General features: G+C 68.3%; 107 protein-coding genes, 1 tRNA gene and 1 pseudogene (1 of these 109 only partly in view). 39 read left to right on the top strand and 70 right to left on the bottom strand.

The features are described 5' to 3' along the window. Positions 1-571, top strand: a 571-nt coding sequence (locus ACI3KU_RS05415; RefSeq protein ID WP_404921273.1) for a hypothetical protein, incomplete at its 5' end; no start/stop codon positions are given. 32 nt (positions 572-603) lie between these two features. On the opposite strand, the gene pth is transcribed toward ACI3KU_RS05415, so the two are convergent. Together pth and ACI3KU_RS05425 are read right to left on the bottom strand one after the other, a co-directional pair. Next, positions 604-1,188, bottom strand: a complete 585-nt coding sequence (gene pth, locus ACI3KU_RS05420; protein ID WP_404921274.1) for an aminoacyl-tRNA hydrolase — start codon at positions 1,186-1,188, stop codon at positions 604-606. Positions 1,189-1,291: 103 nt separating this feature from the next. After that, positions 1,292-1,873, bottom strand: coding sequence for a 50S ribosomal protein L25/general stress protein Ctc (locus ACI3KU_RS05425; RefSeq protein ID WP_404921275.1), 582 nt, complete (start codon positions 1,871-1,873; stop codon positions 1,292-1,294). A gap of 205 nt (positions 1,874-2,078) precedes the next feature. Between ACI3KU_RS05425 and ACI3KU_RS05430 the strand changes: the two genes are divergently transcribed. Next, positions 2,079-2,201 (top strand): hypothetical protein, encoded by a 123-nt coding sequence (locus ACI3KU_RS05430; RefSeq protein ID WP_404921276.1) that lies wholly within the window; start codon positions 2,079-2,081, stop codon positions 2,199-2,201. Between the two features lie 51 nt (positions 2,202-2,252). Here the strand turns inward: ACI3KU_RS05430 and ACI3KU_RS05435 are convergent, their stop codons facing one another. The 6 genes from ACI3KU_RS05435 to ACI3KU_RS05460 are packed head-to-tail and all read right to left on the bottom strand — an operon-like array spanning position 2,253 to position 8,009. Beyond that, the gene (locus tag ACI3KU_RS05435; protein WP_404921277.1) at positions 2,253-2,747 is read right to left on the bottom strand and encodes a gluconokinase; all 495 of its coding nucleotides are present in this window, start codon (positions 2,745-2,747) and stop codon (positions 2,253-2,255) included. Beyond that, positions 2,744-3,982, bottom strand: coding sequence for a D-mannonate dehydratase ManD (manD, locus tag ACI3KU_RS05440; RefSeq protein ID WP_404921278.1), 1,239 nt, complete (start codon positions 3,980-3,982; stop codon positions 2,744-2,746). Before manD ends, ACI3KU_RS05435 begins: the two co-directional genes overlap by 4 nt. A 1-nt stretch (position 3,983) precedes the next feature. Next, positions 3,984-5,159, bottom strand: a complete 1,176-nt coding sequence (locus tag ACI3KU_RS05445; RefSeq protein ID WP_404921279.1) for a mannitol dehydrogenase family protein — start codon at positions 5,157-5,159, stop codon at positions 3,984-3,986. A gap of 29 nt (positions 5,160-5,188) precedes the next feature. After that, the gene (locus ACI3KU_RS05450) at positions 5,189-6,049 is read right to left on the bottom strand and encodes a sugar phosphate isomerase/epimerase family protein (protein ID WP_404921280.1); all 861 of its coding nucleotides are present in this window, start codon (positions 6,047-6,049) and stop codon (positions 5,189-5,191) included. Beyond that, positions 6,046-7,167, bottom strand: coding sequence for a Gfo/Idh/MocA family protein (locus ACI3KU_RS05455; RefSeq protein WP_404921281.1), 1,122 nt, complete (start codon positions 7,165-7,167; stop codon positions 6,046-6,048). Before ACI3KU_RS05455 ends, ACI3KU_RS05450 begins: the two co-directional genes overlap by 4 nt. Continuing rightward, positions 7,164-8,009 carry a sugar phosphate isomerase/epimerase family protein gene (locus ACI3KU_RS05460; RefSeq protein ID WP_404921282.1) on the bottom strand — a complete coding sequence of 282 codons (846 nt, stop codon included), beginning with the start codon at positions 8,007-8,009 and terminating at the stop codon, positions 7,164-7,166. Before ACI3KU_RS05460 ends, ACI3KU_RS05455 begins: the two co-directional genes overlap by 4 nt. Positions 8,010-8,234: 225 nt before the next feature. On the opposite strand from ACI3KU_RS05460, the gene ACI3KU_RS05465 reads away from it, so the two are divergent. The 7 genes from ACI3KU_RS05465 (at position 8,235) to ACI3KU_RS05495 (ending at position 15,285) form a co-directional block, all read left to right on the top strand. Then, positions 8,235-9,287 carry a LacI family DNA-binding transcriptional regulator gene (locus tag ACI3KU_RS05465; protein ID WP_404921283.1) on the top strand — a complete coding sequence of 351 codons (1,053 nt, stop codon included), beginning with the start codon at positions 8,235-8,237 and terminating at the stop codon, positions 9,285-9,287. Beyond that, complete coding sequence (gene uxaC, locus ACI3KU_RS05470) at positions 9,284-10,684, top strand: glucuronate isomerase (protein WP_404921284.1); 1,401 nt, start codon at positions 9,284-9,286, stop codon at positions 10,682-10,684. Before ACI3KU_RS05465 ends, uxaC begins: the two co-directional genes overlap by 4 nt. 79 nt (positions 10,685-10,763) lie before the next feature. Beyond that, entirely contained in the window at positions 10,764-12,218 is a 1,455-nt protein-coding gene (gndA, locus tag ACI3KU_RS05475; protein ID WP_404921285.1) for an NADP-dependent phosphogluconate dehydrogenase, read from the top strand. A gap of 208 nt (positions 12,219-12,426) precedes the next feature. Beyond that, positions 12,427-12,687, top strand: coding sequence for a hypothetical protein (locus tag ACI3KU_RS05480; RefSeq protein WP_404921286.1), 261 nt, complete (start codon positions 12,427-12,429; stop codon positions 12,685-12,687). A gap of 17 nt (positions 12,688-12,704) precedes the next feature. Beyond that, a complete protein-coding gene (locus ACI3KU_RS05485; RefSeq protein ID WP_404921287.1) occupies positions 12,705-13,502 on the top strand; it encodes an ABC transporter ATP-binding protein in 798 nt (265 codons plus the stop codon). Continuing rightward, the gene (locus ACI3KU_RS05490; protein ID WP_404921288.1) at positions 13,499-13,795 is read left to right on the top strand and encodes a hypothetical protein; all 297 of its coding nucleotides are present in this window, start codon (positions 13,499-13,501) and stop codon (positions 13,793-13,795) included. The genes ACI3KU_RS05485 and ACI3KU_RS05490 overlap by 4 nt, the downstream gene beginning before the upstream one ends. Further along, on the top strand, positions 13,792-15,285 hold the full coding sequence (locus ACI3KU_RS05495) for a hypothetical protein (RefSeq protein ID WP_404921289.1): 1,494 nt from the start codon (positions 13,792-13,794) through the stop codon (positions 15,283-15,285). Before ACI3KU_RS05490 ends, ACI3KU_RS05495 begins: the two co-directional genes overlap by 4 nt. Positions 15,286-15,958: 673 nt before the next feature. On the opposite strand, the gene ACI3KU_RS05500 is transcribed toward ACI3KU_RS05495, so the two are convergent. The 3 genes from ACI3KU_RS05500 to ACI3KU_RS05510 all read right to left on the bottom strand — a co-directional run bounded on the left by ACI3KU_RS05500 (position 15,959) and on the right by ACI3KU_RS05510 (position 19,289). Beyond that, the gene (locus ACI3KU_RS05500) at positions 15,959-16,963 is read right to left on the bottom strand and encodes a CorA family divalent cation transporter (RefSeq protein WP_404921290.1); all 1,005 of its coding nucleotides are present in this window, start codon (positions 16,961-16,963) and stop codon (positions 15,959-15,961) included. A gap of 73 nt (positions 16,964-17,036) precedes the next feature. Continuing rightward, complete coding sequence (locus ACI3KU_RS05505) at positions 17,037-17,762, bottom strand: ABC transporter ATP-binding protein (protein ID WP_404921291.1); 726 nt, start codon at positions 17,760-17,762, stop codon at positions 17,037-17,039. 21 nt (positions 17,763-17,783) lie between these two features. After that, entirely contained in the window at positions 17,784-19,289 is a 1,506-nt protein-coding gene (locus tag ACI3KU_RS05510; protein ID WP_404921292.1) for an ABC transporter permease, read from the bottom strand. Positions 19,290-19,468: 179 nt separating this feature from the next. Between ACI3KU_RS05510 and ACI3KU_RS05515 the strand changes: the two genes are divergently transcribed. The 3 genes from ACI3KU_RS05515 to aspS all read left to right on the top strand — a co-directional run bounded on the left by ACI3KU_RS05515 (position 19,469) and on the right by aspS (position 23,780). After that, positions 19,469-20,197 carry a response regulator transcription factor gene (locus ACI3KU_RS05515; protein WP_404921293.1) on the top strand — a complete coding sequence of 243 codons (729 nt, stop codon included), beginning with the start codon at positions 19,469-19,471 and terminating at the stop codon, positions 20,195-20,197. Further along, on the top strand, positions 20,194-21,741 hold the full coding sequence (locus tag ACI3KU_RS05520) for a sensor histidine kinase (protein WP_404921294.1): 1,548 nt from the start codon (positions 20,194-20,196) through the stop codon (positions 21,739-21,741). Before ACI3KU_RS05515 ends, ACI3KU_RS05520 begins: the two co-directional genes overlap by 4 nt. 248 nt (positions 21,742-21,989) lie before the next feature. After that, entirely contained in the window at positions 21,990-23,780 is a 1,791-nt protein-coding gene (gene aspS / locus ACI3KU_RS05525; RefSeq protein ID WP_404921295.1) for an aspartate--tRNA ligase, read from the top strand. A 335-nt stretch (positions 23,781-24,115) separates the two neighbouring features. On the opposite strand, the gene ACI3KU_RS05530 is transcribed toward aspS, so the two are convergent. The 6 genes from ACI3KU_RS05530 to ACI3KU_RS05555 all read right to left on the bottom strand — a co-directional run bounded on the left by ACI3KU_RS05530 (position 24,116) and on the right by ACI3KU_RS05555 (position 29,661). Further along, positions 24,116-25,645, bottom strand: coding sequence for a ferredoxin--NADP reductase (locus ACI3KU_RS05530; RefSeq protein ID WP_404921296.1), 1,530 nt, complete (start codon positions 25,643-25,645; stop codon positions 24,116-24,118). Between the two features lie 16 nt (positions 25,646-25,661). Next, complete coding sequence (locus tag ACI3KU_RS05535) at positions 25,662-26,522, bottom strand: FAD:protein FMN transferase (RefSeq protein ID WP_404921297.1); 861 nt, start codon at positions 26,520-26,522, stop codon at positions 25,662-25,664. After that, entirely contained in the window at positions 26,519-27,025 is a 507-nt protein-coding gene (locus ACI3KU_RS05540) for an FMN-binding protein (protein ID WP_404921298.1), read from the bottom strand. Before ACI3KU_RS05540 ends, ACI3KU_RS05535 begins: the two co-directional genes overlap by 4 nt. Positions 27,026-27,109: 84 nt before the next feature. After that, complete coding sequence (locus tag ACI3KU_RS05545) at positions 27,110-28,150, bottom strand: ribose-phosphate diphosphokinase (RefSeq protein WP_404921299.1); 1,041 nt, start codon at positions 28,148-28,150, stop codon at positions 27,110-27,112. Continuing rightward, the gene (gene glmU, locus ACI3KU_RS05550; protein ID WP_404921300.1) at positions 28,119-29,588 is read right to left on the bottom strand and encodes a bifunctional UDP-N-acetylglucosamine diphosphorylase/glucosamine-1-phosphate N-acetyltransferase GlmU; all 1,470 of its coding nucleotides are present in this window, start codon (positions 29,586-29,588) and stop codon (positions 28,119-28,121) included. Before glmU ends, ACI3KU_RS05545 begins: the two co-directional genes overlap by 32 nt. A gap of 1 nt (position 29,589) precedes the next feature. Then, positions 29,590-29,661: transfer RNA gene (locus ACI3KU_RS05555), tRNA-Gln, on the bottom strand. 77 nt (positions 29,662-29,738) lie between these two features. Between ACI3KU_RS05555 and ACI3KU_RS05560 the strand changes: the two genes are divergently transcribed. Further along, positions 29,739-30,239: a MarR family winged helix-turn-helix transcriptional regulator gene (locus ACI3KU_RS05560; protein WP_404921301.1), complete on the top strand. Its 501-nt coding sequence runs from the start codon at positions 29,739-29,741 to the stop codon at positions 30,237-30,239. Here ACI3KU_RS05560 and ACI3KU_RS05565 read toward each other — a convergent pair. Next, positions 30,169-30,846 (bottom strand): DedA family protein, encoded by a 678-nt coding sequence (locus ACI3KU_RS05565; RefSeq protein ID WP_404921302.1) that lies wholly within the window; start codon positions 30,844-30,846, stop codon positions 30,169-30,171. The two genes, ACI3KU_RS05560 and ACI3KU_RS05565, sit on opposite strands and share 71 nt — an antisense overlap. 102 nt (positions 30,847-30,948) lie before the next feature. On the opposite strand from ACI3KU_RS05565, the gene ACI3KU_RS05570 reads away from it, so the two are divergent. Beyond that, positions 30,949-31,890: a pseudouridine synthase gene (locus ACI3KU_RS05570; protein ID WP_404921303.1), complete on the top strand. Its 942-nt coding sequence runs from the start codon at positions 30,949-30,951 to the stop codon at positions 31,888-31,890. Between the two features lie 9 nt (positions 31,891-31,899). On the opposite strand, the gene ACI3KU_RS05575 is transcribed toward ACI3KU_RS05570, so the two are convergent. Beyond that, positions 31,900-33,672: a Na+/H+ antiporter gene (locus ACI3KU_RS05575; RefSeq protein WP_404921304.1), complete on the bottom strand. Its 1,773-nt coding sequence runs from the start codon at positions 33,670-33,672 to the stop codon at positions 31,900-31,902. Between the two features lie 200 nt (positions 33,673-33,872). Here ACI3KU_RS05575 and ACI3KU_RS05580 point away from each other — a divergent pair, with 200 nt between their 5' ends. Beyond that, positions 33,873-35,057 carry an MFS transporter gene (locus ACI3KU_RS05580; protein WP_404921305.1) on the top strand — a complete coding sequence of 395 codons (1,185 nt, stop codon included), beginning with the start codon at positions 33,873-33,875 and terminating at the stop codon, positions 35,055-35,057. A 57-nt stretch (positions 35,058-35,114) separates the two neighbouring features. Here ACI3KU_RS05580 and ACI3KU_RS05585 read toward each other — a convergent pair whose 3' ends face one another. The 4 genes and pseudogenes from ACI3KU_RS05585 to ACI3KU_RS05600 all read right to left on the bottom strand — a co-directional run. Then, positions 35,115-36,902 (bottom strand): ABC-F family ATP-binding cassette domain-containing protein, encoded by a 1,788-nt coding sequence (locus ACI3KU_RS05585; RefSeq protein ID WP_404921306.1) that lies wholly within the window; start codon positions 36,900-36,902, stop codon positions 35,115-35,117. 117 nt (positions 36,903-37,019) lie between these two features. Continuing rightward, on the bottom strand, positions 37,020-37,829 hold the full coding sequence (locus ACI3KU_RS05590) for a hypothetical protein (RefSeq protein ID WP_404921307.1): 810 nt from the start codon (positions 37,827-37,829) through the stop codon (positions 37,020-37,022). 41 nt (positions 37,830-37,870) lie between these two features. Beyond that, positions 37,871-39,217, bottom strand: a complete 1,347-nt coding sequence (locus ACI3KU_RS05595; protein ID WP_404921308.1) for an AAA family ATPase — start codon at positions 39,215-39,217, stop codon at positions 37,871-37,873. A gap of 165 nt (positions 39,218-39,382) precedes the next feature. Continuing rightward, a pseudogene (locus tag ACI3KU_RS05600) lies at positions 39,383-39,697 on the bottom strand (ATP-binding cassette domain-containing protein); the annotation flags it as partial. A 77-nt stretch (positions 39,698-39,774) separates the two neighbouring features. Between ACI3KU_RS05600 and deoD the strand changes: the two are divergent. Together deoD and ACI3KU_RS05610 are read left to right on the top strand one after the other, a co-directional pair. Next, entirely contained in the window at positions 39,775-40,482 is a 708-nt protein-coding gene (gene deoD / locus ACI3KU_RS05605; RefSeq protein WP_404921309.1) for a purine-nucleoside phosphorylase, read from the top strand. 182 nt (positions 40,483-40,664) lie between these two features. Further along, entirely contained in the window at positions 40,665-41,210 is a 546-nt protein-coding gene (locus ACI3KU_RS05610; protein ID WP_404921310.1) for a hypothetical protein, read from the top strand. A gap of 42 nt (positions 41,211-41,252) precedes the next feature. Here the strand turns inward: ACI3KU_RS05610 and ACI3KU_RS05615 are convergent, their stop codons facing one another. From ACI3KU_RS05615 to rsmA, 4 genes are all read right to left on the bottom strand, one after another. Then, the gene (locus tag ACI3KU_RS05615) at positions 41,253-42,563 is read right to left on the bottom strand and encodes a GNAT family N-acetyltransferase (RefSeq protein WP_404921311.1); all 1,311 of its coding nucleotides are present in this window, start codon (positions 42,561-42,563) and stop codon (positions 41,253-41,255) included. 57 nt (positions 42,564-42,620) lie between these two features. Beyond that, positions 42,621-43,559 carry a 4-(cytidine 5'-diphospho)-2-C-methyl-D-erythritol kinase gene (locus ACI3KU_RS05620; RefSeq protein ID WP_404921380.1) on the bottom strand — a complete coding sequence of 313 codons (939 nt, stop codon included), beginning with the start codon at positions 43,557-43,559 and terminating at the stop codon, positions 42,621-42,623. 2 nt (positions 43,560-43,561) lie between these two features. After that, positions 43,562-44,623, bottom strand: coding sequence for an aldo/keto reductase (locus ACI3KU_RS05625; protein WP_404921312.1), 1,062 nt, complete (start codon positions 44,621-44,623; stop codon positions 43,562-43,564). Positions 44,624-44,789: 166 nt separating this feature from the next. Then, positions 44,790-45,632: a 16S rRNA (adenine(1518)-N(6)/adenine(1519)-N(6))-dimethyltransferase RsmA gene (rsmA, locus tag ACI3KU_RS05630; protein ID WP_404921313.1), complete on the bottom strand. Its 843-nt coding sequence runs from the start codon at positions 45,630-45,632 to the stop codon at positions 44,790-44,792. 76 nt (positions 45,633-45,708) lie between these two features. Here rsmA and ACI3KU_RS05635 point away from each other — a divergent pair, with 76 nt between their 5' ends. Continuing rightward, positions 45,709-46,986 (top strand): MFS transporter, encoded by a 1,278-nt coding sequence (locus ACI3KU_RS05635; protein WP_404921314.1) that lies wholly within the window; start codon positions 45,709-45,711, stop codon positions 46,984-46,986. Here the strand turns inward: ACI3KU_RS05635 and ACI3KU_RS05640 are convergent. The 4 genes from ACI3KU_RS05640 to rsmI form a co-directional block, all read right to left on the bottom strand. Continuing rightward, the gene (locus ACI3KU_RS05640; RefSeq protein ID WP_404921315.1) at positions 46,950-48,119 is read right to left on the bottom strand and encodes a hypothetical protein; all 1,170 of its coding nucleotides are present in this window, start codon (positions 48,117-48,119) and stop codon (positions 46,950-46,952) included. The genes ACI3KU_RS05635 and ACI3KU_RS05640 overlap by 37 nt on opposite strands. A gap of 125 nt (positions 48,120-48,244) precedes the next feature. Then, positions 48,245-49,153 carry a TatD family hydrolase gene (locus ACI3KU_RS05645; protein ID WP_404921316.1) on the bottom strand — a complete coding sequence of 303 codons (909 nt, stop codon included), beginning with the start codon at positions 49,151-49,153 and terminating at the stop codon, positions 48,245-48,247. Then, positions 49,150-50,724, bottom strand: a complete 1,575-nt coding sequence (gene metG / locus ACI3KU_RS05650) for a methionine--tRNA ligase (RefSeq protein ID WP_404921317.1) — start codon at positions 50,722-50,724, stop codon at positions 49,150-49,152. Before metG ends, ACI3KU_RS05645 begins: the two co-directional genes overlap by 4 nt. A gap of 53 nt (positions 50,725-50,777) precedes the next feature. Next, positions 50,778-51,596 (bottom strand): 16S rRNA (cytidine(1402)-2'-O)-methyltransferase, encoded by an 819-nt coding sequence (gene rsmI / locus ACI3KU_RS05655; protein ID WP_404921318.1) that lies wholly within the window; start codon positions 51,594-51,596, stop codon positions 50,778-50,780. Between the two features lie 23 nt (positions 51,597-51,619). Between rsmI and ACI3KU_RS05660 the strand changes: the two genes are divergently transcribed. Further along, the gene (locus ACI3KU_RS05660; protein WP_404921319.1) at positions 51,620-53,308 is read left to right on the top strand and encodes a dolichyl-phosphate-mannose--protein mannosyltransferase; all 1,689 of its coding nucleotides are present in this window, start codon (positions 51,620-51,622) and stop codon (positions 53,306-53,308) included. Here the strand turns inward: ACI3KU_RS05660 and ACI3KU_RS05665 are convergent, their stop codons facing one another. After that, entirely contained in the window at positions 53,309-55,081 is a 1,773-nt protein-coding gene (locus ACI3KU_RS05665; protein ID WP_404921320.1) for a thioredoxin domain-containing protein, read from the bottom strand. Between the two features lie 5 nt (positions 55,082-55,086). Next, positions 55,087-55,920: an aldo/keto reductase gene (locus tag ACI3KU_RS05670; RefSeq protein WP_404921321.1), complete on the bottom strand. Its 834-nt coding sequence runs from the start codon at positions 55,918-55,920 to the stop codon at positions 55,087-55,089. A 208-nt stretch (positions 55,921-56,128) separates the two neighbouring features. On the opposite strand from ACI3KU_RS05670, the gene hrpA reads away from it, so the two are divergent. From hrpA to ACI3KU_RS05690, 4 genes are all read left to right on the top strand, one after another. Continuing rightward, complete coding sequence (gene hrpA / locus ACI3KU_RS05675) at positions 56,129-60,085, top strand: ATP-dependent RNA helicase HrpA (protein ID WP_404921322.1); 3,957 nt, start codon at positions 56,129-56,131, stop codon at positions 60,083-60,085. Positions 60,086-60,201: 116 nt separating this feature from the next. Further along, positions 60,202-62,337, top strand: coding sequence for a BCCT family transporter (locus ACI3KU_RS05680; protein ID WP_404921323.1), 2,136 nt, complete (start codon positions 60,202-60,204; stop codon positions 62,335-62,337). 25 nt (positions 62,338-62,362) lie between these two features. Next, a complete protein-coding gene (locus ACI3KU_RS05685; protein WP_404921324.1) occupies positions 62,363-63,115 on the top strand; it encodes a polysaccharide deacetylase family protein in 753 nt (250 codons plus the stop codon). A gap of 148 nt (positions 63,116-63,263) precedes the next feature. Next, the gene (locus ACI3KU_RS05690) at positions 63,264-64,205 is read left to right on the top strand and encodes an NADP-dependent oxidoreductase (RefSeq protein WP_404921325.1); all 942 of its coding nucleotides are present in this window, start codon (positions 63,264-63,266) and stop codon (positions 64,203-64,205) included. Between the two features lie 78 nt (positions 64,206-64,283). Here the strand turns inward: ACI3KU_RS05690 and ACI3KU_RS05695 are convergent, their stop codons facing one another. Further along, positions 64,284-65,108, bottom strand: a complete 825-nt coding sequence (locus tag ACI3KU_RS05695) for a sulfurtransferase (RefSeq protein ID WP_404921326.1) — start codon at positions 65,106-65,108, stop codon at positions 64,284-64,286. Between the two features lie 76 nt (positions 65,109-65,184). Between ACI3KU_RS05695 and ACI3KU_RS05700 the strand changes: the two genes are divergently transcribed. From ACI3KU_RS05700 to ACI3KU_RS05720, 5 genes are read left to right on the top strand one after another with little or no spacing between them, the layout of a single operon-like run. Continuing rightward, positions 65,185-66,174: a Gfo/Idh/MocA family protein gene (locus tag ACI3KU_RS05700; protein WP_404921327.1), complete on the top strand. Its 990-nt coding sequence runs from the start codon at positions 65,185-65,187 to the stop codon at positions 66,172-66,174. A gap of 12 nt (positions 66,175-66,186) precedes the next feature. Continuing rightward, positions 66,187-67,065 (top strand): NYN domain-containing protein, encoded by an 879-nt coding sequence (locus tag ACI3KU_RS05705; protein WP_404921328.1) that lies wholly within the window; start codon positions 66,187-66,189, stop codon positions 67,063-67,065. Then, on the top strand, positions 67,066-67,947 hold the full coding sequence (locus ACI3KU_RS05710; RefSeq protein WP_404921329.1) for an aminoglycoside phosphotransferase family protein: 882 nt from the start codon (positions 67,066-67,068) through the stop codon (positions 67,945-67,947). It abuts the gene before it with no gap. 32 nt (positions 67,948-67,979) lie between these two features. After that, positions 67,980-68,354, top strand: a complete 375-nt coding sequence (locus ACI3KU_RS05715) for a hypothetical protein (RefSeq protein ID WP_404921330.1) — start codon at positions 67,980-67,982, stop codon at positions 68,352-68,354. 10 nt (positions 68,355-68,364) lie between these two features. Continuing rightward, positions 68,365-69,474: a PLP-dependent cysteine synthase family protein gene (locus ACI3KU_RS05720; protein WP_404921331.1), complete on the top strand. Its 1,110-nt coding sequence runs from the start codon at positions 68,365-68,367 to the stop codon at positions 69,472-69,474. Positions 69,475-69,501: 27 nt separating this feature from the next. On the opposite strand, the gene ACI3KU_RS05725 is transcribed toward ACI3KU_RS05720, so the two are convergent. From ACI3KU_RS05725 to ACI3KU_RS05775, 11 genes are all read right to left on the bottom strand, one after another. Then, positions 69,502-69,966, bottom strand: coding sequence for a hypothetical protein (locus tag ACI3KU_RS05725; RefSeq protein ID WP_404921332.1), 465 nt, complete (start codon positions 69,964-69,966; stop codon positions 69,502-69,504). A 49-nt stretch (positions 69,967-70,015) separates the two neighbouring features. Beyond that, a complete protein-coding gene (locus ACI3KU_RS05730) occupies positions 70,016-70,750 on the bottom strand; it encodes a DUF1684 domain-containing protein (protein WP_404921333.1) in 735 nt (244 codons plus the stop codon). A 91-nt stretch (positions 70,751-70,841) separates the two neighbouring features. Further along, the gene (locus tag ACI3KU_RS05735; protein WP_404921334.1) at positions 70,842-73,367 is read right to left on the bottom strand and encodes an ATP-dependent Clp protease ATP-binding subunit; all 2,526 of its coding nucleotides are present in this window, start codon (positions 73,365-73,367) and stop codon (positions 70,842-70,844) included. 57 nt (positions 73,368-73,424) lie between these two features. Continuing rightward, positions 73,425-74,225: a DeoR/GlpR family DNA-binding transcription regulator gene (locus ACI3KU_RS05740; RefSeq protein ID WP_404921335.1), complete on the bottom strand. Its 801-nt coding sequence runs from the start codon at positions 74,223-74,225 to the stop codon at positions 73,425-73,427. After that, a complete protein-coding gene (locus ACI3KU_RS05745) occupies positions 74,222-75,064 on the bottom strand; it encodes a ketose-bisphosphate aldolase (RefSeq protein WP_404921336.1) in 843 nt (280 codons plus the stop codon). Before ACI3KU_RS05745 ends, ACI3KU_RS05740 begins: the two co-directional genes overlap by 4 nt. Further along, positions 75,061-76,023: a 1-phosphofructokinase family hexose kinase gene (locus ACI3KU_RS05750; protein ID WP_404921337.1), complete on the bottom strand. Its 963-nt coding sequence runs from the start codon at positions 76,021-76,023 to the stop codon at positions 75,061-75,063. The genes ACI3KU_RS05745 and ACI3KU_RS05750 overlap by 4 nt, the downstream gene beginning before the upstream one ends. Beyond that, a complete protein-coding gene (locus ACI3KU_RS05755) occupies positions 76,020-76,943 on the bottom strand; it encodes an ROK family protein (protein WP_404921338.1) in 924 nt (307 codons plus the stop codon). The genes ACI3KU_RS05750 and ACI3KU_RS05755 overlap by 4 nt, the downstream gene beginning before the upstream one ends. Further along, complete coding sequence (locus ACI3KU_RS05760) at positions 76,940-77,836, bottom strand: SIS domain-containing protein (protein ID WP_404921381.1); 897 nt, start codon at positions 77,834-77,836, stop codon at positions 76,940-76,942. The genes ACI3KU_RS05755 and ACI3KU_RS05760 overlap by 4 nt, the downstream gene beginning before the upstream one ends. 150 nt (positions 77,837-77,986) lie before the next feature. Beyond that, positions 77,987-78,448 (bottom strand): DUF3817 domain-containing protein, encoded by a 462-nt coding sequence (locus ACI3KU_RS05765; protein WP_404921339.1) that lies wholly within the window; start codon positions 78,446-78,448, stop codon positions 77,987-77,989. Between the two features lie 90 nt (positions 78,449-78,538). Next, entirely contained in the window at positions 78,539-78,979 is a 441-nt protein-coding gene (locus tag ACI3KU_RS05770; RefSeq protein ID WP_404921340.1) for a MarR family winged helix-turn-helix transcriptional regulator, read from the bottom strand. Then, positions 78,976-79,893: an aldo/keto reductase family oxidoreductase gene (locus ACI3KU_RS05775; RefSeq protein ID WP_404921341.1), complete on the bottom strand. Its 918-nt coding sequence runs from the start codon at positions 79,891-79,893 to the stop codon at positions 78,976-78,978. The genes ACI3KU_RS05770 and ACI3KU_RS05775 overlap by 4 nt, the downstream gene beginning before the upstream one ends. Positions 79,894-79,979: 86 nt before the next feature. On the opposite strand from ACI3KU_RS05775, the gene ACI3KU_RS05780 reads away from it, so the two are divergent. Continuing rightward, the gene (locus ACI3KU_RS05780; RefSeq protein ID WP_404921342.1) at positions 79,980-80,732 is read left to right on the top strand and encodes an EI24 domain-containing protein; all 753 of its coding nucleotides are present in this window, start codon (positions 79,980-79,982) and stop codon (positions 80,730-80,732) included. 17 nt (positions 80,733-80,749) lie between these two features. On the opposite strand, the gene ACI3KU_RS05785 is transcribed toward ACI3KU_RS05780, so the two are convergent. From ACI3KU_RS05785 to ACI3KU_RS05815, 7 genes are all read right to left on the bottom strand, one after another. Continuing rightward, entirely contained in the window at positions 80,750-81,331 is a 582-nt protein-coding gene (locus tag ACI3KU_RS05785; RefSeq protein WP_404921343.1) for a signal peptidase I, read from the bottom strand. Then, complete coding sequence (locus ACI3KU_RS05790) at positions 81,328-82,020, bottom strand: LPXTG cell wall anchor domain-containing protein (protein ID WP_404921344.1); 693 nt, start codon at positions 82,018-82,020, stop codon at positions 81,328-81,330. The genes ACI3KU_RS05785 and ACI3KU_RS05790 overlap by 4 nt, the downstream gene beginning before the upstream one ends. Then, entirely contained in the window at positions 82,017-83,480 is a 1,464-nt protein-coding gene (locus tag ACI3KU_RS05795) for a hypothetical protein (protein ID WP_404921345.1), read from the bottom strand. Before ACI3KU_RS05795 ends, ACI3KU_RS05790 begins: the two co-directional genes overlap by 4 nt. Before the next feature lie 4 nt (positions 83,481-83,484). After that, positions 83,485-83,991 (bottom strand): TasA family protein, encoded by a 507-nt coding sequence (locus ACI3KU_RS05800; protein WP_404921346.1) that lies wholly within the window; start codon positions 83,989-83,991, stop codon positions 83,485-83,487. Positions 83,992-84,161: 170 nt separating this feature from the next. Then, the gene (locus tag ACI3KU_RS05805) at positions 84,162-84,761 is read right to left on the bottom strand and encodes an alternate-type signal peptide domain-containing protein (protein WP_404921347.1); all 600 of its coding nucleotides are present in this window, start codon (positions 84,759-84,761) and stop codon (positions 84,162-84,164) included. Positions 84,762-84,974: 213 nt separating this feature from the next. Beyond that, entirely contained in the window at positions 84,975-85,313 is a 339-nt protein-coding gene (locus tag ACI3KU_RS05810) for a hypothetical protein (RefSeq protein ID WP_404921348.1), read from the bottom strand. A gap of 54 nt (positions 85,314-85,367) precedes the next feature. Then, positions 85,368-86,126 (bottom strand): IclR family transcriptional regulator, encoded by a 759-nt coding sequence (locus ACI3KU_RS05815; protein WP_404921349.1) that lies wholly within the window; start codon positions 86,124-86,126, stop codon positions 85,368-85,370. A 216-nt stretch (positions 86,127-86,342) separates the two neighbouring features. Between ACI3KU_RS05815 and ACI3KU_RS05820 the strand changes: the two genes are divergently transcribed. From ACI3KU_RS05820 to ACI3KU_RS05835, 4 genes are read left to right on the top strand one after another with little or no spacing between them, the layout of a single operon-like run. Then, positions 86,343-87,617 carry an aspartate aminotransferase family protein gene (locus tag ACI3KU_RS05820; protein WP_404921350.1) on the top strand — a complete coding sequence of 425 codons (1,275 nt, stop codon included), beginning with the start codon at positions 86,343-86,345 and terminating at the stop codon, positions 87,615-87,617. Between the two features lie 12 nt (positions 87,618-87,629). After that, positions 87,630-90,200: a M81 family metallopeptidase gene (locus ACI3KU_RS05825; protein ID WP_404921351.1), complete on the top strand. Its 2,571-nt coding sequence runs from the start codon at positions 87,630-87,632 to the stop codon at positions 90,198-90,200. Further along, a complete protein-coding gene (locus tag ACI3KU_RS05830) occupies positions 90,201-90,989 on the top strand; it encodes an MBL fold metallo-hydrolase (RefSeq protein ID WP_404921352.1) in 789 nt (262 codons plus the stop codon). Then, positions 90,986-91,918 (top strand): Gfo/Idh/MocA family protein, encoded by a 933-nt coding sequence (locus tag ACI3KU_RS05835; RefSeq protein ID WP_404921353.1) that lies wholly within the window; start codon positions 90,986-90,988, stop codon positions 91,916-91,918. The genes ACI3KU_RS05830 and ACI3KU_RS05835 overlap by 4 nt, the downstream gene beginning before the upstream one ends. Before the next feature lie 9 nt (positions 91,919-91,927). On the opposite strand, the gene ACI3KU_RS05840 is transcribed toward ACI3KU_RS05835, so the two are convergent. The 8 genes from ACI3KU_RS05840 to ACI3KU_RS05875 form a co-directional block, all read right to left on the bottom strand. Continuing rightward, positions 91,928-93,064: a serine hydrolase domain-containing protein gene (locus ACI3KU_RS05840; protein ID WP_404921354.1), complete on the bottom strand. Its 1,137-nt coding sequence runs from the start codon at positions 93,062-93,064 to the stop codon at positions 91,928-91,930. Next, positions 93,061-93,450 carry a RidA family protein gene (locus tag ACI3KU_RS05845; protein WP_404921355.1) on the bottom strand — a complete coding sequence of 130 codons (390 nt, stop codon included), beginning with the start codon at positions 93,448-93,450 and terminating at the stop codon, positions 93,061-93,063. The genes ACI3KU_RS05840 and ACI3KU_RS05845 overlap by 4 nt, the downstream gene beginning before the upstream one ends. 35 nt (positions 93,451-93,485) lie before the next feature. Then, on the bottom strand, positions 93,486-94,409 hold the full coding sequence (locus ACI3KU_RS05850; RefSeq protein ID WP_404921356.1) for a succinylglutamate desuccinylase/aspartoacylase family protein: 924 nt from the start codon (positions 94,407-94,409) through the stop codon (positions 93,486-93,488). Beyond that, on the bottom strand, positions 94,406-95,299 hold the full coding sequence (locus ACI3KU_RS05855; protein WP_404921357.1) for an ABC transporter ATP-binding protein: 894 nt from the start codon (positions 95,297-95,299) through the stop codon (positions 94,406-94,408). Before ACI3KU_RS05855 ends, ACI3KU_RS05850 begins: the two co-directional genes overlap by 4 nt. Beyond that, positions 95,296-96,153 carry an ABC transporter ATP-binding protein gene (locus tag ACI3KU_RS05860; RefSeq protein WP_404921358.1) on the bottom strand — a complete coding sequence of 286 codons (858 nt, stop codon included), beginning with the start codon at positions 96,151-96,153 and terminating at the stop codon, positions 95,296-95,298. The genes ACI3KU_RS05855 and ACI3KU_RS05860 overlap by 4 nt, the downstream gene beginning before the upstream one ends. After that, positions 96,150-97,031 carry an ABC transporter permease gene (locus tag ACI3KU_RS05865; protein ID WP_404921359.1) on the bottom strand — a complete coding sequence of 294 codons (882 nt, stop codon included), beginning with the start codon at positions 97,029-97,031 and terminating at the stop codon, positions 96,150-96,152. The genes ACI3KU_RS05860 and ACI3KU_RS05865 overlap by 4 nt, the downstream gene beginning before the upstream one ends. A gap of 1 nt (position 97,032) precedes the next feature. After that, positions 97,033-97,995, bottom strand: a complete 963-nt coding sequence (locus ACI3KU_RS05870) for an ABC transporter permease (RefSeq protein ID WP_404921360.1) — start codon at positions 97,993-97,995, stop codon at positions 97,033-97,035. 108 nt (positions 97,996-98,103) lie between these two features. After that, positions 98,104-99,738, bottom strand: coding sequence for an ABC transporter substrate-binding protein (locus ACI3KU_RS05875; RefSeq protein ID WP_404921361.1), 1,635 nt, complete (start codon positions 99,736-99,738; stop codon positions 98,104-98,106). A gap of 208 nt (positions 99,739-99,946) precedes the next feature. On the opposite strand from ACI3KU_RS05875, the gene ACI3KU_RS05880 reads away from it, so the two are divergent. The 4 genes from ACI3KU_RS05880 to ACI3KU_RS05895 are packed head-to-tail and all read left to right on the top strand — an operon-like array spanning position 99,947 to position 103,708. Then, the gene (locus ACI3KU_RS05880) at positions 99,947-100,933 is read left to right on the top strand and encodes a dihydrodipicolinate synthase family protein (RefSeq protein ID WP_404921362.1); all 987 of its coding nucleotides are present in this window, start codon (positions 99,947-99,949) and stop codon (positions 100,931-100,933) included. Further along, positions 100,930-101,709: an SDR family NAD(P)-dependent oxidoreductase gene (locus ACI3KU_RS05885; RefSeq protein ID WP_404921363.1), complete on the top strand. Its 780-nt coding sequence runs from the start codon at positions 100,930-100,932 to the stop codon at positions 101,707-101,709. The genes ACI3KU_RS05880 and ACI3KU_RS05885 overlap by 4 nt, the downstream gene beginning before the upstream one ends. A gap of 9 nt (positions 101,710-101,718) precedes the next feature. Then, positions 101,719-102,936: a pyridoxal-phosphate dependent enzyme gene (locus tag ACI3KU_RS05890; protein WP_404921364.1), complete on the top strand. Its 1,218-nt coding sequence runs from the start codon at positions 101,719-101,721 to the stop codon at positions 102,934-102,936. A gap of 1 nt (position 102,937) precedes the next feature. After that, positions 102,938-103,708 (top strand): SDR family NAD(P)-dependent oxidoreductase, encoded by a 771-nt coding sequence (locus ACI3KU_RS05895; RefSeq protein ID WP_404921365.1) that lies wholly within the window; start codon positions 102,938-102,940, stop codon positions 103,706-103,708. A 68-nt stretch (positions 103,709-103,776) separates the two neighbouring features. Here ACI3KU_RS05895 and ACI3KU_RS05900 read toward each other — a convergent pair whose 3' ends face one another. The 6 genes from ACI3KU_RS05900 to ACI3KU_RS05925 form a co-directional block, all read right to left on the bottom strand. Beyond that, complete coding sequence (locus ACI3KU_RS05900; RefSeq protein WP_404921366.1) at positions 103,777-104,805, bottom strand: Gfo/Idh/MocA family protein; 1,029 nt, start codon at positions 104,803-104,805, stop codon at positions 103,777-103,779. Beyond that, the gene (locus ACI3KU_RS05905; RefSeq protein WP_404921367.1) at positions 104,802-105,809 is read right to left on the bottom strand and encodes a Gfo/Idh/MocA family protein; all 1,008 of its coding nucleotides are present in this window, start codon (positions 105,807-105,809) and stop codon (positions 104,802-104,804) included. Before ACI3KU_RS05905 ends, ACI3KU_RS05900 begins: the two co-directional genes overlap by 4 nt. Before the next feature lie 3 nt (positions 105,810-105,812). Next, on the bottom strand, positions 105,813-106,670 hold the full coding sequence (locus ACI3KU_RS05910) for a fumarylacetoacetate hydrolase family protein (RefSeq protein ID WP_404921368.1): 858 nt from the start codon (positions 106,668-106,670) through the stop codon (positions 105,813-105,815). Then, positions 106,667-107,680 (bottom strand): DUF4862 family protein, encoded by a 1,014-nt coding sequence (locus ACI3KU_RS05915; protein WP_404921382.1) that lies wholly within the window; start codon positions 107,678-107,680, stop codon positions 106,667-106,669. The genes ACI3KU_RS05910 and ACI3KU_RS05915 overlap by 4 nt, the downstream gene beginning before the upstream one ends. Further along, a complete protein-coding gene (locus ACI3KU_RS05920; RefSeq protein WP_404921369.1) occupies positions 107,680-109,647 on the bottom strand; it encodes a sialidase family protein in 1,968 nt (655 codons plus the stop codon). Before ACI3KU_RS05920 ends, ACI3KU_RS05915 begins: the two co-directional genes overlap by 1 nt. Positions 109,648-109,747: 100 nt before the next feature. Next, positions 109,748-110,230 (bottom strand): MarR family transcriptional regulator, encoded by a 483-nt coding sequence (locus ACI3KU_RS05925; protein WP_404921370.1) that lies wholly within the window; start codon positions 110,228-110,230, stop codon positions 109,748-109,750. A gap of 78 nt (positions 110,231-110,308) precedes the next feature. Here ACI3KU_RS05925 and ACI3KU_RS05930 point away from each other — a divergent pair, with 78 nt between their 5' ends. Together ACI3KU_RS05930 and ACI3KU_RS05935 are read left to right on the top strand one after the other, a co-directional pair. Then, positions 110,309-111,508, top strand: a complete 1,200-nt coding sequence (locus ACI3KU_RS05930; RefSeq protein ID WP_404921371.1) for an FAD-dependent monooxygenase — start codon at positions 110,309-110,311, stop codon at positions 111,506-111,508. Positions 111,509-111,517: 9 nt separating this feature from the next. Then, positions 111,518-111,931 carry an ester cyclase gene (locus ACI3KU_RS05935; RefSeq protein WP_404921372.1) on the top strand — a complete coding sequence of 138 codons (414 nt, stop codon included), beginning with the start codon at positions 111,518-111,520 and terminating at the stop codon, positions 111,929-111,931. A gap of 53 nt (positions 111,932-111,984) precedes the next feature. Here ACI3KU_RS05935 and ACI3KU_RS05940 read toward each other — a convergent pair whose 3' ends face one another. The 4 genes from ACI3KU_RS05940 to ACI3KU_RS05955 form a co-directional block, all read right to left on the bottom strand. After that, entirely contained in the window at positions 111,985-112,788 is an 804-nt protein-coding gene (locus ACI3KU_RS05940; protein WP_404921373.1) for a TerC family protein, read from the bottom strand. 112 nt (positions 112,789-112,900) lie between these two features. Further along, the gene (locus tag ACI3KU_RS05945) at positions 112,901-113,350 is read right to left on the bottom strand and encodes a hypothetical protein (protein ID WP_404921374.1); all 450 of its coding nucleotides are present in this window, start codon (positions 113,348-113,350) and stop codon (positions 112,901-112,903) included. 44 nt (positions 113,351-113,394) lie between these two features. Then, entirely contained in the window at positions 113,395-113,742 is a 348-nt protein-coding gene (locus ACI3KU_RS05950; RefSeq protein ID WP_404921375.1) for a gamma-glutamylcyclotransferase family protein, read from the bottom strand. After that, positions 113,739-113,955 carry the end of a VOC family protein gene (locus tag ACI3KU_RS05955; RefSeq protein ID WP_404921376.1) on the bottom strand. It continues 494 nt past the right edge of the window, so the window shows 217 of its 711 coding nt (coding positions 495-711); its start codon lies beyond the right edge, outside the window; the stop codon is at positions 113,739-113,741. The genes ACI3KU_RS05950 and ACI3KU_RS05955 overlap by 4 nt, the downstream gene beginning before the upstream one ends.

Below are 113,955 nucleotides of genomic sequence, written 5' to 3' on the forward strand. Positions count from 1 at the left end.
GGCCTACGGCACCGTCCCCCCGGCCCCTGCCCTCGCCTATGGAGCAGCGCCTGCGTACCCGGGCGCACCCGGGTACGCAGCGCCCGCAGCGCACCCCGCGGGCCCGCAGCTCAACCCCGGCGCAATGGCGCAGCCCTACGCATCGCCGTGGACGCAGCAGGTGAACGCCGCGTATGGCAGCGGATTGGACAATCCGCTCGGCCCGCGCTCGGGAAGGCTCGGTGCAGTCGCTCTCGTGCTCGGCCTCATCGCCGCCCTCGGCGCACCGATCACCGCGGGCATCGCCGCGGTGCGGATCAGCCCGGCATTCCTGGAGTTCGCAGCCACGGGCGCGGACATCACCGACAGCCTGGCGTGGCTCACCCCGGTGGCGGAGTGGGAGCTTCTCGCCGAGGTGGCGTTCTACGTCGGCACGGTGCTCGGCATTCTCGCCATCGTGCTGGGCTTCGTCGCGGCCGCTCAGCGACGCGGTCGAGGACGCGGCATCTGGGCGATCGTCCTCGGTTTCCTCGGGCTCCCGGTGTTCTCGGGTGCTGTCTTCCTCGGCCTGGTCATCGGCACGACGCTCTGACTCGACTCGACTCGACTCGACGCGACGCGACGTCAGTCCCGCGGCGCGTGAAAACGCTGCTGGGCGGCGAGAAGCCCGTCCTCCACCGTCATCTCGACGGCATCGGCGGCATCGGCCACCAGCATCGCCAGTTCCTGACGCTGCCCAGCGGGGAAGGGCGAGAGCACCCAGTCAGCGGGATCCTGTCGTCCGGGCGGACGGCCGATCCCCACCCGCACGCGCGGGAAGTCGGCAGTCCCGAGCGCCTTGGCCACATCGCGCACACCGTTGTGACCACCGTGGCCGCCGCCCACCTTGAGCTTCACGGAGTCGAACGGGATGTCCAGCTCGTCGTGGATGATGACCACATGATCGGGTTCGATGCTGTAGAACTTCGCGAGCGAGGAGACCGGACCGCCGGACACGTTCATGAAGGAGTTCGGCTTCGCCAGAATGAGCTTCGCCGCTCCCGGGCGAAGCCAGGTCTCGGACACGCGCGCGCCGGCCTTGTGCGCGCCGAAGCGCTCACCGCGGCGCGCGGCGAGCTCATCGATCACCATCTGCCCGATGTTGTGACGGGTCGCCTCGTACTGCGGTCCCGGATTTCCGAGTCCCACGATCAGCCAGGTGTCGGCCATGTTCCCTCCCCCGAATAGCGCGCATCCAGTCTGTCAGGGCGAAGCGCCGACAGAAGAACAGAGGGGGTGCGCGACGCGCACCCCCTCTGTCGAGAATCCGAAATTACTCGGCAGCTCCCTCAGCGGCAGCCTCGTCGGACGCGTCGCCGCCCTGGGCGGCCACGGCGACGATCAACGTCTCGGGGTCTGCGAGCAGCGATGCACCCTTCGGCAGGGTGAGGTCGGCGGCGGTGATGTGCGCGCCGTCCTCGAGTCCCTCGACGGAGACCTCGACGCTCTCGGGGATGTGCGTGGCCTCGACCTCGAGCGAGATGCTGACCGCATCCAGGTTGGCCAGGGTGCCGGGAGCGGACTCGCCGACGAGCACGACAGGAATGTCAACGGCGATCTTCTCGCCCTTCGCCACCACGAGCAGGTCGATGTGCTCGATGATCTGGCGCACCGGGTCCTTCTGAACGTCCTTGACCAGGGTCAGGTGGTCGGTGCCGTCGACCGAAAGGTGCAGCAGCGCGTTCGCCTTGCGGATGATCAGGCTGACCTGGTGACCCGGCAGCGCGACGTGCACGGGGTCGGTGCCGTGACCGTAGATGACGGCGGGGATCTTGCCGGCCGCACGCAGACGGCGGGCGAAACCCTTGCCGAAGCTGGTGCGGAGCTCCGCGATGACCTTGTTGTCGTCAGACATAGTGGTTCTCCTTCAAGCACACGAAGTCGTGTGGTGGTCTGTGTTGGAGCCTCGACACGGGGGAAGCGAGCGTGGAGGCGTCCCGGGGAGGGCCACTCACCACGTCGATCACGGACGCACGAATGCGTCCCTCGCCGAGGCCGATTCACCATCTTACCCGACGAGCCGGTAGCGTGGAAACCACACCGAATCTGGAGGAGTGCGCATGACTGCCGCTGACGTCACCCACATCGTCTTCTGGGCGATTCTCGCTCTGACCGGCCTCGGCATCGTGGGCGCGATCGGCGCCATGTTCTCGATGGGCCGCTCGAGCTACCGCAAGGACTGATGACAACGCCACAGGCCGCCGTCGATGACGGCGGCCTGTGGCGTTTCCGCGTCAGCGCAGGTCGCGTACCACGCGGGCGATAAGCGTGTCGACGGGCTCGGCGACGTCGACCACGCTCGCTCGCTCATCGGCGTCCGGACGCTCGAGGGTGTCCAGCTGCGACTGCAGCAGCGCGGGTGGCATGAAATGACCGGTTCGAGCCGCGGCGCGCTGGGCCAGCAGTTCGGGCGAACCGTCCAGCAGCACGAAGTGCACGTCCGGGGCGATCGCGCGGATGCGGTCGCGATACACGCGGCGCAGCGCGCTGCAGGCGATCACCACCCCGTCGCCGGAGTGAGCAGCGAACGTCTCCCCCACCACGTCCAGCCACGGCCACCGATCATCGTCGGTGAGCGGCGTGGCCGCGGCCATCTTGCGACGATTCGCCTCGGGATGAAGGTCGTCGCCGTCGATGAAGGGGATGCCGAGCTCGGCCGCGAGGAGAGCGCCCACGGTCGACTTTCCCGACGCGGACACCCCCATCACGCACACCTGCGGAGTTGTCACCAGTCGTGCACCGTCCCATCGGCCAGTCGGTTGAACGGCAGGTAGGCCTGCTCGTACGGGTACTTGCCCGCCTCATCCTGGTTCAGCTCGACGCCGAGACCGGGCTGGTCACCGGGGTGGAGCAGACCGTCCTGCCAGGTGAACGACTGCTCGAACACCTGGTCGGTGGCTTCGGAGTGCTGCATGTACTCCTGGATGCCGAAGTTGTGGATCGCGAGCCCCAGATGCATCTGCGCGGCCATGCCGACGGGCGAGATGTCGGTGGGGCCGTGGAAGCCCGACTTGATCTGGTACATCGCCGCGTAGTCCACCGTCTTCTTCAGGGGGCTGATGCCGCCCATGTGTGTGACGGCACCTCGAACATAGTCGATGAGCTGATCGCGGATGAGGTCCTTGAAGTCCCACACGGTGTTGAAGATCTCCCCGATCGCCAGGGGCGTGGTGGTGTGCTGGCGCACGAGGCGGAGGGCCTCCTGATTCTCCGCAGGCGTGCAGTCCTCCAGCCAGAACAGGTCGTACGGCTCCAGAGACTTGCCGAGCTTGGCCGCCTGGATCGGCGTCATCCGGTGATGGCCGTCGTGCAGCAGCGGGAGGTCGGGACCGAACTCGTTGCGCACGGCTTCGAAGACACCGGGCAGGTGGCGGAGATACGCGCGGGTGTCCCAGTCCTCCTCCACCGGCTTCGCCCCGCGTCGCGCCGGCTCGTGGTCGTATCGGGCATCGCCGCCACCTGCGTCGGCGGCCTGCGAGGCGATGCCGTAGATGGCCTTCAACCCGGGGACGCCGGTCTGCACGCGGATGGCCCGGTATCCCTGCTCCTGGTGCGCGCGGATCGAGTCGAACAACTCGGGGATGTTCGTGCCGGACGCGTGCCCGTAGGCAAGCAGTCCCCGACGGCTCGCGCCGCCCAGCAGCTGGTACAGCGGCAGCCCCGCGGATTTGGCCTTGATGTCCCACAGCGCCATGTCCACCGCGGCGATCGCCGCCATGGTCACGGGACCGCGACGCCAGTAGGCGCTGCGGTAGAGGAACTGCCAGGTGTCTTCAATGCGATGGGCATCGATCCCCTGCAGCAGGGGCACTACGTGTTCGGTCAGGTACGCGACCACGGCGAGTTCACGACCGTTCAGCGTCGCATCTCCGAGCCCAGTGATGCCGTCATCGGTGGTGAGCTTGAGGGTCACGAAGTTGCGACCCGGGCTGGTGACGATCACTTCGGCGCGATCGATGATCATGTCAGTCTCCTTCTGCTGCGAAACGGCGCAGCACCTCGGTGCGTTGGGATGCGGACGAGTGCGTCCGCAGGTCGGTGGCGAGCGCGGCGGCCGCGTCGTCGGGCGGGGTGAGCTCGACGATCGAGCGCACCCAGGTGTCGATGGCGTTGAGCTGGGCGTCGCCCGCGGCGAGGCCCGCGCGTTCGCGCGCTCGCAGCGGTACCAGCAGGCGCGGGCCGATCTTGTGCTCGCTCCCCCGCGCGATCTGCTCCAGCCGGTGGGAGATCCGCGGGTTGTCGAAGCGAGTGCGTAGCTGTTCGAGCCAGGCATCGACATCGTCGGCGGCGAGATCGATCGTGACGCGCTGCTCGGCCCACAGCGCTTCGGTCTCGGCACGAAGCGCCGGATCCGCGAACGCCTGGTCGACGGTTGCGTAGCCCGCGAGACGCCCGGCGGCGGCGAGGAAGGTGTGCCCGGCATTGAGCAGCCACAACTTGCGCTCCTCGTACGGCGTCACGTCTGCGGCGATCACCGCTCCTGCGCTCTCCCATGCCGGCCGTCCGGCGGCGAACGTGTCGGCGATGACCCACTCCGAGAACGGCTCACAGACCACGGGAACCCGGTCATCCGCACCGGTCAGCGTGCGAACGGCTCGGACATCGTCGTCGGTGACGGCCGGCGTGATCCGGTCCACCACCGTGTCGACGAACGAGACGTTCTCCACGACCCACCCGGCGTCATCGCCCGCCGCGGCAAGCACGGCGGGGCGCAGCGCCTGCCCGTTGCCGAGCAGGTTGTCGCAGCTGACGATGCTCAGCGCGCCCCCACCGGATCGGCGCCGGGCGGCAAGCCCCGCGGCGATGCGCGCGGGAGGCAGCGCGCCCGTGACGTACCCGGCCTCCGTCACCGTGACGGTGAGCACCTCGACATCCGCGTTCGCGATCACCTCGACCCAGGCGTCGCCGCCGGCCAACCCGGTGGCCGTGATGGACTCGATCACCGTCGCGGCATCGCCGTCCGCCGAGCGCTCCAGCAGCGTGTAGACACCGTCCTGCGTCCGCAGCGCGTCGGCCAGCTCCCGCGACCGGGAGCCGAACGAGGCGATGCCCCACCCGTCGCCCGCCGTTGCCTCATTGGCCCGCTGGGTGTACCACGCCTGGTGGGAGCGGTGGAAGGCACCGAGCCCGAGGTGAGCCACGCGAACCGGTGGCCGGCTGTCGCGAGCCCTCATACGGCATCGGCGGGCTCGTCGCACAAGGCGTGGAACAGAGCAAGCGAGTCGCGCAGGCGATCCGCCAGCGGGAGATCGGTCGTGAAGTCCTCCAGCGTCACCCAGCCGTCGTAGCCGAACTCGCGCAGCGCGCGGAAGTAGTCGGGCACGCTGGCCTGACCGCCGCGCAACGACGCCCACTCGGCTGCCCAGCGCACGTCGCCGTGCGGCCCGACCTCGCCGGTCGGCTTCCAGACCGCGTTCTTCACGTGCACGTGCGCGAGGTGATCGCCGAGGATCGACAGCGCGGCACGCGTGAGCTCGTTGCCCTCGATGATGAGGTTTCCGAGGTCGTGGATCACGCCGATATGCTCCGGATCGAACCCGTCGATGATCCGCATCGCGGCAGAGGCGGAGGGAGTGATCGTCTGATGGTGCAGTTCGATGAGCACCTTGACGCCCAGCTCCGCGGCCAGCGCCGTGTGATCGGCGAGCTCTGCGCGCGTGCGGTCCGCGACCGCACGGTAGTCGGCCACATCGTTCGAGGGCATGGTGACGCGAACCTGACCGGCACCCAGCGCCGCGGTCGCGCGCAGCATGCGCTCGACATCGACGGCGTTCGAGGACTGCGCATAGCCGCCGAGGCCGCTGATGGCCAGCCCGGATTCGGCGGTGATCCGGGCGATGTCCGACAGCGAATCCTCCAGCCCCGTCAGCGGCCACGTGGAGCGGTTGCCCGCCCAGAAGCCCGGAGATGCCGCCTCCTGCTGGTCGGTGATGCGCCACTCGATCCCGTCCCAGCCCTGGGCCGCGATGTTATGTGCCGCTTCCTCGGGAGTCCAGTCCGGCGTCGAGGCGGTGAAGACGGAGAACCTCATGCGATCACCCCTCCGGTGCGGACATCGGCATCGCTCAGCTCTCCGGTGAGGATCGCGTCGATGCGGACCGGCTCGCCGCTGGTCGCCGACACATACATCGCGCGCACGACGGCCAGTGACAGCAGCGCCTCCGGGACGCCGACGCAGGGGGCCCGCTTCTCGCGGATCGCCGCGAGAACATCGCGGTACTGCCGGGCGTGGGCCTCGGCGAAGCTGTCGGCTTCCTTCTCATCGCCGACGCGCTCGCCTGCGGGGACAGCGTCTGCACTGCGGTCACGCTCATCGCCATCCACGGAGAAGGCGCCCAGCTGGTCGTCCTCCACCGTGCCGGATCCGGACGAGCCATAGACGGCGACCCGCACCGGAGCGTGCGGGAAAGCCGCAGTGGTCGCATGGAAGACGGCGAGTGCACCCGATTCGAACCGGATCGTGGCGGTGGCCACGTCTTCGATCTCGATGCGCTCATGGGCGAGCAGCCCGGTCTGGGCGAAGATCTCCACCGGGCGACCGAGGAACCACACCAGCAGATCGACCGTGTGAACGCCCTGATTCATCACGGCACCGCCGCCATCGAGGTCCCAGGTTCCACGCCAGGCGCCGGAGTCGTAGTACTCCTGCGAGCGCCACCACGGAACGCTGGCGACGGCGCTGGTCACCCGACCGAATCGGCCGGAGTGCGCGGCGTCTGCTACGACCACGGCCGCGGGGTCGTATCGGTGCTGACTGATCACGGAGACGACGAGTCCGCGCTCCGCTGCGGCCTCGGCCGCGCGCGCCAAGCGCAGACCGCGCTCCATCGACACGTCCAGCGGCTTCTCGAGGACGACGTGGGTGTCGCGCGCGAGGGCGCGCTCGGCGAGATCGACGTGTGTACCGCTCGGCGTGCAGATCGCCACGAGGTCGACGTCCGCGGGCAGATCCTCGATCCGCGCGTACTCGGCAGGACGGTGCCCGACCTCCGCCTCGATCTGGTCCGCGAGCGCGGTCGCCATCGCGGGCACGTCGTCGACGAGGGCGGTGACGAGCAGTCCGTCGACGCGAGCGATGGCCTGGGCGTGGTTCACGCCGATGATCCCGCAGCCGACGATGGCGACGGAGAGGGGTGAGGGGGTGGTCATGACAGCGTGACTCCGATCCGATCGGTGAGAGCGCGGAAGGCGCGACCCGCGCGACCGAAGGCCGCGGGGCCGGAGAAGCCGCCCAGCGCGTTGTAATCGGCGAGGTGGGGTTCGAGCGAGGCGAATCCCGTGAATCCGTCATCGCGCAGCGCCGTGACGGTCTCCAGCAGTTCGCCATCGCCCTCACCAGCGGGAACCACCACGCCGGTGGCGGCAATCGCGTCCTTCACCTGCAGATACTCCAGGTGCGGGCGAAGCATCGCGTAGCCGTCCGTGAACGGACGAACGCCCACCTGCACGAAGTTGGCGTTGTCCCAGGCCACGCACAGTCGGTCGGAGCCGACCGACTCGATCACGTCGAGCACGCGCTCGGGCACATCGCCGTAGATGTCCTTCTCGTTCTCGTGGACGAGGGTCACGCCCTCGCGCTCAGCGAGTGCGGCGAGCGCCGCCATCCGCACCAGCACGTCATCGCGGATGCTCTCGGCCGTGCGGTCCTGCGCGCGGAAGAAGGAGAAGATGCGGATGTAGGGAGCTTCCAGCACCCGCGCCGCGGCGATGGCTCGCCCCAGACGCGCGACCTCGTGCTCCACGGGCAGGGAGATGTCGACCTTGCCGATGGGCGAGGCGATCGCAGACACCCCCATGCCGCGTTCCACCAGGAGGGTGCGCAGGTCGCCCAGCTGCTCGTCGGAGAGGTCGACGATGTTGACGCCCCACGCACTTCGCACCTCGATGTGACGTGCGCCCAGCGCCTGCAGCACCCCGACCTGCAGCACGGGGTCTGCATCGATCTCGTCGCCGAATCCCGAGAGGGTCCAGGCGGGTGACGTTTCGGTCATTTCACTCCTCCAGCGGTCAGGCCTCCAACGACGTAGCGGTGGAACACGAGGTACAGCACGACAACGGGCGCGGCGCAGATACCGGTCACGGTGTGCCGCAGAACATGCCGTTCTTTCATCGGAACTCTCCCTTGAGTGTGCGAGTGCTGTGCCCTCACAGTACGAACATGGCAAGCATGCCGCAAGCGCTTGCCAAACTTTGCCACCGTGTGGTTATGTGTTCGCATGCCCACCGAATCCGCCGGTCAGCGAGGCCCGCGCGCGACCCTGGCCGACGTCGCCGCGGCCGCGGGAGTCAACGCCTCCACTGTGTCTCGCGCGCTCGCGACGCCCGGCCGCGGCAACCCGGAAACACGCGAGCGCATCATCCGGATCGCCGAGGAGCTGAACTACACCCCGAGTCCCTCAGGACGTGCTCTCGCCTCCGGACGCACTGGCGCCGTCGCGGTCCTCGTGTCGGATGTGACCAACCCGTTCTACTTCGGGATCATCCGCGGCACCCAGCACGAACTGCGCACCGCCGGCTACTCACAGCTGCTCGTGCACACGGAGGAGGACCCCAGCATCGAGGAGAGCACGCTCATGCGGATGCGTGGCTCCTTCGACGGCGCGATCCTGGCGGCACCGCGTCTGTCGGATGCCCGACTCGCGGAGTTCGCGGAGGAGATCCCGCTGGTCGTGATCAACCGTCCTACCGCCGGTGTCCCGTCGGTGTTCATCGACACCCCGCGCGGATTCGAGCAGTCGATCGAGCACCTGGTCTCACTCGGACACCGGCGCATCTGCTACGCCGCGGGTCCGACCAACAGCTGGGCCAGCGACATCCGCTGGCGCGCTGTGCGTTCGAGTGGCGAGCGGCTCGGCATCGAGACCATCCGCATCGGTCCCTTCGAACCACGCACCCGCTTCGGCGGTGCCGCAGCGGATGCCGCTCTGAACACCGGGGCGACGGCCTGCGTCGCCTTCAACGACCTCCTCGCCATCGGCATGCTGTCCCGCTTCGCCGAACGAGGCGTGCGCGTCCCCGACGACATGAGCATCGTGGGATGCGATGACATCTTCGGCGCCGACTTCTGCTCCCCGCCGCTCACCACGCTCACGGCGCCCATCGAGCGGGCCGGCCGCGTCGCCGTGTCGATGCTCATGGAGATGATCTCGCCGACAGCTCCGCAGGCTCCTGCGCGCACCGGCGTCCTGCTGGCCACGCACCTCACCATCCGGTCCTCGACCGGCCCGCACAGCCCCACCGAACAATCCACCCCGTCTGGAGCGTCATGACAACGCTGTCCCCGCACCCCGACCGCCTCTTCCCCGCGGACGTCGCCACCCGAGATCTCGCCCGGAGGCTCTACGAGTCCGTCCGGACCGCGCCGATTCTCTCCCCGCACGGACACGTCGATGCGGCGCTCCTCGCCGACGACACCCCCTTTCCCGATCCCGCAACCCTGCTGATCACCCCCGATCACTACGTGCTGCGACTCCTGCACGCGACCGGAGTCTCCCTCGACTCGCTCGGACGCGGACCGGCTCCGGCCGATCCGCGCGAGGTGTGGCGAGCGTTCTGCGCGAACTGGGATGTCTTCCTGGCCACGCCGGTGAGGTTCTGGTTCGAGAGCACCTTCGCCGACGTGTTCGGCATCGATGAGCACCCCTCCGCGGCCAATGCAGATGAGCTGTACGACCACATCGACGCTCTGCTGCAGAGCGACGAGTTCCGTCCACGCGCCCTGTTCTCCCGGTTCAACATCGAGGTGCTCGCCACCACGGATGATCCCGCGGACGACCTCGAGGCCCACGCCCGACTCGCCGCCGATCCGACGTTCACCGGTCGTGTGCTGCCCACCTTCCGCGCCGATCGGTACATGACCCCGACGGCTGCGGACTGGCCCGAGGCTCTCGACCGACTGGCCGCGAGCGCGGGTATCGCGTGTGACACCCACGCCGGCCTGCTCGCTGCACTGCGCGCGCGCCGGGACACCTTCCGCGCCGCGGGCGGGACGGCAACCGACACCGGCGTCGCCGATACCGGATCCGAGCTCCTCACCGACGCGGAAGCCGAGCGCATCCACGCCGCCGCGCTGCGGGGTGAGGCCACCGCCGCCGAGGGCATCGCCTACCGCCGCAGCATGCTCTACCGGCTGGCGGAGATGGCGGCAGAGGACGGGCTGGTGATGCAGCTGCATCCGAGCGTGATCCGCAACCACCACGAACCCACGCTGCGCCGCTTCGGGCCGGACTCCGGACACGATCTGCCTGACGTGGCGTCCTACACCCGGCCGCTCACACCGATCCTGCGCGACTTCGGCACGTCGGAGACCTTCCGTCTGGTGCTGTTCACGGTGGATGAGACGTCGTTCAGCCGAGAGATCGGTCCGCTCGCCGGGTTCTATCCGAGCGTCTTCGCAGGCGCGCCCTGGTGGTTCATCGACACGCCCGACGCCATCCTGCGCTATCGGCGGGCCATCACCGACAGTGCCGGGTTCACCAAGACCAGCGGCTTCATCGACGACACGCGTGCCTTCTGCTCGATCCCGGCTCGCCACGACATGTCCCGCCGCGTTGACGCCCGCTACCTCGCCGAGCTCGTCGTGGAGCACCGCCTGGACGAGGAGACCGCGTTCTGCGTCGCCCGACGGCTGGTCGACGACATCCCGCGCGCCACCTTCCGCCTGTGACGGCGACCGTCACATCACCGAGTCCGCGCCTGCGGGCGCGGTAGCCTGAAAATCCACCTTTCACGTCTGGAGCAATTGCGTGCCTGAAACCACTCCTCGTGCCAACATCGGCGTCGTCGGCCTGGCCGTCATGGGATCGAACCTCGCGCGAAACCTCGCCAGCCGCGAGGGGAACACGGTCGCCGTGTTCAACCGCAGCTACGAGAAGACCGCCGACCTCATCGAGACGCACCCGGAGGCCGGCTTCATCCCGGCGAAGGACTACGCCGAATTCGCGGCGTCCCTGCAGACTCCGCGCACCGCGATCATCATGGTCAAGGCCGGCCGCCCCACCGACGCCGTGATCGAGTCGCTGCTCGAGGTGTTCGAGCCGGGCGACATCATCATCGACGGCGGCAATGCGCTGTTCACCGACACCATCCGCCGCGAGCACGCGGTCCGCGAGACGGGCGTGCACTTCGTGGGCATGGGCGTCTCCGGCGGCGAGGAGGGCGCGCTCAAGGGCCCGTCGCTCATGCCGGGCGGCTCCGACGAGTCCTGGATCACCCTGGGTCCGATTCTGCGCTCGATCGCGGCGGTCGCCGAGGGCGAGCCCTGCGTCACGCACGTGGGTCACGACGGTGCGGGCCACTTCGTGAAGATGGTGCACAACGGCATCGAGTACGCCGACATGCAGCTCATCGCGGAGGCCTACGACCTGATCCGCCGCGGCACCGGCAAGACGCCGGCGGAGATCGCCGATGTGTTCGCCGAGTGGAACACCGGTGAGCTGGAGAGCTACCTGATCGAGATCACCGCCGAGGTGCTGCGCCAGGTCGACGCCGCCACCGGGCAGCCGCTCGTCGATGTGATCGTGGACGAGGCGGGCGCGAAGGGCACCGGCGCATGGACCGTGCAGACCGCGCTAAACCTCGGCACCCCGGTGTCGGGCATCGCCGAGGCGACGTTCGCGCGTTCGCTGTCCTCGCACCGCGAGCAGCGCGATGTCGCCGGCGTGCTGCCGAGCTCGGCTGAGCCGCTGGCCACCGACGACGACGCCGCCTTCATCGAAGACGTCCGTCTGGCGCTGTACGCGTCGAAGATCGTGGCGTACTCACAGGGCTTCGACGAGATCCGCGCGGGTGCCGCCGAGTACGACTGGAACATCGACCTCGGCGAGATCGCGAAGATCTGGCGCGGCGGCTGCATCATCCGCGCACAGTTCCTGAACCGCATCACCGACGCGTACCGCTCGGGTGAAGAGCTGCCGGTCCTGATGACGGCGCCGTACTTCGTCGAGGCCCTGGAGCGCGCTCAGCAGGCCTGGCGTCGCGTGGTGGTCGCCGCCACCCAGTCCGGCATCCCCGCACCGGCGTTCTCCTCTTCGCTGGCGTACTACGACGGCCTGCGCGCCGAGCGCCTCCCCGCCGCTCTGATCCAGGGCCAGCGCGACTTCTTCGGCGCACACACTTACCGCCGCACCGACAAGCCCGGCACGTTCCACACGCTGTGGTCCGCCGATCGCTCCGAGGTCGAGGCCGAAGACACGCACTGATCCACGGCGCACGTCGCGAGAAACCCAAACAAGTCCGAGAAACCCCGCATTGCGGGGTTTCTCGGACTTGTTTGGGTTTCTCGCGTGCCCGATATCCGCGTGAGAACACCCTCATGCCTGATCTCGTGCCATATATGCGAGGCCTTGCTAATGTTCCAAACACCCCACCCCACGCATCCACGGAAAACACCTATCAAGGGAGATAGCCATGTCCACAGCGGATGTGAATGACCGAATTTCCACAGCGATGCTGGAGGCGATCGTCGGGGGTGAGATGAGGATGCACCGCTACCTCACCGTCCGCCAGGATCGCGCCGTCTGGCTGATCATCATCGCCATCGCCGTCATCATCATGATGGGGCTCATGGCCGCGTGGTTCGCGTACTGCCGCTGGCAGGGTGGCTGGCCCGCTCTCAGCATGCCGAGCTGGACCACCGGTGGGGTCTGGAAACTCTACTGCGCGAACTGATGCGGGGTGATGACGTGGTGGCAGCAGAAACCCGATCCGGCGTGATCCTGGAGGTAGGAGGCATCGGCAAGAGCTACCGGCGCACGCCGGTGCTGGCCGACTTCTCCCTGCAGGTCGGCCCCGGTGAGATCCATGGTCTGCTCGGTCCGAACGGATCCGGGAAGACAACCTGCCTCCACGTCATCACCGGTCTCATCGCCGCCGACACCGGATCCGTCACCATCGACGGTGTCGGCATCCTCGACAAGCGCAGTCGGCGAAGCTTCGGCTTCGCACCCGATGACCTTCCGCTCCCCGAGGCGCTCACCGGGCGCGAGCTGCTCACCTTCCACGATGCTCTGCGGGGGCGCGATGACCGAGACCGTGCCGCAGAGTTCGCCGAGCTGCTCGGACTGGATGACGCGCTCGATCGCCCGGTGGCGGAGTACTCGCACGGCATGCAGCGGAAGGTCCAGCTCATCGCCGCGACCATGCATGATCCGGACCTCCTGATCTTGGACGAGCCGTTCCGCGGTCTGGATCCGGAGGCATCCGCCACACTGCGCACGCTCATCACCGCATTCGCTGCGTCGGGCCGCGCCGTGCTCATCGCCACCCACGATATGCTCCGTGCCGAGCGGGACTGCGACCGCGTGACGATCCTCTCCACAGGCCGCACGGTCGCCACCGGTTCTCCACAACAGCTGATTCGAGCGCACCCTGGTGCGGTCACATTGGAGAACGTGTTCATGACGGCCACCGGACGGGCCGAGACCGCCACCCAACGAGCCGCAGCGATGTCCATCGCTTTCCGACAGAAAGAGACCAGCAGATGAGCACCGCCCTCCGCATCATCTCGCACGCCATCGCCGGTGTCGTCATCGGGTTCAGCAGCGTGTTCATCGCCGTGGCCGCCTGCCTGGTGGCCGCCTTCGTCGGCAGCACCCGAGTCGTCCTCCCGGGGATCATCGACGCCTGGATCACCACCGAAAACGGCGCCGCGGCCATCAACATCGATCCGAACTTCGTGGGAATGATTGTCGCGGCGCTCGTGATCGCGGCGCTGTACACGGCACTCAGCACGGCGGCGGTGCTCCGGCGAGCGCGGCGGACGTCGGACGCGCCATGACAACCCGGACGGCGATCGGTGAGGTGGCGCGCGCCACCCTCACTCTGTGGATCCGCGACGTCGCACGAGTGACGCACTCCTCGACGCGTCAGGTGATCGTGGGAGTCGTCATCTCCGGAGTTCTGGCCGCCGCGCTGGGCGCGATGCTCGCCCTCATCGCCGCCGGCCAGGTCGTCAGTGAGGTGCCGCCCGAGCTGCGCACCTCCATGCTCCGCAGCTCGTTCGGCGGCGGAACCATCACCGCGGCGGCGATCGCCGTGGCCGTGGGAGCATCCGCCCCGCCGCGCACGGCGCTGCAGAATCTGATGGACCTGCTGCCGGTCGGGAGGGCGCAGGCGCGCCTCGGTCAGCTCCTGCCCACGTTCGCCATCAGTCTGGCGTACACGGCTGCGCTCTCGACCAGCGGCGGGCTCGTGCTTGTTCGGCTCAATCCCGAGCCCGCAGCGAGGGCAGCGGCAGTCGGGCTGTACCTGGTCATGCTCATCACCACGCTGGTGCTGTGCACCGCCCTCATGACGCTGCTACACAGCGCCGCCAGTGCACTGAGATTGCCCCACCAGTACGGCATCGCGATCGCGGGGACCCTCACTCTGGGTGCCGCGATGGCGGCCGCCATCCCGGACATCTTCGCCACCCAGCCATCGGATCGGACGGCGCGCGAGCCGATGGACCTACTTCCGCATCGCGCCTTCGCGGGTTTCGCCGACGGCTTCGTCCCGATCGACGCTGTGCTCCCCGTGCTGTGGATCCTCGCCGCCGGCGCACTGATGTGGGCGGCATCGCGCACTCGCGTGGCCGCCGCATCGTCGAAGCGCCCGACGCTCCCCCGCGGAACCCGGCCGGCAGCGCTGACGCCGTTCTGGGGACACCTGTGGGCAGAGTCACTCATCGCGATGCGCAGCCCGCAGTTCCTCACGGTGACACTGCTCGCACCCGTCGCGATGGCCGGGCTCTGGGCGGCCGCTCGGCACCCCGTCGTCGCGATGCTCGCACCGTCGCTGTCCGCTGCCGTCGTGGTACTCCCCTTCATGCTCGCTCTCTACGCGGTCGGACGCACCGCCGCGTTCGGCTGGATCGCCCGCACGGCGGGTGCGGGAGCCGGAGCCCACCTCGGGGCGCGGCTGATCGCCTACACGGTGGTGCCTGCCCTGCTCGCCGTGCCGCTCGCGATCATCGCGACCGCGGCGGGTCTGCTCCCGCCGGAGAACATCGGAGCCACGGCTCTGCGGTGTCTGCTCGCCACCGTCGCCGCGCTGGTGGCCGGTTCGCTGGTTCCTTACAGCGAGCAGCAGCCGCTGTCGGCCACGGCCGGTGGGTTCGTCCTCGCCGTGATGTATCTTCTGGTGTCACTCGGCATCACCTGGGTGTCGAGCGATGTCCTCCCCGGCGCGGAGGTCGGTCTGACGATCGCGGCCATCGCGCTGTTCGCCGGCGGTTACGCATTGATCGCCGACCGCGGACGAGGCGTTCATGAGCTGCGTGCGTCGTGATCGGGTCCTGACCCCGGGGGTACAGCGCGCCGACAGTCACCTCGTCCATGCGGGATGGGCTGTCAGGATTCCCGACGACTCCGCGCACGACGCGCTCGCCACCGATCTCGGACTGGTCTCCACGGTCATCCGGATGAAGGTCGGCGCGTGGTGGATCCGGCTGCCGCCGTGGTGGCACACCGCTGTCCGTCCGCTTCCCGCCGGTTGTGGGCGAGCCGTGCGGGCGTCGATCACCCACAATGTCGCCGGCATGGCACCGCTGCTGGCGCTCGCGCTGGCAGCGGTCGCAATCGGGATCGTGGCCGCGGTGACCGCTCTCCTCGCCGTCGGCACGGTGGCCCTGGTATGTCTGTGCTCGGTGCTGATCCACGAAGCAGGTCATGTCGCAGCGTTTCGCATCGTCCTCCCCCGCGACGCACCGGGGATCCTCGTCGTCCGCGGTCCGTCCTGCCATCTCGTGCGCCCGAGCGGAGGCCCCAGCCGTGACGCGGCGATCGTGGCGGCCGGCGCTGCCGCGCCGGTCCTCATCGCCGCGATGCTGCTTCCCGTCGCCACCCTCGCTCCGCTTCCTGTCGTCTTCGCCGTTCTGGTGGCACTCGCCCACGCCGCCGCGCTCCTCATCCCCGTGGGAGACGGCGCTGCGCTGCGCGCGGCGTTGCGTGCTCGGCGCCGATCAGAGCCAGTCGTGCCGTTTGAAGACCCCGTACAGCGCAGCGCCCACTCCCAGCATCAGCAGGAGCGCCGCCGGATATCCCCAGGGGAAGGCGAGCTCCGGCATGGTGTGGAAGTTCATGCCGTAGATGCCGGCGATGAGCGAAGGGGCGAATCCGATGGCGGCCCACGATGAGATCTTCTTCACCTGATCGTTCTGCCGAATGGAGAACTCGGTCATCTTCGCCATCTCGGCGTTGCTCTGCTCCCCGACCAGCGTCGCATGGACGGACAGCGCATTGTCGAGCGTCTGGCGGAATCCCACCACCCGTCCATGAGCGTGCTCGGCGTGATCAGACGCCGAGCGATAAGCCGAGCGCAGGAGCGCCGCCTCGGTGGGCAGCGAGTCGCCCAGAGCGTCGAGCATCTCGGGCACGGGAGATGAGGCGTGCTGCAGGCGGACGAGCTCGCGTTGCAGAGCGAAGATGCGCCGCGACACGTCGGTCGCGTCCGCGGCGAAGAGCTGTTCCTCGATCTCGTCGATGTCCTCTTCCACACCCTCGATCACCGGGGCACTGCTGGTGAGGACCGTCTCGCAGATTCCCCACGTGATGCCGTAGGGACCCGCACCGGCGGCAATCGGATGCGCGGCGAGGAACTCCCGGGCGGCACCGACATCGATCCAGTCCGCACCTCGGAGAGTCACCACGCTCGCCGGGCCGATCACGATGGCGAGGCTCGACAGCTCCACTTCCTCGGGCTCGTCCAGGTATCGAGCGGGGAGCAGCACGAGCACCGTGGCCGACTTCGTGTGCTCCAGCTTCGCCCGCTTATGCGCCTGGCGAAGCGTCGCCGGGATCACCTCGTGCCATCTGAGCGCGGCGGCCACTTCCGTCAGCGCCTCATCATCGTCGAGCAGCAGATCAGCCCAGACCACCCCGTTGCCCGCAGTCGCGGCGGCGAGCGCATCGGCATAGTCGTCCGCGGCCTGGGCCACACCATCAATGTAGGTCTGCACGTCGAGCATGGGCACACCCTACGCGCCTCAGACGCGCGGAGCAGAGGGATGAGGGCGCGTCGCCGCACCCTCATCCATCGCTTCAGCGGGTGATATCGCGCACCACGCCGTTCTCCAGACGCAGGCGACGGGTGGCCCGGCGGGCGACGGCGGAGTCATGCGTCACGACCACCAGGGTGAGCCCCTCGGCATGCAGTCGCTGCAGCGCGTCGAGGATCTCGTCGCGCATGCTCTCATCGAGGTTTCCGGTGGGCTCGTCTGCCAGCAGCACGCGCGGCCGCTTCACGATCGCCCGCGCGATAGCCACGCGCTGCTGCTGGCCGCCGGACAGCTCACTCGGCCCGTGGTCGGCCCGATCCGCGAGACCGACATGCTCCAGCGCCTCCCGTACCCGCTGCCCACGCTCCGCGGCAGTCAGATGCAGTGGCTCCAGCGCCATGTCCACGTTCTCGTGCGCGGTGAGAGTGGGGATCAGGTTGAAGGCCTGAAAAACGAAGCCGATCTCCTGCGCCCGAACGTCGGTCAGTCGCCGGCTGCTGGCGCGAGCGACCTCGGAGTCTCCGATCTGCACGTCGCCCGTGGTCGGGCGATCCAGCGCGCCGAGGATCTGCAGCAGCGTCGACTTGCCACCGCCGGTCGGTCCCTGGATGGTGACGAACTCGCCCTCGGCGATCTCCAGGGTGGTGCTGCGCAGGGCGGTGATCTCCCGCCCCTTCTGCCGGTAGATGCGGCTGACGTCGGAGAGGCGGAACATCGGGCGCGGAAGCTCGATCGCGGCGTCCGGGGTCGTGGTCTGGGTCATGCTCATGATGTGCTCCTGAAGGGGAAGTCAGTTGACGGCGCGCAGCGCCTCGGACGGGCTGAGACGGGCGGCACGCCACCCGCCGAAGACCCCGGCGACCAGTCCGCCGAGGACGGCGACGCCCACCGCCGCGAGAATCACCCACAGCGTGATCGGTGCGGACAGCGTGATCTCCGACGCCGTCTGGGCGGCGCCGGAGAATCCACCTCCGCCACCGGGGAAGCCGCCCTGCCCGCCGGGACCTCCCAGGCCGGTGGTGGTGGCGGGCGCGGAGGAGATCGTGGGCGAGATCACGTTGATCGTGATGATCGCGGCAAGACCGAGCACGATGCCGATCACCCCGCCGATCAGTCCCTGCACGAGAGACTCGCCCGCGACCTGGGACACCACGCGAGCATCCGACCAGCCGATGGCCTTCAGCGTGCCGAACTCACGAGTGCGCCGCGTGACGCCGCTCACGGTCAGCAGCACCGCCAGCAGCAGCGCGACCGCCAACACCAGAATCGACAGCCAGAGGCCCAGGTTGGTGATCAGCGAGGTGGCGCTGGAGAGCGATCCGCTCACGGTCTCGGCGAGGTCCGACTGGGAGTTGACGGTTGCTTCCGGGAGCGCGGCCGCGAGCGCGGTCTGCACCGTGCCGATCTCGCTCGCGGAGGTGGCCTGCACGTAGACGGTGGAGACGACCTCGCCGGCTTCGGAGAGGGTCTGCGCGGTGGTCAGCGGCAGGAAGACGTCGGCGGCGGTTTCCGCTTCCGAGGACCCCGAGGCCACGATACCGACGACCTCGACGTCGGTGCCGCCGACATCGATCGTGCTGCCGACGGTGATCTCCTTCGACGTCGCGTAGGTGGCATCGACCACCGCGACCGCCGCGTCGTTGTCGTCAGAAGTGAGCAGACGCCCGTCGGAGAGGGTCACGGAAGACAGCGGGCCCACGGTCGTCGCCGCGGGATCCACGCCGAGGACGCTGAAGCTGTCGACGTCGAAGCTGCTGCCGCCGGCGCCGTCCGGACCACCCTGCGGCGGCATCGCCCCTGGGGTGCCTTGACCGGTGCCTGCCCCGCCGTCGGTCGTGGTGGCGTCGCCCTGGTTCTGCTGCATCTGTGAGAAGTCGGGAAGCTCGCCGGTGAAGGTGGTGTTGGTGAGGCTGAGCGTGCCGGTCGCCGCAGCCACTCCGTCGGTGTCCGCGACGGTCGTGACGGTGGATGCGTCGAGCGACCCCCGCATCATGTCCGTCATCAGTCGGGACGAGCTGAGGGACGTGGTGCCGTCGGTGGTGTCCCCCGCGCCGGATCCGAAGTCGAACCGCTGTCCGCGCTGACCTTCGCCGGGCTCGGCCGCCGCACCCGTGACCGTGAGGTCCGTGCCCACGCCGTAGACGCTGGACAGCGCCTGTGCCTGCGCCTGGCTCACGCCGCCCGACAGCGCGTTGACGACCATCACCAGCGCGATCGCGACGGCCAGCCCGATCGCGACGATGATGCTCTGCTTCTTGCGCCCACTGAGTTCTCGGCGCAGGTACGTGAAGTACATCGTTCTCCTTGTCTGCTTCTGCGCCTGCTGTGTTCTGGCGCTCTTCGACGCTAAAGAGCGGCCTCATGCGTTCGACCAGCAGCGGTTATGAGGAACCTATGTCTCTCGCTCCGCGCACTCACAGCGAGGACATAGGGCGCTCCACAGGAATTGCATAGGTTGGCGCGCAGAATACCGACATGGCACACACGACTTCCGCACTCACCCGGCCCGACGGCTCACCGGTCCGCGTCGCCGTCGTCGACGACGAACAGATGCTCACCGACCTGCTCTCCATGGCGCTTCGCATGGAGGGCTGGGACGTCAAGACGGCCGCTTCCGGCCTCGAGGCGCTCACTCTCGCTCGCGATTTCACCCCGGACGCCATGGTGCTGGACATCATGATGCCGGACCTCGACGGCATGGGCGTGCTGCAGCGTCTGCGCCAGTCCGGCAACGAGGTACCGGTGCTGTTCCTCACCGCGAAGGACGCCGTCGGCGACCGCGTCGCGGGGCTCACCGCGGGCGGCGACGACTATGTCACCAAACCGTTCAGCCTCGAAGAGGTGGTTGCGCGCCTGCGCGCGCTGATGCGTCGTGCGGGCACCGCGCTGTCCGCCGAAGCCGAGCCGATCCTCCGCGTGGCGGATCTGTCGCTCAACGAGGACAGCCACGAGGTCATGCGCGGCGACGAGGAGATCGAGCTGACCGCCACCGAGTTCGAGCTGCTGCGCTTCCTGATGCGCAACCAGCGGCGCGTCGTCTCCAAGGCGCAGATCCTCGATCGCGTGTGGAACTACGACTTCGGTGGCCGCTCCAGCGTGGTGGAGCTGTACATCTCCTACCTGCGCAAGAAGATCGATGCCGGCAAGGACCCGCTCATCCACACCGTTCGCGGCGTGGGCTACATGGTCAAGGCACCGCAGTGACCACGACCGACGCGGCACAGCCGCGGGCCACGGCGCCGCGTCGGCATTGGACCCTGCAGACGCGGCTGATGGCCACCGTGCTGAGCATCGTCTCGGTGCTGCTCATCCTCGTCGCCATCGTCGTCAGTGTCGTGCTGCGCACGACGCTGGACCAGCAGCTGAGCGACCGGGTGAAGAGCACCTCGGATCGCACCTCCGGCCAGATCGCGACCGCGATCTTCCAGGGATACACCGACCCCGCCCAGATCCTCGCCGGGGTGCACGCTCAGCCCGGCACCCTCCTGATCCTCCCCGACCCCGACGGAGCCTCGTACAACGGTGCCGTGGTCGGCGAGGAGAGCATCACCACGCTGGATTCCGCGGCCGTCACGAGTGGCATCCGCGATGCGGTCGCTCGTCTGACGACCGCGGATCGACCACAGCCGCGCAACACGGTGGACGTTCACATCGACGGCGGGGGCAGTTATCGCGTCACCGCGATCTTCATCCCTAACGTGCAGGTCAGCGGCCTGATCGGCCTGTCGGTCTCCAGCGTCGACGAGCAGGTCACGATTCTGCTGTGGGCCGTGGCGATCGTCACGATCGGCGGGCTCATCATCCTCGCTCTGGCCACCGTGCTGGTGATCCGCTCCGGATTGCGGCCGCTGCGCGAGGTGGTGGCCACGGCCGAGCAGGTGGCGCATCTGAAGCTCGACGAGGGCCGGGTTGCGATCACCGATCGTGTCGCCCAGGATTCCGTGGACGATCACACCGAAGTGGGCCGTGTGGGTGCCGCGCTGAACACCATGCTTGACCACGTCGACGCATCGTTGCAGTCCCGCGCGCGCAATGAGGAGCTGATGCGACGCTTCGTCGCCGATGCCAGCCATGAGCTGCGCACGCCGCTCGCGTCCATCCGCGGCTACTCGGAGCTCTCGCTGCGCTCGTCTGAGAACCCGGAGACTACGACCGCGGCACTGGAGCGGATCCAGGCGCAGTCGATTCGCATGACCACTCTCGTCGAGGACCTGCTCCTGTTGGCTCGACTGGATGAGGGTCAGGAGCTCGTCGTCGGCGAGGTTGACCTCACACCGCTCGTGATCGACGCGGTCTCGGATGCCCGGGCCGCCGGCCGCGATCACGTGTGGAGCGTGGACGTCGAGGGCGAGTCGGTGATGGTGCGCGGCGATGCCGGACGCATCGCGCAGGTCGTCACGAACCTGCTGGCCAATGCCCGAACGCACACTCCGGAGGGCACAACCGTCGAGCTCGGCCTTCATCGCGAGGATCACGACGCCGTGATCACGGTGCACGACAACGGTCCAGGTATCGATCCGGCGGTGCGCGATGAGCTGTTCGAGCGCTTCTCGCGGGCCGACCGCTCCCGCGCACGCAAGACCGGCGGCACCGGGCTGGGACTCTCGATCGCCCGAGCCATCGCAGATGCTCATCACGGCTCGCTCTCGGTCGCGAGTGAGCCCGGCGACACGACGTTCACGCTGCGTCTGCCGTTGGTGCCGGTCGCCGGCACCAACGCCGCTCCCCCGCCTTCGCTCGCGGACTGACCCCCGCATCCGGCCTCTCTCGCGCAGGTGTGATCCGCTCTCGGCTGTGGCGGTTGCGGGGCTGATGGATCCCGCGAGGCTTCCGTCTGTGGGCGAGAATCACCGCAACGCGCCGATTGTCGCCCACAGCCAGAAGTCTCGCGGTGGGTGGGTGGTGGTTCGGCGGCGGACCTCCGCAGGGATGGGCGGATGAGGGCCGGTAGGATCGAGGGGGCGCGGGGATACCGCGCCGCAGAGAAAGGACAATCGTGCTGCGCACGCATGACGCGGGAACCCTCCGCGCTGAGCACATCGGACAGACCGTCACCCTTGCGGGTTGGGTTGCCCGTCGCCGCGATCACGGCGGAGTCGCCTTCCTGGATCTGCGCGATCGTTCGGGCATCGCCCAGATCGTGGTCCACGACGAGTCGGTGTTCTCGCCGCTGCGCAATGAGTTCGTCATCACCGTCACCGGCACCGTGTCGCGCCGTCCCGACGGCAACGAGAACGCCGAGCTGCCCACGGGCGAGATCGAGATCAGCGCCGACGAGCTGACGGTGCTCAACACGTCCGCTCCGCTGCCCTTCCAGCTGGACGACCACGCGGAGATCGGCGAGGAGACCCGCCTGAAGCACCGCTACATCGACCTTCGCCGCGCGAAGCCCGCCGCTAACCTGCGCCTGCGCTCCGAGGCGAACCGCGTCGCTCGCGACTTCCTCTACGACAGCGGCTTCCTCGAGGTCGAGACGCCTACGATGACCCGCTCGACGCCCGAGGGCGCGCGCGACTTCATCGTTCCGGCGCGTCTGGCTCCCGGCAAGTGGTACGCGTTGCCGCAGTCCCCGCAGCTGTTCAAGCAGCTGCTGCAGGTGGGCGGCGTCGAGAAGTACTTCCAGCTGGCTCGCTGCTACCGCGACGAGGACTTCCGTGCCGACCGTCAGCCCGAGTTCACGCAGCTCGACATCGAGGCCTCGTTCGTCGAGCAGGACGATATCATCGCGCTGGGCGAGGAGATCGTGAAGCGTCTGTGGGCGCTGATCGGAGTCTCCATCGACGCCCCGATCGAGCGGATCACCTACCACGAGGCGATGCGCCTCTACGGTTCGGACAAGCCCGACCTGCGCTTCGGTCTGCCGCTCGTGGAGCTGAAGGACTTCTTCGCGAACACCGAGTTCCGCGTCTTCCAGTCGCCGTATGTCGGTGCCGTCGTGATGCCCGGCGGTGCCTCGCAGGCACGCCGTCAGCTGGACGGCTGGCAGGAGTGGGCCAAGCAGCGCGGCGGCAAGGGCCTCGCGTACGTGCTGGTGCAGGAGGATGGAACCCTCACGGGTCCCGTCGCGAAGAACCTGACCGAGTGGGAGTCGGCGAACATCGTCGAGGCCGTCGGCGCCGCCCCGGGCGACTGCATCTTCTTCGGTGCCGGCGAGGCAAAGCCCACCCGCGCGCTTCTCGGGGCAGCCCGCGTCGAGATCGGTCACCGCACCGGCCTCATCAAGGACGGCGACTGGGCGTTCGTGTGGGTCGTCGATGCTCCGATGTTCGAGCCCGCCGCCGACGCTGTCGCCTCTGGTGACGTGGCCGTCGGTGCCGGTTCGTGGACCGCTGTGCACCACGCCTTCACGTCCCCCAAGCCGGAGTTCCACGACACCTTCGACACCGACCCGGGTTCTGCCCTCGCGTATGCGTACGACATCGTCTGCAACGGCAACGAGATCGGCGGTGGATCCATCCGTATCCACGATCGCGAACTGCAGGAGCGCGTCTTCACGATCATGGGAGTGACCGAGGAGCAGGCCGCCGAGCAGTTCGGCTTCCTGCTGGAGGGCTTCAAGTACGGCGCTCCCCCGCACGGCGGCATCGCGTTCGGTTGGGACCGCGTGGTCTCGCTGCTGGCCGGCGAGGACTCGATCCGCGAGGTCATCGCGTTCCCGAAGACCGGCGGTGGGTACGACCCGCTGACCGCGGCCCCGGCCCCGATCACCGCGCTGCAGCGCAAGGAGGCGGGTGTGGACGCCAAGCCTGATGAGGCCAAGGCGGACAAGGCTGTAGCCGACGCCTGATCCCGCGTTACGACAAGGCCGGGTCCCCACGGGGCCCGGCCTTCGTCATGCGTGGGCCTCCGGCACACGCGTCGCCGCCGTGGTGTCGGAACGGGGCCGTCACGCAGCGCTGCCGAAGTGTCGTGACGCTGTTCCGAAACGAGGACATATGCGCGTAAGACGACTGCCGCGGATCCTCTGGTCCTCCGTTCGCGACAATCTCCTCGTTTCGCGACATCGCGCGGCCCGCCGACACGCTGATCCGGCGCGGGTCAGTCAGGAACCGGTCGGCGCCCCCCGCGGGTGCAGCGCGCACTTCGTCTTGCTGCGCTCGCTCAGCAAACCGGAATGCCGGCTCAGTAGCCGGCGAAGGCGTCGGTGCGGACCGAGCGGGCGTCCGACAACGCCGGAGCCAGCTCGGCGATCAGCCGCGGGGGGCCCGAGATCATCGCGTGGCGAGAGCCCAGGTCGCCCACCAGCGACGGCAGCGACGCTGCCGTGAGCCGATCCGTGATCGTCTCCCATCCTGCGGGCACGCTGTGCGCGGACGCATCCCGTGCCACGACGATGACGCGCGCACCTGTCGCCGCGATCTCTTCCGTGTAGGCGAGTTCGGTGATCGACGAGACGACGTACAGCAGCACGGCGTCACGCTGGGGTTCGCTGCGCAGCTGGGACACGAACGGGGTGATGCCGATGCCGGCCGCCACGAGCAGCACGGGCGCGTCGCCGGCGGGCAGCGTGAAGTCGCCGTGCACACCGGTGGTCGAGACGCGCGCTCCCGCATCGAGCGCGCCCAGAGCCTGTTTGAACGAGGACTGACGCCCGTCCGGAACGCGATAGGCGATGCGCACGTCCTCCCCGGGTCGCGACACGATGCTGAACTCCCGCCGGGTGCCGCGCGCGTCCGACCGGCGGTGTGGTACCTCCAGCTCCAGGTACTGGCCCGGAATGAACACGATCGGCGTGCTCGGACGCAGCACGACCTCTTCGATGGAGGGCGTGACACGGCGTCGCGAGGCGAGAGTGAGGCCCACACCGCGGCGGGCGCGGAAGGCGAGCGCGAAGCCCACAAGGTTGCCGACCAGGATCGCGACTTCGGGGAACATCACGAACGACCCGAGGGCGAACGGCCAGCCGGCGAGCGCGCCCGCGACGAGCGCCACGATGATCTGGTCGCGACGCCGGGACGGGAGAGTCAACGGCTCGGTGATCATGAACAAGCCCGCGAACAACACGGGAGAGGACGCCACGGCCGTCCACACGATCTGACCGGGCGTCTGCGCCAGTCCGAACTGGGCGGCGGTGATGAGTCCGCGGACCGAGCCCACCACGATCGCCACAACGATGAAGAGCAGAGCGACGCGCAACTTCTCCGCCCGCCACACGACGACGAGACCCAGCACGAGGACGGCGACGGCCAGCTGCGGAGTGCCGACCCACCACATCGAGGACCCGAGCCCGGTCACGGTGACGAGAGCGGCACCGAACGCCGCCGGGTTCAGCAGGTGCCGGCCCCACGGCGCGAGAAGGAACTTCGACGCGCTCGCCGCCGCGCCCGCCAGCGCAAGCACCGCGAGTCCCGCCGGATCGGTCGTGGGAAACAGCACGAACAGCAGGATGAGGGCGGTGATGGCCCCCGACTCCAGCCGCAGCGGTCGACGGATGATGGCGTGACCGATCACATCGACGACGCCGACCGACACCAGCAGAACGAGCGCCGACAGCGCGAGGGAGCTCGGCGTCGCCACCACGCGCCCGGTGAAGGAGACCGCGAAGGCGATCGCCGTGAGCAGGATCAGCGCGAGCAGGACGAGTCGATACATGCCGACCCGCCCCAGCACCGCGAGGATCCGCGTGCGGATAGAGGCGAGGAGTGCTCTCATGGGGGCTCCTGAAGGATCAGCGGAAGAGTTCGATGTTCGCGTCGGTGAGCTGGTATTCGGCGCGCCCGTCGGAGAGCACGCGAATCCACTGCGCGCCCCACGTCTGGGCGAGCGCGGGCCCGCCATCGAAGAAGAGGGCGGTGGCGAGGGCGTCGGCATGCATGGCGTCGGGCAGAAAGGCCCAGGTCGCCACGACGACGTCCACCGGGAGTCCGGTTCGGCCGTCCAACACGTGATGCAGGCCGTCGCCCCACGTGCGCCGGTTCGTGGCCGAGGCGCACACCGCGCCGGCGGTGAGGGACGCAACGCCGATGGCCCGCGTGGCATCGTAGGGATGCTCCAGCGCGATGCGCACCGGCTCACCCTCACCGTCCAGACGGACGTCACCGGACGCGTCGACGACCACGATCCCGGACAGCCGAGAACGAAGGAGGTCGAACACGCGATCAGCCAGACGCCCCTTGCCGAGCGCGCCGACATCGATCACGGCGGGAGCGGAGAGAACGAGCTCGTCATCCCAGCGCAGGGTGTCACGCCAGGACGGTGCCGGCGAAGGGACGCCGGATGCGCCGGCGCGGATACCGTAGCCCAGCGCCTCGAGCGATCCGCCGATCAACGGAGTCACCGCATCATCGGTCGCGGAGGCGAGCTCCCGATACACGTCGAGCATCGCCCCGGTGTCCACGGGAGCGGCTGCCCGTCCCCCGTTCGCCAGCGAGGAGACGAGCGAGTCCGCGCGGAAGCGTGACCATTCCCGGTCGAAGACGTCGATCAGAGACAGCACGTCCTCTCGCACTGCCCCGGGGATGTCCCGTTCGGTATGGACGGTCCACGTCGTGCCGATCGCGTCGAATCGCCACGACGCGCCCGCACTCATGCGGCGGCTTCCGCCTCGATGGCGTCGACCGCCTGCATGAAGCCACCGCTGGTGAGCGAGGATCCGGAGACGACGGTGACGTTGAGCTCGTCGATCTTCTTGCCCACGACCTCATCGGAGATCCCGCTGATGAACAGGCCCTGGTACTGCGCGCTCTCCGCGCCGTCGGTGGTTCCTGTCACATCGACGGACTCGATCGTGCCATCGGCGGCGATCGTCATGCTGACGTGCACCTTCTCGATGTTGCCGCGCGGGTTGGAGTAGCTGCCGTCGCCCTCGTACGTTCCCGCAACAAAAGCCCCGCTCGCGCCGCCACCGGCGGAATCTGCGGTCGTGGCGGTTGTGGGCTCGGACGTGGTGGAGCTGGATGTGTCGCTGGTGATGGCCGTCTCGGCTTCGGCGGCGCCGGCGGAACAGCCGGCGAGCAGCGCGATGCCGGCGACAGACGCCAGTGTGGCGGCGGTGCGAACGGGTCGGTTCAGGTGGAGCGGGGTACGGGCCATGGGGTCCTCCTCAGGTCTTCTCCCTCAGATTAGGGATCGGAACGCTCCGCTCCCCCTGAACGACCTATGGGTCTGCTGTGTTTGTCAGGCCGCGCCGTCGAACATGCTGGTGACGGAGCCGTCCTCGAAGACCTCCTGGATGGCGCGCGCGAGCAGCGGCGCGATCGGAAGGATGGTCAGCCCCGGGAACACCTTGTCCGCGGGCAGCGGCACGGTGTCGGTCACGACGACCTCGTCGATGGCCGGGCTCTGCAGGCGCTCCACGGCGGGGTCGGAGAAGATCGCGTGCGTGGCTGCGACGATGACCCGTTCGGCGCCGTTGGCCTTCAGCGCCTCGGCGGCCTTCTGGATGGTGCCACCGGTGTCGATCATGTCGTCCACCAGCAGGCACACGCGGCCGTCGACCGAACCGACGATCTCGTGCACCGAGACCTGATTGGCGACCTTCGGGTCGCGGCGCTTGTGGATGATCGCGAGAGGTGCGTTGAGGCTGTCGGACCAGGTGTCAGCCACGCGCACACGCCCCATGTCGGGCGAGACGATGGTGAGCTTGTCGCGGTCGGCAGCGGACAGCGTGCGCTCGAAGTACTCCAACAGCACCGGCTTCGCGAAGAGGTGGTCGACAGGACCGTCGAAGAAGCCCTGGATCTGAGCCGCGTGCAGGTCTACGGACATCACACGATCGGCACCAGCGGTGGCCATGAGGTCGGAGACGAGGCGGGCGCTGATCGGCTCGCGACCGCGGCCCTTCTTGTCCTGACGTGAATACGGATAATACGGCGCGACCACCGTGATGCGCTTGGCCGACGCGCGCTTGAGCGCGTCGAGCATGATCAGCAGCTCCATGATCTGCTTGTTGACCGCGCCCCCGAAGGACTGCACCACGAAGACGTCACAGCCGCGCACCGACACCTCGAAGCGCGTGTAGAGCTCGCCCGAGGCGAAAGTGCGGTGCTCGGTGGGTGCCAGCTCCGTCCCGAGATGAGTGGCGACCTGCGCGGCAAGCTCGGGGTGCGAGCTTCCGGACACGACGACCAGACGCTTCTTGGTCTTTACTTCGAGACCGGGCGCGATGTCATTTTCGCGATCGAGATTAACGGTCCTCTTCTTGCCCTTGCCTGCCATCTGCAGCCTTCTGTGCGTTTCGGGCGTCCTCGGCTACCGCCGCGGCACGGGTGCCCTGCCTGTTGTTCTCGACCCAGCCCTCAACGTTGCGCTGCGGCGCGACGCTCAGGGCCAGCGCGCCCGCGGGGACATCCTTGCGGATGACCGCCCCGGCTCCAGTCTTCGCGCCTGCTCCAATCGTAACGGGCGCGACGAACACGTTGTGCGAGCCGGTGTGCACTTCATCGCCGATCACCGTGCGATGCTTGGCGATGTCGTCGTAGTTGGCCGTGATCGCACCGGCTCCGAGGTTGACCCCGGTGCCGATCGTGGTGTCGCCGACGTAGGACAGATGCGGCACCTTGGAGCCGGCACCGATCTGCGAGTTCTTGATCTCGACGAAGGTGCCGATCTTGCCGTCTTCCGCCAGCGTCGCGCCGGGACGAAGGTAGGACCACGGGCCCACGGTGGCGCGCTCGCCGATGACGGCCAGCGTCGCGTCGGTCCGCTTGACCACCGCGTCCTCGCCCACTTCGCAGTCGAGCAGAGTGGTGTCTGGGCCGATGGTGGCGCCCTCGGCGATGGAGGTGGCCCCGAGCAGGTACGTGTTCGGCAGGATCGTGACGTCCGGGGCCAGTGAGACCTCATCGTCGATCCAGGTGGTCGCCGGATCCATGATGGTCACCCCATCGCGCTGCCAGCGACGCACGATTCGCGCGTTAAGGATGCGCGCTACGTCGCTCAGCTGCGCGCGGTCGTTCACTCCGAAGGTGACGCGCGGATCGCCGGCGACCTCGGCCGAGACGCGCTCGTTCGCCTCGCGCAGCATGCCGATGACGCTGGTCAGGTACTTCTCGTTCTGAGCGTTGTCCGTGCCGATGCCCGGGAGGGTCTGCCGCAGCGCCGCGGCGGTGAAGACGTACACGCCGGCGTTCGTCTCGGTGACCGCCGCCTCCTCCGCGGAGGCGTCCTTCTGCTCGACGACGCGGGCGACGGAGCCGTCCGCGTCACGGATCACGCGCCCGTATCCGGTCGGATCGTCGAGGATCGCCGTCAGCAGCGTGGCAGCCGCATGCGTGGCACGGTGTGCCTCAACCAGCTCGCGCATGGTGTCAGCCTCCAGCAGCGGCACATCGCCGGACAGCACGAGGACATCACCGTCGAAGCCGGACGGCAGCGCGTCCACGGCCACCTCGACCGCGCGCCCGGTGCCGGGGATCTCGTCCTGGTCGACCACCGCGACACTCGGGAAGAGGTCTGCGAGGTGAGCGACGATGCGGTCGCGCTCGTGACGCACGACCACCTCGACGTGCTCAGCAGCCAGTTTCTCAGCGTTGACCACGACGTGGGCGAGCAGCGAGCGTCCGCCGATCTCGTGGAGCACCTTGGGCGTCCGCGAGCGCATGCGCGTCCCCTGCCCTGCCGCGAGGATGACGATGGCGAGATTGTTCTCCGACATGCTCCGCCGCCAGGACTCGAACCTAGACCTCACAGCTCCAAAGGCTGTCGTGCTGCCATTACACCACGGCGGATCCGCGACGTATGTCGCGGATCCAGTCTGCCATGCGTCGAGACCTTCGACCGCGCATGGCTGGCCCATAATGGACGGATGACGGGCAGCTCAGACGAGGTGGATCGCATCGTCGATGCCTGGCTCGGCCAGCGCCCTGATCTCGACTTCTCCCCGCTGTCCGTGCTCTCGCGGGTCGATCGACTTTCGAAGCACCTAGATCGCGCGCGGCGGGAGGCGTTTCGTCGCAGCGACCTGGAGCCGTGGGAGTGGGATGTCCTCTCGGCGCTGCGGCGCGCGGGCGAGCCGTTCCAGCTCAGCCCGAAGCAGCTGCTGCAGCAGACGCTCGTGTCCTCCGGAACGATGACCAACCGGATCGACCGGCTCGTGGGTCGTCGCCTGGTGCGACGCGAGGCGGATCCGGGAGACGGTCGCAGCGTGCTGGTGACTCTCACCGATGACGGGCGCATCCGCGTCGATGCCGCCATCACCCGGCTCGTCGACGCGGAGGCTCACATCCTCTCGGTGCTCACACGCGCTGACCGTGAACGACTGGCAACTCTGCTTCGGAAGCTGAATCTGGAGTTCGACGCGGAGTGACATGGGCTGCGGCGCGACGCTCGCGCAGGCGCGAGACCAGATCGACGCCGAGTCCCAGCAGGAGCGACAGCACGATGCCGACACCGGCGGCGAGCAGCGGCGAGTGGCCGAACCACGTGGCGGCGAGCACGGACAGCAGCAGGCACATCGCGGACCACAGCACGGCGCCGACGATGCTGATGGGCAGGAAGCGACGATACGGCAGGCGCGTGGCGCCAGCGGTCATGTTCACGGCCACGCGTCCGATCGGGATGTAGCGCGCCGTCAGGATGAGCAGTGCCGGGCGCGCCGCCATCCGCGCGCTCGCCCACGACAGGGCCGCCTGGACGCGGGGACGACGCATCCACGCCCATCGGTCGGTGCCGCACGCTCGTCCGATCGCATAGGCGATCGAGTCGCCGGCCGCGGCTCCGATCGCCGCCGCGAGGAGCACGGTGATGAGAAACAGCGGGTTGCCACCGGAGGCGAGGCCGAGAGTGACAGCGGCGATCACGGCCGTCTCGCTCGGCACCGGCGGGAAGAAGCCGTCGAGCAGGCAGAACACGAGAACCGCGAGCGGCACCCAGGGCGCGGTGCCGACGGCCGTGAGGACCTCGAGGAAGTTCATGATTCCACGCTAGGAATCGCGCCCCGCGCGCGCGTCCGACCAGGGTAGGTGCACACCCCCTACCAGAGGATGATTCCGTCCGCGGGGTGGGAGGATGGGACGATGCCCATGCCCTCTCCCCTGCCGGTCCGTGACGGCGTCGGAGCCACCCGCCTGCACGTGCCGATGACCGGCCCCTGGCCGACCATCGCCGACTACATGGTGGAGAGATTCGGGCATCTGGACCCTGACGGGCTGTATGTGCGCTTCGACCGAGGTGAGATCGTTGCTGCCGATGCCTCCGCGGTCTCGCGCAGCGCTCCGCTCGGGTCGCACGAGTTCGTCTGGTACTATCGCGAGCCTCCCGTCGAGAAGGAGATCCCGTTCGCGCTGGACATTCTGCACGCCGACGACGATCTTGTGGTCATCGACAAGCCGCACTTCCTGCCCACCACGCCGGGCGGGAAGTACCTGCAGAACTCCGCGCTGGTGCGACTGCGAAACGCGCTGAGCAATCCCGAGCTCACCCCGATCCACCGCCTCGATCGAGCCACGGCGGGACTGCTGATGTTCTCCGCACGTCCAGCGACGCGCGGTGCCTATCAGCTGTTGTTCGAGAATCGCAGGGTGCGAAAGACGTACGAGGCCGTGTCGCGGCTCACCGGCCCCGCGCCCGAGCTGCCGATCACGTATCGCAACCGCATCGACAAGGTGCGCGGCAACGTGTGCGTGCAGGTGGATCCGGAGGCGGAGCCGAACTCGGAGACGTTGATCGAGCTCATCGCGACCGGCGAGAGTATGGGCACCGACGCGGGTATCGCCGTCATCCATACGCTGTTGCACCCGCACACCGGTCGGATGCACCAGCTGCGGGTGCACCTGGCGGCACTCGGTCTCGGCATCATGAACGACGGCTTCTACCCCGTGCTGCTGCCCGAGGTGCCCGATGACTTCACCCGGCCGATGCAGCTCCTGGCGCGTGAGCTCCGCTTCACTGACCCCCTGAGCGGCGACGAGCGCGTGTTCCGCACCCGCCGCACGCTTCAGGAGGCACCGCTCGGCTGAACCGACGCGTCAGTCGATCTCCTCGACGCCGCGCAGCTTCACCTCGACCAGGTCGAGCTGGCCCTGGATGCGCCACGCCACGAGGTCATCGATCGTGCCCTCCCGGCGCAGGCGCAGCAGCACCTCGCGCCGGCGATCCATCAACGCCAGCCGCAGCCGTGTCGTCTCTTCGCGCACCGTGATGGGTGAGAGGGCGATCGTGTCGATCTCCGAGCTCACCGCAAGCATCTGCAGCCCGCCGCTCGTCGCGCTTCCGTCGCCGAGAACGCGGCCCGGCGGCACCTGATCGTTCGTGGCTGACACGTCGATCATCGTCTCCAGCTCCGCGTCCTCGCTCTGCTCCTGGCCGATGTCCGCCGCGTATACGAGCCCGCGCTGGCGCGCCAGCGCTCGGGCGTTGGCGTACTCCAGCATCTCGTATCCCTCGGCGCGCACACGGTCGCGAACGGTGTCGCTGACACCGTGTTCGAGGGCGAGGTCATCGATGGCCGCCAGCGCAGCGCCCGAGATCGCACGCTCCGCGATCTCATACTCCTCATCGGCCGCCGTATCCGTCGGCAGCTTCGCCCAGCGGGCGATCGCGGGCAGCATCGGCCCCTGCACCAGCAGGCTGAACATGATCACGCCCGCGGTGATGAAGATGATCTCGTCGCGAGCGGCGATCGGCTCGCCCGATGCGGTCACAAGCGGGACGGACAGGGCGATCGCCAGGGACACCGCTCCACGGAAGCCGGCGAAAGTGGAGACGATCCACATCCGCAACGGCATGGTGCGATCCCCGCCGATGGTCGCCGCTCGCAACGCGCCGCGCGGGATCGTGAACGGGGCAGAGAACAGTTGGAACAGCAGACGAACCGCGATCAGGACCACCCACACCGCGACCGTGATCATCACGAGCCGGCCCACCTGCCCCCAGGAGCTCTCGAAGAGCACGTGCATGACCTCCGTGCCGATGAGCACGAACAGCGCCCCGTTGAGGACGTAGGTGAGCACGGGATAGACGGATTCGGCCTGACGGCGGGAGGCGGGGGTGGTGATTCGTGGCGAGACCCAGGCGACGATCAGGCCCGCGATCACCACGGCGAGCACGCCCGAGGCACCGATGAGCTCCGCGATCAGAAACGCCACGAACGGCACCAGCAGCAGGGTGAGGTTGATCTCCAGCGTGCCGGTGAGACGGCGAAGCAGCAGGTAGGCGAGCGCCGCGACGATGATCCCCGCGAGTGCGCCACCGAGGTAGGAATTCACCACGGTCCAGGTGATCGTCAGCGGCGACACCTGGTCCCCCACCGCCAGCGAGACCGCGATGGCATAGAGCACGAGCGCCGTGCCATCGTTGGTCAGCGACTCCGCCTTCAGCTTCATGAACATCCGCTGCGGCAGCATGCGTCCGAGCGCGGCCACTGCCGTCGCGTCGGGCGGAGCGACAGCGGCACCGAGGATCAGGGCCGCCTCCCACGGCAGCCCGAACATCGAGGCGAGTCCGGCAACGGCGAATGCGGATGCCACCACCAGCAGCGTGGACATCGGCGCGATGTAGCGCAGCGAGCGACGAATCGCCCGCAGCGACGTGGTCAGCGACTCCCAGAACAGCATGACGGGCAGGAACAACAGCAGCACCACCTCAGGCGGCAGCTGGATCTCCCGCGCCTGTGGCACGAATCCGATCACGAGACCCAGCACCAGCAGCACCAGCGGTGCCGCGATACGCAGGCGTGGGGCCAGCACTGTTCCCACCAGCACCGCCGTCCCCAGCAGAACGGTGACTTCAAGCCCTTCCATATGGCTTCCTCTCCCCGGAGCGTCCGCCCGATGCGGACCGTGCGCAGCTCAGTCTGCGCTTCCTCGACCCCAGACGGAACAGAAATTTCCGCGGGGCGACGCACAGATCGAACGTTGATCGACCCCGGCCTATTCCCAAAACCGATACATTCGACATCGAATCGATTCAGCTTCGACCCCCCGAGGACACCCCCACCGCCATGGACGCCGCCCTTCGCCGCCGCCGCATGTCACTGTTCGTGCTCTTCTTCGTGCCCGGCATGATGTTCGCCTCCTGGGTGACGCGCACGCCCGATGTCCGCGATCTCCTGGCGGCGTCGACGGCCACGATGGGGCTCGTGCTCTTCGGACTCTCCGTGGGCTCCATGCTCGGGATCCTGTCGTCCGGAGCTCTGACCGCACGCTTCGGCACCCGCCCGGTGATCGCGGTCGGCATCTCGCTGCAGCTGTTTGCGACCCCTACGATCGGGACGGGAGCCGCGATCGGCAGCGAGTTGCTCACCGCGGTCGGGCTCGGCCTCATGGGCCTCGGGATGGGCGGCGCCGAAGTGGCGATGAATATCGAGGGTGCCGAGGTGGAGCAGCTCGCGAACGTGCCCGTGCTGCCGGCGCTGCACGGCTCGTTCAGCCTCGGTACTGTCGCCGGCGCAGTGATCGGACTGGGCGCTGTGGCCCTGCAGTTGCCGGTGCTCTGGCACCTGGTGGTGGTCACGCTGATCGCTGTGCTCGGCGTGCTGTGGGCACTGCCCGGTGTGCCACGCTCCGCGGCCGCGGGAATGGTCGAGAAATCGGCGGACCACACGCCGGTGTGGCGCGACCGACGTCTGCTGATCATCGGCGTGATCGTGCTCGCCCTCGCGCTCGCGGAAGGCTCGGCCAACGACTGGCTGCCGCTGCTCATGGTGGACGGCCACGGCTTCGATCCCGCCTGGAGCTCGGGCTTGTTCGCCGTGTTCGCCGCGATGATGACGATCGGACGCTTCTCCGGCGGCCCGCTCATCACCCGTTTTGGGCGAGCAGCCGTGCTTGGCGGCAGCGCAGCTCTCGGCGCGGTCGGCCTGGCCTTCGTGATCTTCGCCGACAATCCCGTGCTCGCCGCGTGCGCCATTCCGCTGTGGGGTCTGGGTGCCGCGCTCGGCTTCCCTGTCGCGATCTCCGCGGCGGGCGATTCCGGCCCGAATCCGGCGGCGCGCGTCTCCCTCGTCGCGACACTCGGCTACGTGGCGTTCCTCGCCGGCCCACCTGCGCTCGGCTTCCTCGGCGAGCAGTTCGGTCTCCGCCTCGCGATGATTCTGGTGTTGGTGCTTGTCGCGCTCGCCGTGACGCTCACTCCGGCCCTGCGCGGCATCGGTGCCCCCGAGCCGGAGGACGCGGCCCGCGCCTGAAGATGGAAAGCGCAGCTCCGAACGTCGTCGGAGCTGCGCTTTCCAGCTCTGAGCGAGTCAGCCGAGGGACTCGGCCAGCTCCAGCCAGCGCATTTCGAGTTCGTCGGCCTCGCCCTCCCAGCCGGAGATCTCGGTCATCCGGTTGCCGAGGGCGACGTAGTCGGCCTGGTCCATGTCGGCGAGCTTCGCGCGAGCGCTCGCCGCGCTCTGACGCAGTTTCTGCACACGACGCTCCAGCGACGCCATCTCCTTCTCCGCCTCGCGCGCTTCCTTGCCGGTGAGCCCGGTGGGAGTCGCGGTGGCGGCGGTGGACGATGCCGACGCGGTGCCCTGCGCCGCGCGGCGCTTCAGGTACTCGTCCACGCCGCCCGGCAGATGCCGCAGCTGCTGGTCGAGGATCGCGTACTGCTGGTCCGTCACCCGCTCCAGGAAGTAGCGGTCGTGGGAGACGACGATCAGGGTGCCCGGCCACGAGTCCAGCAGGTCCTCCAGCGCCGCGAGCATGTCGGTGTCGAGGTCGTTGGTGGGCTCGTCGAGGATCAGCACGTTCGGCTGGTTGAGGAGGATCAGCAGCAGCTGGAGTCGGCGCTTCTGGCCACCCGAGAGGTCTTTCACGGGTGTCGAGAGCTGAGCACTCTGGAAGCCCATACGCTCCAGGAGCTGGCCGGGGCTCAGCTCCTGAGCCTTCGATCCGGATCCGAACGAGTAGGTGGTCTGCAGCCGACCGACGACCACGCGGACCGGCTCATTCAGGTGCTCCTCGAGCTCGTCCAGACGCTGCGTGAGAGTGGCCACCTGCACCGTCTTGCCGCGCTTGACCGTGCCCGACGTCGGCTCCGTGGTGCCGGCGATCAGTCCGAGCAGCGTGGACTTGCCCGCGCCGTTGACACCGAGGATGCCGGTGCGCTCGCCGGGAGCGAGTCGCCACTCCACATCTCGCAGCACCGTCTTGTCCCCGTAGGAGACGCCCGCATCGAGAAGATCGACGACGTCCCTGCCGAGGCGGGTGACGGCCAGCGCCGACAGCTCGGTCTTATTGCGGATCTCCGGCACGTCGTCGATCAGAGCGTTGGCCGCGTCGATGCGGAACTGGGGTTTGCTGGTGCGGGCCGGTGCCCCGCGGCGCAGCCACGCGAGTTCCTTGCGGGCGAGGTTCTGGCGCTTCGCCTCGATCGAGGCGGCCTGCCGGTCACGCTCGACACGCTGCAGGATGTAGGCCGCATATCCGCCCTCGAAGGGCTCGACGATCCGGTCGTGCACCTCCCAGGTGTTGTTGGCGACCTCGTCGAGGAACCAGCGATCGTGGGTCACGACGAGCAGTCCGCCCTGATTGGCCGGCCAGCGCCGCTTCAGGTGCTCGGCCAGCCACGCGATCGCCTCGACGTCGAGGTGGTTGGTGGGCTCGTCAGCACATACTAGGTCCCAGTCGGCAACGAGCAGCTGAGCGAGTTGCACCCGACGACGCTGACCTCCGGACAGGCCACGAATCGGGCCGTCCCAATCAAGACCACCGAGGAGGTTCGCGACCACATCTCGAGCACGCACGTCACCTGCCCACTCGTGCTCGGGTCGATCACCAACGACCGCCTGCGCGATCGTGCTGTCATCGTCTAGGTCATCCTGCTGCGTGAGCACTCCAACACGAAGCCCACCCCGCCGAGTGACGCGACCACCATCCGGCTCGATCAACCCCGCAAGGAGCGAGAGCAAGGTGCTCTTGCCGTCGCCATTGCGACCGACGATGCCGATCCTGTCGCCCTCATTCACGCCGAGGGACACGGAGTCGAAGACAACCTTCGTCGGGTATTCAAGGTGGAGCGAGTCCGCTCCGAGCATGTGCGCCATCACCTCAAGCGTACGACGCTCGCTACACGATGAAGCCACCCCTCGGCCTGGCGGACTCTTGAGGGGTACTTGCCTGAGCAGAACAGGACTTCTGGGCGGTTCGCCAACACGCGACAACTACGCCGCACACGGACATGCGAACACACGACGCGAATTCCGCTCACCCCAGTTAACGAGATCCTGATACCAGTCGGTCACGCCGAGGTGCGCACACAATAGCCCTGCCAAGAATGTATTCCAAAGCGTCGCCGCTTTCACGGTGACACCATGGCTCTGCAAAACTCTTGCCAGCGCTCCGAACAAGTCGTGGTCGCCGACATAATGCGCTTCACTAAGGTCGAGTTCCTGCTGAACTGTGGTCGCGTTCGCAGTGACGTGCTCCGCTAGCAAGACAGTCGATGAACGATCCACTGCAATTCTTGCAAGTTCACTCAGATCGCCACCAACCTCGGTAACGCGCCCGAATGGAAAATCACGGAGCTTTAGCTGATATTCATTCATGTCATTGACAATTCGAATCGGCGCTAACGCGCCCGCTAGTCGAAAAGCATCTCGTCGGATAGCCGGAGGGTCAATAACTATGCCTCTACGACGAGCCGCGCGGGCATGAACACCAACGACCCGATCCACCAACGCATCCGCCGATACGACCATATCCATGATCGCATCATGCCCCTTGGATGAAACGACATTTGTCGGATACTTGAGGGCGGGCCGAGCCCACCGGTCATAGTCCGAATCAATGAGAAACCGCACTCCGAGCACATTATGCTTCTCGGCACGCTCCGCCGCACCAAGAACGTTTTGCTTACCGCCGACACCAGCAATCAGTAGCACATCCGATTTGTTAATGTGCTCATCGAATATGAAATGGTCATCTTCCCCCTCCACGACGAGGATGAGCGCTGCGGATGCCTGTCGCGCCATATAAATCGTCCCAAATAGGGTCGTACCAGTGAGTGCTTCCCTCATACGAAGCGAGCTTCTTCGGGCCCAAGGGGCGTAGCGCGATCCCACGAATCGTTGATAATTTGCGGAGAATGCGTTGCCACGATAAAACGGAACCCCCCGAGCTCCGCAATCCGCTGCACATCAGGAATGAATGCAAGCTGCCAGACGACATGCAATGAGATTTCCGGCTCGTCGATCATTACTAGCGCCCCAGGCGGCACATTGAATAGCAGATCAAACATGAGAATGATCTCGTGTTGTTCGCCTGAAGAAAGCGAGTCCAGATCAATTGACCGATCCTCGGTAGCGTGCCGCACCAGCAACCCGTCCTTCGCCGTCACGCGAAGCTTTTTGCGAAGAAGCCTAGTATTGACAATCGCCTCGAAGAGCTCGATCTTGTGCAGCAGAAGCTCGAATGGCGCAAGCTTTTGCTGTGTGTCATCAAGGTAGATCGTCAGGAGCCGAAGCTCAGATTCGTCGAACGCACGATCCGGAAGCGACAATGCCTCCGCCAACTCCACAGACGCGACCCGGCCCAACCTACTGCGGAACTCGTTCTGTTGCTCGTATCGATCACGCACCTCGGATGGACGATTGGGTGGCGTTGCCCGCTCAAGGACACGGTGCGGGAACGTTCGATCCAGCTGTTGGGTGATGGCCGAGTGTTCAGTCTGAGCATCATTGACAAGTGAACGCATTTTGCCAGAATGCTCGACGATCTTTGAGTTGTGTTTACGCCGCGGGTTGGGCCGCCCACCGAGTGACCGGATACGCTCCACATCGTTCTCGATGCGGAGCCGCTGCGTTTCAATAAGGTAGCTGCGTGCATCACTCCGGAATCTGCCAAGTGCGCGCGGCAAAGGCATCGCCATGTCCACCGCTTCTGGGTAGATCGTCGCGAGCTCTTCGAGGGTCAGTGTCTCGCCGTCGCGAAAGTCCTCCCACAGGTCACCAGCGGAAGGGCGCCACGGCGTATTCTCGAGCAACCAATGGTCGAATGTTGTGTCAGCGCTCGTATCCCAAGTCTCAGTTGTCTGGCCCGCGAGCGTGAGGCTGAACCTGAGTATACGGCGACTCCTCCGCTTCTCGCCGATTCGCGACACATCGTCGGGCGATGAACCAACATGCAACTTTGTGCCGTCTTCATAGCGAAGTGTCGCATCATTGAACGGAATACTCGACAAGGTTCTACCGTCGAATCGATGCATTGCATGGATGATCTCGAGGAACTTCGTCTTACCGACGCCGTTCGGGCCGTAGATAATTGCATGATCTTGACTGGCAGCAAACGAGAGCTTGTGATCGTACTCCCCCAGTACCGAAGTCGCTTCTGCATAGACGAGGGCCGGACGATGCTGGTTCATACCCCCATAATGACGGATCGCGGGTAGCAATGCATCTCATCCCGAACCGCACCGCTGTGCCCACCATCCAACGACCCGACACAGCGCCCCGCTTGAAGCGGTGTGATCCAGACCTGAGGCGAGCCCTACCGACCTACCCTGCTCGGTGCCCTACGTCTGACTGGTTTCGCGGATCTTGGCGTCTCCCGCCCAGACGTGCTCGGGGGTGTCCCCCACCACGGAATGGGCGATGGTCTCGTCGTCGTCGAGCACGTCCTCCTGGCTGAGCACAGCGATCCGCGTGCCGCCGCGGACCGTGACGCGGCCGCCGTCGGGCTCGACGAGGCCGGCCAGCATGCGCAGCAGGCTTGACTTGCCGTCGCCATTGCGACCGACGATCCCAATCCGGTCGCCTTCGTTCACGCCCAGGGAGACGGAATCGAACACGACTTTGGTCGGGTATTCCAGGTGCAGGGCCTCGGCCCCGAGAAGATGTGCCATCTCCTCCAGGGTACGGGTTCTCGCCCGTGTGCCCGCCGGTAGGCTGGGAGGGCCGATCGGCCGACGGAAGGAATCCCATGCCCACCGCTCACATCAGCGCCCAGCCCGGTGACTTCGCTCCCTCGGTCCTCATGCCGGGCGACCCCCGTCGCGCGCGCCGCATCGCCGAGACGTTCTTCGACTCGCCGCGCCTGGTCACCGAGGTGCGTGGCATCGAAGGATGGACCGGAACGTGGAATGGCCACGACATTTCGGTGATGGCTTCAGGCATGGGAATGCCGTCGATGAGCATCTACGCCACCGAGCTCATCCGCTTCTACGGTGTGAAGCGGATCGTGCGCGTCGGAACGGCGGGTGGCATGGCCGACGAAGTTCAGCTCGGCGAGGTCGTGATCGCGAACGCCGCGCACACCGACTCCTCGATGGCGGACTTCCGCGTTCCGGGCGTGCGCTTCAGCGCGGTCCCGAGCTACGACCTGCTCGAGCGCGCCGTGGCGACCGCGCGTTCGAAGGGCCTCGCCCACCGCGTCGGTCCGCTCTTCAGTTCTGACACGTTCTACTCCGACCGCCCCGAGCAGACGAAGGGACTCATCGAGCACCACACGCTGGCCGTGGAGATGGAGGCCGCTGCGCTGTACGGCATCGCCATGCGCGAGGGTGTTGAGGCGCTGGCGGTTTGCAACATCAGCGATCACATCATCCGGGGTGAGGAGATGAGCTCGGACGAGCGCGAGACCCGCTTCGGGCCGATGGTGGAAGTCGCGCTCGGCGCTCTGTTCGGCTGAGGCGCGTCGGCGCGCGCCGATGAGGTCACGCGCAGATCACGAGGTCGTCACAGGTTCATCACGGGTGCCTGGGCGGGCGCTGTCGCTCAAGATGTGCCTCGTATGCTCGTGGTTCCGGTGGACTTCCCCCGCCGGCCTCAACGCGTCGTTTCCCCCTCTGACGGTGCCGCGATGACACGACCATGCCCGCACCTGCGGCGCCCGACGCGGAGGCCCTCCACTCCATGCGACGATCCATCCGACACGCCCTCGCGGTCTCCGCACTCCTGCTCGGAGCGACGCTGACGGGCTGCGGGGCTCAGGCCACGGCCAGCACGGCCGAACCGACGTCCGCCTCGACGACGGTGGATGCGCTCAGCGGCGCGCGGCTCGATGCGCCCACGCCGTCCGCCACCCCCCGCGTCACGTTCGCCCTCCTGGTCGATACCGATGCCAAGACGGTGTTGGCCCTGGACTGCGATTCACTGGCGGCCCTCACGGGTGTCGAGTCGGTACCCGGCGAAGAGGACACGGTGGCTGCCGTCCTCACCGATCCGAAGACGTGGCAGGCCCACGACGCGACGGCGACGTTCGCCGACGCCATCGCGGATGCTGCGATGACCGAGACACAGCCGATCCGTGAGGCGCTCACAAACATGAGCACCGACGAGACGGCGATCCTGAAGCTCATCATCACGCACACACCGACGGACACCGAGGTGCATCTCGGCGTCGGCACGACGCCGTAAGGCTCACGCGCTGGGGCGCTCTCACCGCCCCGTCGCAGTCGCTCAGTACCAGAACGTGAGAGCGGGGGTCACGGCGCCGCGGAACAGTGTGTCGGCCACCTCCACCGCATCGGCGCGGAGGCGTCCGGCAGCAGCGAGCGTACGCACCCGAACTCCACCGAGGTAGATGGCCGAGAGCTCGCCGACACCCAGTGACAGCACCGGGAGATCATGTGCCTCCTCACCGTCGGTCAGCGCACGGACGCGAGCAGCTCCGTCATCCGCCACCTCGAGGAGGTAGCGGCCCGAGGTGATCCCCAGTGGGTCGGTGACGTCGAGCACCACGGACCCGGCGGCCTCATAGCGGCGGGCTTCCAGCGCGGCCACGACATCGACGATCCGGACGTACTGGTGGTCGCGCAGCTTGATCTCCGCAGCACGCTGGTCGGCGATCATCCACCACAGCGGCTCGTCGGTGGAGCGCTCTGTGGCAACCACCGTGCCCACCAGATCGTGATCGAGGAGGAAGCGCCAGAGCGCGGCGTAGGCGTCGTCGGTCGCGGCGTGGAGGAAGATCACGTTGAGGGTGCCGGGACCCGGCGGGGTGCGGTCAAGTGTGAAGGCCGCGAGTCCCTGGATCTCCCCCGCCTCGTCGCGGTACTGGAGCGCGCGCACGGCTCCCGCGGCCTCCGCGTCAGCCCGCAGCCGCAGCATGTCGTCCCAGTGCGGACCGGGCACGATCACCTCACCCGGCAGGCGCAGTCGGATCCGTTCATGCAGCTCGGGCGCGATCCGACGCGCATCCTCGCGGGACACGTAGTCGATCCGACCCGGAACATCGCCGCCCAGCCAGCCCGCGCGCTGTGTGTCGATGCGGAAGGTGGCCGCAGCGGCCGCGGCCGCGAACCCGAAGCGACCGTAGATGGTCGCCTCGGAAGCCGTGAGCATGGCCACCGGCAGTCCGGCGCGCACTGCTTCACGCAGCTCCCCCGCCATGAGAGAGCGAGCGAGTCCCCGGCGGCGATGGGTGGCCGCCACCGTGACCGAGCTGATCGCGCTGGCGGGGACGGCGCGGCCGCCCGGCACGGTGAGCTCGCTCAGCCACGTGGCGAACGTCGCGACGGGAAGATCTGGCAGCGCACCGTCGGCGTCATACACACCGAGGCGGCGACGATACGCAGTTCCCGGACGCCCGGGTTCGTGACTGCGTTCTTTCAGCTCGGGGCCCTGGAATCCGCGTCCCACGGCGGCTCGCCAGGCGAGCTCGGCCTCCTCATCCTCTGCCAGGCGCAGCTCCAGGCCGCGGGCAGCGATCTCCGACGCGGCTCGCTCATCGAGCGGCGCAGTGCGGAAGGTCTCGGCGTCAACAGTCATGTGTTCCTCCAGCGTTGTGAGCTCACTTCACGCTAGCGGGTGCGTCCGACATCGAGATCAGACGACGCGCGCTCCAGGAACGGGGCCGTAGGCGTGAACGCCGACGTATCCGACCAGGGCCAGCTCGTCGCGGACAGCGAGCGCCGCCGTGGCATCCGCGCACAGCAGCGCGATCGTGGGGCCGGACCCGGATACGATTCCCGCCAGTGCCCCGGCCCGAAGGCCCGCATCGATCGTGTCAGCCAGGTCCGGACGCAGCGACAGCGCCGCCACCTGCAGGTCGTTGCCCAGCGCTTCGGCCAAACGGCGGGAGTCACCGGCGCGCAGCGCGTGCAGCACCTCGTCGTCCACGCGTGGGCGCCGCGGTACCACCGGAAGATCGGCGCGGTGGCGGACCCGGATCTCGTCGAGCGCGCCGTAGACCTGCGGTGTCGACATTCCGGCGTCGCTCGGAACGAGCACCCAGTCGAATCGCCCCTGCGTGAGAGCGGGCGTGAGCTCATCTCCGCGTCCGGTGCCGATCGCGGTGCCGCCGAGCAGCGCAAACGGAACATCGGCGCCGAGTCTCGCCGCCAGTTCGTGCAGCTGTGCCGACGACTGCCGGGTGTCCCAGAGCGCGTCGCAGGCCACCAGGGCCGCTGCGGCGTCGGCGGACCCGCCGCCCATGCCGCCCGCCACCGGCACGCCCTTTCGGATGTGCAGGTGGACGCCCGCGCTGACGCCGGCGCTTTCTGCCAGCAGGCGCGCCGCACGCAGCGCGAGGTTCGACTCATCGACGGGCACGTCGGAGACGTCGATGAATCCGTCGCTCTCCACGGTCAGGGAGAAGTCATCGGCCGCGGTGGCGGTCACCTCCTCGAACAGGGACAGCGCCTGAAACGCCGTTGCCAGCTCGTGATAGCCGTCATCCTGCAGCTCGCCGACGCCGAGATAGATGTTCACCTTCCCGGCCGCGCGCACGCGGACCGGGCTGGTGCCGGGTTCGAATGCGCCGATGCTCACAGATCCGCCGATGCTGCCCAGAGATTCACGTCGATCGCATCGGAGAGGGCGTCGATCCGCTCGAGTTCCTCGGTGTCGAACGCGGGTCCATCCAGCGCACCCAGGTTCTCGTCGAGCTGCTCAGGACGCGACGCACCGATGAGTGCAGAGGCCACAACCTCATCGCGCAGCACCCACTGGATGGCCATCTGCGCGAGCGACTGACCGCGCTCGCGGGCGATCGTGTTCAGCGAGCGGAGTGCCTCGCGCTCGTCCGTGGTGATTTCCCGAAGGGAGCCGCGCTGCTGCGAGCGATGCGCCGTGCCGTCACCGAGGTGCTTGTCGGTGAGAAGCCCCTGAGCGAGCGGGGTGAACGCGATTGCGCCCATCTGCTCCTGCCGCAGCACCTCCGTCAGCCCGTCCTCGATCCACCGGTTGAGGATGGAGTACGCGGGCTGATGGATGACCAGCGGCGTGCCGAGCTCGCGCGCCACGGCCTTCGCTGCGATGGTGCGCTCGGCGCTGTAGGAGGAGATGCCGACGTACAGCGCCTTGCCCTGTCGCACGAGGGTGTCCAGGGCGCCGACCGTCTCCTCGATGGGGGTGTCGGGGTCGACGCGGTGGGAGTAGAAAATGTCGACGTAGTCGAGATTCATCCGGGTCAGTGATGCCTCGGCGCTCGCGATGAGGTACTTGCGGGTTCCGAGGAAGCCATACGGGCCGGGCCACATGTCCCACCCGGCCTTCGACGAGATGATCAGCTCGTCGCGGTAGGGCGCGAAGTCCTCGCGGATCATCCGGCCGAAGTTGGTCTCCGCCGATCCGTAGGGCGGGCCGTAATTGTTGGCGAGGTCGAAGTGCGTGATTCCGGAGTCGAACGCGTGACGCAGCAGCGCGCGCTGATTGTCGAACGGCACGTTGTCACCGAAGTTCCACCACAGTCCCAGCGAGATGGGCGGCAGGTACAGCCCCGATGCTCCGACTCGGCGGTAATCGCCGCGATCGTAGCGTTCTTCGGCGGCAGCATACGGACGATGGGTCTCGGGGGTGCCGGGGCGGAAGCGGGGATTCTCAGTCACCCCACCAGGCTAGCGGGCTCGTGTTTCGCAGATGTCACGCACGCTCTCCCCCGCTTCATGGTGCGCAACATGCTCCTCTCGGCGGCGACTTCCGCGCCGAGCGGCACCACGAAGCGCGCTCGGCACCGCCGTCAGCGTGCACGAAAGTTCTAGCGTGCGCGGTGGTTCAGCGTGCGCGGGCGATGCGGAGGTAGTCCTCGACCGTGAGCGACTCCCCACGCGCGGTGGGTTCGACCCCGGCACGCTCGAGCACCTCGCTCGCGGCAGCCGCCGAGCCTCCGAGGACACCCGACAGAGCCTGCCGCAGCATCTTGCGACGCTGACCGAAGGCCGCATCGATGATCTCGAACGTGGCGCGTCTCTCGTCCTCGGTTCCGCGCGGTTCATCGTCCCGGCGGAACGCCACCAGCAGGCTGTCGACGTTGGGCACCGGCCAGAACACCTGACGCGAGACGGTCCCCGCCAGGGCGAACGAGCCATACCAGGCGGCCTTCACGCTCGGTGACCCGTAGACCTTCGAGCCCGGCCCTGCGGCCAGCCGCTCCGCGACCTCGGCCTGCACCATGACCACACCGCGACGGATCGTGCCGAAGTTCTCCATGAAGTGCAGCAGCACCGGAACGGACACGTTGTAGGGCAGGTTCGCGACCAGAACGGTCGGATCCCCGGGAAGCTCGGTGATGCGCAGAGCGTCGGCGTCCAGGACCGTCAGCGCCCCCTCGGCAACCCCGCGCTCCTGCGCCGTCTGCGGCAGTCGCGCGGCCAGGCGGTGATCGATCTCCACCGCCGTCACGCTCGCCCCCGTCTCCAGGATCGCGAGGGTGAGGGAGCCGAGCCCGGGCCCGATCTCCACCACGCGCTCGCCGGCCTGCACCCGTGCGGCGGTGACGATCTTGCGCACGGTGTTGGCGTCGACGACGAAGTTCTGCCCCAGCTTCTTGGTCGGGGTGACGTCGAGTTCGGCGGCGAGGCGGCGGATCTCGGCGGCTCCGAGCAGGGACACGGTCATGGGTCCATTCTCCCGTACCCGCACTGCCTCGATGACACGAGCCGGCAATGTCGGACACCCTCCGTAGGATCGACGGGTGAGTTGGCTCGGAGAACGTATCGCCCCCGCGCGACTCGGTCGCGACTTCCGCTGGCTGATGACGGCTTCGTGGTCGAGCAATCTCGGTGACGGCATCATGTTGGCGGCGGGCCCGCTGCTGATCGCGTCCATGACCACCTCTCCCGTGCTCGTGGCGTCCGGGGCGATGCTGCAGTTCCTGCCCTGGCTGCTGTTCGGGCTGCATGCGGGCGCGATCGCCGACCGATTCAACCGTCGCCGCCTGGTCATTGGCGCCAACGCCGTGCGCGTCGTGCTCATCCTCGCGCTCGTGGTCTTCCTGTTCACCGGCACGGCCAACATCGGGATCGTGCTGGCCGCCGCCTTCCTCTACGGCTGCGCCGAGGTCTTCGCCGACACGACCAGCGGGACACTGCTGCCGATGTTCGTCCAGAAGAAGGACCTCGGTATCGCGAACTCGCGGCTGCAGGCCGGCTTCCTTGTCGCGAACCAGTTCGGCGGCCCTCCGCTGGGAGCATTCCTCTTCGCGATCGGCTCGTTCTGGCCGTTCCTGCTGCAAGCGCTCTGCGTTGCCCTCGCTGCCATCCTGGTGTCCCGCATCTCGCGTACGCCCATCCCACCGCGCGAGAGCGCCGAGCCCACCTCTGTGCACACCGACATCGCGGAGGGCGTGCGGTGGCTGTGGCGCAATCCTCCGGTCCGGATGCTCGTGATCATCATCCTGGTGTTCAACGTCACCTGGGCGGCGCCCTGGGGAGTGCTGGTGCTGTACGCGACCGAGCATCTCGGCATGGGTGAGGTGGGCTACGGCGCGCTGACCACCACGTCTGCGATCGGCGGGCTGCTGGCCACCACCCTGTTCGGCTGGCTGGAGCGCCATGTGTCCTTTGCCACCCTGATGCGCGTGTGTCTCGCGTTGGAGGTGGTGATGCATCTCGCGTTCGCGCTCACCACCTCAGGCGTGGTCGCGCTGGTGATCATGTTCGGATTCGGCCTGTACTCGTTCATCTGGGGCGCGATCTCCACCACCGTCCGTCAGCGGCTCGTCCCGCACGAGCTGCAGGGGCGCATCGGCGCCGTGAACATGGTGGGCGTCTTCGGCGGCATGATCATCGGCCAGGGCATCGGCGGTATCCTCGCGCAGACATGGGGCCTGACGGCACCGTGGTGGTTCGCTTTCGTGGGCGCGGCGATCACCCTCGTGTTCGTCTGGCGACCCATCTCGCAGATCACGGCGGCGCGACCCGCCGATGACACTCCTCAGTCGTCCGAAGATCCTTCTGACGACACCGCCTGATCGCCCCGACGGGGTTCCTCATCGCGCGCCTCCTGCCGCTTGAGCGCGCGCAGATGCAGCGTGTAGCGCTGCACGGAGGCGTCGAGGCTGCGTGCAGCGACACCCGACAGTGCGCCGCCGACACCGACGCGGGGCAAGAGCACCGCCACCAGCGGCAGCACCACGACGAGCAAGACGATGACGGCAACCGCCCACCCGTCGAAGTCCGAGCGATCCCCCAGCGCGATCGCGGCAACCACCGCCAGCAGCGGACAGATCACCGCCAGCAGCACCGCCCGCCCCGCGGGCGGGAACCATCCGCCCGCGCTCGGACGACGCACCTCGAGATACCGGTGAAACGTCAACAAGAGCGCGTACCCCGCCTGCAGCACGAGAATCGACACCGCGCGCAGCGCGATGCCCTCGGGCCGCGCATCGCCGTGGAAGACGACGAACGCCGCCGCCACGTCGATCAGCAGGACCACGCCGCTCCACACCAACAGACGCGGCCAGAGCGGGTGTGCCCGCGCCTCGCCGCGAAGGTCATCGCGCAGCGCGGTTTCGGCATCGATCACCCGCCGCACCTGCGACATCCGCATCCCGGTGTTGCCCACCACGAGATAGAGCGCGGACAGGGTGGCGAAGGCGGCGGTCAGCAGGAGCTGGACGATCGCGATCAGCAGGATGGGCCACGGATCGACACCGCTCAGCGCGACGAGCACGCCGAGTGCCGTGATGAGGACCCATCCGACCGCCAGGATCATCTGCACCACGGAGCGCAGTCGCAGGAGGATAGCGGTGCGCTCCGCAGAGTCGGTGGAAGCCAGAGCGGTGAACATGACGATGGTGACGAACACCGTGAAGGAGCCCACGGCCACCGGGATGTAGATGCGGGACGCATCCACCGCGTCAACCACAAGTTCCGACACCCGCTCGACGGGCACCACCTCGGCGATGACACGCAGGGTGAGCGGGCCGGATCCGGACTCGGCGATGGTCCCGAGAAGCAGCAGCATACCGACCACCGTCACCAGCACGGGCACCAGCGCGGAATTCAGCCACGCGCGCCGGGACTGATCCGCCCAGAGTGACCCGAACGCGTCGGACGCCATGCGGATGTCTGACGCGGAATCCACCCGTGATTCCTGTCGCATGTCCCCATTGTCGCCGTTTCCTCCTTCCCCCGGCAGATGCCCACCCGCCATACCGCGAGAAACCCAAGCAAGTCCGAGAAACCCTGCAACGCGGGGTTTCTCGGACTTGCTTGGGTGTTTCGGGGTCAGTCGGTGAAGGAGCCGTAGGCGCGGACGGTGTTCTCGGCGACCTGCGCGGCGAGAGCGTCCTCGGACAGGCCCAGCTCCGCGGCCATCGCGCGCAGCGTGATCGGGATCAGGTATGAGGCGTTGGGCCGGCCCCGATACGGAGTGGGCGTCAGGAACGGCGCATCGGTCTCCACGAGGATGCGCTCCAGCGGCGTCACGCGCAGAGCGTCACGGAGGTTCTGCGCGTTCTTGAACGTGATGTTCCCGGCGAACGAGAGGTAGTAGCCAGCTTCGGCGCATTCGCGCGCCATGTCCGCGTCGCCCGAGAAGCAGTGAAACACCGTGCGATCCGGTGCTCCGATGCGGGCGAGCGTGTCCAACACCTCGCGATGGGCGTCGCGATCGTGGATCTGCATGGCGATGTCGTGCTTCTTCGCCAGCTCGATGTGCGCCTCGAACGAGCGATACTGCGCCGGGCGTCCCTCGTCGTCGGTGCGGAAGAAGTCCAGTCCGGTCTCACCGATGGCGCGCACACGCGGCTGGGCGGCGAGCTCGTCGATCACCGCGATCGCCTCGTCGAGCTTGCCCGCCGCCTCATACAGCGGCGCGTCGTTCGGGTGGATCGCAACGGCGGCGAGCACCCGCGGATGCGTGGCGGCGGCGTGTGCGCACCAGCGCGAGGAATCGATGTCGCCACCCGCGTTGATCACGCCGGCCACGCCGACGGACGCCGCACGCTCCAGCTGCTCGTCGAGACTCAGCGGCTCATCCCCGTCGAGGATCTCCAGGTGTGCATGGTTGTCGTACACCGGAACGCGCAGCGGCTCCGGCGCCTCCGGGTAGCGGAGGTCGCGACCGTCGGCACGGCGCTGGGTGACGTAGGTGCTGATGCCGTCGCCTGTGCCGCCGTTTCCGGCCTTCGTCACGCCGTCTCCACGCGTGGGAACAGCGGAGCGAGACCGTTGACCGAAGTCCCCGGCTTCAGCACCCCCCACGTCCCGGCTTCGCGCAGCGGCTGGTCCTGCAGTCGGCCGAGCGAGTCGGCAGCGCCGAGGGCGATCCACAGCTTCTCGGTGGCCTTCGGCATCACCGGGCTCAACAGCACGTCGAGAGCACGAAGCCCCTCCGCCGCGGTGTACAGCACGGTGCCCAGGCGCTCGCGCTGCGCGTCGTCTTTCGCCAGCGACCACGGCTCGTTGTCGGTGATGTACTGGTTCAGCGCATCCACAATCGTCCAGATCGCGGCGATCGCCTCGTCCGTGCGGAAGCGCTCGATCGCCGCATCCGCGTTGCGAACGGCGTCCGCCACCACGTGCTGGATGTGCAGGTCGCCCTCAGCGTAGGTTCCGGGCGCGGGAACGATGCCCTCGAAGTAGCGCTCGATCATCGCGACCGTGCGCGACGCGAGGTTGCCGAAGCCGTTGGCGAGCTCGGCCTGATAGCGCGCGGCGAGGTCCTCCCAGGAGAACGACCCGTCCTGGCCGAAGGCGATGGCCGAGAGGAAATAGAAGCGGTACGCGTCGGAGCCGAACACATCGGTGATCTCGGTGGGCGCGATTCCGGTGAGCTTGGACTTGGACATCTTCTCGCCACCCACCAGCAGCCAGCCGTGCGCGAAGACGCCCTTCGGCACATCGAGCCCTGCGGCCATCAGCATCGCCGGCCAGATGACGGCATGGAAGCGGAGGATGTCCTTGCCCACCACGTGGTAGCCGGGCCAGCGACGGTCGAACTCGCCGTCGTCGTCGCCGAAGCCGATCGCGGTGGCGTAGTTGAGCAGCGCATCGACCCACACGTAGATGACGTGCGACTCGTCCCACGGCAGCGGAATGCCCCAGTCGAACGCGGAACGCGAGATGGAGAGGTCCTTGAGACCCGACCGCACGAAGGACACGACCTCGTTGCGCGCAGACTCCGGACGGATGAAATCGGGGCGCTCCTTGTAGAGCTCCAGCAGCTTGTCCTGGAACTCGCTGAGCTTGAAGAAGTAGTTCTTCTCCTGCAGCAGCTCCAGCGGCTTGGAGTGGATGGCGCAGACCTTGAGGCCCTCGAACGGACCGGTGCCATCGACGATCTCCGACTCCGGCTTGAACTCCTCACAGCCGACGCAATACAGCGCCTCGTACTCGCCCGCGTAAATGTAGCCGCGGTCGTAGATGGCCTGCACGAACTTCTTGACGCGCTCCTCATGCCGCTCCTGCGTGGTGCGGATGAAGTCGTCGTTGGCGATGTCGAGCGTGTCGAGCTGGGGGAACCAGGCCTCGGTCACGAGCTTGTCGACCCACTCCTGCGGGGTCACGCCGTTGGCCGCCGCGGCGCGCAGCATCTTCTGGCCGTGCTCGTCGGTTCCGGTGAGCATCCAGGTGTCATCTCCCGCCTGGCGGTGCCAGCGCGCAAGCGTGTCGACCGCCACGGTCGTGTACCCGTGCCCGATGTGGGGCACATCGCTGGGGTAGTAGATCGGGGTGGTGATGTAGAAGGAATCGCCGGTGCTCACCCCTCGATTCTAGGCGGTGGCCCGCGGGGCTCCCGTCGTATGACGTCCGGCGCTCAGCTGCGCGCCGCGAGAGCGGCCTGGTACAGCTCACGAGACGAATGGCCGGTGAGCCCGGCCACCTCGGCGCACGCGTCCTTGAGCCGGATTCCCGCGGCGGCCAGGGTCTGCACCTGCGAGACGGCATCGGCGAACGGCACGTCCGCGGCGGCAGCGCCTTCGATGACGACGGCGATCTCCCCGCGCACTCCCTCGGACGCCCACGCGGCCAATTCGGCAGCCGTGCCACGGCGCACCTCTTCGTGCAGCTTCGTCAGCTCTCGGGCGACCACCACTCGACGGGAGTCGCCCAGTTCCGTCGCAACATCTGCGAGCGAGGCGGCGAGGCGCTGCGGTGACTCGAAGAACACCATGGTGCGGGTCTCCCGGGCGAGCCGGCGAAGGGTCGAGCGCCGCTCCCCCTGCTTGCGCGGAAGAAAGCCCTCGAAACTGAACCGATCCGTCGGCAATCCGGAGACGGCGAGAGCCGTGATGACAGCGCTCGGTCCGGGAATCGCGGTGACCGTGACGCCCGCGGCAGCGGCGGCCGCCACCAGCCCGTATCCCGGATCGCTCACGGTCGGCATTCCCGCATCGGAGAGCACGAGCAGATCCGTGGTGCGCGCCAGAGCGACGAGCTCGGCGGCCTTCGCCTTCTCGTTGTGGTCGTGCAGGGCCAGCAGCCGAGGCCGATTCGTGATGCCCAGCGCGGACAGCAGACGGATGGTGGTGCGGGTGTCCTCCGCGGCGATCACCTCGGCGTTCTCCAGCGCCTGGACCAGTCGCGTCGAGGCGTCGGAGAGATTGCCGATGGGCGTGGCCGCGAGGATGATCACGGTTCCAGCTTAGGCTGGACGCCGTGAGCGAACCCCGTGACCGCGATGAGCTGCTGCCTGCGGCCGCCGAGAGTGCCGCGCCCGTGACCCCGGACACCGATTCGGCCGCGACGGATGACGCGAAGAACACCGGCCAGACGGCTCTCCTCGCCGATGACGAACGACCGGCGGCCGCTCCCGGCGAGCGCCCCGAGTACGCCCCGCGCGGACTCCGCCAGGTGTTCTCCGGATGGTGGGCGCGCCGTGCCGATACCCCGGTTCTGCGCGACATCCCCGATCGCTGGCACGGCGCCGTGGAGTGGGTGGTGCCGGGACTCTTGATGCTGGTCGCGGCCCTCATCCGTTTCACGGGGCTGGAGAACCCGCACCAGCTGGTGTTCGACGAGACGTACTACGTCAAAGACGCGTGGTCGCTCTCCCACCTCGGCTACGAGGCGAACTGGCCCGAGGGCGCGAACGAGAAGTTCGCGGCCGGCGAGACCGACATCTTCGAGACCAGCGGCGCTCGTGTGGTCCACCCGCCCCTCGGCAAGTGGCTGATCGCCGCCGGGATGTGGATGTTCGGTGGCGGCTCCAGCTTCGGCTGGCGCTTCTCCACCGCCCTGTTCGGCGTGCTCACGGTGCTCGTCGTCTACCTGATCATGCGCCGGATGACCCGCTCGGTGGCGTGGGCGGCGATCGCGGCCGGCTTCGTCGCCATCGACGGTATCGCGATCGTGATGAGCCGCGTGTCTCTCCTGGACGGCATCCTCACCTTCTTCGTGCTGTTGGGCGTGTACTTCGTGCTGCTGGATCATCGCCCCACGATGGCGCGCATCGCTCGGTCGACGGATTCCTTCACCGGCCCCACGATGTGGAATCGACCCTGGCTGATCGCCGCCGGTATCGCCTTCGGCGCCGCCGGAGCGGTCAAGTGGAGCGGCTTCTACGCGCTCGCCGGCTTCGGCATCTACCTCGTGGTGGCCGATGCGTTCGCGCGTCGCCGTGCCGGGGTGAAGATGTGGGGCTCCGCGGCGATCGGTCGGCAGGCCCCCGCGACGTTCGTGCTGCTCGTGCCGGTCGCGTTCGTCGTGTACCTTGCGTCGTGGACCGGCTGGCTGACCACCACGGGCGGCTACATGCGCGACTCGGACCCGAACCCGTTTGTGGCGCTGTTCAAGTACCACATGGACTCGTACTCCTTCCATGTGGGGCTGAGCACGCCGCACAGCTACATGAGCCCCGCATGGCAGTGGCCGTTCCTCGTGCGCCCCACGTCGATGTTCTGGGATTCCACCAGTTGCGATCCGGACAAGACCAACCCGTGTGCCGCGGCCATCACCGCCATCCCGAACCCGGCACTCTGGTGGATCGGTGTGATCGCGATCCTCGTGCTCCTCTACGGTCTGATCCGCTTCCGCGACTGGCGCTACGCCATCGTGATGGTCGGCTTCGCCACCTCGTACCTGCCCTGGCTCGCCGTTCCCGAGCGCACGATCTTCCAGTTCTACACGGTGATCATGGAGCCGTTCATGATGATGGCGATCGCGCTGGTGCTGCAGCGGCTGAGCGAATCCGGGCCGCCAGATGAACGTCGTGCCTGGCGCATCGTCACGGGTGTGATCATCGCGCTGGCGGTGGCACTGTCGGTGTTCTTCCTGCCGCTGTGGACCGGGATGGCGACGTCGCGCGACTACTGGCAGCTGCACATGTGGCTGCCCACCTGGATCTGATCAGGCCAGATCAGCGGGATCGGTGATGGGGAGTCGGCAGACGAACTCCTCGCACACGTAGGCCGCGGGGCCGCTGCGTCCCGCGAACAGCGAGAATCCCGCTGCGGCGAAGGACTCCGCCTGCTCCGGGGTCACGCACACGACGAGATCCGCTCGCAGCTCGCGCGCCCGTCGGCTGAGCGGCCCGGCGTCGGGTTCGACGACGACGACCTGCCGCGAAGGACGGGAGAGATCGGCGGCGATTCGCAGCAGCGCTCCGTGCGCGAGAGGTGCGGAAGCAGCGGCAACGAGATGCGGGCGCACCAGATCCTCCGCCGCGGCTCGGTGCTCCTCTCCCGCGCCGAGAATCCAGGCGAGGAGGTGGGCATCGGCGAGCGCGGCAAGCGTGGAGGGCTCGTCACCGTCGGAGACATCGCCCGGCGTGGGGATGCCGAGCGCTCCCAGCACCGGATCACCCGACAGCGTCGGCGCTTCCGCCAGCAGCTCCCGCGCACGGACCGCCCAGTGGCTTTCCCCCGTCGCGATCGCGAGCCGGAACAGGCCCCCGGCGAGCTGGGCGAGATCGGCGACGCCGGCAGCCGCACGGCCGCGGACCTCGTTGACCGAGGCGCGCACCCAGACGCCATCGGCGCCGTTGGTCTCGAGCACGGCCAGGGCCGCGCGTTCCGCGGCCGAGATGAGTTCGGGATCGTCGAGGCGCGCGCCCGCGTCGGAGAGGGCGCCGATGGCCAGGCCGTTCCAGCCGGTGATGACCTTGCCGTCGATCGCGGGCCGTTCCAGATCCGCGCGCTTCGCCGCCGCACACGTGTAGTAGCCGCCGGCCGACGGCTCGCCGTCGACGAGGGATTCGGCGTCCTGAGCCGCACCGAATCCCCCAGCGGGCTGCTGCAGCACGTCCAGCAGGAAGCGGCCGAGGTGCGCCGCGAGCCCTGCATGCCGTGCGGCCGTCGCCACCTGCAGCAGCTGCGCGTTGTCGGTGAGCATGCGCTCGTAGTGCGGTTCGGTCCAATCGCGACGGGTGGCATAGCGGAAGACGCCACCATCGACCGGGTCGAACAGTGGCGAGCGCTCGATCGCGTTCAGCGCCCGGTGCAGACTCTCCGCTGCGGCGACCGGCAGACCCGGGGACTGCAGGAAACGCAGTGCCGTCGGCAGCGGGAATTTGGCACCGGTACCGAAGCCGCCGTACGTCTCGTCTTCGCCAGCGCGAAGGCGATTCAGCGCGGTGCGCAGGGCCTCCGCCGTCTCCGCGTGCTCGCCGGCGGTGGGGATCGCGGCGGCCGCGAGCGCGGTGCGGATCGAGCGACCGACCGACTCGGCCTGGTCGCGCCGCTGCGTCCACGCTTCGGTGACCGCGCCCAGCACGGTGCGAAAGTCGGGGCGTCCCGCGACGGGGATCGGGGGCCAGTACGTGCCGGCATAGAGCGGAAGGCCGTCGGGGGTGACGAACACGTTGAGCGGCCAGCCCAGATCACGGGTGAACGCGGCGGCCGCTGCGAGGAAGGCCGCGTCGACCTCCGGATGCTCCTCGCGGTCGACCTTCACCGCCACGAAACCCGCGTTGAGGATCGTCGCCGTCTCCGGATCCGCGAACGACTCCCGCGCCATCACATGACACCAGTGGCAGGTGGAGTAGCCGATCGAGACGAGCACGGGGACGTCCCGGTCTCGCGCGTGCGCGAATGCCGCCTCGCCCCACGGGAACCACTCGACCGGGTGGTCGGCGTGGGTGCGCAGGTAGGGGCTGATCGCGTCGGCGAGCCGGGACGCCACGGGCGTCAGTTGACGTCGTCGGGGTGCGAGGCCACGCGGCCGGCCGCTCCCTCATCCAGTGCGGTGATGGCCGCGACTTCGGCGTCGCTCAGCGTGAAGTCGAACACGTCGAGGTTCTCGCGGAGGCGCTCGGTGCGCACCGACTTGGGGAACACGATGCGCCCCTCCTGCAGGTGCCAGCGCAGCACCACCTGGGCTGCGGACTTGCCGTGCGCTGTCGCGGCATCGCCGATCGCGGCGAAGTCCTGCAGGTCGTACTTGCCCTGGCCCAGCGGACCCCAGGCCTCGATCTTCACGTCGTGCTGCACGGCCCACTCGGCGATCCCGCGCTGCTGGTACCGCGGGTGCAGCTCGATCTGGTTGACGGCCGGGACCACGCCGACTTCGGCGACCGAGCGCTCCAGGTGCGCAACGAGAAAGTTGGAGACACCGGCGCTGCGTGTGAGGCCGGCATCGCGGATCTCGACGACCTTCTGCCAGGCGTGCACGTAGTTGTCCTTCGCGGGCGTCGGCCAGTGCACCAGGTACAGGTCGACGAAGTCCAGCCGGAGCTTGGTGAGACTCTCCTCGATGGCCCGGTTCGGCTCATCACCGTCGTGGCGGTCGTTCCACAGCTTCGTGGTGACGTACAGCTCGTCGCGCGCAATGCCGGACGCGGCGATCGCGGCACCCACGCCCTCCTCGTTGCCGTAGATGGCCGCCGTGTCGATGTGGCGGTAGCCGATCTCCAGCGCCTCGCTCACCGCCCGCTCTGTGTCAGCCGGCGGCACCTTGAAGACGCCGTAGCCGAGCTGGGGAATCGTGTTGCCGTCATTGAGGGTGAGGGTGGGAATGCTCATCGTCCTATGCAACCACCGTTTCCGCTCTGACGTACCGGCTTCGTCGCATCCGGTCATGCTCCGAGTGTCGAGTCAGGGATGGGTCTGGATCTCGATGTTCATGCGGGCCGCAGCGAGCGCGTCGGGCGCCGCGCCCTTCTCACGCGCGCATCTCCTCGTTTCGCGCCCGCGCGGCGGATACCGCGCGTGCGTGAGAGACTGGAGGGCTATGTCTGCGCCCGTCATCGTGTATCCCCCGGAGCTGCCGGTCAGTGCGGCGCGCGACGAGATCGCGAGCGCGATCCGCGACCACCAGGTGGTCATCGTCGCCGGTGCCACGGGGTCCGGAAAGACCACCCAGCTGCCGAAGATCGCCTACGAGCTGGGCCAGCGCCGCATCGCGCACACGCAGCCACGACGCCTCGCCGCGCGGACCATCGCCGAGCGCATCGCCGAGGAGATGCAGGTGCAGCTGGGCACGGTGGTCGGCTACAAGGTGCGATTCACGGATCAGGTGTCGGACGACACCGCGATCGCCCTGATGACCGACGGCATCCTGCTCAACGAGATCCATCGCGACCGGCTGCTGCGCCGCTACGACACGATCATCCTCGACGAGGCTCACGAGCGCTCCCTCAACATCGACTTCCTCATGGGCTACCTCGTGCGGATCCTCCCGGAGCGGCCCGACCTCAAGGTCATCATCACCTCGGCGACCATCGATCCCGAGAGCTTTGCCAAGCACTTCGGTCGACCCGACTCCCCCGCCCCCGTCATCGAGGTGTCCGGACGCACCTATCCGGTCGAGGTCCGCTATCGCGCTCCGGAGCAGGACGAGGACGACGACGAGAGTGGCGACGACATCGACGCGATCGTCGCGGCGCTGAAGGAGCTCGATCGTGAGGCCCCTGGCGACGTCCTCGTGTTCCTTCCCGGCGAGGCGGAGATCCGTGACGCCGCCGACGCCGTGCGCGGCGCATTCCGCAGCACGACAGCCCCCGTCGAGGTGCTGCCGCTGTTCGGTCGGCTGTCGTCCACCGATCAGCACCGGGTGTTCGAGCCCTCCCGCGTGGCCGGTGTGCGTCGGCGCGTGATCCTCGCCACGAACGTCGCAGAGACCTCCCTCACGGTCCCCGGCATCAAGTACGTCATCGACACCGGTACCGCCCGCATCTCGCGATACTCGACGCGCTCGAAGGTGCAGCGGCTGCCGATCGAGGCGGTATCGCAGGCGTCGGCGCAACAGCGCTCCGGACGCGCGGGCCGCACCAGCGACGGCATCGCGATCCGCCTCTACGCCGAAGACGACTTCGAGCGTCGCCCGGAGTTCACCGATCCGGAAATCCTCCGCACCAACCTCGCCTCGGTCGTGCTGCAGATGCTGTCGCTCGGCTTCGGCGACATCGCCGCGTTCCCCTTCCTCACCCCGCCCGATTCGCGCAACATCAAGGCCGCGATCGACCTGCTGACCGAGCTGGGTGCGGTGCGCGAGGGTCGCGACGGGCCGGAGCTCACGCGTATCGGTCGTGATCTGTCGCGTCTGCCGATCGAGCCGCGCTTCGCCCGCATGCTGCTGGAGGGGGCGCGTACCGGCGTGCTCGACGACCTGCTCGCCATCGTCGGCGGACTGTCCATCCAGGACGTCCGCGAGCGCCCGGAGGAGAAGCGGGAGCAGGCCGATGCGAAGCACGCACGCTTCACCGACCCGACCAGCGACTTCCTCACGCTGCTGAACCTCTGGAACCACCTCAACGAACAGCGCGATGCGCTGGGGTCGTCGGCGTTTCGCCGCCTCTGCCGCGACGAGTTCCTCAACTACGTCCGCGTGCGCGAGTGGTTCGACGTGCATCGTCAGCTCAGCAGTCTCACCCGTGACGTGGCACGCCGCGAGCGCGATCGTCCCGCCGAACGTGGAGCGTCCGGCCGGGGCGCGCCAAGTCGTCGCGATTCCCGACCCTCCGATGCGGCGCCGCGGGAGGGAAGCCGCATCCCTGGTGCGCAGGCCGACGCGATCCATCAGGCGATCCTGTCCGGTCTCCTGAGCCAGATCGGCGTGCTCGATGAACGATCGACACCGAAGCAGGTCGCGGGCCAACGTCCCGAGAAGGGGCGGAAAATCACCCAGTACCGCGGCGCTCGCGGCATCATGTTCTCGATCTTCCCCGGTTCGGGGCTGCGCAAGCGCTCACCGCAAGCGGTGATGGCGGCGGAGCTTGTGGAGACCTCGCGGCTCTTCGCCCGAACGGTCGCCGCGATCGATCCGGCGTGGGCGGAGGCGCTGGCCGGCGACCTGGCGAATCGCTCCGTGAGCGAGCCGCACTGGTCCAAGCAGTCGGGCGCGGCGATGGCGTATGAGAAGGTCACGCTGTACGGCGTGGAGATCATCCCGCGCCGACGCGTGCAGTTCGCGCGCGTGGATCGTGCGGCCGCGCGCGAGATGTTCGTGCGGCACGCGCTGGTGGAGGGCGAGTGGGATCCGACCCGGCTCCCCCAGAACCTCACGCAGTTCCTGCGGCAGAACCACGAGCTGCGTCGCCGGCTGGAGAAGCAGGAGGAGCGCGAGCGTCGCCGCGACATCCTGGTCGGCGATGAGGCCGTCTTCGACTTCTATCAGGCTCGCGTTTCGGCCGAGGTGTTCGATGTCCGATCCTTCGAGGCGTGGTGGCGCGAGAGCATCGCCCGCACCCCGAAGCTGCTCACCATGCGCGAGGACGATCTGGTCGATCGCGCGCGCCGCTCCGACGCGAACGACTTCCCATCCCGGTGGACGCAGGGCGATCAGACGCTGAATCTCGCCTACCGGTTCGAGCCGGGGGCCGCCGATGACGGTGTCTCCGTCGTGGTCCCACTGCCGCTGCTCGCCGGGCTCCGACCCGACGGCTTCGACTGGCAGGTGCCCGGGATGCGAGACGAGCTGATCACGGCGATGCTCCGCGCGCTTCCCAAGGCGATCCGTCGCAACGTCGTGCCCGCCGCCGACTGGGCCGAGAAGTTCTCAGCCGAGCTGGCCGGCACCGGGCCCGAGGACACCGACGGCCTTCCCGCATCCAGCCTCGCGGCTGCGCTCGCCCGTCGCATCCAGCCCATCGCCAATCAGCCGGTATCCGCCGACGCGTTCGAACTGGAGCGCGTGCCACCGCATCTCACGGTGTCATTCCGTGCCGTGGACGCGCGCGGACGCGCGATCGACTCCGATCGTGACCTCACCGCTCTGCAGTCCCGCCTCGCCGATCGCGCACGCGACTCGGTGGCATCCTCGCTGCAGCGGACGCCGTCGTCCTCCCCCGACCAGGTCGCCGCGGCCCCGCAGCGCACCATCGAGCGCGCCGGCATCACCAACTGGGATTTCGATGATCTGCCCGTCCAGGTGGACACGAAGGTCGCCGGCGGTGTCGTGCGCGGCTACCCGGCGCTGTCCGACGACGGAGATTCCGTGTCGATCCGCGTGCTGACCGACACAGTGGAGGCCGAGCGGATGACCCGCGCCGGCGTTCGCCGATTGGTGCTGCTGCACGTGCCCTCCCCCGTCTCATACGTGCAGGAGCACCTGACGTCGAAGGAGAAGCTGTCACTCGCAGCTTCGCCATACTCCGGTGTCCGTGCGCTCATCGAGGACGCACGAGTCGCGGTCGCGGACGAGGTGATCGCCACCACCGTGGCCGGGGTCGTGCGAACGCGCGCCGATTTCGAACGCGCGCGGGACGCCGTCTCCGCGGCCGTCATCGATCGCACGTTCCAGACGGTGAGCCTGATCTCTCGGATCCTGGATCTGCACCGCGAGGCCGGCAAGCTCCTCAAGGGCACAACCAGCATGGCCCTGCTCGGTGCGCTCGGCGACATCCGGGCACAGCTGGATGCGCTCGTGCGCCCCGGTTTCGTCTCCGCGACCGGACTCACGCGCCTCGCCCACCTGCCGCGATATCTGGAGGCCGCGAAGATCCGCCTCCAGCAGCTCAGCGAGAACGCCGGCCGAGACCGCGCGTGGCTGACGGAGTTCGAACGCGCCCGCGCGCTGTACGAAGAAGCCGGCGGCACCCTCCCGGAGACGCCGGGCATGTCCGCATCCCTCGTCCACGCGCGCTGGCTGCTGGAGGAGCTGCGGGTCTCACTGTTCGCCCAGCGCCTCGGTACCGCCGAGGCAGTGTCGGTGCAGCGGGTGGCTAAGGCCCTGCGCGAGCGCGCCTGAATCGGACGTACCTCACTCGTGCGCGTGCGTCCGCGCGGATAACATCCCGCCCTGACCAGCACCTTCAGAGGATCGGCGTACCGTGGAATGCGGCCATCAGCCGCGAAGGGGAACGTATGAACGTCGACCAGCACTCCAACACGCCGCAACCCGGTGAGCCCGGGGGCGAGACACCGCATCCCACCGCGGCGCTTCCCACCACACCGCTGCGGCGCCGCGACGCACGCGACGCCGCGAAGCGCATCTTCCGCGAGGTGAACACCCCCTACGGCGTGCATCCCGCGTTGATCCCCGGGATCGGAGTCGACGATACCGGTCGCAAGTTCAGCACCAACTGGTGGGTGTTCGTCATCACCGCGGCCTTCACGGCCGGCTTCATCACGTGGGGTCTCGTGGATACCGAGGGCATGGGGCGATTCGCCACCACCGCACTCGATACCGTGTCCACGAACTTCGGCTGGCTGTTCTCGCTGCTCACCCTCGTGGTGTTCGTGTTCATGCTGGTGGTCTCGCTGAGCACGCGCGGTCGGATCCCGCTGGGCGCGGACGGCGAGAAGCCGGAGTTCTCCACCATCTCCTGGATCACCATGCTGTTCGCAGCGGGCATGGGCATCGGTCTGCTGTTCTACGGTCCTTACGAACCACTGGTCTACTTCCTCGATCCGCCGACCGGCTTCCATGTCGACGGCGGCACCCGCGAGGCCATGCTCAGCGCGATGGCGCAGACCATGTTCCACTGGGGCCCGCTGGCGTGGAGCTACTACGCCCTCGTCGGCGGCGCGATCGCCTATGTCGCCTACCGCCGGGCCCGGTCCCCTCTCATCTCCTCGATCTTCGATCCGATCTTCAGCGAGCGCACGAAGGGGCCGATCGGCGCGATCATCGACATGCTGGCGATCATCGTCACGCTGTTCGGAACAGCGGTCTCCCTCGGCATCGGCGCGCTTCAGATCGCGCGCGGCATCGAGATCATCGGCGGCATCGGCCCCGTCGGCAACGGCGTGATCATCGGGATCATCGCCGTGCTGACCTGCGGGTTCATCCTGTCGGCGGTCTCCGGAGTGAAGCGCGGCATCCGCATCCTGTCGAACATCAACATGCTCATGGTGACGGTGCTCGCCGTGTTCGTGTTCGTGGTGGGCCCCGCGCTGTTCCTCCTGAACTTCATCCCCACTGCCGGCGTCGCCTTCCTGACGGACCTGGGCACCATGTTGCAGCGATCGGGGGCCGAGGGGGCCGACACCGCCGAATTCATGAAGACATGGACCACCTACTACTGGGCGTGGTGGGTGTCGTGGACCCCCTTCGTCGGCATGTTCATCGCGAAGATCTCGCGCGGACGCACCATCCGCCAGTTCACCCTGGTTGTCATGATCGTGCCGTCCCTGGTGTGCCTGATCTGGTTCGGCGTATTCGGCGGCACCGCCATGCGGATGCAGGAATCGGGTCAGGACGTTGCCGGTGCCGGTGACGCCCAGGACATCCTCTTCAACGTGCTGGGCCAGCTGCCGCTGTCCACCGTCACTGCGGTCGTCGCGATGATCGCTGTTGTGATCTTCTTCATCACCAGCGCCGACTCGGCATCGATCGTGATGGGTCAGATGAGCCAGCGCGGAAATCCCACCCCGGCCCGCTGGGTGACGATCACCTGGGGCATCGCGCTCTCGGCGATCGCCACCACGCTACTGCTCGCGGGAGGCAGGGACGCGCTGACCGCGCTGCAGTCCCTCGTCACCGTGTCGGCGCTGCCGTTCGCGATCATCGTGATCGGCATCATGTTCGCGTGGTGGAAGGAGCTGTCGACCGATCCGCTCATCCTGCGCGCCCGTTTCGCAAAGGTGGCCATCGCCCAGGGCGTGCGTCGCGGCATCGAAGAGCACGGCGACGACTTCGTGTTCGAGTCCTGGCCCACGGCGCCCGACGAGGGTGCAGGAGCCTGGCTCGACAGCACCGCACCGGCGCTCACCGAGTGGTACGAGGAGGCGAAGACCGGGGCGATCGATGTGATCCTGCAGCAGGTGGAGGAGGCGGCGGCCGCCGAGGAGACCGCGGCTGCTGCGCTCGCGGAGGCCACGGCGGATGGGGCGGGGGCGACCCCTGCTGCCGTCGGCGATGCGCTCACGGAGGCAGAGGGCGCGCGGGCTTCAAATTCAGACGCCGCGAACCGTGACGCTGTCGATCAAGGCACGGCCGACGGCGCACAGCGTTCGGAGGGCGAAGAACCGCGTCCTCCACAGCACCCCGACACCTGATCTCCGCTTCGCCTACGCTGTCCGAATGCCTGCCGCACGTTCCGTCCGTTCGCCGCGCGCCCGGATCCTCGGTTTCATCCGGCGTCACGGCGGATCGGTGCTCGGGTCGATCACGGCGACCACCTCGGACTCGGTGGTGCTCACCTTCGACGACGGCCCTGACCCTGACCAGACGCCGCGGGTGCTCGACGCACTCGCAGAGCACGATGCCACCGCCACGTTCTTCGTGCTGGTCACCCGGGTGCGGGAGTATCCCGCACTCTTGCGGTCCGTGTCGGCGGCAGGGCACGAGATCGCCCTCCACGGCGGCGATCACCGCGCGCTGACGAGCTTCTCGGGCGCGGAGGCGGCGTCTCGACTCGCGCGGGCCCGGATCGAGCTGGAGTCGGTGACGGGGACAGCGGTGCGGTGGTACCGCCCGCCCTACGGCGCCCAGTCCCCCACCAGCTGGCGTGCGGTGCGTCGGACCGGGCTGGTTCCGGTGCTCTGGTCAGGTACGCTGCACGACTCCGCCGCGGTCGACGCTGCCCGACGCGCGGGAGCCACCGACCGCGCCGCCGCCGCCGGGCGCATCGTGCTGGCCCATGACGGCATCGCCGACGAGCGCGACGGGGTGACCGATCCGCCGGCGCCTGTGGCCGATCGCGCCGCGCTCGCCCGCGACTTCCTGGGTCTGTGTCAGGACCGGAGGCTTCCGGTGCGCTCTCTCCACGACGCGCTTGCGGCCGGTGCCACCCCTGTCCGCACCCTGGAGCTCACCACCCTCCGCTCCGGCTGACGTCCCCCTGCCCTGCTCGCGAGAAACCCAAGCAAGTCCGAGAAACCCCGCGTTGCAGGGTTTCTCGGCCGTGCATGGGTTTCTCGCGGCGTGACACGGGGCGAAGGCGGCGGCCCCGGGAGCGTTTGGCATGCCTAGGCTGAAGGGCATGACTCAGGCGATCCAGTACGAACAGCTCGGCGGCCCCGAAGTCCTCACGCTGCGCGAGGTCGATCTGCCCGCGACAGGACCAGACGAGATCCGGATCCGGGTCGAGGCTGCGGGAGTGAACCCCGTCGATGGCAAGCTGCGCTCCGGACTCCGCGCATCGCCGCCGTTCACCGGTCCGCGAGGCACCGGCCACGACGGGGCGGGCATCGTGACGGAGGTCGGTGCCGACGTCGACGGGTTCCGCGTGGGTGATGCCGTCGCATTCGGCAACGCGCACGGCGCGTACGCAACGGACGTGATCGTCGCCGCCATCGACGCCGCGCCGCGTCCCTCGTCGGTGTCCGCCGCCACAGGGGCCGCGCTCGGCATCCCCGCCGGAACGGCGTATCAGACCATCCGATCCCTCGCCGTCAGCGCGAACGACACCGTGCTGGTGCACGGTGGCTCCGGCTCGGTCGGCCAATTCCTGATCCAGTACGCGCGGTTGGTGGGTGCCACCGTCATCGCCACCTCCAGCGAGCGCCGTGCGGACCTGGTCCGAACGCTCGGTGCCACGCAGGTGGACTATGGCCCCGGACTCATCGAGCGCGTGCGCGCCATCGTCCCGGACGGTGTGAGTGTCGCGATCGACGCGGCCGGGACTGACGAGGCGAACGAGGCGTCTGTCGCGTTGGTCCACGACCGCTCGCGCGCGGCAACCCTGGTGCGCGGTGCCGATGCCGCAGGCTGGGGCATCCGCGCGTTCCGCGGCGGCGGGCCCTCGCCCCTCACCGCGCAGGAGGAGGCGTGGCGTCGGGAGGCTCTGCCGCTCACGCTGTCGCTGCTCGCCGCCGGAGCGTTCCAGGTGGAGCTGGGCGAGAGCTTCCCGCTGGCCGACGCAGGAAAGGCGCAGGAAGCCGTCGACGCGGGCACCGACGGCAAGGTCGTCGTCGTTCCCTGATCACGCGGTGGAAGATGAAAATCGCACCTCCGGCGGCGTCGGGAGGTGCGATTTTCATCCCGCATCGACGGGCGAGGCTCAGGCGCCGGTGGCGACCGGAAGTCCGGGGGTGTTCGACCAGGCGCTCCACGAGCCGAGGAACACCGACACGGAGCGCCCCGCGACCTCGGCGGCAAGAGCCGCCTGAGCCGCCGTGATTCCCGACCCGCAGTAAGTGGCCACCTTCGCATCGGCCGTGGCTCCCACCGCATCGAACGCTGCAGCGATCTCGGCGGGCGAGCGGAACGTGCCATCCTCACGGAAGTAGGCGACGGAGGGCAGGTTGACAGCGCCCGGAACGTGGCCGGCGATCGGATCGTACGGCTCGACATCGCCGCGGAACCGCTCGGCCGCTCGCACGTCCACCAGCACGCCGTCCCTGGGCCACGCGGCCGCAGTGTCGATGTCGATGCCGGTGGGAAGCTCGCCGAGGGTGATCGTGCCGGGGGTGGGCACGACATCGTCGGTGGCCAACTGCCCGCCCGCCGCGATCCAGGCGGGAAGACCGCCGTCAAGCACGCGAATGTCGACACCGGCGCCGCGCAGGGTCCACCAGGTGCGCCCGGACGCCAGCGTGGAGCCGCCGTCGTAGACCACCACGCGATCGCCGTCATTCAGACCCCACCGACGCGCGGCGCTCTGCAGCGTCTGCTGCGACACCTGCGGGTGACGGCCTTCCGCGGGCGCGCCGTGGGAGGTGAGCTCGTCATCGAGCGGCACGTAGACAGCACCGGGGAGGTGGCCGGCGAGGTAGTCATCACGGCCATCCGGCTTGACCAACTGATAACGCACGTCGAGAAGCCGCGGCGCCTCCCCACTGGCGATTTCGGCGATGAGTTCTGCGGCGGAGACCAATGCGGACATGGCTCCATCCTGCACCCTGCTGAGAGCACTCACGAACACCTCCCCCGCCCCGCCGACGCCCGATAGGCTCGGCTGCATGACTGCTTTGCGATGGGGAATCCTGGCCACGGGCGGTATCGCTCATTCGTTCATGTCGGATCTTCGCGTCGCCGAACGTGACGTCGTCGCCGTCGGGTCGCGGACCCAGGAGAGCGCCGATGCCTTCGCGGCCGAATTCGGCATCCCCCGCGCCTACGGATCGTGGGCGGACCTGGCCGCAGACCCCGATGTCGACATCGTCTACATCGCCACCCCGCACCCGCAGCACGCCGAACCCGCACTGCTCATGATCGAGGCGGGAAAGCACGTCCTCATCGAGAAAGCGTTCACGCTCAACGCCGCCGAGGCCGCACAGATCGGCGATGCAGCGGCAGCGAAGGGGGTGCTGGCGATGGAGGCGATGTGGACCCGCTATCTCCCGCACATGATCCGCATCCGCGAGATCCTCGCCGCGGGCACGCTCGGCGAGGTGCGCAGTCTCACGGCTGATCACACGCAGTCGATCACCGCGGACCCCGCGCACCGGCTGAATGCGCTGGAGCTCGGTGGCGGTGCGCTCCTTGATCTCGGCATCTACCCCATCTCATTCACGTGGGATGTGTTCGGTCGTCCCGACCGCATTCTCGCGGCAGCGCGGAAGATGCCGACCGGGGCCGATGAGGACCTTGCCACGATCTTCACGTATCCGAACGGTGAGATCGCCACCACGTTCAGCTCATCGCGCACGAAGGGGCGAAACACCGCAACGATTCTCGGCACCGACGCGCGCATCGAGATCGCGGGTGTCTGGTACGCGAAGACCTCGTTCCAGGTGATCGCCAACGACGGCACCGTGCTGGAGAGCTACGAGTCCGACTACGACGGTCGCGGCCTCTACTTCGAGGCTCTCGCCGCCGAGCGGCTCGTGGCCGCCGGCGAGTTCGGCGGGGATATCCTCACCATCGATGAGACGGTGGCCATCATGGCGTGTCTCGATGAGATCCGCTCACAGATCGACCTGGTGTATCCGGGCGAGAGCACCGACTGAGAGACTGAATTCATGGCTGACGCTTCCGGCCGCGTTGCGGTGTACCTGGACTTCGACAACATCGTGATGAGCTGGTACGACAGCGTTCACGGACGCAATTCGTATGGACGCGACCGCCAGCGCATCGCGCAGGATTCGAGCGACCCGGAGATCGTGGCGCGACTCACCGAGGCGCGCGTCGACATCGGCTCAGTCATCGACTTCGCGGCGAGCTTCGGAACCCTCGTGTTGACCCGTGCCTACGCCGACTGGTCCTCGCCCGTGAACGCGGAATACCGCGACCAGCTCGTCGCCCGCGCGGTGGATCTGGTCCAGCTGTTCCCGGCCGCCGCCTACGCCAAGAACGGCGCCGACATCCGTCTGGCGGTCGACACGGTCGAGGACATGTTCCGCCTGCCCGACCTCACGCACGTGGTGATCGTGGCGGGCGATTCCGACTACGTTCCGCTCGCGCAGCGCTGCAAACGACTCGGTCGATACGTGGTGGGAATCGGCGTCGCCGGCTCCACCGCCAAGTCGCTCGCGGCCGCATGCGACGACTTCGCCACCTACGACTCGCTTCCCGGCGTGCTTCCCGACGAACCCGTCGCCCCGGCAGAGCAGACGGCCAAGCGCCCCACACGACGGGCCAAGAAGGACGATCCGGAGGTGCTGGCCACACAGCTGCTGGAGCGCGCTCTGCGCACAGGACACGAGAAGGACGACGCGGACTGGCTGCACTCCTCCGCCGTCAAGCAGCACATGAAGCGCATGGATCCCTCCTTCAACGAGAAGGCGCTCGGATACTCGTCGTTCTCGGAGTTCGTGAAGGCCCGCGGCACGGTGGCAGAGCTCGAGGAGACCGGTCACGAACGGCTCGTGCGATTGAAGCCCCGATCAGGCAAGGGCTGAGTGGCCGATTCCCCCGAGGCTGAATACGGTCTCACCGAAGCACAGCTGCGCGAGCTGCTGCGCGCCGACCGCCTGGCGTACGCGGAGGACCCGCTCACGCTGATCGCCTCCGGGTGGGACAACGACATCTGGCGACTCGGTGACCGCCGCGCCGCGCGGGTTCCGCGCCGCGGGCTGGCAGATCAGCTCCTGCGCAACGAGCAGCGGGCGCTGCCCGCCATCGCGCAGCGGCTCGCGCCGAGCGGCGTCACGGTGCCTGCTCCGCTGCACATCGGCGCTGAATCGGAGCTGTTCCCGCACCCGTGGTCGGTCGTCCCGTGGGTCAGCGGAGTCGCCGCCGGGGACCGCCCTCGCCGGGAACGCTCGGTCTGGGCGGCGGATCTCGCGCACGCTCTTCGGCTGCTGCACATTTCGTGCGGGTCGGATGCGCCGATCAATCCGTACCGCGGCGTGCCGCTTGCGGAGCGCGCCGAGACTGACGCTGCCCGTTTCGCAGCCATCGAAGCACCCGTTGCCGCTCGAGTCGCGTGGGAGCAGGCGGTAGCGGCACCCGCGCACGCCGGACCGCCGGTGTGGATCCACGGCGATCTGCACCCGGGAAACCTCGTCATCGATGGGCCTCGACTGGCGGCCATCGTGGACTTCGGCGACGTAGCCGGGGGCGACCCGGCCTACGATCTCGCGGCGGCGTGGCTGCTGTTCGACTCCCGCGGTCGGCAGCTGTTCATCGAGCGCACGGCGATCCCCGACGACGCGCTCTGGATGCGGGCCCGAGGATGGGCCGCTGCCGTCGGTGCGATTCTGCTGGCACAGAGCGATGATCGTCCCGACTACGCGGCGCTCGGCACCGAGATCCTGACGGAAGTCGCCGCTGACTCCTGAATCGCCCGTGACCGCGCCCATAGACTGGGCAGATGGGCTGGTTCGGACGCAAGAAGGATCTGGAGACTCCCGAGGAGATGCTGGCGCGATTCCACGCCGAATCTCCCACCCCGTCTTCCACCGCCGCAACACCCGTGGCGGCGTCCGCCGGGGGGATGCTGAGCGTGGAGGATGTGTTTCAGATCACCGGTCGCGGCACCGTTGCCACCGGGATCGTCCAATTCGCCCGGCTGTCCGTCGGGGATCGCATCACGATTCAGCGCGCAGCCGGCGGTTCGCAACCCGCCACGGTGAAGGCGCTGGAGACCCTCGGACACCGAGCCGCTATCGCAGAGCCGGGCACCCGCGTCGGCGTGCTGTTCCTCGAACGCGTCACGGTGGCTGCCGGCGACGCCATCACCTTCTGATCGGAGCGCCATGACCGTTCCCCGCATCCTCACCGATGACACCACTCTGGATGTCGATCGCAGCGACACCGACTACGAGGCGTGGCTCACGGAGGCCATCCGTGCCGTCGATGCGGACGCTGTACGCAGCGCCGACACCCACCTGCTGAAGTTCCCGCTGCCGATCGGCTGGGGCATCGACCTGTATCTCAAGGATGAGTCCACCCACCCCACCGGGAGTCTGAAGCACCGACTCGCGCGCTCGCTGTTCCTGTACGGGCTCGTGAACGGCTGGATCCGGCCGGGTCTTCCCGTGATCGAGGCGTCGAGCGGTTCGACGGCGGTGTCGGAGGCCTATTTCGCGCGACTGATCGGCGTGCCGTTCATCGCGGTCGTTCCGCGCACGACGAGCGCCGAGAAGACACGGCTGATCGAGTTCGCCGGCGGTCGCATCCACTACGTGGACGAGCCAGGAGCGGTGTACGCGGAGTCGGCTCGGCTGGCCGCCGAGACCGGCGGTCACTTCATGGACCAGTTCACCTACGCGGAGCGGGCTACCGACTGGCGTGGCAACAACAACGTGGCGGACTCGATCTTCCGCCAGATGAAGGCCGAGCGTCATCCGATCCCGGCCTGGGTGGTGACGACGGCGGGGACTGGCGGCACGTCGGCCACGATCGGCCGCTATGTCCGCTACCCCCGCCGTGGCACGCGCGTGTGCGTGGCCGACCCGGAGAACTCCTGCTTCTTCGAGGGCTGGCGCACCGATGACCCCGCGGTGCACTGTGCTACCCCGTCACGCATCGAGGGAATCGGTCGCGGCCGCATGGAGCCCAGCTTCCAGCCCGGCGTGATCGATCGGATGATGAAGGTGCCCGATGCGGCATCGATAGCCGCGATCCACGAGCTGCAGCAGCGCACCGGATGGCAGGCGGGCGGCTCGACCGGCACCGGGCTGTGGGCGGCATTGCGGATCGTGGCTCAGATGCGCGCCGCCGGCGAACGCGGCAGCGTCCTCACTCTGCTGTGCGACGGCGGCGAACGCTACGCTGACCGCTACTACTCCCCCGACTGGCTGAGCGAGCAGAACATCGACCCGGCTCCCTACCGCGCAATGATCCAGGAGCTGCTGGACTGCTGAGCCTATCCGCCTGTCCGAGCGATCCGGTCAGGACGGCGAACCCGACGGCGGCGCTGGCGTGGACGCCGCCTCGTGACGGCCTACGCCGCGCAAGAGGCAGATCGCCACGGCCACGACCACGGCAAGTGCGTAGGCAAGCAGCTGAAGCGGCTCCCGCAGCGTGGGGAGAACCAGCATGATCAGCAGGGCGAGCGCCGCACAGACGACGCCCACCAATGCAGCGGAGACGACGCCCGCCCAGACCGGGGAGGTGCGAACCCACCGATTCCCGAGGACAAGACACCCCCAGACCGCGAGCGTGATGAGCACGCAGATCGGGACGGCCACGACCGCGCCGAGCAACGGAAAGAGCACGAACGAGAGGAGGGTGCCGTACCGGGACTCCGTCGTGATCGCGGGGGCGACTTCGACGAGATAAACCACGACGACACTGCCCAGGAATGCCAGGAAGAGCGACCACGCGGTCGCCCCGGGCGAAGATCTTCTCGTCATGTCCATGTGAGTGGGCGTGCTAGCAGGCCCGCCGTGACACGAAGGGCGCTCAGGACCCGGCGCTGTAAAGATCGAACCCCGGGGCGAAGCGGACGGTCTTCTCCCCGGCACGGATCGGGAACGGGAGCCGATTCGACAGCGGCGGCAAGGGGCAGTTGAACCACATCGAGAATCCGCACGGCGGGATGACCGAGCGGTTGAAGTCGACCTCGACGGGCAGGCTCTCGCCCGGGCGCAGGTCACGCCACTGCGGTGGCAGGTCGACCCAGAGGAACCGACCGGTGCCGTAGGTATCGGTGCCGTTCGTCGTGTCGGCGAAGACCAGCTGCACCGAATCATCGTCGCCGGCATCGAAGGGCGCGAGTCGGTACTCGACGCCCTCGTGGGTGAAGACGACGTCGCCGGAGGCACCGTGCTGGCGCAGGCGTCCACCATCGGCGATGTGCTCGAACGACACCACGCGCTCCTCGGCCACCAGCTCGAAACGACCTTTCAGCACCCAGGACTCGTCGTAGTCGTACGCGTCGATGCCCTCGAAGGCCGAGCGCGTGGGTGCCTCGTCGTCCCAGACCCGGTAGCCGCGCTGCAGCCCGCCGTGGTCGAGGTCCTCGCGCTCCAGCGTCGTGAGCCGCACGGTGTCGGCCGCTGCGCGCTCCGTCGGGATCTCGGTCACGCCGGGCGCCAGCCAGGTAGTCTCCACGAGCGCCAGCGGACCGGTCGGTCCCGTCACAGAGGCGCTGCGCTGCCGGCGGAACTGGGCGTACTCGTCGCTCTGAATGCTCACTCATTCAGTCTTCCATCCCCGGGGCCACCGGGGCTCGATACCCGTAACGCAACGAAGGACCGGACGGGTGTCCGGTCCTTCGTTGCATCTCTCAGACCAACGCCTCCTGCGGGACGAGCACACGCAGCTCGTCGCCGACGACGTCCACGACGACCGTGTCTCCGGCGCTCAGCGCACTGCCCACCAGCAGATCGGCGATCTGATCGTCGATCTCGCGCTGGATCAGGCGACGGAGCGGGCGAGCGCCGTACTCCACCTGGTGTCCGTTGCGCGCGATCCACGCGGTCGCGGCCTCCGTCACCTCCAGGGCGATGCCCTGGCCCTCCAGCCGATCGCGGGTCTCGCGCATCAGCAGACCGACGATCTGCTGCAGCTGCTCGGGGTCGAGCTTGCGGAACAGCACGATCTCGTCGATCCGGTTGAGGAACTCCGGCCGCATCTGCTCGCGGAGCCGCCCCATGATGCGCTCGCGCAGCTCGTTCTGTGAGCCGAATCCGGTCTCACCGCCGCCATCCGCGAGGAAGCCGATCGCCCCGCCACGACTGGCGAGCAGTTCGCCACCGATGTTGCTGGTCATCACCACGACGGTGTTGCGGAAGTCGACGGTGCGACCCTGGCCATCCGTCAGGCGTCCGTCATCCAGCACCTGCAGCAGCAGGTTGAAGATGTCCGGGTGCGCCTTCTCGATCTCGTCGAACAGCACGATCGAGTACGGATTGCGCCGCACGCGCTCGGTGAGCTGACCGGCGTCGTCGAAGCCGACGTATCCCGGAGGGGCACCGATCAGCCGCGACACGGTGTGACGCTCGCCGAACTCGCTCATATCGAAGCGGATCACGGCGTCGTCGTCATCGAACAGGCTCGCCGCAAGCGCCTTGGCCAGCTCGGTCTTGCCGACGCCCGTGGGACCCAGGAACAGGAACGAGCCGACCGGACGGCGCGGATCGCTCATGCCGGTGCGGTTGCGCCGCACGGCGCGGGCAACCGCGGAGACCGCATCATCTTGACCGATCACGCGGCGGTGCAGCTCCGTCTCGAGCTCCGCCATGCGCTCCCGCTCGGTCTCCGTCAGGCGCGACGCCGGGATTCCGGTGGCGCGAGAGATGACCGCGGCGATCTCGGCTTCACCGATCACCGGCAGCACACCGGCTCGGGTAGCGGTTGAGAGCTGGCCCTCCACCTCTGCGATGCTGTCGCGGAGGGCGCTGGCCTCCTCGTAGCGCTCCGCCATGACGGCGGCGTTCTTCGCCGCCTCCAGCTCACCCAGCCGCGTGCGCAGCGCCGCGGTGTCTACGACGGCGCCGGAACGCAGTCGCACTCGGGCGCCGGCCTGATCGATCAGGTCGATCGCCTTGTCCGGCAGCACACGATCGCTGAGGTACCGGTCGCTCAGCTCGACGGCGGCGCGCAGCGCGTCGTCGGTGTAGGTGACGTGGTGGTGGTCCTGGTACGCGTCGCGGAGGCCGTGCAGGATGGCGATGGCGTCCTCGATGCTCGGCTCGCCCACACGCACCGGCTGGAACCGGCGCTCCAGCGCGGGGTCCTTCTCGATGGTGCGGTACTCGGCCAGCGTCGTGGCGCCGACGAGGTGCAGTTCGCCACGAGCGAGTCGCGGCTTCAGGATGTTGCCGGCGTCCATCGCACCCTCGCCGCCAGCGCCCGCCCCGACCACCGTGTGGATCTCGTCGATGAACACGATGAGGTCGTCCTTGCGCTCCGCGATCTCCTCGAGCGTCTTGGTCAGGCGCTCCTCGAAGTCGCCGCGGTAACGCGTGCCGGCCAGCATGGCCGGCAGGTCCAGCATGATCACGGAGCGGCCCCGCAGCTGCACCGGAACGGTGTCGGCGACGATCGCCTGCGCCAGCCCCTCGACGACGGCCGTCTTTCCGACGCCTGCCTCGCCCACCAGGACCGGGTTGTTCTTGGTGCGGCGGCTGAGGATCTCGATGGTCTGCTCGATCTCGTCCTCGCGGCCGATCACGACGTCCAGCTCACCCGCGCGAGCGCGTGCGGTGAGGTCGGTGCCGTAGGTGTCCAGCATGCTCTGCTGCGCCGCGGCCCCCTCGGCAGTGGACGGTGTCTCCGAAGCCGCGGCCACGGATTCGCGGACGCCTTGCACGAGCGCGTCGGCAGTCACTCCGTGCTCGGCGAGCACGGCGCCCGAGGGCGTATCCTGCGCCAAGACGAGCGCGAAGAAGAGGTGCTCCGGATCGATGTAGGTGGAACCGGACGAGCGCGCCACTTGCAGCGCGTGAAACAGCGTGCGACGAACGGACGGCGTGATCACCGCGCCATCGGCGCTGATCGACTCCGCCGCGGAGGGCAGACGGGACTCGACCGCGCGCACCAGCGCGGCGACATCCGTGCCGATCCGACGCAGCGCATCGTGAGCGGGAGTTGTGTCCAACAGCACGCGCAGGATGTGCAGCGCGTCGAGTTCGCTCTGCCCCCGGCCCAGCGCGTAGCGTCCGGCGCTCTGCAGAAGCTCCTGGGTGCCGGCGCTCAGGAAGCGCGCGAGGTCAATCGATCGCGCGGCACGCGCGCGCTCGCCCTCCAGGTAGCGGGCGAGGAAATCGTCGAACGAGTTGCCGCCGTCGGCGGCGCGGTCATCAGGCACGATACCTCCAGGTTGAAACTTGAGTTGCCTTCACTCAAGTTTCAACACAAAGGAGGTTCAGCTATTCCCGACTTCCGCCACGATCACCTGATAACCCGCTGAGCGCAGCGCCTCGACCTGTTCCGCACTGACCGCATCGTCCGTGATCACGGTGTCGAACAACTCCGCTCCCCCGATCGCCGCGAACGATCGCGTGCCGATCTTCGAGGAATCGACCACCAGGACCGCCCGCTCGGCCCGCTCCGCCATCAGGCGGTTGACCGCGGCTTCCCGCTCGTCGCTCGCCGAGGCGCCGACCGCCGCATCGAGGCCATTGGCACCGATGAAGGCGATGTCGAGATTCATCGCCCCGAGCACAGAGTCGGCGTAGCTTCCGACCACCTCGTACGAGCGCGCGTGCAGTACCCCGCCGGTGATGACGGTCTTGATCTGATCCCGCGCGGCGAGGTGCATCGCGATGTTGATCGCGTTGGTCACCACGGTCAGCCCGGGCTCCGGCGACGGATCCTGCAGATCCGCGCGAGACATCAGTGCGTCGGCGATCGCGGTGGTGGTCGTTCCCCCGCAGAGGCCGATGACTGCGCCGCGCGGCGTGAGCTCGGACGCCCGCGCTGCAATCGCGGCCTTGCTGTCGACGTGTCGCTGATTCTTGTAGCGGAGCGGAAGGTCGTAGGCCACGGAGTGCGCGACCGCACCGCCGCGCGTGCGATTCAGCAGCTGCTGCTCGGCAAGCGCGTCGAGGTCGCGCCGCGCGGTCGCGGGCGACACCTCCAGTCGCTCGACGATGTCCTCCACCTCGATCCGACCGGTCTCGCCGAGCAGATCGAGGATGGCGGAGAGCCGCTGATCGCGATTCACGAAGACTGCCCGGCGAACAGGCGGAGCAGTCGCTCGGCTTCGGCGGACAGCGCGGCCCGACCCGCGGCGACGTACTTGCGCGAGTCGACCACGGCGGGGTTCTCCGCGAGGTAGGCGCGAACCGCCCCCGTGAAGGACGCGTTCAGGTGGGTCGAGACGTTCACCTTCACCAGTCCGGCGCGGATGCCCGCGACGATGATCTCGTCTGCGACCCCCGACGAGCCGTGCAGCACCAGCGGCACGGGAACGGCGGCGGCTAGACGTTCGATGAGCTGGAGATCCAGCGAAGCGGTGCGCTCGGTCATCGCGTGGGAGGACCCGACCGCCACGGCCAGGGAGTCGACGCCGGTGTCGGCGACGAACTGCGCGGCTTCGCCGGGATCGGTGCGCACACCGGGAGCATGAGCGCCGTCCTTGCCGCCGATCTCCCCCAGTTCCGCCTCGACAGATACCCGTGCGGCGTGTGCTGCGGCAACCACGCGACGAGTTGCCTCGACGTTCTCCGCGAACGGGAGCTTCGCCCCGTCGTACATCACCGACGTGAAGCCGAGATCGATCGCGGCGAGCGCGAGTCCCTCACTTTCGGCGTGGTCCAGGTGCACAGCCACCGGAACGGCAGCGGCGTGCGCAAGGGCCAGGCTGGCCCGAGCAACCGGCTCCAGCGAGCCATGGAACGAGACGCAGTTCTCCGAGATCTGGAGGATCACCGGCAGCCCGCTGCGTTCCGCGGCCGCGACCAGCGCTTCCGCCGTCTCGAGATGCAGCACATTGAACGCGCCGACGGCGGCGCGCTCCGCCGCCGCAGCGGCGAGCAGGTCTGCGGTTCGGGCGAGGGTCATGAGGCTCCTTCGACGGGTGACGCTGCGGACACCGGGCTGATGATGACGTCGGCCGTGCGGCGGGCGATGTCGGGATCCAGCTCGCCAGCCTGCGGTGCAGCGACTGCGGCGGCACCCCAGGCTGCGGCTCGGCGGGCGAGCACGTCCAGGGCATCGGGGGCGGCGAGGTCGGGATCGTCGGCGAGCGAAACGGCGATCGCGGCCGATACGGCATCGCCCGCTCCGGTGGCGTTTCCCCACACGATCTCGGGGAAGCGGGCGCGCACGGCACGACCGTCGCGATGGACGAGCAGCATCCCCTCTTCGGCTTGCGAGACGAGCACCAGCACGGGTCCGCGACGCAGCAGGTCCCGCGCTCCCAGGATCACGTCGGTGGCCCCGGTGGCTTCGGCGAGTTCGTGGTGGTTGGGCTTCAGCGCCGTGGCTCCGGCTTCGGCCGCGTCGATCAGAGCGGCGCCGCTCGTGTCGACGAGGACCGGGACTCCCAGAGCTCGGATCTCCGCAATGGCGGTGGTGAGGACCACCGGATCCGCACCGCGCGGCTGGCTGCCGCTGATGACCACCGCGGATGCCTGTGCGGCGGCCGACAGCACAGCACTCCACAGCTCGGCCGTCTCCGTCATCGTGGGTGCCGTGCCGTACTCGTTCAGCACCGTCGCCGATGCCGCGGTATCGTCCACGAGCGTGAGGCTGCGCCGGGTATCGGCGACCACCGGGATCAGTCGATGCGGCACGCCGGATGCGTCCAGCTCGGCTCGCAGCTCGGCACCGATTGCACCACCGGCTGTCGTGAGCGCGGTCACGCGTTCACCCTGCTGATGCAGGACGCGGGCGACGTTGAGCCCCTTCCCCCCGGCACGCGACAGCGCGGCTTCCACCCGGTGCGAGTGTCCCGGCTCCAGCCGGTCGACGCGCCAGGTCATGTCCAGCGCCGGATTCGGTGTCACGGTGACGATCACGAGAGCACTTCCCGGGCGCGCAGTGCTGATCCGAGCAGCCCGGCGTCTTCACCGATCGCAGCCGGAATCAGTCGCGGCCGACGATGAAAGGACAGCAGGGCGTCCACCCGCTGCGCGAGCGGCTCGAACAGCAGCGGACCGGCCTGTGCGAGTCCGCCGCCGATCACGATCGCCTCGGGAGCGAGAACACCGACCAGCCGAGCGATCTGCTGAGCGAGGGCATCGAGAGCTTCGTTCCAGACCGCGTCGGCGAGGGCGTCACCCGCACGCGCCGCAGCGAGCACATCGCGGGCTCCCGGGAGCGATGTTCCGCTGCGCGCGGCAAAACGACGCACGATCGCGCCCGCGGAGGCCACGGTCTCCAGGCAGCCGACGGCACCGCACGGGCAGGGGTCGCCGTTCGGGTCCGCGAGGGTGTGGCCGAGTTCCCCGGCGTAGCCGCCCGAGACGAGAATGCGTCCGTCAGTGACGATCGTGCCGGCAATTCCGGTGCCGATGGGAATGATCACGAGATCGCGAAGTCCACGGGCAGCGCCCAGTTCGAGCTCGGCGCGCGCGGCAGCGCGGACGTCGTGGCCGAAGCCGATCGGCAGATCGATCGCGTCCTGCAGCATCGCGGCGATAGGCGCCTCTCGCCAGCCGAGGTTGGCGGAGAACACCCCGATTCCGGTCGCCTCGTCGACGAGTCCGGGAACCACCACTCCGACCGCGGCGATCGCGGTCTCCGGATGGCGCTCACGCAGCTCGGCGGCGAGGCGCGCCACCTCCGCGACAACAGCCCCGGCCGCGTCCTCGCCGCGCGCTGTCGCCGTGCGACGAAGGTCGCGTATGGCGCCCGATTCATCGATCAACGCCGACTTGGTGTCGGTGCCACCGACATCGAAGGCGAGGACGGCGGCGCCGGGGCCGAGGGATGTCATGCGTCGAGGATCACGGCACGCGTCAGGTTGCGCGGCTTGTCTGCATCCAGGCCACGACGGCGCGAACGCTCCAGGGCCACACGGTGCAGACGCACGAGGTCGGCCATCGCGTCGATGTCACGGTGCTCGAAGCGCGCTCCGGTGCGAGCGACGTCAGCGGCGATCCCCTCCGGCACCTCGCCGAACGCCCAGGTCACGCGTCCCGGTGCGGCGATCGCGATCGGACCGTGGCGGTACTCCATCGCGTAGTAGGCCTCAGTCCAGGACTGCGACGACTCGCGCATCTTCAGCGCCGCCTCGTTCGCCAGGCCATAGCTCCAGTGGGTGCCGAGGAAGCTGAACTGCTCGGCGTTCACCAGATCGTCGTCGAGGTCCTCCGCCAGCACGGCGCGTGCGTCGGCGATCGCCGCGGTGAGGTCCTCCCCCAGCGAGGCACGAAACAGCGCCAGCGCCGTGGTCGCGAATCGCGTCTGCACGACGGAGCGCTCGTCGGCGAAATCGAGCACGACCACCTCGTCGACCAGGTCCACGAAGGGCGAAGTGGGATCACCGGTGACGCCGATCAGCGCAACGGTGCCGCGCAGCTCGCGCGCGATCGCGAGGATCTCAGACGTGGTGCCCGACCGTGTGAGCAGCACGATGGCGTCGTAGCCGCGACCCAGCGGAGCCTCGGTCGCCGTGAAGGCATCGGTCTCGCCGTGTCCGCCGCGCTCACGCAGGTCGGCGTACGCCTGGGCGATGAACCAGGACGTGCCGCATCCGACGACCGCGACACGCTGTCCGCTCGTCGGGAGCTTCTGCTGCTCCGCGGTCATCGCGCTGGCACGCGCCCAGGTGTCGGGCTGACTGGTCAGCTCTTCCTCCATGAATGCGCCCGGAGTGGCCTCGGTCATCATCGCTCCCATCATGAATGCGTTCACTCATGATTGCAGATGATTGATCCCGCGCGCAAACGATCATTTGCGATCTCGGAATCAGTCACTTCCCATCAATGACGCCTCAAGACCGCGTTACCGCACAGAAACCTGCTCGACCCGTGGTACTCAGCGCCCGCCGGGAGGGCCAACCAGCAGCAGCACGACGTAGAGCGCGACGATCGCACCCACGATGACGATGGCCAGCAGCCACGCGCGATTCAGGAAGAAGCGCATGCAGCGGTCGTACCAGGTGGCGTCGCGAGGATCATCCGTCGCCTCGAGGCGCCACTGGCCCTCCAGGCGCCCGGAGCGCTGCAGCCAGATCTCGACCGGGATGGTCGCGTACGGGATCACGGCGCTCACGATGGCGAGCACGGCAGGCCCGACACCCCAGCGCTGGTTGAACGCGACAAGGATCGCCGTCGCGCCATACGACAGGAAGATCAGGCCGTGGATGCCACCGGCGATTGTGACGACGATGGGGTCGGCGCCCATCGCGCGGGCGATGAGCGCGCCGATCAGCAGCGTCCACGTGATCGCCTCGGCGATCGCGAGGACGCGGAACAGGGAACGGGGTGTGCGGAACATCTCCACCTGCTTCGTCAGAACCTTCAGCGTGCCTGAAGGTAGTTTCAGTGTAGCTGAAGGAAGGGGATGAAGCTGGGCGCCGACTGCGAGTCAGCGTGCCAGGTGCGGCTCGTCGTCCGTGCTGACGAGTGCCGCCGCAAGCGCAGGTGCCGAGTGGTGCAAGCGCGCATCGAGGGCGGCGACGCGCTCCCCCGCTTCGCGAAGTGCCGCCTCACCCGCGGGCGTGGAGCGCAGGTTCGATGCGGCGCCTGCGTGAGCGGTGCCGTCCTGCACCAGCTTGTCGGCGACGAGCGCCTTCACCGCCGTGTGCGCGGACTGCACCGTGATCTGGCTGCGTCGGGCGAGCTCGCTGAACGAGATTCCGGGCGAACCGTGGATGTGCGCGAGCAGCGCGTACTTCCGCGTGGTCAGCCGAAGGTCCGCCAGCGCAGCTCCGAGCTCGGCATCCCACACCGACGACAACGTCAGCAGCGCCACCACCGGACTCACCGGCTCCGGGCGCCGCTGTCGCCGATCGGGTTCGGTGCTCACGGCACCACGTGCCCCGCCGCAGTGAACAGCTCGTACCACTCGGCACGGGTGAGCGGGATCTCGGAGCCGAGCGCGGCGTCGGCGATGCGCTGCGGGCTGGTGGTTCCCATCACCACCTGGATGTTCGCGGGATGACGCGTGATCCAGCCGGTGGCGATGGCGATCGGCGGCACGTCATACTTCGCGGCGAGCCGGTCGATGACCGCGTTGAGCTCCGGATGCGCGTCCGAGCCCAGGAACACGCCGTTCGGTCCCTGCATCGGAGACCACGCCTGGACGGTGATGTTCTCGTCGCGGCAGTACTCGAGGATGCCGCCACCATCGCGATCCACGGCCTGGTCGTAGCGGGTGTTCATGGCGACGGCCTGCGCGATGATCGGCGCGTGCAGCAGGGAGAGCTGCAACTGGTTGGCGACGATCGGTCGGCGGATCCAGCGCGAGAGGTACTCGATCTGGCGCGGGGTGTGATTCGACACACCGAACGCGCGCACCTTGCCGGAGTCGTAGAGGTCATCGAACGCACGCGCCACCTCGTTCGGCTCCATGAGAGCATCGGGTCGGTGCAGCAGCAGGATGTCGATGTAGTCGGTGCCGAGCGCCTGCAGCGACCCCTCGACCGACGAGACGAGGTGCTCGTAGGAGAAGTCGTAGCCTGCCCCCGGAACGATGCCGGCCTTCGTCTGCAACGTGATCTGCTCCCGCTCGGACGGGGTGAGGGCCATCGCCTCGGCGAACCGTCGCTCGCTCGCGTGGAGGGCGCCGCCGTAGATGTCGGCGTGATCGAAGAAGTCGATACCGGCATCGCGCGCGCTGCCGACCAGCTTGCGAACCGCATCGTCCGACATCTCGGCGATGCGCATCATTCCTGCGACGATGTTCGGCCCGGTACCGGCACCGATGGTGATCCTCTTCATGGCCATCCTCTCCGTGTTCCACGCTACCGCCCCGAGCCGGCGTCGGCCGCTGCGCCGCGGCACCCCGGCCCCGTAGGGTGTGGGGCATGCAGCGTTTCCTCCAGGGTGCCCTCGACCTGTTTCGCGCCGCGACCTGGTGGCGGCGCCAGCCGAGGGCGATGGCGCTGGCGCTCGTGCCGGCCGTCATCGCGGGTGTCATTCTGCTGGCGGCGTGGGTCTCGGTCGCGCTCACGGTGCCGGCCTTCATCGATGACTGGACGCCGTTCCTCGACTCCTGGCCGGCAGTGTGGTCGTCCCTCGTGCGCGTGGCCGCCACGCTGGCGGTCTTGGTGGGAACGGCGCTGCTGGCCAGCGTCGTGTTCGTCGCCCTCACACTCGCGATCGGCGACCCCTTCTATGAGAAGGTCTGGCGGGCCGTGGAGACCCAGGACGGTGGCCAGGCTCCTGATCGCCCCTACGGTGTCGGCCGCAGCATTGCCGACGGCATCGTGCTGGTGTTGAAGGGAATCGTCGCCTCGCTCGTTGCGGCGCTCATCGGGTTCATCCCGGTGGTCGGCGCCGTGCTCGGCCCGGTCGTCGGGGTGCTGTTGACGGGTCGTGTGCTCGCCGACGAGCTCACCTCTCGCGCGCTCACCCATCGCGGCCTCGATCGGCGCCAGCGTCGCGACGTGCGCCGACGCGACCGGGCACGCGTCTGGGGATTCGGAGCGATGACCCAGCTGCTGATGCTCATCCCGCTGGCACCCATCGTGGTGCTGCCCACCGCGGTCGCCGGTGCCACGGTCCTGTGTCGTCGCCTGCTGGGCGAAGAGGGCGTTCCCCGCGCACCGAAGGCGTGAATCCCCCGGAATGCGCGCTATGAACGCCGCTTCTCTCGCACATGAGAGAGCACGAGAATGAAGGCGTAGCCGAAGAGAAGGAACGCGGCGAGCGGAATCGCCCACACTTTCCACGGACCCGTCAGCCACACGCTGACCCAGCCGAGATACGGCACCGCGTACCAGAGCGTTCCGCGGATCTGCACCTCCTGCACGGGAGTCTCATCGGGCGTGGGATTGGCATCACCCTGCGTGATGAAGATCAGCTGTCCGTCCGCGAGCGCGGTGCGCTGAATCACCCGGTGGGTGACCACTTCGGGCTCGTTGCTGCGCAGCTGGTAGGTGACGATGTCGCCGGGGTGGATGTCGTCCGGTTCGGTGGGACGCACGACGATGAGGGTGCCCGGCGGCAGGTTCGGCGTCATCGACGAGGTGAGCACGGTGAGCGCGGTCGATCCCGTCACCGCCGGCACCACGATGGCTGCCGCGGCGATCGCGAGGATTACGACCAGGATGACGGCCATCGCGGCGCTGCCGAGGTACGACACCAGGCTGCGCTCAGGGCTCGCTCGTCGCCGCTCGCGATCGTCGCGGCGGGACGTCGGCGGGGCTTCTGTCATCGCGTCCTCCGGCTCCACAGCGCGACTGCGCCGACGACTGTCGCGCCCAGCGCGAGGATCGTCAGCACGGCCAGCGACGGGGCGCCGGTCTGCGGGAGTGCGCCCGGCTGGGTGGTGGGGGCGGGAACGGCACGGCACGGACCCGGCCCGCGAGCCGGCATGGCCACATCGGTGAGGGTCACGCGCACGCCGAAGCCGACGCTGCCGTCCTGCCCGCCGGGTAGAGACTCTCCCCCGAGCGCATCGGAGACGATCAGCTCCGCGTCCACGCGGGCCGTGCCACCCGGCGGGAGCAGCGTCGAATCGTTGATCATCACGCACGCCGTGTCTGCGTCGGCGAGCGTCAGGGTGCCTACCAGAGCGCCGTCGACGCGGATCGTGACGCTGATCGCCCGCGCGAGAGAGCGATCGTCCGCGACAACGTCGGTCAGTTCGATTCCCAGCCGCCCCGCGGTGGTTGCTGTGCTCCGTGCCCAGAGTGACTCGGTGATTCGGTCTCCCGGCACCACCCGCTCGATCGCGTCGAACAGCGTTTCGTCGCCGTCTGCGAAGGTGATTCCATCGTGGGACACCTCCAGCGGGCCGGCGTCGGCGTCGGGGTAGGGCGCCGCGTGCGCGGCAACGGGGCTCATCGCCAACGCCCACGCGATGACGGCGGTCGCGATCAGGCGAGCATGCCGCGCACTCACCTGGTCACCCCGCTCACGGTCGGATCGGAGCAGATCAGCGTCAGAATGGTCGTGCACGTCAGTTTTGTGACGAACTGCATGATGATGTCGCTATCCGAGCTGGCATCGGTCACCCGGATGTAGTTGGCCTGACCTGCGGTGAGCAACATGACACAGGAGACAGAGCTGTTGCCGGGCTGGAGCACGGCCTGGCCGAGCCCGAGCAGCACGCACGAGTTCCAGGTGGTGGGATTCGCGCTGTTGGCGATCTGCACCTTGTAGCCCGGCGCCGTCGACGTCGCCCGGATCGCCCCGATGTCGAGGGTCGCTGCGACGTTCAGACCGAGGAGCCCCAGAGCGGCAGTCGGCATGATCGTCTCGGGTGTGCTCAACACGATGGTCGCGGGGTCCGTGCAGTCGACAAGTCGGCCTACGCCCGCCACCAGACCGAGACATTTGCCGTTGAGCATCGAGACCAGCTGGTACCGCTGCGGCTGCCGCTCCTGCACGAACCAGCGCTGATTCTGCGCGCTGCCCCCGGCTCCGAGCACGGCGTTCGCGGCCGCTGGGCTCACGGTGCCGTCCGCTGCCGCGGCCAGGCGCGCGGTGGTCGCGGTTCCCGGGCGCAGGGTGAGGATGGTGTTGTTCGCGATGGCACCCGTCAGCTGCCAGATCGAGCGGGTGTAGGGCTTGGTCTGGCCAGCCGCGACGCAGGGGCCGACGTTCACGGATCCCCCGACACCGGCGTCGCCTGCCATCTGGAGGCAGGTCGTGGGATCGTTCGCCAGGCGAAGCTTCATCCAGCCGAGCTGGCTGTTGTCCGGGGTGATCGTCGCTGTGAGCGGATACACCGCCACCGTCTTCAGCGTGAGGGTGTCGGTCGCTGGCGTCGCGGTCCAGCCGGCGGCGGACAGAGTCGCCGACACACTGGCGGACACCGTCTGCGCTCCGCTGACATGCGCCAGCGCCGTGCGATCCGCGAACGATCGCACGCAGAAGGTCGCCGAGGCACCCGCGGCCAGCGACGCCGTGGAGAAGGATCCACCCGAGGCCCAGGTGGTGCCGATGGTCGAGATGGCGGAGCCGACAGCGGACTGAGGTGTGCAGTCGCCGGATTGCGCGACCGGCCAGACTGTTCGGTTCAGCGCGGTGCCGAGGCCGCCGGTGCCGGCGGCGAGCGTGATGGTCGCGGCCCCGGCCGCGGCGCCCGTATTGGTCACTGTGAACAGGCCGGTGCTGGCGAGACCCGGGCTCTGGAAGTCGGCGGCGAGCGGGTTGATCGAGCTGTTGAGGTAGGTGGCGGAGAGGGCGCCGAACCCCTGCTGGGTGATGGCGACGCGAGTGGTCGTGACGGCACCGGTTGCCGTCACCGCGGTTGTCCACGACGCCACCGATGTGCTGGCGACACCGGTGATGAGCACTGTCATCAGCGCGATGACGAACGCGGCCCAGGAGCGGGAGCGGCGGCGTGCGGTGGTCATCTCCTCACCCCGCCTGCTGCTGCCCCGCGAGGGTGAGCTGGAATGCGACGGCCTGTCCGCTGCGATCCGCCGAGGTCCCGGGGCGCAGCCCGACCTCCAGGCACAGCACGATTCGCGCGCCGGGAGCGAGGGAGCCGACGCCGGTCGTGAACCCCGTGATGGGCGTCGTCGGCACAGCAGCTCCGGCGACACAGGACGATCCGAACGGAACGGTCGTGAGTCGCGCGACGGCATCCGCCGAGAGCGGGTCCGTGCTGGTGATCGCCGTCGATGCCGTGAGTGTGGCCGGCGCATCCCCCGTGTTCATCACGGTGACGGAGCGAAGCTGCCAGCTGCTGGGGGCGAGTTGAAAGGCCGGAATGACGGCACTCTGGCCGCCATCGACGGTGAGGTTCAGCGAGCCCGCCTTCACGACGCTCGTCGGCGAGGTGGCGCGCGCGGAGAGGAAGGAGTAGGTGCCGCCGACTCCGGCCAGCCCCACCACGACACCTGCGGCGATGACCGCGGTCATCGTCAGAGCCCCGCGCCGATGCGCACGCCGAGCAGCGAGCGCGCGGCGTGCGCGTTCGCTGCGTCGCGAGGCACCCCGAACGGGGGTTTCCTGCGTACCGGTGTCCTCAGCCGTCGTCATGTGTGAGAGGCGGGTGCCGTCGGAACGGAACCTCCGGCACCCGCGTTCGCTCAGGAGGCCGCGACCTGGGCCACGAGGATGGCGAACTGCGACAGGTTCACCGCACCCGTCTTGTTCGCGTTGTCGGAGCCGGAGGTCCCGAACGGCCAGGTGATGGTCGCGGTGACGGTGACCGGGTAGGTCTTCTCGGCCGCGCCGACGTCGGTGATCGTGAACGAGTTGTTCGTGACGGTCACTCCGGGCGCGGTGCTGGTCACCGCGTACGTGACGGCGCTGGAGAGCGTCGCGGCCAGCGCAGTGTCCGCAGCGCCGGCCGTCGCACCGGCGATGGAGCCGGGCGTCAGCCCCACCGTGAAGCCGAGGTTGTCACCCCGCGCGCGAACGGTGGCGGTGGACGTGTAGATGAGGATGTCGCCGGGTACGGCGCGGAAGGTGCTGATGTCGGCGATGGCGACCGCGGTGGCTGCTGCGTTCTTCTTCACCTGCCAGGTGCCGGTCGGCGCCGTCTCCACGAAGGCGAGGTCACCGGCGGTGATCGTGGCGGATCCGGCGGAGACGGAGGCGTTCCAGGAGGCGAGCGTTCCGCCGGCTCCCAGCAGCAGTGCTGTGCCGGCGGCGGCGGCGATGGCGGCCTTGGTGAGTTTCTTCATGATTCCTCGGGTTCTCGGAGTGGGGGAGTTTCCGGGCACCCCTCACAGAACCTTTCGGATTCATCTCCGGGTGGGTGACCCAGAGATTCGGGCGGGGAGCTTGCGGTAATTGTGCATGAGATTCAGCACCATTTCCCTCCCTTTTCGCGCCGATTTTCCAGGATTGTGCAACATGCACAAACCTCGCCCCGATCGCTGGCAGAAAAGCGTCGGTCAGAGCCCAGACAACGCGGACACGGCACGCTTCGCCTCGGCGAGACCGAGGCCGGGGTGTGCGTCACGCAACGCCTTGACCGCCTGGATCTTCTCTCCCTGTCGCGCCAGTTGCACGACCTCGGCAGGGACCTCGAATGTGCTATTCGGCTCCGCCGCGCGAGGACCAGGCGGGGGCGAGACGGGACTCCCGCCGGGATTGAGCACTGCGCCGCCGGGAAGCGTGCGGGTCGTGCTGTCGTTGCGGTAGCGCGACGTCCGCACCGCCGTTGCCAATGCCAGCAGCGAGATGACGAGCGCGGCGAGTGACACGAAGAAGGTCGCGGTCTGCAGTTCCATGGTTCGAGGGTAGCGACCCGAGGGTCCGAGCCCGCCACCGATCGCGGAACCTGACTACTGCGAGAGCACGATCTCCGTGTCGGCGAAAGCCGCCGCCTGCGAAATAGCCGCCGCCATCACACCGGCCACACGAACGACGTCCTCCCGAGGGAGGCGGCTGGTGGGCGCCGAGAGGCTGACCGCCAGCGGGAGTGTCGTGCCCGTGACGGCCACCGCCACGCAACGACCACCGATCTCATTCTCCTCGTCGTCCACCGCGAAACCCTGCTCGCGCACGCGCTCCAGCTCGGCCATGAAGTCCGACACCGTGGAGATGGTGTTCGCCGTGAGCTTGGCCATCCCCTCCCGCTTCAGGATCGCCTCCACCTCGGCCGGAGCCATCTTGGCCGCGAGGACCTTGCCCAGCGCCGTCGCGTGGATGACTTCCCGCTCCCCCTGATGGGGTGCGTTGCGGATCGATGCGAGGCTCTCGACGATCTCGAGGTAGGCGACGCGGTCGCCGTCCAGCAGTCCGAGGTTCACGGTCTCCCCCAGCGCATCGCGCAGCCGCTCCAGCTGGGGGCGCAGTCGGCGCGCCACCGTGTCGATGCGCTCGCCGATCAATGACAGCCCGAGCCGATAGTCGCCGGTCTCCGTGCGCTCGACATAGCCGCGCTGTTCCAGGGTGGCGAGATACCGGAAGACCGAGCTCTTGGGCAGCTCCGTCGCCTGAGCGAAGTCCATGAGACTGAGTCCGTCCGGATTCGACTGCACGAGGTCGAGGATGTCGCACACCCGCTGGACCGAACGGATCGAGTAATTGGCGTCGCTCATGTTCGATTGCTCCCCTGCGATCAAGATGAGGACGATCGCCACAGTCGAACGGCCTCCGATATGTCACGAGTCTACTGCCGGCACCACGCGGATGTTCCACTGAACAAAACAGACAGGCTCATTCTGGGTTGACGAAACCCACTCGTCCCCATATTTTGGAACAAGTCGTTACGCACAATGAAACGCCTCTTCCGGGGGCAGGAGAGGATCAGGCGGATGTCTCATGCGGAGTGGGCAGAGTCGCGGCGCATGTGGGAGCGCGCCAGGCGCTCCCTGAGCGGCGGTGTGTCGACGGGTCTGCGCGCAGCGGCGAAACCACACCCGCTGTTCTTCTCCGGGGGTGCGGGAGCCACGCTGACCGACGTGGATGGCCACGTCTACATCGACTACGTGCTGGGGTGGGGACCGAACATCCTCGGGCACGGCAACCCGCGCCTGGTGGCGGCGGTGACCGATCAGATCACCCGCGGAGCCACCTACGGCGCCGGTCACCGCTTCGAGATCGAAGCGGCCGAGGCGCTGCTCGCCCTGTACCCGGACTTCGACAGGGTTCTGTGGTCCAACACGGGAACCGAGGCGAACCTCGCCGCTCTGCGGATCGCGCGCGCGGCGACCGGACGTCAGCGCTTCGTGAAGTTCACCGGCCACTACCACGGCTGGTCGGACACGATGCTGCTCGGCTACCGCAGGTTCGCCGACGACGGCGGTGTGGTGGCGGAGACCCGCGGACAGGCTCCCGAGGCGCTGGCGCAGCTGGAGCTGGTCCCCTGGGGCGATGCGGAGTCCCTGCGGATCGTGCTGGAGAACAGCGCCGACATCGCCGCGGTCGTGCTCGAACCCGTGCTCTGCAACTCCGGGGTGATCGCTCCGCCGCCTGGCTTCCTCGAGACCGTGCGCGAACTGTGCACGGCCCACGGAGTCGTGCTGGTCTTCGACGAGGTCATCACGGGCCTCCGCATCGCCCGAGGTGGAGCTGTCGAGCGGTTCGGTGTGGTGCCCGACCTCGTGGTGCTCGCCAAAGCCATCGCGGGTGGACTCACCCTGGCGGCCATCGTCGGTTCGGCAGAACTGCTCGACCTCACGCAGCAGGGCGTCACCCACGCCGGCACCTACAACGGCAACCCGCTGGTGCTCGCCGCCGCGGTCGCCACGATGGCGGAGCTCGGCGAGGAGGGCGTGTACGAGGACTTTGAACGACGCGGCGCGCGCCTCGCCGACGGACTGCGCGGCGCTCTCGCCGCGGCAGGCATCGTCGGTGCGGTAAATCAAATGGGACCGGTCGTCCAGTTCGCGTTCGGGGTCACACAGGTGAGCGACACCAGGGACTTCTTCGCCGCAGATCAGGCGCGCTACGATCGCCTTGCCGTCGCCCTGCTGGCCCGAGGCATCTACGTCATGCCGGGTGGGCGTCTCTATCTGTCCACCGCGCACACGGATGAGCAGATCGATGCCACCATCGCCGCCTTTGTCGATGCGCTGGCGAACGAGTAACGAGGAATGATGATGTCGACGCCCGCAGTCGCGTTCGTGGCGGTCTACCACGAGACGAACACCTTCTCCTCCCGGCCGACCAGCGGCGATGCGTTCGCTGCGCGCTGGTATCGCGGCGAGCAGCTCACGGATGCCTTCACCGGAACGCGCACCGTGGGCGGCGGCTTCCTCGACGGCGCAGAAGCCGCCGGCCTTGTCATCCACCCGATCTTCGGCGCGTTCGCCACGCCCTCCGGCATCGTGACGCGCGAGGCCTTCGACGCCATCCTTACCGAGATCGACCACGGGCTCTCCGCGGGCCGATTCGACGGTGTTCTGCTCGAACTGCATGGGGACCTCGCCGTGGCCGGGGTCGTCGATCCGGAGGAGGAGATCGTCGCGCTCATCCGCAGCCGTCAGCCCGGTGTTCCCGTCGCCCTCGTGCTCGACCTGCACACCAACATGGCGGTTCCCCGGTTCACGGATGTGGAGATCCTCGTCGGCTATCGCACGAACCCGCACATCGACACCTGGGCGTGCGGACATCGGGCTGCTCTGCTGCTGGGCGAGACGATCGCCGGGCGACTCGTCCCCGAGCGCGAGCACGCCGGCCTCCCCGTGATCGCGCCCCCCTCGGCGCAGCTGACGTCGAGCGAGCCGCTGCGGGCCCTGTTCGCGCTGGCGGATGAGCTGGAGCAGGACCCGAGGCTCGTGGATGTCTCGATCCACGCCGGTTACGCGTTCGGCGACTCCCGCGCCACCGGGATGGGCTTCTCCGCCACCGCTCATGCGGGCGCTCGCGACGTGGCCCGGCGGGCGGTGGCGCATCTCCTCGCCCTCGCGAATCGCACAGTCGATGCCTTCAGCGGGGAGTTCCCCTCCGCCAAGGATGCCGTTGCGCAGGCGGTGCACGCAACGGGACGCGTGGCGATCGCCGACACCGGCGACAACATCAACGGCGGCTCCCCGGGTGACACCACCTGGCTCGCGCACGAGGCGCTGCGGTATCCCGACACCGCCTTCCTGCTCACCCTCGCCGACTCGGATGCCGTCGAAGCGGCGCGCTCGGCCGGCGTCGGCGCACGGATCGCGCTCAGCGTCGGCGGCGCAGCGGCTCCGTCGAGCGGCGGAGCGCTCACCGGTGATGCCGAGGTGCTCGCGGTGTCGGACGGCGTCTTCCACAACGAGGGTCCGATGGCCACCGGCGCCCGCGTCGACATGCGCGGTGCCGCCGTCATCCGGATGCACAACCTGACCGTGCTCCTGCAGTCGGCGGCGACCCAGCCGAACGACAGCGCCATGTTCCGTTCTCTCGGCATCGATCCGGCAGAGTTCCCCGTCATCTTCCTGAAGGGCGCCGCAGCGCTGCGGGCCGACTGGTCCGATCGCGTGGATCGGATCATCGACGCCGGCACCCCCGGCGAGACAGACCAGGTGCTGTCGCGACTGACCTATCGCCACGCCACGCGCACTCCCGAGGCTCCCGAACTCGTCGATCACCAGGACGTGACGCCGGCCCCGGCGATGTTCCCCTCCGCCGCGCGTCTCGGCCAGCGCCTCGTCGTTGTGTGGTCGGACACCCCCGACGGCTGGCCCGGCGGACGGGCGCTCGCCGCCTGGTCGGATGACGATGGCCGGTCGTGGTCGACCCCGGTGGTGGTCGCCACCCCGGCCGACGGCGAGGACTCCGTCGTCAGCGCACTGTCTCTCACCGTCCGCCCGGATGGCACCGCGGTGCGGTTCGTCTACAACGGCGTGAGCTGGCCCACGACGGAAGCCGCCGATCGGGTGCTGTCGGTGTGGGTTGTGGAATCGGCAGACGGAGAGCACTGGAGTGCGCCCACCCGACTGCCGGCACCGTACGCGTTCCCCGCCGTCTACGGCGAGATGGTTCCCGTCGACGGCGGCGAGATCATGCCGATCTGGGGCCGACGAACGCAGGATGAGCATTGGCGATCCGGCGTGTTGTTCGCCTCGGACACCGGGCAGTGGGAGGAGCGCGGCACGATCGGCTGGGCCGCGGTCGCCGCTCTGGACGACGAGTACGTCGGCGGCGGAAGCACGGCGCGGGCGGCGGACACCAGCGCTCAGATCGCCGAGGCATCGTTTCGTCCGCACGACGTCACCGGCGGGTTCAACGAGGCCTCGGTGCAGCGTGACCGCGACGGCCGGCTGCGCGCCATCGTCCGTCAGCAGGGCGTGGCGGGTGCGAGCGACGCGCTTGCGCTGTTCACCAGCACGTCGGAGGATGACGGCCGCACCTGGACCCCGCCGCGGGAGCTGGGCTTCGCGGGCACATCGCCGTGTCTGCGCCTCCTGCCGGACGGGCGACTCCTGATGGCGTACCGACGCACGGTGAACGACCTCGTCACGAGCGCGGCGGTCGAGGTGCGCATCGGCACAGCGGACGCGGCCGCGTGGTCTGCGCCGCTCGCACTCCCGACCGGAACCGAGTCGCCGCTGCCCTACGAGTATCAGGTGGGCTATCCGGTGATCGTCGCCTCCGAGGTGCCGGGAGAGCACCTCGTCGTGCACTACAGCTTCTCCCCCGGTGCGGGCCGCGTTCTTCGTCTGGCGCGCATCCGCGTCCCGGAATCACGCTGAATGAACACCGTCCCCCTCCTCCTCAGTCCGGCGATCGCCCTCGTCGGCGGCGGCTGGCTCGGCCCCGAGCTCAGCCACCCCAGCGACGCGAACATCTACCTCATCCATGACGGCCACGGGGGTGTGCTGATCGACGCCGGCTGCGGTCTGGGATCCGCGGATGTCCTCGCCAACGTACGACGCGTCGGCGAGGCGATCCGGATCACCGCGATCGTCGTGACCCATGCCCACGCCGATCACGCCGCCGGTGCCGCGTCCCTGTCGGCGGCCACCGGTGCCGTGGTCTTCGCGACGGCCCCCGTCGCGGCGGTCCTCGAGGGCACTGCCACCGAGCGCTCCGGACTGGAGCAGGCGAAAGCGGCTGGCCTGTACCCCGCGGAGGTGTCGTTTGCACCGCTGCGCGCCGACGTCGTCGAGGACGGAGACACCCTGCGGGTCGGCGGCACCGAGCTCACCCTGCTCCTCACTGAAGGACATGCCGACGGACACCTCAGCGTGCTCGTGCGCGAGGCGGACGGAACGGTCTCGGCCTGCACGGGCGATCTCATCTTCGCTCGGGGTCGGGCCGCGCTGCTGGATGACTCGGAGGAGACGGATCTGTCGCGGTGGGAGGCATCGGTCCGCCGGGTCGCGGCCGCGGAGCCGGACCGGCTGCTCCCCGGGCATGGCACACCGGTGCTGCGACGCGCTGCCAGCCACCTGGCGATCGCGCTGACCGCCCTCGATGCGGGCGTTGAGCCGCCTCGTCTCATCGATTCCGACACTCGCCCCCGAAGGGATCTTCCATGACCGTCATCGCCGTCAGTGGCTTCGGCTCCATCGGACGCCGTCACGCCGAGGTGTTCTCCGGGCTCCCGGGCGTCCAGGTCGTCGTCCATGATCCGGTGTCCTTCGCCGAGTCCACCGCCTACCCGGTCGTCAGTCGTCTCGACGAGCTGGACGGACACCGACCGGACGGCCTCGTGCTGGCGAGTCCCGACGAGCATCATCTGAGCGGCGCCCGCTGGGCCGCGGAACGCCACCTCCCCGTCCTCGTGGAGAAGCCGCTCGCCGACACCGTCGGGCACGCCCAGCAGCTGGTGGACGCGACGGCAGATCGCAGCCCCGTGCTCGTCGGCTACGTGCTGCGGCATGCGGCAGTGTTCCGGGCCGCTGCGGCCGGCATCGCCGAGGGTCTGATCGGAACACCGGTCTCCGCGCACGCCGACCTCGGCGCGTACGAGACGCTCGTCGTCGCCCGCAACCGCTTCGCGGAGCCGAAGCCCGACCGACTCTTCGTGGACTACAGCCACGAGTGGGACTACCTGAGCTGGTTCCTCGGCCCGCTCACCCCGATCGCCGCACACGCGCGCACCGTGGCCTGCGTCCGCGAGCACACCGAGCAGCCGAACGTCGTTGACGCACTGCTGCGCTCCGGTGACGTCGGTGTGAGCGTCCATCTGGACTATCTGCGCCACCCAGGGCGACGCGTGTGCACGGTGATCGGATCGGACGCGACGATGACCGTCGACGTGAGCGGCGAGCTGACGATCCGCAGCGAAGAGACCGGTGAGGTGCACACCGCGTCCTATGCAGAACCCCGAAACGCGATGTTCGCCCGGCAGGCGAAGCACTTTCTCGACATCGTGCGCCACGGGGCGGTTCCCCAGGTCACCGCGGAAGACGGTCTCGCTGCACTGCGTGTGGCCGACGTCCTCACCCGTCTGTCGCGGTCCTGAACGGACGGTTCAGAGAACGCGGCTGAGCTCTCGCACGACGGCATCGCCGCGGGCCGTGTCGATCATGAGGTTCGTGACGTAGGCGACACCCAGATGCCGGCTCGGGTCGGCGAAGGCGACCTGTCCCCCCGCGCCCGCATGTCCGAACGCGGCCGAGGAGGTCAGCGGCTGACGCTCCGAGGACAGCGCCACACCGGCACCCCAGCGATGGTACGGGGCGGGTATCGATGCGAATCGCGGCTCCTCGTCGCCACGCAGTGCCGTAAGAGCACGCAGCGCGCCGGCCGACACCAGCGGCTCGGACGGATCCACCACCGCCGCCCAGAACCCGGCGAGCCCGTCGGCGGTGGCCAGCGCACCGGCTCCCCCGAGTCCCGCGGCCAGGACGGCGGGATCATCGAAACCGACGTCTCGACCGGTGAGGCGCGGCGGAAAGGCGCCCCCGAACGTGAGGAAGTGCTCGACGCGTTCGGCAACACCCGGCGACGGCACGAAGTCGGTGGTCGCAGGCTCCCCCAGGATCGGCCGCGCCCGCCGCACCGCGGTCTCCGCTCCCGCACCCAACCAGAGGTCAAGCCCGCGCGGACCGGCGATCTCCTCCGCGATGAACCGCCCGAGAGATCGCCCATCCGTCCGAAGCACCAGTTGTTCGGTCAGCACACCGTGCGTGAGTGGATGGTAGGTGTGGGCGGTCCCCGGCTCCCACAGCGGCGTCATGGCCGCGATGTTCTCCGCAAGGGTGTGCCCGTCGAGCACCTCCGCGAGGGTGAGGTCGCGATCGGGTCCGGGCACGCCGGCACGGTGTGCCAGTGCGTCCCCGATCGACACCGATCCCTTGCCCGCGTGTGCGAACTCCGGCCAGTAGCGGGCCAGCGGCTCATCGAGCGATGAAATCAAGCCCCGGTCGAGGAGCATGGCCACGACGACGGACGCGATTCCCTTGGTGCAGGAGAACACGACCGTCGGCGTGTCCGCCTCCCATCGGAGGTCGGCATCGGCCCATCCGCCGTGTACGCTCACTGCCGTGTGCCCGCCCACGCGGACGGTCAGCGCCGCCCCGCCGGCGGCACCCGTGACCGTCTGCGCGAACGCCGCGACGACGCCATCGAACGCCTGATCCCATCGCCCGCGGACGGCATCGGTCATGGTGCAGCCAGCACAGCGACGGCATCCAGCTCGACCTTCACCGACTCCAGCGGCGACACCCACGTGGTCCGGGCGGGTCGTGGGTGCGCGAAGAGCTCCCGGTAGATGCGGTTGTACTCGGGCAGCTGGTCCTCCGCGGTGACGAAGGCTCCGATGCGCACCACGTGGCGCAGCGAGGAGCCGGCAGCGAGGAGGATCTCCTCCAGGTTGGAGACGCAGCGACGCATCTCCTCCTCGAAGGTGCCGGAGATGATCGCCCCGGTGGCGAGATCCACAGAGGCCTGCCCCGACACGTGCACGAATCCGCCCGCGATCACCGCAGGGGTGAATGCCCGCTCCTCACATGCGTCGAGATAGGCGATGTCGCCGATCCGCTGGATCTGCATGGGTACCTTCTTCCGTTCGTTCCTGTGCGGCCCGCTCACGCCGGACGACGCGTGCCGAGTTCGAAGATCACGTCACCGGCCGCCACGATCGCCTGACGCCGCAGCACCGTGATGACCCCGTCGACCGGTGCCGCGCAGACGAGCGCCTCGGACCCGTCATGAGCGATCACTCGACCGATGACATCGCCGGCCGAGACCTCGTCGAGGAGGCTCCGCTCGGCGACGAAGAAGCCGCTCGCCGTGGTGGCCATCGCTCGGTCGACGTCGCCGTTGCCGTGCAGTCGCAGTGCTGTGGCACGGCCCGCCGGGACGTCGGCGAGCATGCCGAGGTGGGCGAGCATGCGCAGCACACCGTCGCGGTACGCGCTCAGCGTCGGCGCCGGGAGCACGCCGCCCTGGGGCGACTCGACGTAGAGCGCCGAGATGCCGTGCTCTTTCGCGGTGGTGAGGGTACGCCCCACCCCGACCTCCGGATGCGTCCACACCACGCCGGCCCCGAAGGCGTCACACAGCGCCACCGCGAGCGCGCACTCGGGTGATCCGTCATCGAGGCAGCCGGCGAAGAACGGCATATCGGTGTCGGGAGAGGAGGTGTGCAGGTCGATGAGCACGTCAGAACCCGCGATCACGCGGTCGGCGATCAGAGCGGCGAGCTGCTCCGTGGGCTTCCCGTCCGGGTCCCCCGGGAACACGCGAGCGAGGTTCAGACCGTCGTGCGGGCTGACGCGTAGGTTCGCGGCGTGCGCGGCCGGATGGGCGATCGGGACGAATCGCACCCGCCCGGCGCGAAGATCGAGGTCCTCCCGAACGAGCTGCGACAGCGCGACGATGCCGGCGACCTCGTTGCCGTGAATCCCCGCCACGATAGCCACGGTGGGCCCCGGCGCGCCGCTGTCCAGGTGGAACGCGTCCACCGTCGTGCCGTCCGCGGTCTGCATCGGTTCGTGTCGGGCGATCATGCCGGCTCCTCATCGTGAACGAACGCGGTCCGCCCCGCCGTGTAGACCGCGCGGTCGCGTGCTCCACGCTCGCGCGGGTCGTCGATCGGAACCGCCGATAGCAGCGACTGCGTGTAGGCGTGCTCGGGGTGGGAGAACACCTGCTCCACGGGTCCGCTCTCCACGACCGCGCCGAGGTGCATCACGATCACCTCGTCGGCGATGTGACGCACCACCGAGAGGTCGTGGGAGATGAAGATGTAGGCGACGTTCGATTCGGACTGGATGTCCTGCAGGAGATTGACGATCTGCGCCTGGATCGAGACGTCCAGCGCGGAGACCGGCTCATCCAACACGAGAAGCGCCGGACGAAGAGCGAGCGCACGCGCGATCCCGATGCGCTGGCGCTGTCCGCCGGAGAACTCGTGGGGATACCGGGCGCCCTGTGCGGGGGTGAGCCCCACGACGTCCAGCAGTTCGGCCACCCGTGTCCGCCGCGACGCCGCGTCTCCGATGCGATGGATCCGCAGGCCCTCGCCGATGATCTCGTTGGCCGTCATCCGCGGGTTGATCGCCGAGTACGGATCCTGGAACACGAACTGCATGTGCTGGCGCACCTCGCGCGCCAGACGCCTGTCCGAGTGATCGGTGATGTCCTGCCCGCGGAACTCGATGCGCCCCGAGGTCGGTCGATAGAACCGGTTCACCGTGCGCGCGAGAGTGGACTTGCCTGAACCGGACTCTCCGACGACGGCGACAGTGCGGCCGGGTTCCACCGTGAACGAGACGTCCTCCACGGCACGGATCGTGCCTTTGCGCCCCGCCGCATCGCGAACCGTGAAGCGCTTGGTGAGCGAGGTCACGCGCAGCAGAGGCTCGGCGCCGGTGTTCATCGTCGTGCTCTCACTCATCGTTCCTCCTCAGCGGCGAGCGGGACGCCCACGCCCCGCAGCCTGCGCTCGGTCGAGCTCATCCGGGGCCGGCACTCCAGCAGTTCCCGCGTGTAGTCGCTGGCGGGGTCCTCGAACAGCGTGAACACATCGGCTTCCTCCACCACGCACCCACCGCGCATCACCACCACCCGATCGGCCATCTCGGCGATGACGCCGAGGTCATGGGTGATGAGGATCATGCTGATGTCGCGCTCGCGCTGCAGATCGCGCAGCAGCTCGAGCACCTGCGCCTGCACCGTGACGTCGAGGGCCGTGGTCGGCTCGTCCGCGATGATCAGCGCCGGATCATTGGCGATGGCCATGGCGATCATCGCGCGTTGACGCATACCGCCCGACAGCTCGTGCGGATACTGCCGCACCCGCATCGCGGGATCCGGGATGCCGACCTGGTCGAACAGCTCAGCGACACGTGCGAGTGCTGCCCGCTTCGTGACGCGATGATCGTGCGTGCGGATGACCTCAGCTACCTGCGTGCCGATGCGCGTCACCGGGTTGAAGGAGCTCATCGGATCCTGGAAGATCATCCCGATCCGGTTGCCGCGTATCCGATCGAGCTCGCGCGATCTCAGCGTGTAGAGATCCACGCCGTCGAACAGCGCCGTGCCGCTGCGCCGCAGCGCGGTGTCTCGCGGCAGCAGGCCCAGCAGGCTCGATACCGAGACGCTCTTGCCGGATCCCGACTCGCCCACGATACCCAGACACTCCCCGCGGCCCACCTCAAATGAGACGCCGCTGACAGCGGGCACCACTCCGGCGTCGGTCCGGAAATCGATTGACAGGTCGGAGACCTGGAGCAACGAGGCGGCGGTCATTTCATCCTCCGGGGGTCGGCGGCGTCACGCAGTCCGTCGCCGACGAAGTTCACCGACAGTACGGCGACGGCGATGAGGATCCCCGGCGGCAGCCAGAGCCAGGGCATCGATTGCAGAATGGCGAGCGATTGGGCTTCGTTGAGCATGTTGCCCCAGCTCGCGGTCGGGGGCTGAACGCCGAGGCCGAGGAAGGACAGCGTCGCCTCCAGCAGGATGGCCTGAGCGATGAGCAGGGTCGCCACCACGGTGAGCGGCGCCACGACGGCGGGCAGGATGTGGCGTGCCAGCACCCAGACGCTGGAGCCGCCGAGGCCGCGAGCGGCCAGGACGTACTCCTGCTCTCGCAGCGAGAGCGTGGCACCCCGCACGATGCGGAACGCCTGCGGCCATTCGAACAGCGCCAGCGCGATCACCAAGGTCTGCAGGCTCGGACCGACGAACGCGACCACGGCGGTGAGCACGATCAGCGTGGGAAAGGACAGCACGACGTCGGCGATCCGCGAGAGCACGGCGTCTATCGCTCCGCGCAGGTATCCCGCGATTGCTCCCGCCAGCGCTCCGATCGCGGCGGCTCCGATGGTTGCCGCGAGGGCGACCGTCAGCGAGACGCGTCCGCCGGCGAGCAGTCGGGCCAGCACGTCGCGCCCGGCAGAATCCGTCCCCAGCGGGTGCTCACCCGTCGGGGGTTTGCGCGAGGCGAAGACGTCCACGGCGTTCGGATCGATCGGATAGACGACCGGTCCGATGATGGCGACCAGGACCAGCAGGACCAGCACGATCGCCCCGATCAGGGCGAGGCGGTGCTTGCAGAATCGACGGATGGCGAGCCGCGCGGGTGAAAGCGCGGTCGACACGGGAGAAGCTGTGGTCACGGTCATGTCACTTCACTCGAATCCGTGGGTCGACGAGGGCGTACAGGAGGTCGGCGATGAGGTTGCACACCAGCACGAGCACCGCGACGAACAGCACGAACGCCAGGATCACCGGGTAATCGCGCGCCATGATCGAATCGATCGCGAGCTTGCCCATACCCGGCCAGGCGAACATCGTCTCGATCACCACGGTTCCGGCAAGCAGCACGGGGATCTGCAGGGCGACCACGGTGATCAGAGGGATCGATGCGTTCTTCAGCGCGTGCTGCAGAAGCACCCGTGTGGAGCCGATGCCCTTGGCACGGGCCGTCACGATGTACTCCGAGTTCAGCGCGTCCAGGATGCTGGCGCGCGCGTACCGGACGTAGGGCCCGAGCATCACGAGCGCGAGAATCCCACCCGGGAGGATGAGGTGCACGAGAGCGTCGGCGAATCCGCCCTCCGCGCCGAGCGACTGCATCCCGGACGTGGGCAGCAGCCGGAGGTTGAGGGAGAAGATGAAGATGCCGATGAGGGCCAGGAAGAACGGTGGCACCGAGATCGCGAACAGGCTGAAGCCGGTGATGAGGTAGTCCACCCACGTGTTCTTCCGCACCGCCGCGAGCATGCCGAGCACGACGCCGACGATGGCCGCGACGACCAGCGCCACACCCACCAGGCGGGCCGTGGCCGCCAGGCGCTCGCCCATGAGCGTGGCGACAGGACGTCCGGTGGCCAGCGAGAAGCCGGTGTTGCCGGTGAGCACCTCCCGCAGCCAGGCGATGTACTGCACGATCAGCGGCTGGTCGTAGCCGAGGCGCTGTCTGATGGCTTCGAGGGCGGCATCTCGATCGCCGACGAAGTTGACGGGATCGACCATCATCTCCACCGGGTCTCCGGGCATGATGCGAAGCAGAGCGAACAACAGCATGCTGATGCCCAGCAGCACCAGGAGCGCGGTCGTCACGCGAATAGTTATGTAGCGGAGCACGTCAGGCGCTGGTCCCTTCTTCGCGACGGTGTGCCATCGGCGAAATTCAATCGGTCTTCAACCGAGGACGACGGAGCGGGAACGCTCCGTCGTCCTCGGTTCAGGGAATCATCCGGCCAGCGCCCAGTCGGGCGCGCTGTAGAACATGTCCGTCAGCAGTCGGCGCGGCTCGTAGCCCTGCAGCTTCTCGCTGAAGCCGTAGATGACGTTCGGCGAGGAGAGCAGGATGACCGGGACGTCCGTGTTGACGATCTTCTGAGCCTTCGCGTAGATAGCTGCGCGCTCGGTCTGGTCCGTGGCACGCATGCCTTCGGTGAGCAGCGTGTCCAGCTCCGGGTTGCAGTACCCCTGGATGTTGGTCGCCACCCCGCACATGAGGCGGATGTTCATCGAGGACGGATCAGTGACGAAGTTGCCGTAGCCCGAGATCAGGAAGTCGAAGTCACCGGCCGCGATCGCGGCCGACTGACCCGCCGCATCGAGCTGGCGCACCACGGCATTCATGCCGACCTCCTGCAGCTGCGCCGCCACGATGTCGAGGGTGAGGTCGCGGTCCTTCTGTCCGGGCACGATCTCCAGGGTGACCTCCTGGCTCGCGTCCCACTTCGCCTCGGCAAGCAGCTTCTTGGCCTTCTCCGGGTTGTAGGCGTAGGTTTCCAGGTCCTTGGGCACGGCCCACTCCGGACCATGCGCGAGCACGTTTACCACGGTTCCTTCGCCGTGGAACACCTCGTCGATGATCGCCTGACGATCGATGGCGTACATCATCGCCTGGCGCACGAGCGGGTTGGCAAGCTCCGGGTGAGTGGCCATCGCGGTGTGCAGGCCCAGGACACCGGCGCCGGCAATGCTGTCCACGGTGACGCCCGGAATGCCGCGCACCGTCTCGACGTCGACGGCGGGGACGTTGGTGAGGTCCAGTTCGCCGGTCTGCAGCTGGGCAGCGGCCACGTCGCTGGTGAGTACGGAGGCGAAGACCCGGTCGAGCTTGAGGGCGGTGCGGAAGTGCGGGTTCTTCACGAACTCCAGCTGGGAGTCCGAGACCCACTTCGAGAAGACGTAGGGCCCCATGCCCGCGGTCGGCTCCCGGAACCAGGGGTTCTCAGCGAAGCCCGCCGGGTCCATCCCCTCCAGCGCGTGCTGGGGCAGGATCCATCCGAAATTGAATGCGCCGGGGATGAAGTTGCCGATGAAGGTGGCATCCGGCTCCTTCAGCGTGAACGAGACGGTGTCCTCGTCCTCTGCGACCACTCCGGACAGGGTGTCCGCGGTTCCCGCCTTCACCTCGTCGATGCCGACGACATTGGAGAGGAATCCCGCCGTCGAGGACGCGGTGGCCGGGTTGGCGTGCAGGTTGTAGGTGAACACGACGTCGTCGGCCGTGAACGGCTCCCCGTCGCTCCAGCTCAGCCCGGGGATGAGGTCGAAGGTCAAGGTGGTGCCGTCCGGGGACATCTCCCAGGACTCGGCGAGCCGGCCTTCGTAGTCGGACTTCTCCAGGTTCCAGCCGATCAAGGTGTCGAAGTGCAGCGATTCGATGAGCTGGTCGCCGCCGATGCCCGGCTTGAACGTGTTGAATCCCGCGGGTTGCTGGTACAGCGCCACGTGGGCGTCGCCGCCGACGGCGGCGGTGGGTTGCGTCGTCCCCGCGTCTGTTGCCGGGGTGGCGGTGCAGCCCGCAAGCGCGAGCACGGCGAGAATGATGACGGATGCTGCTCGGGCACCGCGGCTCAGATGCGACACGGATCCTCCTTTGTGTGAGTGGCACGACGGGTAAAACTCCACAGAAAAAGTTTCGACTAATGAAACCTGCTGTTCTGATTACGGCAAATCTAGGGAACATCGACGCGGTACGCAAGTGTTCGAATTCAGTCGGACCTTTGACACGCGTCCCACACGATGCAATTCTGTGTTTCTACAGATGAAACGCCTGCCGAACGGAGCACCGACGATGTCCGCACCCGCACAGACCGCATCAGCCCCTCTTCCCCGGTCCGCGATCATGCCGCCGATGGTCACGCCGCTGGCACCGGATGGGGGCGCAGATGCGGCGTCAACCGCCTCGCTGGTCCGCCACTTCCAGCAGCAGAGCCTGGACGGTGCGCTGGTCCTGGGCTCGTCGGGAGAGAACGCACTCCTGCCTCTGGAGACGAAACGTGCTGTTCTCGAGGCGGCACTGGAGGCGCGCGACCCTGAGACGCCGTTCCACGTCATGGCGGGCATCACAGCCATGGGTCCGGCGGACGCGGTGGCGCAGGTGCAGGCTCTCAGCGAGCTGCGTCCGGACACTCTCCTCGTGCCCGCACCGGTGGGCTTCGGCTTCTCCCCGGCCGAGCTGCACACCTACTTCGCCACCGTCTGTGATGCGACGGACGTGCCGGTCGTCGCCTACGAGGTGCCCGGCCGCACGCACGTGACCCTCGGCGCCGCTCTGCTCGGACGGCTCGCAGACGAGGGACGCATCGTCGGCATCAAGGACTCCTCGGGTCAGATCGGTCTCGTCCAGGACTACACGGCCCTGACCGCTGAGCGCCCCAACCTCGTCCTGTACACCGGTATGGAGACCTCGATCGACGCTGTACTGCTGGCCGGCGGCGACGGCGCGATCCCCGGCTTGGCGAACGTCTTCCCCCAGTTCCACCTCCGACTGATCGCGCTGGCTCGTGAGGGGCGATGGGAGGACGTGCGCCGCGTGCAGCAGAGCATCAACCGCCTGCACGACATCTACTTCGCCGATGTTGCCGGTGCGTCGTTCTCCGCGGGCTTCTTCGCCATCGTGAAGGACGCACTCGTGCAGGGCGGGATCATCGAGCACGCGACCGTCAGCGCGCCCTTCACGGACTGCGCGCCGCTCGTCCACGATCACGTCCGTCGGTTCCTCGACCTGGGTGCCGAGCTGAGCGAAGCTCTCCCCGCGCTCGATTCCGTGTCGGCATGACGGCGGCCGAGCACACGCCTCGCGTCGTCATCGTGACCGGCGGCGGTACCGGAATCGGCGCGGCGATCACGCGCGCGTTCGCGGGTGCCGGCGACGCCGTCGTGGTCTGCCAGCGCTCCGAGGCGGACGCGGCAGCGGCCCGAGCCGCGCTCTCCGATGCCGGCCCCGGTCGCATCGTCGTCGTCGCGCAGGATCTCGCCGATCCGCTCGCGGCCGCCGCTCTTGTGAGCGCCGCCATCGCGGAGTTCGACACCGTGGACGTGCTGGTCAACAACGCGGCGATCACGGGGCCAGGTTCCGGCGAAGGTCTGCTGGAGCTCACCGACCATGGCATCGACGAGACCATCGCCGTCAACCTCACCAGCGCATTTCGGCTGGTGCGCGAGGCCGGACGCGTGATGGCCGCCAGCGGACGGGGCGGAGTGATCCTGAACATCGGGTCAGTCGCCGCGAGTGCAGCGCAGCTGAACGCCAGCGTCTACGGCGCGACCAAGGCCGGCCTCCATGCTCTGACCCAGTCCATCGCGATCGAGCTGTCCCCGCACGGCATCCGTGCGGTCACCATCGCTCCCGGAGACATCGCGACCAAACCGCTCCCCGAGCAGAGCACTTCGGAGGGCGGGGGCCCCACCACGCCCTGGATTCGAGCGACTCCGCTCGGTCGGCGCGGCACCCCCGAGGATGTCGCCGCGACCGCCCTGTTCCTGGCTTCTGAGGATGCCGGCTTCCTCACCGGTACCGTCGTCGGCGTCGACGGCGGCTGGCTCGCATACTAAGGAGAACGAGTGAGCGCGCACCACCGCGTCGTGTGCCGAGACTGCACCACCGAGCGCATCGGGACCTCGGCCTTCCGTTGCCCGGTCTGCGGCGGCGAGTACACGACGACCTACAGTTCCCCTCCCGCTTCGATCGACACGCAGTCCGGCATCTGGCGCTGGTCGAGCGTCCTCCCGATCGATCCAGACGGACCGCGGGTAAGCCTCGGCGAGGGGAACACCCCGCTGGTCCCCCTCGCCGCCCGGGACGACGTCGTCCCGATCGCTGTGAAGTGCGAGCATCTCAACCCCACCGGATCGTTCAAAGACCGCATCCTCGCGATCGCGGCGACGCTCGTCGTGCAGCGCGGACTCGGCGGCTTCGTGGGCACCTCCTCCGGCAACGGCGGCGCGAGCGCTGCGGCCTACGCGCGCCGAGGTGGCTTCTCCGCGCTGCTGTTCACGCTCTCCGATGTGGTGGCTCAGAAGCTGCTGCAGATCCGCGCTCTGGGAGGCAGAGCGTACATGCTGAGTGGGATCGGGCATGATGCCGCGACCACGTCGGCGGCCGCCGAACGAATCGCCAGCGTGGCTGCGGCGCAGGGGTATGCGCCCGTGCTCACGGGCGGTCGCTACGCCCCCGAAGCCATGGACGGTGCCACCACCATCGCCTACGAGCTCTGGGAACAGGCCCCCGACGCCACCCATGTCTACGTGCCGGTCGGCGGCGGCGGTCTGCTCTCCGCCGTGGGGCGCGGATTCGCCCGCCTCGCCGCATCCGGTCATCGAGTCCCCCGCGTCGTGGCAGTCCAGCCCGCGGGGTGCGCCACCCTGCGCGCTTCGGCCGATGGCGATTTCCGCGGGATCAGTGAGGAGACCAGCACGTCGATCTCGGGACTGCAGGTAGCCGTCCTCTTCGACGGACCCGGCGCGTGGCAGGCGATCCGGTCCTCCGGAGGACATCTGGTCGAGATCACCGATGCCGATGCCGCCGCCGCACAGCAGCTCCTTGCCGACGAGGGGATCCTGGTCGAGCCTGCCGGGGCGACCGCATATGCCGGTGCCCTGGCCGACATCGCCGCCGGAGTGCTCCACCCGGAGGATCGGGTCATCGTGGTGGCGACCGGCGCCGGGTACAAGGACGCCGATGCCCTCGGCCGGCTCGCCGCCTCCTCTCCTGAGCCGAGGCGGATCACCATCGACGAACTGGATGCGGTGCTCACCACCGCGCGCGAAGAAGGGAACTGAGATGTCCGCGGAGTTGGACGGCCGGGTCGCCATCGTCACCGGAGCCGCCGGGCAGTACGGGCGACACATCTCCTACGCCCTCGCCGGCGCCGGCGCCACGGTCGTGGTGGCCTCTCGCCAGCTGGAGATGTGCGAGGCGTTCGCCGCCGAGCTCGTCGCCGCCGGATTCTCAGCCATCGCCCTCGCCGTCGATCAGGCGGACGAGACGTCGATCACCGGGTTCGTGGACGAGGTGATGGAGCGGCTCGGACGGATCGATGTCCTCGTCAACAATGCGGTCCTGCGACGCGGCGGTGTTCCGGGCGAGACGACGTATCAGGACTGGGCGGCGACGAGCGCCGTGAACTCCACCGGCCTGTACTGGCTCACGACGCTCGTCGCCGAGCGGATGGCTGCGGCCGGACGCGGCTCGATCATCAACATCGCGTCGATCTACGCGATGATCGCGCCCGACTTCTCGCTCTTCGAGGAGACCGCCATCTCCCCCACCCCGCCGTTCTACGCTTTCGACAAGGCTGGAATGCTGGGCCTGACTCGCTATCTGGCCGCGTACTACGGCCCATCCGGCGTGCGTGTGAACGCGATCAGCGCGGGCGGGCTGCTGTCCGAGACGATGGATGCCGCGTTCGTCGATGCGTACTCGCGTCGAACTCCGCTGCGCCGCCCCGCGGGCCCCGAGGACATCAAGGGCCCGCTGGTGTTCCTGGCCTCGGACGCCTCCGCTTACGTCACGGGCGTCAATCTCCCCGTGGACGGCGGTCGCACTCTCTAGCCGAACAGCAGTCGGCCCCCGCTGCGGCGGGGGCCGACTGCGTGTGACGGGGTCAGCGGGCGACGGTGTCAGAGGGCGACAGACTCCACCCGACCGCTGGACACCGACCGATACGCCGCCTCGATGGTGCGGACGGCCACGGCGGCATCCCGATGGTCGTAGCGCAGGCGACCGCCGGAACGCACCACCCGCACGACATCATCGAAGACGGCGTCGACGGCCGATCGATCGAGGCGGACGATACGCTCGCCACCCCTGCCGAACTCGCGGATGAGCGGCCCGTCGGCATCGAACTCCAGGTGTCCGTGGGAGCCGATGATGCGGATCGTAAAGGTGCCGTTTCCCGGCTGCGGCACAACGGGTACGCGCCCCGCGAGAACCGAGACCATCAGGCCGTTGCTGAACGCGAGGGAGGCCGTCCCGATGTCCTCGACGCCCGCCGCGACATGCGCGGGCAACGTCAGCGCACCGGCTCGCGCGTACACATCGACGGGCTCACACCCGGTGATCACGCGCACCACATCGATCGGGTAGCCGAGGAAGTTCATCAGTTCACCACCGCCGGACAGACTGGCGTCCAGGATGAGTGAGATCTCGTCCGGATTCTCCCGGAGGTACGCGTCGTCGGACAGGAACTCCACGTCGACGCTGCGTGGGAGACCGATCCTGCCCGATTCGACGATGGCGCGCGCCGCCTGCACCGCGGGAGCCAGCGCGCGCGTGACCACGGCGCACCATACGTCCGCTTCCTGCGCCGCATCCTCGATCACCGCGAGGTCGTCAGCGCTCGTGGCGAGCGGCTTGTCGCACAGCACGTTGATCCCCTGTGCGAGGGCGAGAGCCACCAGTCGCGCGTGGCGCGTGGGCTCCGAGCAGATGAGCGCCAGTGCGGCACCCTCCAGACGCGAAGCGTCGTGGAGCGGCACCCGGAGGTCGTCGGCGAGGCGACGCGCCGTCTCGCGCATCGCCTCGGAGGCGCAGACCTCCTCGGCGAGGGCCACCACGCGCAGGTCGGCGCGGGTCGCGATGTGGGCGGCATACGTGCGGGCGTGGCGCACCGCACCCAGGATCACCACGTCAACAGGCTCTGACATCATGCTTCCACCTCCGTGAGCTCCACCGGACGACCGAGATCGAGCGAACGCTGACCTGCCAGCGCCGTGGCCAGCGCGGCGCGCGATTGGGCGAGTGAGACGATCGGCGTCACTCGATCGGCGAACATCTCCGCGGCATGATGGGCTTCCGCCGTGAGCGCATGCGCGACCGAGGCCCGCTCGACGGGTGCACTTCCGCTCGGGACATCATCGTCGCGGGTGTGGTGGGTCAGCGTTCCCTCCGTGCCGATCAGCACGGTTCTGCGCAGCGATTCCCCGTGACGGGCCAGGGCATACGACACTTCGATGAGCGCGAGCGCTCCGTTGTCGAACTCCACTGTGAGGTGGAAGCTGTCTGGCGTCGGCATCTGCGCGGCATGGGTACACCATCCGCGGGCGAACACCCGCACCGGCGTCCCCCGCAGCAGCCAGACGGCCAGATCGAGGGGATGCATCCCGTTGTGCGCGATATGCCCGCCGGACTGGCGGGGATCGAGCTGCCAACTTCGCCAGGCTCCCGGCCAGACATGGCCGATGTAACAGGAGAGGTGCAGCACACGCGGGGTGCCGATCGCACCCGCCTCCGCTCGCGCCGCCAGCGCGGCCACCGCCGGTTGGAATCGGACGGTCTGTCCCACCATGAGGTGTCGCCCGCTCTGGGCGGCTCGATCGGTCATCCGATCGAAGTCCGCCACCGTGCGGGTCGGCGGCTTCTCCACCAGGACGTGTTTGCCGGCGTCCAGCGCCGCGAGCGTGCGTTCCAGATGCGTCTCGGTGCGGCCGCACACCACGACAGCCGTGGTTGCGGGGTCCTCCCACACGTCACTCAGCGCCGTCGTCGCGCGCATGCCCGCACTCGCGGCTGCGAGGTCGGCCGCGCGATCGGCGCTGCCGGCATACGCCCAGGTGAGGCGGACGCCAGCGCGACGAAACGCGCGCACGTGCTCCCGCGCGATCGCGCCGCTGCCGAGGATCGCCACGCCGACGGCCGGGGTGTGTTCCGTCATCGCTCATGCTCCGATCACGCGTTGGCGCTGGCTGCCCAGGCCGCTGATTCCGAGTTCCATCACGTCACCGTCGCGCAGCCACTGCGGCGGCGTGAAGCCCATGCCCACCCCGTGTGGAGTACCGGTGTTGATGAGGTCTCCGGGCTCCAGCACGAGAAACTGGCTGAGGTAGCGCACCAGGAAGACCGGGTCGAAGATGAGATCCGCGGTGGACCCCGTCTGCTTGCGGTCACCGTTCACGTTCAACCACAGGTCCAGTCTGTTCACGTCGCCCACCTCGTCCGGCGTCGTGAGCCAGGGGCCGCAGGGGTTGAAGGTCTCCGCCGACTTCCCCTTAGTCCACTGGCCGCCGCGTTCCAGCTGGAATGACCGCTCGCTCACGTCGTTGGAGATGACGTAGCCCGCGATGGCCGAACGGGCCGCCTCATCATCGTCGAGGTAGGCGCACCGACGACCGATCACGATCCCCAGCTCCACTTCCCAGTCGGTCTTGTCTCCCCCGCGCGGGATGCGGACATCGTCGTACGGACCCACGATGGTGTTGGGCGCCTTCGTGAACAGGATCGGCTCCGGCGGGATCGCGGCGCCCGTCTCCTCCGCGTGGCGGCGATAGTTGAGCCCGATGCACAGGATCTGGTGGGGACGTGCGATCGGTGCCCCGATCCGCTCGTTCCCGAACTGACGCACGAGCCCTCGCGACCGGCGTGCCTCGACCTCCTGCTCCCAGCGTTCGCGGTCGAATCCCGCGAAGAACGCACTGTCGTAGTCGGGGGTCAGGTCCGAGACCTCCACGACCAGATCGTCCGCCACCAGGACCACGGGGCGTTCGCGCCCCGGGTCACCGATCCGCATGAGCTTCATCGACTTCTCCTTTCCGAATCCGTGTTCGTCGGCGCTATGCCGGTGTTGATCGCGGCCACCAGGCGTGACAGCGGCGCGAGCCTGCCCGCGACGTCCGACGACATCCGGGGATCCTGCACCTTCGCGCCCAGAAACAGCAGGCCTTCTCCGCCGCCAATCGCGGTGATCGCGGCGTGCACCTGTTCCTCATCGAGCAGCGACGAGGCGTCATCCTGACGGAGCGGGTTGTGCACGTCCTCCCAGGCGTCACCGAGCGGGCCACGCACGTGTGGCGCGCCGGAGAACATCACGCCGGCGAGCGTGCCAGCGGCCACCAGGGTTCGGATGTGCTCGATCGCGGTGAGCGCGGATCGCCCCTCCAGTGCCGAGCGTCCCCAGTTCACCGATTGGCCGATGACCGCGCCGTGCTCGCGAGCGACGGCGACCGCTTCACACTCCTCCTCGAGAGAGAGGAAACCCTTGGCGGGGCGTTGTCCCGCGACGAGGGCGTCGCAGTGCTCGATCACCAGGGGGATCTCGCCTGCTTCCGCAGCGAGTTCACGCAGCGACAGGGCGAGCGAGCGCGCGTCGGCGGCAACCGCTCCGGTGCGGCGGGGCGAGGAGTGCAACTCGATCGCCCTCACCGCCCGGCACCCCAGGAAACGGTCGATCCGCGTCGCCTCAGACAGGAGATGGCGAACATCCGCCACCGCCTCGCGTCTCCCGTCCGCATCGCGGGAGGCCAGGCCGTAGTGCGGGGTCGTCGTGATCTTCGCGACGGCCTGCGGCAGCGCCGTGATCACGACGTGCCACTGATCCGGGAGACAGCCGGCGAGGTGTTCGGGACCACGCTCATGGACCGTTCCGCGATAGAAGGTCTCGATTCCGCCGGCGCCGGGAATCTCCGCGAGCGCCTGATACCAGCGCCGCTCGGTCACGTCGTCAGCTGAGAGCGCCGGCTGTGCCGCGTACGCCCCGAGAGTCAACGGCATCGAGCGAAGACCGCCGGATGGTGTCGTTGCGCTGTCCATCACGGCGTGGTCGTGACCGTGACGTCGGCCCGCGAGTCGTTGATGATCACGTTGTAGCCGGTGGTGCCCGTCTGCGATTGGCTGATCTTCACGTAGGGATCGGTGATGGCCAGTCCAGCGAAGGTCTGCACCGTCCGCCCGCCGATGACCGTGCTGGAGAAGCTCCAGCCGCTGACCGGCGTCCAGGTCTTCGCGTCCACGCTCCGCCACATCGCGTAGTCGGCGGCGCCGAGGCGGGTTGCCGCGTCATTGTCGCGGATGCTCAGGGAGGTGAGCTGCTGTCCCGGAGACAGGCTGACGGCAACCGCCAGGCTTCGACTGCGATAGTCCAGCGCGAACTTGCTGGCACAGGTGTCATCCCATTGGGCGATGTCACCCGTGGCGGGTTGCGAGTCCACATCTGCGAAGCCCACCCGGACGTTGTCCGTCGACGCCGGTCCCGTGACGGTGAGCACGTCCCCGTTCACGATGCCCGCTGCCGCCACCGTCGATGTCGGCGAGAGTGCCACGCCGTTCTTGGAGAGCTGGAGTCCGGTCGCCGAGGCGCAGGACATCAGCGGCCCCGCGGCGGCGGCAACGGCGCTCACCAGTGTGGAGGTGCTCGCGATCCGATACCCCCGCCGCGCATAGGGCCACGCGAACTGGTCCACATCGGCGCGCAACAACGACACCGTCGGCGAGGCTGAGACCGCGGCCTGGGCGGTGGCGTACTGGGTCTGGCAGTCCGTTCCCGAGGCGTCCTGCAGGACGTTGTACGCGATCATCGGCGGCCCGTCCGAACGCAGCCGCATGAACACGGCGAACAGCTTGTTCCCTGGGAGCGCGACGAAGTCCGGATAGATGTCACGGCCTCCGACGGTGTATCCGGCAGGGCGCTGGAAGGTGGTCGGGTTGGCGTACGTCACTCCGTTGTCGAACGAGACGCGTGCCGTCAGCGAGGATCCGCCGGTCGCGTCGAGATCCTGACCGGCGAGGATGATCTTCGACTGGCCTGCGGCGAGAGCGGCAGAACAGGGTGCGTGAATCACGGCGTGCCCCTGCCCGCGGACGGGTCCCGCGACGGGCTCGCTCCAGGTGACTCCGTTGTCGAGGGATCGCGACTGGTAATAGGCGCCCGCGGTGCTGCCCAGGGTGGTGTCGGAGCGCATCACGGCGAGGAGCGATCCATCGCGCAGTTGAATGACCGAGGTCTCCGTGACGTTGGAGGGGAAGACTCCGTACTGACTGATGAGGTTGGACGGGCTGATCTCGTCGATCCCGATGCGGGAGTAGCTCCCCCACGTCGTGCCGCTGTCGGTGGAGCGGAGCACCCCGGCCTCCCACGCCGTCGGATCGATCGTTCCGCCCGGGTGGGTCGGCGCGGTTCTGGCGCCCCAGATCGGCATGATCAGGTCGCCGTTTGTCAGTTCGAGGATGCGGCCGTAGGTCGCCACGAAGTAGAACGGCGTCGGCAGCGTGATGGGCGTGGTGAGCCCGGTCCAGCTCGCGCCGCTGTTGGTCGACTTCCCTACGTACGCGACGCCGATTCGGTCGGTGTAGTTGGTGTAGATGCGCCCTTCGGAGAACGGGACCAGGATGGTTCCGTTCGAGAGGGTCGTGACGCCGAGGGACGCGTTCATCGACCCGTTGGTCATCACCGGCGACTTGAAGATCGACGGCGTCGACCACGTCGCGCCGTCATTCGAGGATCGAGTCCACCAGATCTTGGCGCCGGGCAGCCCGTCCCCCGCGTCGTTGTAGACGACGATCAGGTCGCCGTTGGGTGCGCGGGTGATGCCCGGCGACACCGCTGTCGTTCCCGGCGGCGTCACGATCCCACTGGAGACGACGGTCAACTCCGGCGCGGTTCCCACCGCCGATGCCGGTGCCGGCGCGAGAAGTGCGGCGCCGATGCAGATCAGCGCGGTGAGCGCTGCACTCGTCCGCAGGCGGGGACGCCAGCGCGAGGAATAGACAGAGGGGAACATGCGGGGACCTCATTCTCATGAGTGGACGATGCTGTCCCGCCCATTGTGTTCACCCGGGAGCGTTCCGTCAAGCAGAATTGCGGGTTTCATTCAATGAAACTCAAGCACCCCGCGTCCGAAGGTCCTCCACCGCCTGGCGATTCACGTCTGCCGCTGCACGCAGAAGCTCGGCGGCGAACTCCACCTGCTCCACCGTGAGGGTTTCGAGATAGGCGCCCCACAACCCCGACACTCGCGCATACGCAGGCCCGACGTCCCGCATCAATGCGCGGGCATCGGCGGAGACGATGACCCGGCGACGATCCGATTCGTCGCGCGAACGGGTCACGTACCCAGCGCGCTCCAGTCGATCAATCATCGCTGTGACCGCCCCACCCGCCGTCAGACCCGTGCGCGCGGCCAGCTCCCCCGGCGTCGCGGGACCCTCACTGAGAAGCAGTCCGACCGCCTGCAGATCCGTGCTGTTGAGGGCGACAGAGCGCGCGACGGCGTCCTGAAACATCACCGATCGCGCCTGAAAGTCGCGCATCGCCTCCGTCTGGCGTGCGATTGCATCGGTACGACGAGCATCGTCATCCATCATCTGCTATTCTCTCTAAATTAGAGAGACTCTAGAAACGAGACTCTCTGTAGTTCACTTCACTCTACCGAAGGGGCAATCATGCCGAGGGCACTCATCATCGGCGGCGGCGTGGCGGGACCCGCCACGGCACTGTTCCTCCAGCGCGACGGCTGGGACGTCGAGGTGTTCGAGTCGCGACCGGAACCCGACGCGTTCGGTGGCCTGTTCCTCAACGTCGCGACCAACGGGCTCGCGGTGCTCGAGACGCTCGGGGTTCGTGAGCGTCTGCTGAGCGACGCTCACCACTGCCCGTACATGCAGATGTGCGGCGCGAAGGGACAGCTCTTGGCCACCGTGCCGAACGGTCCCGCGGGCGAGCCGGAGCGCGGAAGCGCGGTGGTGCGGCGTGAGTGGCTGAACCTGGTGCTGCGCGAGGCGGTCGATGCCGCGCAGGTTCCGAACCGATGGGGCGCGCGACTCGAGCGCATCGAGGAGAGCCCGACCTCGGTGACGGCACACTTCTCTGACGGCACGTCAGCCGTCGGCGACGTCCTCATCGGGTGCGATGGCGTCGGCTCCGTCACCCGGCGCTGGATCGATCCGCAGGCACCGGAGCCCCGTTATGCGGGCCTGCTGAGCGTGGGTGGGTTCGCACGTGTTGAGGGCCTGGAGCCGACGCCGGATACCCAGACGATGGTGTTCGGTGAGCGCGGGTTCTTCGGCTACCTCGTGCGCGAGGACAGCACGGTGTACTGGTTCGCGAACCCCACGCACGACGAGGTCGATCGCGAAGCCCTCCGTACCTGGCCGCGTGACGAACTCCTCGCGGAGTTGCGCGAAGCGCACCGGAATGACCCGTATCCCGTGCCGCAGATCCTCGACGCAGTCGTCGGCACGGTCGGCGCGTACGGGGTCTACGAACTCACCCATGTCGCGTCCTGGCACCGTGGCCGGGTGGTCGCCCTGGGCGACGCCGTGCACGCTACCTCCCCCAGCGCCGGGCAGGGTGCGTCGCTGGCTCTCGAGGACGCGGCAACTCTCGCGCAGTGCCTGCGTTCCGGATCGTTCGAGGAAGCGTTCGCCCGCTACCAGCAGCGCCGCCAGCCGCGCGCGGAGAAGGTCGTGGCCTACGCGGCATCGATCAATCGCAACAAGCGGGTTCCGCGTTCTCGCCTGACCCGCGCGCTGCGCGATGCAATGCTGCCGCTCTTCCTCCGCGGCGCGATGACCGACACTCGCAACAACGACCTGTACAACTATGTGGTTGCCGACGAGCCCGCGCGGCACTCACATCGCTAGCCTGAAGGCATGACCCGCAGCACCGAAGAAACCGTTCGCGCCTTTCTGGATCAGGTGCGCAGTGGTCGCTCGCCGGAAGCCGCTTGGGATCTTCTCGCCCCCGTTGTGCTCGCCCATCAGGTCAGGGCCGGTGCACGCGAGGTCCTCGAGCGCTCACCCGCGAACTACGCCGAGCATGTCGAGGAGATGATCGAGATGTTCGGCGACTTCGCGTTCGTGGTGGATGAGCTCCTCGTCGACGGAGACAAAGCGTACGCGCGATGGACGCAGCACGGCCACCACGTCGGCGAGATCGACGGGCACCCGCCCACCGGCAGGCCGATCGAGACCGTCGGAAGTGCCGTGTATCGCGTGGCGGATGGGCGCATCGTGGAGTATTGGATCCAGCAGGATGCGGCAGGCCTCGCGGCGCAGCTCGCGTAGCCGTCCGGTTCCGAGCGGAAGCACCGGTTCGGGACTTCCGCTCGGAGAGTGGGTCAGGACAGTGCGCCGTCAGACTCGGCCTCAAGGCTCGATCGGTCGCTGGTCGCCGGCGCGTCCGCGGCACGTGACGCACGACGCTTGTCGGCGCGCGCTCGTGCGGCGAGGTTCAGCGTCTCCACGAGGATCGCGAAGGCCATCGGACCGTAGATGAGCGCCTTGTCGATCTTGATGCCGAAGCCCTCGGCGATCAGGAAGACGGCGATCAGCAGCAGGAACGACAGCGCCAGCATCTTCACAGTGGGGTGACGATTCACGAACGCGAAGATGGCGCCGGACGCGAACAGCATGATGCTGAACGAGATGAGCACGGCCGCGATGATGACGATCATGTTCGCGGTCATGCCGACCGCCGTGATCACCGAGTCGAGTGAGAACACCAGGTCGAGGGCCAGGATCTGCACGATGACGGCACCGAAGGTGGTCGCGACGACGCCGGGTCCCTGGACCTCGGTGTCATCGCCCTCCAGCTTGTGGTGGATCTCCTGCACGGCCTTGAACAGCAGGAAGAGACCGCCGGCGATGAGGATCAGATCCTTCACCGAGAATCCGAGCGTCCCGATGTGGAACAGGTCAGTCGTGAGGGTGATGATCCAGCCCGCGAAGAAGATGAGCACGATGCGCATCAGCATGGCGAGCGTCAGGCCGAGTTTGCGGGCCCGCGCCTGCTGATGCTGCGGCAGCTTGCCCGCGAGGATGGAGATGAAGATCACATTGTCGACACCGAGCACCACCTCCAGCAGAAACAGGGCCAGGAAGACGGCGATGAGATCTGGGGACAGGGGTAAGTCGAACTCCATGGCCCGAGCGTAGGGCACGATTTCGGCGCATTCTGCACCCGCCGGGTTGCTTCGAGGCGGATCATCGGCGCCTTCCCGGCGGATTGCCGGGAATTCGACCCACGTACGTCGCTCAGATCTGGATGGGCGTCCACTTCATCGTGTCGAGGTCGTTCAGCCACAGGCCGGTGAGCGCCGCGAAGACCGCGAAGTGTGAGTCCTCGGGGAACTCCTCTCCCGCCAGCGCTGCCTCCGCGACCAGCGGGTGTCCCTGGTCCTCGACCAGCTCCCCCTGACTCTGCACCCGGAGCCGCGGCGCTGAACCGAACCGCTGAATGATGTAGGTGTCGCTGACGCCGGACACCGCGACGGCCACCGCTCCCTCGACACGACCCAAAACGCGCTCGTCCAGCGACATCAGGGTCGGATCGACGAGGAGCACGTGCGGCCCATGCTGGGTGACCGATGGCCCCTCGGCGCGGTAACTGATCGCGTCGTAGACGCCCTCGATCTCGGGGCCGGCGGGAGTGAACATGCTCACGCTGGCGTGGGGCAACACGGCCATCAGATGGTTGTAGGACATGGCGATCACTCTAGGGTGGGCGTCCGACATCCGCCTCGAGGCGCTCAGGGGTGCGCGTCTGCGCTGGCGACGTATGCCCACGCGCTCACACCTGATCCGAGGGTCACGAGCACACGGACGTAGTCGTCGACCTCGTAGTCGTCGGTCGCGGCGAGGTCGTCGTCCGTCGGCTCGAGGTAGGCACCGAGCACCGCCGGTCCCCCTCCCCCGCGCCGGAGAATCGGGTGGCGATCCAACCCGCTCTTCTCGATCACGTCCGGATCGGTGATCCGCACCCATTCGAGCGTGTAGCCCGGAAGCTCATCCGCGACAGTCGGCACCTCACGCGCGTACAGCGCCCGCTGCACCTCGGGAAGACGAAGCGTGCCGTAGGAGAACACCCGGTGAGTCACGCGATGTTCCCGACGCGAAGGAGGAATTCGACGCCCTCGGGGTCTTCGAGGGTCGTGGTCCCCCGCGCATCAGTTCCCACGGTCCGGGCGCCCAGCGATGTGAGTCGCGCGAGCTCGGTGTCCAGGGCCTCCGGGTCGCAGACGAGGACGAACACCTGCCGTGACGGGTCACGTGCGGAATCAACGGGGTCCCCGCTCCACGCGAGCTTCGTC

This window comes from Microbacterium sp. ZW T5_56, assembly GCF_044987425.1.
Lineage (GTDB): Bacteria > Actinomycetota > Actinomycetes > Actinomycetales > Microbacteriaceae > Microbacterium.

Coding starts and splice junctions, on each gene's coding strand:
- pth (WP_404921274.1), bottom strand. CDS start 1,188: ATGGCCGACACCTGGCTGATCGTGGGACTCGGAAATCCGGGACCGCAG.
- ACI3KU_RS05425 (WP_404921275.1), bottom strand. CDS start 1,873: ATGTCTGACGACAACAAGGTCATCGCGGAGCTCCGCACCAGCTTCGGC.
- ACI3KU_RS05430 (WP_404921276.1), top strand. CDS start 2,079: ATGACTGCCGCTGACGTCACCCACATCGTCTTCTGGGCGATTCTCGCT.
- manD (WP_404921278.1), bottom strand. CDS start 3,982: ATGATCATCGATCGCGCCGAAGTGATCGTCACCAGCCCGGGTCGCAAC.
- ACI3KU_RS05450 (WP_404921280.1), bottom strand. CDS start 6,049: ATGAGGTTCTCCGTCTTCACCGCCTCGACGCCGGACTGGACTCCCGAG.
- ACI3KU_RS05455 (WP_404921281.1), bottom strand. CDS start 7,167: ATGACCACCCCCTCACCCCTCTCCGTCGCCATCGTCGGCTGCGGGATC.
- ACI3KU_RS05460 (WP_404921282.1), bottom strand. CDS start 8,009: ATGACCGAAACGTCACCCGCCTGGACCCTCTCGGGATTCGGCGACGAG.
- ACI3KU_RS05465 (WP_404921283.1), top strand. CDS start 8,235: ATGCCCACCGAATCCGCCGGTCAGCGAGGCCCGCGCGCGACCCTGGCC.
- uxaC (WP_404921284.1), top strand. CDS start 9,284: ATGACAACGCTGTCCCCGCACCCCGACCGCCTCTTCCCCGCGGACGTC.
- ACI3KU_RS05480 (WP_404921286.1), top strand. CDS start 12,427: ATGTCCACAGCGGATGTGAATGACCGAATTTCCACAGCGATGCTGGAG.
- ACI3KU_RS05490 (WP_404921288.1), top strand. CDS start 13,499: ATGAGCACCGCCCTCCGCATCATCTCGCACGCCATCGCCGGTGTCGTC.
- ACI3KU_RS05495 (WP_404921289.1), top strand. CDS start 13,792: ATGACAACCCGGACGGCGATCGGTGAGGTGGCGCGCGCCACCCTCACT.
- ACI3KU_RS05500 (WP_404921290.1), bottom strand. CDS start 16,963: ATGCTCGACGTGCAGACCTACATTGATGGTGTGGCCCAGGCCGCGGAC.
- ACI3KU_RS05505 (WP_404921291.1), bottom strand. CDS start 17,762: ATGAGCATGACCCAGACCACGACCCCGGACGCCGCGATCGAGCTTCCG.
- ACI3KU_RS05510 (WP_404921292.1), bottom strand. CDS start 19,289: ATGTACTTCACGTACCTGCGCCGAGAACTCAGTGGGCGCAAGAAGCAG.
- ACI3KU_RS05515 (WP_404921293.1), top strand. CDS start 19,469: ATGGCACACACGACTTCCGCACTCACCCGGCCCGACGGCTCACCGGTC.
- ACI3KU_RS05530 (WP_404921296.1), bottom strand. CDS start 25,645: ATGAGAGCACTCCTCGCCTCTATCCGCACGCGGATCCTCGCGGTGCTG.
- ACI3KU_RS05535 (WP_404921297.1), bottom strand. CDS start 26,522: ATGAGTGCGGGCGCGTCGTGGCGATTCGACGCGATCGGCACGACGTGG.
- ACI3KU_RS05540 (WP_404921298.1), bottom strand. CDS start 27,025: ATGGCCCGTACCCCGCTCCACCTGAACCGACCCGTTCGCACCGCCGCC.
- ACI3KU_RS05545 (WP_404921299.1), bottom strand. CDS start 28,150: ATGGCAGGCAAGGGCAAGAAGAGGACCGTTAATCTCGATCGCGAAAAT.
- glmU (WP_404921300.1), bottom strand. CDS start 29,588: ATGTCGGAGAACAATCTCGCCATCGTCATCCTCGCGGCAGGGCAGGGG.
- ACI3KU_RS05560 (WP_404921301.1), top strand. CDS start 29,739: ATGACGGGCAGCTCAGACGAGGTGGATCGCATCGTCGATGCCTGGCTC.
- ACI3KU_RS05565 (WP_404921302.1), bottom strand. CDS start 30,846: ATGAACTTCCTCGAGGTCCTCACGGCCGTCGGCACCGCGCCCTGGGTG.
- ACI3KU_RS05570 (WP_404921303.1), top strand. CDS start 30,949: ATGCCCATGCCCTCTCCCCTGCCGGTCCGTGACGGCGTCGGAGCCACC.
- ACI3KU_RS05575 (WP_404921304.1), bottom strand. CDS start 33,672: ATGGAAGGGCTTGAAGTCACCGTTCTGCTGGGGACGGCGGTGCTGGTG.
- ACI3KU_RS05580 (WP_404921305.1), top strand. CDS start 33,873: ATGGACGCCGCCCTTCGCCGCCGCCGCATGTCACTGTTCGTGCTCTTC.
- ACI3KU_RS05585 (WP_404921306.1), bottom strand. CDS start 36,902: ATGGCGCACATGCTCGGAGCGGACTCGCTCCACCTTGAATACCCGACG.
- ACI3KU_RS05590 (WP_404921307.1), bottom strand. CDS start 37,829: ATGGCGCGACAGGCATCCGCAGCGCTCATCCTCGTCGTGGAGGGGGAA.
- ACI3KU_RS05595 (WP_404921308.1), bottom strand. CDS start 39,217: ATGAACCAGCATCGTCCGGCCCTCGTCTATGCAGAAGCGACTTCGGTA.
- deoD (WP_404921309.1), top strand. CDS start 39,775: ATGCCCACCGCTCACATCAGCGCCCAGCCCGGTGACTTCGCTCCCTCG.
- ACI3KU_RS05610 (WP_404921310.1), top strand. CDS start 40,665: ATGCCCGCACCTGCGGCGCCCGACGCGGAGGCCCTCCACTCCATGCGA.
- ACI3KU_RS05615 (WP_404921311.1), bottom strand. CDS start 42,563: ATGACTGTTGACGCCGAGACCTTCCGCACTGCGCCGCTCGATGAGCGA.
- rsmA (WP_404921313.1), bottom strand. CDS start 45,632: ATGACCGTGTCCCTGCTCGGAGCCGCCGAGATCCGCCGCCTCGCCGCC.
- ACI3KU_RS05640 (WP_404921315.1), bottom strand. CDS start 48,119: ATGCGACAGGAATCACGGGTGGATTCCGCGTCAGACATCCGCATGGCG.
- ACI3KU_RS05670 (WP_404921321.1), bottom strand. CDS start 55,920: ATGAGCATTCCCACCCTCACCCTCAATGACGGCAACACGATTCCCCAG.
- hrpA (WP_404921322.1), top strand. CDS start 56,129: ATGTCTGCGCCCGTCATCGTGTATCCCCCGGAGCTGCCGGTCAGTGCG.
- ACI3KU_RS05680 (WP_404921323.1), top strand. CDS start 60,202: ATGAACGTCGACCAGCACTCCAACACGCCGCAACCCGGTGAGCCCGGG.
- ACI3KU_RS05685 (WP_404921324.1), top strand. CDS start 62,363: ATGCCTGCCGCACGTTCCGTCCGTTCGCCGCGCGCCCGGATCCTCGGT.
- ACI3KU_RS05690 (WP_404921325.1), top strand. CDS start 63,264: ATGACTCAGGCGATCCAGTACGAACAGCTCGGCGGCCCCGAAGTCCTC.
- ACI3KU_RS05695 (WP_404921326.1), bottom strand. CDS start 65,108: ATGTCCGCATTGGTCTCCGCCGCAGAACTCATCGCCGAAATCGCCAGT.
- ACI3KU_RS05700 (WP_404921327.1), top strand. CDS start 65,185: ATGACTGCTTTGCGATGGGGAATCCTGGCCACGGGCGGTATCGCTCAT.
- ACI3KU_RS05705 (WP_404921328.1), top strand. CDS start 66,187: ATGGCTGACGCTTCCGGCCGCGTTGCGGTGTACCTGGACTTCGACAAC.
- ACI3KU_RS05715 (WP_404921330.1), top strand. CDS start 67,980: ATGGGCTGGTTCGGACGCAAGAAGGATCTGGAGACTCCCGAGGAGATG.
- ACI3KU_RS05720 (WP_404921331.1), top strand. CDS start 68,365: ATGACCGTTCCCCGCATCCTCACCGATGACACCACTCTGGATGTCGAT.
- ACI3KU_RS05725 (WP_404921332.1), bottom strand. CDS start 69,966: ATGACGAGAAGATCTTCGCCCGGGGCGACCGCGTGGTCGCTCTTCCTG.
- ACI3KU_RS05745 (WP_404921336.1), bottom strand. CDS start 75,064: ATGACCCTCGCCCGAACCGCAGACCTGCTCGCCGCTGCGGCGGCGGAG.
- ACI3KU_RS05755 (WP_404921338.1), bottom strand. CDS start 76,943: ATGACATCCCTCGGCCCCGGCGCCGCCGTCCTCGCCTTCGATGTCGGT.
- ACI3KU_RS05760 (WP_404921381.1), bottom strand. CDS start 77,836: ATGACCGAGGCCACTCCGGGCGCATTCATGGAGGAAGAGCTGACCAGT.
- ACI3KU_RS05765 (WP_404921339.1), bottom strand. CDS start 78,448: ATGTTCCGCACACCCCGTTCCCTGTTCCGCGTCCTCGCGATCGCCGAG.
- ACI3KU_RS05775 (WP_404921341.1), bottom strand. CDS start 79,893: ATGAAGAGGATCACCATCGGTGCCGGTACCGGGCCGAACATCGTCGCA.
- ACI3KU_RS05780 (WP_404921342.1), top strand. CDS start 79,980: ATGCAGCGTTTCCTCCAGGGTGCCCTCGACCTGTTTCGCGCCGCGACC.
- ACI3KU_RS05785 (WP_404921343.1), bottom strand. CDS start 81,331: ATGACAGAAGCCCCGCCGACGTCCCGCCGCGACGATCGCGAGCGGCGA.
- ACI3KU_RS05795 (WP_404921345.1), bottom strand. CDS start 83,480: ATGACCACCGCACGCCGCCGCTCCCGCTCCTGGGCCGCGTTCGTCATC.
- ACI3KU_RS05800 (WP_404921346.1), bottom strand. CDS start 83,991: ATGACCGCGGTCATCGCCGCAGGTGTCGTGGTGGGGCTGGCCGGAGTC.
- ACI3KU_RS05805 (WP_404921347.1), bottom strand. CDS start 84,761: ATGAAGAAACTCACCAAGGCCGCCATCGCCGCCGCCGCCGGCACAGCA.
- ACI3KU_RS05810 (WP_404921348.1), bottom strand. CDS start 85,313: ATGGAACTGCAGACCGCGACCTTCTTCGTGTCACTCGCCGCGCTCGTC.
- ACI3KU_RS05815 (WP_404921349.1), bottom strand. CDS start 86,126: ATGAGCGACGCCAATTACTCGATCCGTTCGGTCCAGCGGGTGTGCGAC.
- ACI3KU_RS05820 (WP_404921350.1), top strand. CDS start 86,343: ATGTCTCATGCGGAGTGGGCAGAGTCGCGGCGCATGTGGGAGCGCGCC.
- ACI3KU_RS05825 (WP_404921351.1), top strand. CDS start 87,630: ATGTCGACGCCCGCAGTCGCGTTCGTGGCGGTCTACCACGAGACGAAC.
- ACI3KU_RS05830 (WP_404921352.1), top strand. CDS start 90,201: ATGAACACCGTCCCCCTCCTCCTCAGTCCGGCGATCGCCCTCGTCGGC.
- ACI3KU_RS05835 (WP_404921353.1), top strand. CDS start 90,986: ATGACCGTCATCGCCGTCAGTGGCTTCGGCTCCATCGGACGCCGTCAC.
- ACI3KU_RS05840 (WP_404921354.1), bottom strand. CDS start 93,064: ATGACCGATGCCGTCCGCGGGCGATGGGATCAGGCGTTCGATGGCGTC.
- ACI3KU_RS05845 (WP_404921355.1), bottom strand. CDS start 93,450: ATGCAGATCCAGCGGATCGGCGACATCGCCTATCTCGACGCATGTGAG.
- ACI3KU_RS05850 (WP_404921356.1), bottom strand. CDS start 94,409: ATGATCGCCCGACACGAACCGATGCAGACCGCGGACGGCACGACGGTG.
- ACI3KU_RS05855 (WP_404921357.1), bottom strand. CDS start 95,299: ATGAGTGAGAGCACGACGATGAACACCGGCGCCGAGCCTCTGCTGCGC.
- ACI3KU_RS05860 (WP_404921358.1), bottom strand. CDS start 96,153: ATGACCGCCGCCTCGTTGCTCCAGGTCTCCGACCTGTCAATCGATTTC.
- ACI3KU_RS05865 (WP_404921359.1), bottom strand. CDS start 97,031: ATGACCGTGACCACAGCTTCTCCCGTGTCGACCGCGCTTTCACCCGCG.
- ACI3KU_RS05880 (WP_404921362.1), top strand. CDS start 99,947: ATGTCCGCACCCGCACAGACCGCATCAGCCCCTCTTCCCCGGTCCGCG.
- ACI3KU_RS05885 (WP_404921363.1), top strand. CDS start 100,930: ATGACGGCGGCCGAGCACACGCCTCGCGTCGTCATCGTGACCGGCGGC.
- ACI3KU_RS05895 (WP_404921365.1), top strand. CDS start 102,938: ATGTCCGCGGAGTTGGACGGCCGGGTCGCCATCGTCACCGGAGCCGCC.
- ACI3KU_RS05900 (WP_404921366.1), bottom strand. CDS start 104,805: ATGATGTCAGAGCCTGTTGACGTGGTGATCCTGGGTGCGGTGCGCCAC.
- ACI3KU_RS05905 (WP_404921367.1), bottom strand. CDS start 105,809: ATGACGGAACACACCCCGGCCGTCGGCGTGGCGATCCTCGGCAGCGGC.
- ACI3KU_RS05910 (WP_404921368.1), bottom strand. CDS start 106,670: ATGAAGCTCATGCGGATCGGTGACCCGGGGCGCGAACGCCCCGTGGTC.
- ACI3KU_RS05915 (WP_404921382.1), bottom strand. CDS start 107,680: ATGGACAGCGCAACGACACCATCCGGCGGTCTTCGCTCGATGCCGTTG.
- ACI3KU_RS05920 (WP_404921369.1), bottom strand. CDS start 109,647: ATGTTCCCCTCTGTCTATTCCTCGCGCTGGCGTCCCCGCCTGCGGACG.
- ACI3KU_RS05925 (WP_404921370.1), bottom strand. CDS start 110,230: ATGATGGATGACGATGCTCGTCGTACCGATGCAATCGCACGCCAGACG.
- ACI3KU_RS05930 (WP_404921371.1), top strand. CDS start 110,309: ATGCCGAGGGCACTCATCATCGGCGGCGGCGTGGCGGGACCCGCCACG.
- ACI3KU_RS05935 (WP_404921372.1), top strand. CDS start 111,518: ATGACCCGCAGCACCGAAGAAACCGTTCGCGCCTTTCTGGATCAGGTG.
- ACI3KU_RS05940 (WP_404921373.1), bottom strand. CDS start 112,788: ATGGAGTTCGACTTACCCCTGTCCCCAGATCTCATCGCCGTCTTCCTG.
- ACI3KU_RS05945 (WP_404921374.1), bottom strand. CDS start 113,350: ATGTCCTACAACCATCTGATGGCCGTGTTGCCCCACGCCAGCGTGAGC.